This window comes from Bacillus sp. TSO22 (genome assembly GCF_020223595.1).
GTDB lineage: Bacteria > Bacillota > Bacilli > Bacillales > Bacillaceae > Bacillus > Bacillus inaquosorum.
In genome coordinates this window covers 634,388-731,759 of the sequence record NZ_JAHAWO010000009.1, presented here as the reverse complement: position 1 = coordinate 731,759, position 97,372 = coordinate 634,388, and the positions used below count along the sequence as shown (strand labels likewise).

The following is a 97,372-nucleotide window of genomic DNA, read 5'->3' as shown; positions in this document are numbered from 1 at the left end:
CACTTCAACCGGATAACTCACTCTTGTCCCCATAGAAAAAACACCTCCAAGTCTAATTTCGGATAACAATCATCCGTATTCAAACTTGAAGGTGTTTTTATTTGTCTCATCTTATGGGGTCAGTCCCCAGCCGCATGATGGTTTTATTTTGCTTTTAGGTTTACATGGTCAGCGGTCTGGTCCGTGCCTATTACAAAATGGAGTTCATATCGGCCTGTGTCATATACATAATCGATTTCATCAGTAAACGGGACGGTTAATACTCGATTCGCGGGGCCTATTTCATTTTGCAGCACTTCCGGCGTAACCCCGCCTAAATTCAGCTGCCGTTCGACCCCGGTCCCAAAGTAGCGGATTTCTGAAATCGTCATGTCTTTATGATAGGAAAATCCGTAGCCCGGCTGGCCCATATTCCAGTGATATAAATCAAACCGATTGTCTCCTCCAGATGGTCGTTCCGGTTCCCCTAGTGCAGCGTGGACATCGCCTTTCGTGCTTTTGTTAACGGTAAGGCCTTGCGCCTGCTGAGGCATTTCTCCTGTGTAGGCGGTGCTGTAGAGATTTTTGACAAGCTCGGCGGCTGATTGGTTTGTGTTTTCAGAGAGCGTGTTTGTTTGAGTTACGCCCTTTGCCGGTGTTGAAAAGGACGCCGCTCCCAAGCCGGAAAGTGTGCCTGTCAGTACGGCTGCCGCGGTTAGAACAGACATTGTTTTTTTCATGTCGATCCCTCCTTTATCATCTACCATCTCGTTTCCCGGTGTTTATGCAATAAAACATGTGGGTGCGCTTTGTATGTTTTGCTGAGTCCTTGTAGGGGAACTGAAATGGGTAATTCGGTATATACAAGCAAGAAAGGGGAATGGAGATGGCTGACAAGAAAAAAATCACAATAAACGGCGTTGAAATGGAGGCGTCCGAGGAACAGACGGTGCTGCAGCTTTTGAATAACAGTTCAATTGAAGTGCCGCAAGTTTGCTATCATCCAAGCTTAGGGCCGATTGAAACATGCGATACGTGCATAGTTAGCATCAATGGTGAGCTGAAAAGATCGTGCTCAGCTGAATTAAAGGATGGGGACGTCATTGATACGCTTTTGCCTGATGTGAAAAAAGCGCAGGTCATCGGGATGGACAAGATTTTATATAATCATGAGCTTTATTGTACAGTTTGCGATTACAACAACGGGGGATGCGAAATACATAATACGGTGAAGGAAATGAAAATCAATCACCAAAGCATCCCGTTTGATCAGAAGCCTTACCATAAGGATGAATCCCATCCGTTTTACCGGTACGATCCGGATCAATGTATTTTGTGCGGCCGCTGTGTCGAAGCGTGCCAGGACGTTCAGGTAACTGAAACATTGACCATTGATTGGGAACGGAAGCGCCCGCGCGTCATTTGGGATAATGATGTGCCGATCAATGAGTCGTCGTGTGTATCATGCGGCCACTGTTCAACTGTCTGTCCGTGTAACGCGATGATGGAAAAAGGAATGGAAGGGGAAGCCGGATATTTAACAGGCATTGATAACGAAACGCTCCGTCCGATGATCGAGATTACAAAAGGCGTAGAGACAGGTTACGGCTCGATTCTCGCCATTTCTGATATGGAATCCGCCATGCGTGATGAACGAATCAAGAAAACGAAAACCGTCTGCACCTATTGCGGTGTCGGCTGCAGCTTTGATGTCTGGACAAAGGGCAGAGACATTCTGAAAGTCGAGCCGCAGGAGGAAGCGCCAGCCAACGGCATTTCTACCTGTGTAAAAGGGAAGTTCGGCTGGGATTTCGTGAACAGCGAGGAACGCCTGACAAAGCCGCTGATCCGCGAAGGCGACCGTTTCCGTGAAGCGGAGTGGGAGGAAGCGTTATCGCTGATCGCCAGCAAGTTCACGGATTTAAAAGAAGAGTTTGGCCCGGATTCACTCGCTTTTATTACATCTTCTAAATGTACAAATGAAGAATCCTATCTCATGCAAAAGCTGGCCAGGGGGATCATCGGCACAAATAATGTGGACAACTGCTCGCGCTATTGCCAATCTCCTGCGACTGCCGGCCTGTTCCGGACGGTCGGCTATGGCGGTGACTCAGGATCAATTACAGATATCGCGCAAGCGGATCTTGTGTTGATTATCGGTTCGAACACGTCAGAGTCACATCCGGTCTTGTCCACTCGCATTAAACGGGCACATAAGCTGAGAGGGCAGAAAGTGATCGTAGCGGATATCAGAAAACACGAAATGGCAGAGCGCTCTGATTTATTTGTTCAGCCGCGTGCCGGATCAGATATCGTCTGGCTGAATGCCATCGCCAAATATTTAATTGAAAACGGCAAGGCCGATGAACGCTTTTTGCGGGAAAAAGTGAACGGACGGGATGAATATGTAAGAAGCCTGGCACCATATACCCTTGAATATGCCGAGGAGAAAACCGGAATTGATCAAGAAACGCTTATCCAAATGGCGGAGATGATTGGCCAGGCTGACAGCGTGTGCGCATTGTGGGCAATGGGCGTGACACAGCATATTGGCGGAAGTGACACGAGCACCGCAATCTCTAATCTGCTGCTTGTGACAGGAAACTACGGGAAACCGGGAGCAGGCTCTTACCCATTGCGCGGCCATAACAACGTGCAGGGAGCAAGTGACTTCGGAAGCATGCCTGACAGACTGCCGGGCTATGAAAAAGTAACGGACGAACAAGTCCGCCAAAAATACGAGCGGGCGTGGGGTGTGCCGCTGCCGAAGGAGCCGGGCATGACCAATCATGAAATGATCGAAAAAATCCATTCCGGCCAGCTGAAAGCGATGTATGTAAAAGGTGAAGAAATGGGCCTGGTCGATTCCAATATCAATCATGTACACGCCGCATATGAAAAGCTTGATTTCTTTGTGGTGCAGGATATTTTCCTTTCACGTACAGCCGAGTTTGCTGATGTTGTTCTTCCTGCGAGCCCGAGCCTTGAAAAAGAGGGCACCTTTACTAATACAGAACGCCGTATTCAGCGGCTGTATCAGGTGTTTGAACCGCTGGGCGAATCAAAGCCTGACTGGCAGATTATTATGGAGGTTGCCAATAAGCTTGGCGCTGACTGGCACTATGGGCACCCTGGAGACATTATGGAGGAAGCAGCCATGCTGTCGCCGATTTATGCCGGCGTCACCTATGAACGCCTTGAAGGCTACAATTCCCTTCAATGGCCTGTAAACGCTGATGGAAAAGATTCGCCTTTACTCTTTACAGAGCGCTTTCCTTTCCCGGACGGCAAAGCCATTCTCTATCCTGTTCAGTGGACAGAGCCTGAAGAATTCGGTGAGGAATATGATATCCATGTCAACAATGGGCGGCTCTTGGAGCATTTCCACGAAGGAAACCTGACCTACAAATCAAAAGGCATTTCGAAGAAAACACCGGAAGTGTTCTTAGAAATTTCTCCTGAGCTTGCGGCGGAACGGGGAATTCAGGACGGAACCCTTGTCAGACTCACATCGCCTTTCGGAAATGTCAAAGTGAAGTGCCTGATAACGGATCGTGTCAAAGGGAAGGAAGTATACCTGCCAATGAACGATTCAGGGGAAGCGGCGATCAACCTGTTAACAGGCAGCCATGCCGATAAGGATACCGATACGCCTGCATACAAAGAAACATCAGCCAAAATGGAAATTTTGAAACACGACGGAACCAATCCGCTTCCTAACATCAATCACCGCAACGGCAATCCGCAGCCGCAAATCGGTGTGCAAGTACAAAAGAAATGGGCGCGGAAGGATTATATTTTTCCTGGCGACGCAGTGAAAAGGGGGATCGGACATAATGGCTAAAGCGATTAAACGAATTCAAAAAATCGAGGTAACCGAAGAGGATCAGCGAAAGCGTGATATGAAAGAAATTGAAGATGCATTAGTCGAAAATAAGGAAGCCATTCTTGAAACGACGCAAATGCTCGGCCACATGAACGAGCGCGGCGTCCTTCCATTGCTCCGCGGCCTTTTTGGCCAAGGAGATAAAGTCCTTGATATCCTAGTGAAAAAGGCAGATACAGAGGAAACGGCCAATACGCTGAAAAATCTGCTTCTTCTGTTTGGAACGCTCGGCATGCTGGACGTAAAACAGCTGGAGCCTCTCATTTTGAAAGTGAATGCGGGTGTGGCAAACGCGGTGGAACAGAAGAACAGCGAAGAGAAAACAGGTTATTTTGATATCATCCGTTCGCTCAAAGACCCGGAAATCAACAAAGCAGTTACGCTGCTCTTCTCCTTTTTGAAAGGAATGGGACAAGATACAAAGGAGCTGGAACGCACGACGCAGCCTCCGGAGCACCAAAAACATCATCAGGAGCCCAGAGAGAAAAGGGAAATGAATAAGCGAGATTGATTACCTGCCCGAGCCGGCTGCTGCCAGCTTGGGTTTTTGTGTGAAATGAGCCTTAGGAACCAGGAAGAAATATCTAAAATAGAAACAAGACAAAGAAGTTTTTGTTTTGGAAAATGATATGCCATCACCGGCCTGTCCAGTATTTTTTCCAGTAAAGGATAAATCTCTATGTCATTGGCTGACCTATACTATGAATGGATATGATAGAGTAATTTGTTACTTTGTTCCCTGTTAAGAAAAGGAAAAGCGTGATTATAATAGAAAACGATTACTTTAGATGGAGGAACAGCAATGAAAAAAGTATTATTCATTTTGTTTGTGCTAACGATTGGATTTGCGCTTTCTGCGTGCAGCCAGTCCAGTGATGCGTCAGCTGAGCAAAAGACAGAAAAGAAAGAAGCAACAGCAACGGAAAAGAAAACAGAGGAAAAAGAAACCAAAACGGATGAAAAGGTGCATAAAGTAGGCGAAACTTTTAAAGCTTCCAGCACAAATTTCTCGGTCAATAAAGTATATACGACGGCAGAACAAGGCGAGTATAAGACAAAAATTGGCGAGAAAGAAAAAACAATAAATAATAATGAAGAATTTTTAATAGCTGAGGTAACGATCGAAAATACAAGCGACAAGTCTTTCAATTATACGAGTGGCGGTTTTGAATTGAAAGACGGCAAAGATCAATCGATCAGAGCAAACATAGTATCTACAGCTGACCTGAAAACAAGCCTTAAATCAGGGAAGTTAGCCTCGGGTAAAAAGGTAACAGGCACAGTTAGTTTCGTGATTCCAAAAGGAGAAAAAAACCTTAATCTGTCATATAATCCATCATTTTTAAATTTTGAAACAGAGGATATTACATATTTCGTAAAACTGAATTAAGGTATCTTTTGAGCATGTCACCGGAAAATCGGAGCATGCTTTTTTTATTTTAAAAGAGATTGATAGTATAAAATGGGAGTGAGGTGATCAATTATGCAAACCAAATGGCTGGAACGGGCACAGCGGATTCAGGCGATCGCACAGGCAGGGCTTGCTTTTTCCAAGGATGTATATGACAGGGAAAGATACGAAGAGCTGATGAAGCTCAGCGTAGAGATGATGGCGGATTACTCGCAGACGGAAATTGAAGTCATCACTGATTTATGGAAGGGCGAGAAAGGCTATCCGACACCGAAAGCGGATGTTCGCGGAGCAGTATTTCGAGAGAATCAGATTTTGCTTGTCCGGGAGAAGCACGATGAGCTGTGGTCGCTGCCGGGCGGGTTTTGCGAGATTGGTTTATCACCAGCAGAAAACGTGATCAAGGAAATCAAAGAAGAGTCGGGGTACGATACAGAACCGTCTCGATTGCTGGCCGTGCTAGACAGCCATAAGCATCCTCATCCGCCTCAGCCGTATCATTACTATAAGATATTCATTGAATGCAGCATAACAGGCGATCAGGGGGAAATAGGAATTGAGACGAATCACGCCGCTTTTTTTCCGGAAGACAGGCTCCCGCCGCTTTCTCCAAAACGAAACACACCTTCACAGCTCAGCGTTTTGTTTGACTTTTTGCGTTATCCGGACAAGAAAACGATATTTGACTAAACAAAGAAAGAGCCAGGAAGGCTCTTTCTTTGTTTATAGCGCAATATGTTTTTCGCTGGAGAGTTTCAGAAGAGTCAAAATAGAATCGGCTTGTTTATGGCCGAGTTTTTGCTTTAATTTGTTTTCTTCAACTAATCGGCTGCCGTAAATCTCGACAGAGGCTTTGTCAACGACAGTATGCCAGTTTTCCTGCTTTTTTCCCTCAACAAGCGGTTTTTCATGTCTCTCAGAAAAAGAGAACACAAACAATACAAATGCAAGTGAAAGTAGGATGCCGACAACTTGTTTTTTGAAATTGGTCTGTGCTGCCATGTTGTTCTCTCCTTCACCTTTTACCTTCTATTTAATCATAGAATCAGCTTGGTTTATATAATGGGAAAGTCATTTTTGGGGTTAGTGCTATTGGTTGAGAATAGGGGGTGTTTTCTGTCGGAGTGTGTGCAATTGAATGCATAGTGAATTTACATGCTTATGTCTAAGGTCACGTTGTGAGCCAAAGCGGCAGTGCTGAATAGAAAAAAATTGAAAGATTATGGTAAGATGAACGAAATTCGAGGGGGAATATATGATGCCTGCATCGGACATCATGATCGCCTGCCTGCTGTTATCCAATCTGTCTATACTTGATTGTCCCTCTCTTTTTCGAAAGCGGGAGGTGAAGAAGAGCGTCAATTGCTGAATTCTTTCAAGGGGAGTGACAATACGTGAATGTGTTAAACCGACGGCAAGCCTTGCAGCGAGCGTTGCTCAATGGAAAAAACAAACAGGATGCGTATCATCCGTTTCCGTGGTACGAATCGATGAGAAAGGATGCGCCTGTTTCCTTTGATGAAGAAAACCAAGTGTGGAGCGTTTTTCTTTATGATGATGTCAAAAAAGTCATTGGGGATAAAGAGGTGTTTTCCAGTTATATGCCGCAGCAGTCAAGCTCTATCGGGAATTCCATTATTAATATGGACCCGCCAAGGCATACGCAAATCCGTTCTGTAGTGAATAAAGCCTTCACACCGCGTGTGATGAAGCAATGGGAACCGAGAATTCAGGAAATCACAGATGAACTGATTCAAAAATTTCAAGGGCGAAGTGAGTTTGACCTTGTTCACGATTTTTCATACCCGCTTCCGGTTATCGTGATATCTGAGCTGCTGGGAGTGCCTTCGGAGCATATGGATCAGTTTAAAGCATGGTCTGATCTTCTGGTCAGCACACCGAAGGATAAAAGTGAAGAAGCTGAAAAAGCCTTTTTGGAAGAACGAAACAAGTGCGAGGAAGAACTGGCCACGTTTTTTGCCGGCATCATAGAAGAAAAGCGAAACAAACCGGCACAGGACATCATTTCAATTTTAGTAAAAGCTGAAGAAACAGGCGAAAAGCTGTCCGGAGAAGGGCTGATTCCGTTTTGCACGCTGCTGCTGGTAGCTGGAAATGAAACCACCACAAACCTGATTTCAAATGCGATGTACAGCATATTAGAAACGCCGGATATATACGATGAACTGCGCAGCCATCCTGAACTGATGCCTCAGGCAGTCGAGGAGGCCCTGCGTTTCAGGGCGCCTGCCCCGGTTTTGAGGCGCATTGCCAAACGGGATACGGAGATCGGGGGGCACCTGATTAAAGAAGGAGATATGGTTCTGGCTTTTGTGGCATCAGCAAATCGTGATGAAGCGAAGTTTGACAGGCCGCACATGTTTGATATCCGCCGCCATCCCAATCCGCATATCGCGTTTGGCCACGGCATCCATTTTTGTCTTGGGGCACCGCTTGCCCGTCTTGAAGCAAATATCGCGTTAACATCTTTGATTTCTGCTTTCTCTCATATGGAATGCGTTAGTATCACTCCGATTGAAAACAGCGTGATATACGGATTAAAGAGCTTCCGTGTCAAAATTTAATAAAAAAGGAGACTGGTGATTCATGAAAAAGCACCATATTTCGATTATCAATATTCCGGCGTACGGGCATGTCAATCCTACGCTTGCATTAGTGGAGAAGCTTTGTGAGAAAGGGCACCGTGTTACGTATGCGACGACTGAGGAGTTCGCGCCTGCTGTTCAGCAAGCAGGTGCAGAAGCATTGATCTATCATACTTCCTTGAATATTGATCCTAAGCAAATCAGGGAGATGATGGAAAAGAATGAGACGACGCTCAGTCTTTTGAAAGAATCACTCAGCATTCTGCCGCAGCTTGAGGATTTATATCAGGATGATCAGCCTGATCTGGTTATCTATGATTTTATCGCCCTGGCGGGAAAATTATTTGCCGACAAGCTTAATGTGCCGGTCATCAAGCTCTGTTCATCATATGCCCAAAATGAATCCTTTCAGCTCGGAAGTGAAGACATGCTGAAAAAAATAAGAGAAGCAGAGGCTGAATTTAAAGCCTACTTGGAGCAAGAGCAATTGCCGGCTGTTTCATTTGAACAATTAGCTGTGCCGGAAGCATTAAATATTGTCTTTATGCCGAAGTCCTTTCAGATTCAGCATGAGACGTTTGATGACCGTTTCTGTTTTGTCGGCCCATCCCTTGGAAAACGGACGGAACAAGAAAGCCTGTTGATTGAAAAGGATGATCGCCCGGTTATGCTGATTTCCTTGGGAACGGCGTTTAACGCATGGCCGGAATTTTACAAGATGTGCATCGAGGCATTTAGAGATTCTTCATGGCAAGTGATCATGTCGGTCGGGAAATCGATTGATCCTGAAAGCCTGGGTGATATCCCTGCTCACTTTACCATTCGCCAAAGCGTGCCGCAGCTTGAGGTATTGGAGAGAGCCGATTTGTTTATTTCTCATGGCGGGATGAACAGTACGATGGAGGCGATGAATGCAGGTGTGCCGCTTGTCGTTATTCCACAAATGTATGAGCAGGAGCTCACCGCGAAGCGTGTCGATGATTTAGGGCTCGGCGTTTATTTGCCGAAAGAAGAAGTGACGGTTTCCAGACTGCAAGAAGCGGTGCAGGCGGTAGCAGGTGATCAGGAGGTGCTCAGCCGCGTCAAGAATATGCAAAAAGATGTAAAAGAAGCAGGCGGAGCGGAGCGTGCGGCTGCTGAGATTGAAGTGTTTATGAAAAAATCCGCTGTACCGCAGTAAATCACAAAAACCGAAATCAAAATACGATTTCGGTTTTTTGTTTAAATATTTTTTTTCATCCCGCATCTTCGACATTCTCTAAGAAATTTTCCGCCTTTTACAGAGCTTTTGAACAGTGTGTAATCACAATTGTCGCAGCGCCCGCTGTGGACGTCCGGATATTCATTAAACTCGTAAATGATCGATGTATCGTAACCCTTTGTTTCATATTCTTCTTTTTTTGTTTCCATGATCGATCCTCCGTTCGTAAACGTGTCTGCTGTATATCTTACAGCAAGCTTCCGGCGTATTCAATGGATAGTAGAGGTTTGGATTTATCTTGATTTCTCCCTTTGTATGCGCCACAATAGCTTTATTAAGCTTGTATACATAAAAAGCCTATGCAAAGAGGAGAGAAAACGGGTATGGGAAAAGGATTGCAGGGAAAACGCGTGGCGATCGGGGGCTCCCGAAAAACGGAAGAAATCAGCACGATCATTGAAAAACAGGGCGGAACTCCTGTCATCCGTCCTCTCCAAGGAACGGTTTACTTGGCAGAGAAGCAGGTGGAGCCGGATTTGCGAACATTTGCGGAAGAAAAAGCTGACTGGGTCATTTTCACGACAGGCATTGGCACGGAGACTCTTGTCGATATGGCAGAGAAAATCGGTCTGAAAGACGAGTTTCTGCAGGCGATTCGCCAGGCGAAAGCGGCATGCCGGGGATACAAAACGCTGGCTGCGCTGAAAAAGCTAGGGATCACACCTGAAGCTTCGGATGAAGATGGGACAACAAGAGGCTTAATCCGTTCCTTGGAGCCTCACGACTTTTCAGGAAAAACAGTCATGGTGCAGCTTCATGGCGAAAAAGCGCCGGCCCTCATGGCATTTCTTGAAAAAAAAGGCGCGTCTGTCCTGCCGATTCTGCCTTATCAGCACATCCCGCCGGAGGAGGAAACGGTGGAGCGGTTATGCCGAGAGCTGATAAACAATGAGATCGATGCCGTTTGTTTTACAACGGCAATTCAGGTTCGTTCCCTGTTTGAGTTTGCCAAGGAGCGCGGCTATATCGATGAAGTGAAGACCGTATTCGAAGAGCGCGCCATTGCCGCGGCTGTCGGAAAAGTGACTGCTGAAGCACTGCGGGAAGAAGGTATCACAAGACTGCTTGCTCCGGAGATTGAGCGGATGGGCGCGATGATTATTGAGCTGTCCAAGTATTATGAAGAAAAGGAATAACCCGTACAAAAAGCCGCTCTCCAAGGGAAAGCGGCTTTTGTCTGTCATCCATTCTGCTTCAGCTGCTGATGCGCGGTGAATAATGACGGGTATGTCAGCACGCTTAAGATCACACATGTCAGCGCGGCTGACGCCATCGTTGTAAATACGATTAAGAGCTGAAAGCGTACCGCCTGAATCGGGTCCGCACCGGCTAGAATCTGGCCTGTCATCATGCCAGGAAGCTGGACAAGCCCAAGTGTTTTCTGGCTTTCTAGAGTTGGGATCATACTCATTTTCATCGCAGAAGTAAGAATACGCTGTATAGATTGCTTCGGTGTGCCTCCAAGAGACAATATTAACTGAATTTCTTCTTTACGCACGCCGACTTCAGAGCTGAGCCGGTTTAAAAACAAACTTGCGAGCACCATCGAATTTCCGATGACCATTCCGCTGATCGGAATGACATATCGGGCCGTAAGCGGGATGATATGAAGAGACAAGAGAATTCCCTGCGTCACAATTTCTACAATCGCTAACGCGGCGAATACCCTCCAAAACGAACCGATTGTATTTTTCTTTCGTTTGATGACATTTTGCGCTGCCACTGCCAGCATTAATAGCACCATCAGAAGGATAAAAACAGGATGGTCTCCGCGGAAAATCAGCGACAGTACATAACCGATGATAAGCAGCTGTACCGCGGCCCGGATGGTGGCAATGATCATGTCTTTTTCTACGCCGGCTTTAAAGGATTTTGATAAAAACAAGGCGATCAAAACAAAGATCATCGTTAAAGAGAGGGAAAGGTAATCCATTACCGGGTACCTCCCTTCAAAAACTCTTTGGCTGTTTCATGCTGCGGATTAGAGAAAAATGTTTCAGTTTCTGCGATTTCCAGCAGCCGGCCATCCGCCATAAACCAAATGGTATCGGCTACTCGTTTTGCCTGCTCCATATTATGAGTCACCCACATGACCGTCAGCTTTTTCTCTTGATGCTGCTTTTTGATCAGCCCTTCAACCTCAAGAGCAGAAACCGGGTCCAGGGCCGACGTAATTTCGTCCAACAATAGAATAGAGGAAGGATTTGCGAGTGTTCTGGCTAGTGACAGTCTTTGACGCTGTCCGCCCGATAAATCCTTGGCGCTTCTGTCTAACAGATCTGATGACAGTCCTGTTAGAGAAGCAAGCTCTTCAGGGGAGTACAGCTGGGATTGATGCAGCCTTTGGACCAGACTTAGATTGTCACGAACTGTCCCATCGAGGACGGGAGCCGATTGAAACGCGAGGGCTGCCGTTCGCCTCAGCTTATTGACATTCCATTCCCTGACTTCCTTTCCGTATATTTTTACTTCGCCGTTGTCAGGCGTTCTCATTAAATTGCACATGGAAAGGAGGGTGCTTTTGCCTGATCCGGAAGGGCCTAAAACGGCCACGATTGCGCCCTGTTGAATGTCTCCGGTGATGTCTTGCAATACATCATAAGTTTGTCCATCTTGTTCATAGCTTTTTCTGACTGATTTGAAGGAGATGGCTGGTATGTTTTGTGTTTGATCGTTTGCTTCCATTACATTAATCACCTTTCAGTATAAGTAGGCTGAACCTATATTTAAATATAACGTGAAACAGATGGCTTTTGGTAGCAAAAATAAAGGAGAACAGGCTTTCACCCATTCTCCGGCAGATGCTACGCGGTCAGATTTGACTGTGTTTTCTTTTTCGGTTTTCTCGGCTGTGAAGCGAAGGTATGTAACACCATCCCCGCAATAATAATGAATAAACCGGCAAATGATAAAAGAGATGGGAACACGCCTGACAGCAGAACAATTTCACCAAGCAGCGCGAAAATCACTTCACCTGATTGAGTTGCTTCAACGGCTGCGAGTTTTTGCGGATTGTCTCTTACCATATCAGTGGCCCAGAAAAATAAAACGGGCGCAATGATGCCTGAGCTGACGGCAACGATAAAGGATTGAACAGTTTGTCCCGCTGTCGGAAGGCCATCTGACCACCAGCCGTACGCTGCTACTATAAGCCAGAACGGAAGGCTTGCCAAGGTCATTCCCAGCACACGCTGAAATGTATCAAGCCGGCCTCCGTATTCTTCGAGCATTCTCCGGTTTCCTAACGGATAGGCAAAAGCCGCAATAACAACCGGCAGCACACTGAAAAGCAGCATCTTCCCGGAAAGCGATTCTGCATGCTGAAGCTGAATCAGCGCCGCTCCGATCAGGATGATCACGGAAGTGCTAAGTGATACAAGGGGAATCTTTTGACGAACGAGCTGCGGCCCGCCCGGCATGTCTTTTTTGACATAGAACAAAGGAGATAAGAGCACGCCGGCTACAATGGTAATTTGCCAAGTTCCGGCTACAAGCCACCCGGGACCGTATGCAGCCGCAAATGTGATCGGCGCGTAAAAAAGCACGAAGCCGACAAAGCTCCATTTGATCCAAAAAAACGGCTTTTTCCGCATCTCTTGTAAGAGAGGAGCGAATGTCCCTCTCATGATGACAATCAAACATAAAAACGGCACCATAAAAATAAAGCGCAGCGAAGAGCTCCAAGGCCAGCTGCCTCCGGATAACTCCATCGCTCTGTTTAAAATAAAGGTAACGGCGAAAAAGAGTGAGGCTAATATTCCGATAATGATTGCTTTCATGATATCCCTCATTTTGGCATTATTTTTTATACTAAACTATTCGGTATTATTCAGATCAATGGTATCGTGAGAAAAACATCATGTTTTGCAAACCGCTATGTGTGGAAGACAAAAAATAGGAGGTGACATTGATGGAAGCAAAGATACAGACGTACTTCTTTCAGGATGACGGCAGGATTCCGAACCACCCTGATTTTCCGCTCGTTGTGTATCAAAACGTGTTCAGGGACACCAAGCAGGCAGAGCGGATCATCAACAGGCATGGCTGGTCAAACAGCTGGTCAGGGAGTGTTTTTCCATACCATCATTATCAATACGCATGAAGTGCTGATTGCAGTTCGGGGAGAGGCTGTGATTCAGTTCGGGGGAGAAAAAGGGGCTGCCATTCCTTTCAAATCCGGCGGCGCAGTCGTGATTCCAGCCGGAGTCGGCCATAAAAAGTTAAGCGCAAGCTCCGATTTTACCGTCATTGGCGCTTATCCGGGAGGCGTTCAGTATGATATGAAGACGGGAGAGCCGAATGAACGGGAGGAAGCGGTGAAACAGATCAAGCAGGTCTCATTGCCGGCGAATGACCCGATCACAGGAAAAAGGGCTCCTCTTTTGGAAATATGGGTAAAGTGAAGGGGAGAAATTGATGGATTGTCAATAACTAGTGCCGGAGAAATGTTATGACACGGGCTCCAAATAAATTAATTTCATAATCGAAGCAATTCACGTTCAAATTTTGTTCAAAAAGTGTTATCATATAGAAGGTAATCGAATTGGAGTTTTTTGTGTTTGCTATTTTCAGAGAGAGTAAAGGATTTTTGACTTATTCAATTGTTTATTTTTGAGATAAAAATAATACTGAATATGGCAAGATGAAAAACTGGGTAGTAAACATTTATTTTTGTAAATGATTGTGCATGAATTCACAATCCTTATTCTTATGCCTTCAAGCGTGAGACCAGGGAGAGGCACTACCCTTTCCAAAAAAATCAGCAAACTGCTTATAGTAAAGGAGAATTGGATATGCCAGAAACAATCGATCAAACAAATGCGTCTGTCAGCCAAAGCCAGCAAGATCTTATTGATCAGCTGTTAAAGCCAGAAGTTCAAGAATCACTGACCGTTTTAGTTGACCAGCTTCCAAAGCTGACTGAGTTAGTGAATATTTTAACGAAGTCTTATGATTTCGCTCAATCTGTAGCAACTGACGAAGTGTTAAAAAGCGACACAGTCGGTGCGATCACTGAAATTCTTGAGCCTGTAAAAGAAACAGCGAAAGAAGTAGCTGCGACTGCAATCGAAGCGAAAGACCGTGCGGATGCAAGCAACGAAACAATTGGTCTTTTCGGCCTGTTGCGTATGCTGAAAGATCCTCAAGCTCAAAAGCTGTTCCGTTTTGCTAACAGCTACCTTGAAGTCATGAACGAACGCGAAAACCAAAAATAATCTCAGATTCAAATTGATATAAAGGACGGAGGATATACGATGTCAAAACATATTGTCATTCTAGGCGCTGGTTATGGCGGAGTTCTTTCTGCTCTAACAGTTCGCAAACATTACACAAAAGAACAAGCACGCGTGACAGTGGTAAACAAATACCCAACTCACCAAATCATTACGGAATTACACCGTCTTGCAGCAGGCAACGTGTCTGAAAAAGCGGTTGCAATGCCACTAGAAAAACTTTTCAAAGGCAAAGACATTGACCTTAAAATCGCGGAAGTAAGCTCTTTCTCTGTTGATAAAAAAGAAGTTGCGCTTGCTGACGGTTCTACATTATCTTACGATGCGCTTGTTGTAGGTCTTGGTTCAGTAACAGCTTACTTCGGCATCCCAGGTCTTGAAGAAAACAGCATGGTATTGAAATCTGCTGCTGATGCGAACAAAGTCTTCCAACATGTTGAAGATCGTGTGCGCGAGTACTCTCAAACGAAAAACGAAGCAGATGCAACAATCCTTATCGGCGGAGGCGGCTTAACAGGTGTTGAGCTTGTCGGTGAGCTTGCTGACATCATGCCGAACCTTGCGAAAAAATACGGCGTAGACCATAAAGAAATCAAATTGAAACTGGTTGAAGCAGGTCCGAAAATCCTTCCTGTTCTTCCGGATGATCTTATCGAACGTGCGACTGCAAGCCTTGAAAAACGTGGCGTTGAGTTCTTAACAGGTCTTCCTGTTACAAATGTAGAAGGAAACGTAATTGATCTGAAAGACGGATCAAAAGTTGTTGCCAACACATTTGTTTGGACTGGCGGAGTTCAAGGTAACCCATTAGTCGGTGAATCAGGTCTTGAAGTGAACCGCGGACGTGCGACAGTAAATGACTTCCTGCAATCTACATCTCATGAAGATGTATTCGTTGCCGGTGACAGCGCAGTTTACTTTGCTCCAGACGGCCGTCCATATCCGCCAACTGCACAAATCGCATGGCAAATGGGTGAGCTGATTGGTTACAACCTATTCGCTTACTTAGAAGGCAAAACGCTTGAAACATTCAAGCCAGTAAACTCTGGTACACTTGCAAGTCTTGGACGCAAAGACGCGGTTGCCATTATTGGTGCAAATTCTACACCGCTTAAAGGTCTTCCTGCTTCCTTGATGAAAGAAGCAAGTAACGTACGCTACTTAACACACATCAAAGGACTTTTCAGCTTAGCTTACTAATCCTTTTTTGGACTCGGACATTGCCAAAAGCGTTCCTTTCGGGATGCTTTCCGGCAATGTCTTTTTTTCGTTTGTTTGCTAACGTTAACATTTCATTTTCAAAAAAAGAGATTGATCCCTGAGGAATATAAAGGTAAAATAAAACCAAATCAAAATGTTAACGTTAACATTTTGAAATAGAATGAAAGACGGTGAGGACATGGAACCCTTTATGGGCGAAAATTTTTTGTTGAAAAATGAAACCGCTGTCAGCCTCTATCACAATTATGCGAAAGGCATGCCAATTATTGATTATCACTGCCACTTAAGTCCGAAAGAAATCTATGAAAATAAGACATTTCAAAACATCACGGAAGCCTGGCTGTATGGAGACCATTACAAATGGCGCATCATGAGAGCCAATGGGATTGAAGAGACATACATTACAGGCGATGCGACTGATGAAGAAAAATTTATGGCTTGGGCGAAAACCGTGCCGATGGCGATCGGCAATCCGCTCTACAATTGGACTCACTTAGAACTGCAGCGTTTTTTTGGAATATATGAGATTTTGAATGAGCAATCCGCGCCGGCTATATGGGAACGGACGAATGAGCTGCTTCAAGGAGAAGGCTTCGGCGCAAGGGATTTGATCGTAAAATCAAATGTAAAGGTCGTTTGCACAACTGATGACCCTGTCGATTCTCTTGAATACCATCTATTATTAAAAGAAGAGAAAGATTTTCCTGTCAGCGTGCTGCCGGGATTTCGGCCGGATAAGGGACTTGAGATCAATCGTGAAGGCTTTCCTCATTGGGTGCAGGCACTTGAAGGTGCAGCAGCCATTTCGATCACAACTTATGATGAGTTTCTAAAGGCGTTAGAAAAACGGGTGCGATTCTTCCACTCAGTCGGCGGCAGAGTGTCTGATCATGCGATAGATTCAATGGTATTTGCCGAAACGACAAAAGAGGAAGCGGGACGGATTTTTTCTGACAGATTACAAGGAACAGGTGTTTCTTATGAAGATGAGAAGAAATTTAAGACGTATACGCTTCAGTTTCTTTGCGGTTTGTATGCGGAGCTCGATTGGGCGATGCAGTTTCATATCAACGCTTTAAGAAACACGAATACAAAAATGATGAAGAGGCTCGGACCTGATACAGGCTATGATTCTATGAATGATGAAGAAATTGCCAAGCCTTTATACAAGCTGCTGAATTCAGTTGAGATGAAGAACAAGCTGCCGAAAACGATTTTATATTCACTTAATCCAAACGATAACTATGTCATCGCCAGCATGATCAACAGTTTTCAGGACGGTGTTACCCCGGGAAAAATACAATTCGGCACAGCCTGGTGGTTTAACGATACAAAAGACGGGATGCTGGATCAAATGAAAGCGTTGTCAAATGTCGGGCTTTTCAGCCGCTTTATCGGTATGCTCACCGATTCCAGAAGCTTTCTTTCCTATACGCGCCACGAATATTTTAGGCGGATCGTCTGCAATTTGATCGGGGAATGGGTGGAAAACGGCGAAGCGCCGTATGATATGGAGCTTTTGGGAAACATTGTTCAGGGAATTTGCTATGACAATGCGAAACACTACTTTCAATTTCAAGAAGAGAAAGCAAACGTGTAACCAAATGTCCGCTCAGCATCACAATCATGTGTCATCCTGAGCGGACCACTACCCGAAAATTCTTAAGACACAGAGGTGGAAGATGCGAACTGAACTGGCAAATAAGGTTGTGTCGATCGAAACGGAGAAAAGGCTTTCATTGAAAGAGAAAATTTCCTATGGTTTTGGTGATTTTGGCAACGGTTTTATGTTTGATCTCGGCCAGATTTATTTATTGAAGTATTTTACTGATGTAGCGGGAATCCCGGCTGCGATGGCCGGCGGCATTTTTTTAGTCAGCAAGCTGTTTGCGGCGATAACAGATCCGATTGTCGGCTCATCAATTGATTATCGCAAAAATATCGGCAAACGGGGGAAATTCAGGCCTTATCTATTAATCGGCAGCATCGTGCTTGCGGTGCTTACTGTTCTTATTTTTCTGTCTCCTAATGTATCAACGACCGGAAAACTGATTTATGCATATGCATCCTACATGATTTGGGGCATCGGCTATTCATTTGTGAATATTCCGTACGGCTCATTAGGGGCAGCGATGACTCAAAATTCTGAGGATCGTACCTCCATTTCGACTTTCCGCCAAATCGGATCACTTGGAGCCTTGTTTATCACAAGTGTGGCTGTGATGCCGCTGCTCGTCAAGTTTGATAATCCGAAGGTCGGCTACCCGGTGGTCATGGGCTTGTTCGCCGCACTCGGTGTGATTTGGTTCTATATTTGCTACCGCAACTGCAAAGAGCGCATTGTCATATCAGAAGCGCCAAAAGAAAAATTAACACTCTCTTCTGTCGTCAAAACATTTATCACGAATAAACCGCTGTTAACCCTTGTCCTGATGACGATTTTTTCAATTTCCGCATACAACATTAAATCCGCCATGCTAGTCTATTTCGCACAATATAATCTGGGCAATGTTGAATTAATGGCTTATATGAACTTTATTATTATCGGTTCTTCCTTTTTGGGCGTCGTATTCCTGCCAAAGCTCGTCAAGATGTTTGGAAAGAAACGAACGGCAATGATCGGCTTCGGCATCAGTGTAGCCGCCGATCTGATCAACTTTATGCTGCCATCAAACGTTTATGTGTTTACGATTCTTGCCAGCATCGCCTTTATCGGAATCAGTATCCCAAATGGCATCACGTGGGCGCTTGTTTCCGATATTATTGACTATGGCGAATGGAAATCCGGTGAACGGAAAGAAGCAACGACATATTCACTTTTTAATTTCTCCAGAAAGCTTGCTCAGTCATTGTCTGGTTTTCTCTCGGGCATCGGTTTGGGGCTTATCGGCTATGTGCCGAATGCAGTCCAGACAGCAAAGGCGCTGATCGGCATCAAAGCGCTTCTGCTTCTGTATCCGGCCATTGCTTTGGCATTAGCGATGATCATTATCGGCTTTCTTTATAAGCTCACAGACCAGCAGCATGCACAGATCGTTCAGGATCTTCATCAAAAGGGCTGACAGCATAATATAAAGAATATTTAAAATAATTTGTAAATAGTATGTATTTGTAAGGGTTTTCACTAGGGGGTGCCCAAGAACTGAAAAGGAAGGAGGCACTTGATTGAAAACGGTAACGATACCGGCTGAGAAGCAAAGGAACTCGTCCGGCAAAAGCTGACCGGTGCTGGTTTGAATGAACGAGACGCTGAAAAAGTAGCAGATGTCCTCGTGCACGCTGATTTACGCAGCGTACATTCGCATGGCGTGCTGCGAACAGAGCACTATGTGAACAGGCTAAGGGCGGGAGGGATCAATCCCGAAGCACATCCTGTTTTTAAAGAGACGGGTCCCGTGACCGGGGTGCTCGATGGTGATGACGGTTTCGGCCACGTGATTTGTGATATGGCAATGGACCGTGCAATTGACATGGCGAAGAAAAACGGTGTCGGCATGGTCACGGCCGTAAACAGCAGCCATTGCGGAGCGCTAAGCTATTTTGTGCAAAAAGCGGCTGACGAAAAGCTGATCGGAATAACAATGACACATACGGACAGTATCGTTGTTCCGTTTGGCGGGAGAACTCCCTTTTTAGGGACAAATCCAATTGCTTACGGCGTTCCGGCTAAGCATAAAAAACCGTTTATTCTGGATATGGCGACCTCCAAAGTGGCTTTTGGGAAGATTCTGCAGGCACGTGAAGAGGGCAAAGACATTCCTGAAGGATGGGGAGTCGATGAAAACGGAGAAGCAGTAACTGATCCTGACAAGGTCGTTTCACTTTCAACATTCGGCGGCCCGAAAGGCTATGGACTCTCAATTGTCGTTGATGTGTTTTCCGGATTGCTGGCGGGCGCGGCTTTTGGGCCTCATATAGCAAAAATGTACAGCGGCCTTGATCAAAAAAGAAAGCTGGGGCATTACGTTTGCGCAATCAATCCGTCCTTTTTTACCGACCGGGATACGTTTTTAGAGCAGATGGATGCCATGCTCGATGAACTGCAGCAGTCACCGCCGGCCGTTGGAGTCGAGAGAGTGTATGTGCCCGGCGAGATTGAGCAGCTGCATGAAGAAAGAAATAAGATACACGGAATATCAATCGCTCGGAGCGTGTATGAATTCTTAAAAAGCAGGTGAGAAAAATGAAAGCGGTTCAAGTGCGAAAAGCGAATGATCTGGTGACAGCGGAGATGAAGAAGCCGGTTCTTTCAAAGGATGATGAAGTGCTCGTAAAAGTCAAGCGAGTCGGGATTTGCGGTTCAGACATGCACATTTATCATGGCACGAATCCGCTCGCCACCCTCCCGAGAGTCATCGGACACGAGGTAACGGGACAAGTCGAGGAAGTTGGTGCGAATGTGCAGAGCCTAAAAGCCGGTGACCACGTTGTGATTGAGCCGATTTCTTATTGCGGAACATGTTACGCCTGCCGCAAAGGGCGTCCGAATGTTTGCGCCAAGCTTTCTGTGTTTGGCGTACATGAGGACGGCGGCATGCGGGAATATATTGTGCTTCCGGAAAGGCAGCTTCACGCGGTCTCAAAGGACTTGCCTTGGGAGGAGGCAGTCATGGCCGAGCCTTACACGATAGGCGCACAGGCAGTGTGGAGAGGCCAGGTGGAAAAAGGAGATACCGTTCTGATCCAGGGAGCGGGGCCCATCGGGATCTGTGTGTTAAAAATGGCAAAGCTGGCGGGCGCTGCCGTCATGATGACTGACTTGAACAACGAGCGGCTGGCATTTGCGAAAGAAAACGGTGCCGACGCTGTCGTGAATGCCCAAGCAGAAAATGTTGCCGAGCGGGTCCGGGAATGGACTGGGAATGAAGGAGCCAATGTGGTCATTGATGCTGTTTGCCTGCCGGCGACTTTTGAGCTTTCAGTTGAGGCCGTTTCTCCGGCGGGACATGTGGTTGTGCTTGGATTTGACGAAAGAGCGGCACAGATTTCTCAGCTGCCGATTACAAAAAAAGAAGTCACGATAACCGGATCGAGATTGCAGACCAATCAGTTTCCAAAAGTGGTAGAGCTTTTGAATAAAGGACGGTTAGCGCATAACGGGCTGGTGACCCATACATTTTCAATAGATGACGTCCATCACGCATTTCAGTTTATCAAGGAGCATCCAGATCAAGTACGGAAAGCTGTCATCACGTTTGATTAATCGACTGAATCCGGAGGTGTAAACATGAATATAACATTCCGATGGTATGGCCGAGGCAACGATACAGTCACACTTGGACACGTGAAGCAAATTCCCGGAGTCAAAGGCATCGTCTGGGCTCTCCATCAAAAACCTGTCGGCGACGTGTGGGAAAAAGAAGAAATCAGAGCTGAGACCGAATATATTCAATCCTATGGTTTTCATGCTGAAGTGGTAGAAAGCGTGAATGTTCATGAAGCGATTAAACTCGGAAACGAAGAACGCGGCCGGTATATTGAAAACTACAAACAAACAATCCGCAACCTTGCTGAATACGGCGTGAAAGTCATCTGCTACAATTTTATGCCGGTTTTTGACTGGACACGCACGGATATGTTCCGTCCTCTGGAAGATGGGTCAACCGCTCTGTTTTTTGAAAAGGCCAAGGTGGAAAGCCTTGAGCCCCAAGAGCTGATTCGGACGGTGGAGCAAGCATCTGACATGACACTGCCGGGATGGGAGCCCGAAAAATTAGCTCGGATCAAAGAGCTGTTTGCAGCCTATAGAACGGTTGATGAAGAACAGCTATGGGACAATCTATCATTCTTTTTGCAGGAAATTCTTCCGGTTGCAGAAAGTCACGGTGTTCAAATGGCCATTCATCCGGATGACCCGCCATGGCCGATCTTCGGACTGCCGCGCATTATCACAGGGGAGGCAAGCTATAAGAGGTTAAAGGCGATATCGGATTCACCGTCTAATTGCATCACCCTTTGTACAGGTTCAATGGGAGCCAATCCCGCTAACGACATGGTGGAGATTGCTAAAACGTATGCCGGCATTGCTCCATTTTCACATATTCGCAATGTGAAAATTTATGAGAATGGCGATTTTATTGAAACATCTCATCTGACGAAAGACGGTTCGATCAACATTCAAGGCGTGATGGAAGAACTGCATAAGCAGGATTACAAAGGATATGTCAGACCGGATCACGGGCGCCATCTTTGGGGCGAGAAATGCCGACCGGGTTATGGCTTATACGATCGGGCCCTTGGCATCATGTACTTGAACGGACTGTGGGACGCATATGAAGCAATGGCAAAAAAAGAGGTGGAAGTATGATCCCTCTGCATGAGAACTTGGCTGGTAAAACGGCTGTTATCACTGGCGGCAGCGGGGTGCTTTGCTCTGCAATGGCACAGGAGCTTGCCCGTCATGGCATGAAGGTGGCGATATTGAATCGGACGGCTGAAAAAGGCCAAGCGGTCGTGAAGGAGATTAAGGAGGCTGGGGGCACAGCATGCTCTGTTTCTGCGGATGTGCTGGACAGGGGGGCACTGGTGCAGGCAAAGGACGACATCCTCGACCGGTTCGGTTCTGTCGATCTGTTAATTAACGGAGCTGGCGGCAATCATCCTGACGCGATAACCGATGTGGAGACATATGAAGAAGCGGGAGAAGGCCAATCCTTTTTTGATATGGATGAGGGAGGCTTTTCAACTGTATTCTCCACCAACTTCACCGGTGCGTTTCTGGCCTCTCAAGTATTTGGAAAAGAGCTGCTGAAGGCCGATTCTCCGGCGATTATCAATCTTTCTTCCATGAGTGCTTATTCACCCATGACGAAGGTTCCGGCATACAGTGCCGCCAAAGCATCGATCAATAATTTTACGATGTGGATGGCCGTTCATTTTGCCGAAACCGGACTGCGGGTGAATGCGATTGCCCCAGGCTTTTTTCTGACAAAACAAAATCATGATCTGCTGATTAACCAAGACGGAACCTTAACCGGCCGTTCTCACAAAATTATTGCGGGAACACCGATGAAGCGCTTTGGAAAACCGGAGGACTTGCTCGGCACGCTTCTTTGGCTGGCGGATGAATCCTATTCCGGTTTTGTCACCGGGATCACCGTTCCTGTCGATGGAGGATTTATGGCTTATTCAGGCGTGTAACGAAAGCAGCGCAACAGAAACTGAACCAACATAGGGGTGAGGTTGAGATGTTCTCAAAAGATAAGCTTCCCGTTATCCTTTTTTTGTTCCTGGCAGGGGTGATTAATTACCTGGATCGCTCGGCGCTTTCCATTGCAGCTCCTTTTATTCAGGATGATCTCACATTGTCTGCCACGCAAATGGGCTTGATTTTCAGCAGTTTTTCGATTGGTTATGCCATTTTTAACTTTCTTGGGGGCGTGGCATCTGACCGCTACGGGGCAAAGCTGACCTTGTTTGTCGCCATGGTCGTTTGGTCGCTGTTCAGCGGAGCAGTCGCCCTTGCCTTTGGTTTTGTCAGCCTGCTGATTATACGCATCCTCTTCGGAATGGGAGAAGGCCCGCTTTCGGCGACCATCAACAAGATGGTGAATAACTGGTTCCCGCCGGCTCAGCGGGCGTCCGTTATCGGTGTGACCAACAGCGGAACGCCGCTCGGGGGAGCCATTTCCGGCCCGATTGTCGGCATGATCGCTGTCGCGTTCAGCTGGAAGGTGTCCTTCGTTCTCATTATGATCATTGGATTAATATGGGCAGTGCTCTGGTTTAAGTTTGTCAAAGAAAAGCCGCCAGCGGCGATGGGGGATGCACCGGCAATCAAAGCAGAAACGTCTCCAGGGGAAAAAATTCCGCTCACCTTTTACCTGAAGCAAAAAACCGTCCTGTTCACGGCGTTTGCTTTTTTCGCTTACAACTACATTCTCTTCTTCTTTTTGACGTGGTTTCCGAGCTACCTTGTCGAAGAGCGGGGATTAAGTGTTGAATCGATGAGCGTCATTACGGTCATTCCATGGATTTTAGGCTTTATAGGCTTGGCAGCTGGAGGATTTGTTTCTGACTATGTGTACAAAAAAACAGCTCGAAAAGGTGTGCTGTTCTCGCGCAAGGTAGTGCTTGTCACGTGTTTGTTTTCATCGGCGGTCCTGATTGGTTTTGCAGGGCTTGTGGCTACTACTGCAGGCGCTGTCACACTTGTCGCTTTGTCAGTGTTCTTTCTCTATTTGACAGGCGCTATCTATTGGGCTGTCATTCAAGATGTGGTTGATCAAAACAATGTCGGTTCTGTAGGCGGCTTCATGCATTTCCTCGCCAACACGGCAGGAATTATCGGCCCGGCTTTAACCGGTTTTATTGTTGACCGGACGGGCACGTTTTCTGGAGCATTTTTGCTTGCCGGAGGGTTAGCTGTCTTCGCTTCACTTGCTGTTATTCGTTTTGTTCGTCCGATCATCAGCAAACCAGCAGGAACAGAAGCGGAGGATTCTGTGTCTTATTAATCTGGAAATATAGTGGGAGAGGCGGTATGTTTGATGATACAATATACAGTAAATAATCGCAGCCGGTATGATAAGGAAGGGAAATAGATGGTAACCATAAAAGATATCGCAAAACTTGCAAACGTATCCCACACAACCGTTTCCAGAGCACTCAACAACAGCCCTTACATCAAAGAACATACGAAGAAAAAAATACTGGAGCTCGCAGCACAGCTCAACTATACACCGAATGTAAATGCGAAAAGCCTGGCGATGCAAAAGTCACATACGATCGGGCTTTTCTTTACAAGCATCACAAACGGAACCTCACACAGCTTTTTTGCTGACACGATCAAAGGCGTAAATCAAGCTATAAGCGAGGATTACAATCTCTATGTGCGCGGCATCGATGATCTGAAAAACTATGACTCTGTTACGCCGATGAGATATGACGGCATCATTTTAATGAGCCAAAGTGACATTGATAATTCTTTTATTTATCATATTCGTGAAAAAAACATCCCGCTCGTCGTGCTGAATCGCGATATTGATGACCGGAGCATCACGAATATTTTGTCCAATGACAAGGAAGGCTCTCAGGAAGCCGTAGAATACTTCATTAAGAACGGACATAAAGACATCGCCATCATCGAGGGGATCGAAGGCTTTAAATCCTCGCAGCAGCGAAAGGAAGGCTACGTAGCCGCATTGATTCATCATCATATTCCGATCAAACATGATTACTGTGTCAAAGGGCAATACGATATGGAAAGCGGCTTTCAAGCGATGGAGCGGCTGCTGGCGCTGCCGAACCCTCCAACCGCTGTCTTTTGCTCGAATGATGACATGGCAATCGGAGCGATGAATGCGATATTCGCAAAGGGCCTGCGCGTCCCTGATGATATTTCAGTGATCGGATTTGATGATATTGGGTTTTCGCAATATATCACGCCAAGGCTTTCAACAGTGAAGCGCCCAGTGGAGAAAATCAGCGTGCTCGGCGCGCAAAAACTATTGTCGCTGATCAGCGAGCCGGAAACAAAAGCGGAAAAAATCTTGGAAAATACAGTGTTTATGGTGCGTGATTCAGTTAGACAATTGACGCCGTGATGCCCCGTTTTTCAGCGGGCATTCTTTATACAGAAAAATGTTAACGTGTGCATAAATAAAAGAGGGAGGCAATGAAGGTGCAGAAGCTGAATAAAAACCTATACGATCACTATACTGAGTATCCGGAAAAAATACTCCAATTCGGAGAAGGAAACTTTCTTCGAGGGTTTGTCGATTGGCAGATTGATCAACTGAATCAACACACTGATTTTAATGGGAGCGTCGCAGTTGTACAGCCAAGAGGGTCAGAAAAAATCAAAAGGTTAAATCAGCAAGATGGTTTATACACGCTTTTTTTACAGGGAATGAAAGACGGAGAAGCGGTAAACGAGCATATGATTATCAACTCAATTAGCCGGGGAATTGATCTGTTTTCTGATTATGAAGCTTATAAAGAATTGGCTTCAAGTGAAGAGCTGAGGTTTATCATTTCCAACACCACTGAGGCCGGTATCGTATGTGATGAAAAAGATCGTTTAGAGGATAGGCCGCAAAGAACATTCCCTGGGAAATTAACTGCCTTTCTCTACTATCGCTATCAGGCTTTCAAAGGAGATCAGACAAAAGGGTGTGTCTTGATCCCATGTGAATTGATTGAGAATAACGGCGAAAAGCTGAAGGAAACGATTCTGCAGTATGCGGATCTATGGAAGCTGGAAGAAGGGTTCACACAGTGGATTCATGAGGCCAACACGTTTTGTAATAGTTTAGTAGACCGCATTGTCCCGGGATTTCCTGTAGACAGCATTGATGAGATTACTGCTGATCTGGGCTATCAAGATGAACTGATTGTTGTAGGAGAGCAATATTATTTATGGGTTATCGAGGGACCGGATTGGATTGGAGAGGAACTGCCCTTTACGGCTGCAGGGCTCCATACAAAGATCGTCAGCGACCTGACGCCTTACCGGACTAAAAAAGTAAGAATTTTAAATGGCGCTCATACAGCAATGACATCAGTGGCTTTATTATACGGCTTAAAAACTGTGCGGGATGCCGTCGAGCATCCGAAAGTGGGGCGGTTGATCAGAGAGATGATTCATGACGAAATTCTTCCTGTTTTAAAAATGGAAGGGCTTTCTCAATATGCTGACGATGTGCTGAACCGTTTCAAAAACCCGTATATTAAGCATTACCTGGAAAGCATTGCATTGAACTCTATTTCCAAATTCAAAACGAGAAACCTGCCGACTATTCAGGAATATGCCGAACAGAAGGGACAGCTTCCTGAACGCTTAGTGTTTTCGTTCAGCGCTCTGCTGTATTTTTATCACGGAAACGAGAAATTGCAGGATGATCCGGCTGTTCTTCAATTTTTCAAAGAGGTGTGGAATCAGGAGAGTGGAGACATGTTTCGTATCGCCTCAAGAGTGTTAAGCGAACAGCGGCTATGGGGGACAGATCTCAACGAGATACCAAAGCTGACTGATAGAGTCGCTGATTATTTGGATCATATTCATGAGCTGGGCATGCAGCTGGCTCTTGAACAATGCTGTACTCAAGGGGGAGAAGTACGATGAAGTCATTTATAAAGATTCATATACAAGATAATGTCCTTCTTGCGCTGCGGGATATCCAGAAGGGAGAGCGGCTGAATGCGGACGGCGTGTCTATTGAAGTGAAGGATGATATAAAAAGAGGCCACAAGATTGCGCTGCAGCCTATCAAAGAAAACGATAGCATCATCAAATACGGGTTTCCAATCGGGCATGCGTCACAAGATATATCGATCGGAGAACATATTCATGTCCATAATACGAAAACAAATCTGTCTGATATCCAAGCATACAGCTATACTCCGAGATTTGATGAGAATCCGTATTCAAATGAGAACCGGACGTTTAAAGGATTTAGAAGAGAGAACGGAAATGCCGGTGTACGAAATGAGTTGTGGATTGTGCCAACTGTCGGCTGCGTCAATGGAATAGCTGAAAAAATGCTCCAGCGTTTTGTCAGAGAAACGGGGGATATCGCTCCATTTGATAACGTGCTCGTGTTAAAACACCAATACGGATGCTCGCAGCTTGGCGACGATCACGAAAATACGAAGCAAATCCTGCTGAATGCCATTCGCCATCCAAATGCCGGCGGCGTCTTGGTGTTAGGGCTTGGCTGTGAAAACAACGAGCTGGCAGGAATGAAGGAAGCACTGCAAGATGTGAACCTGAATCGGGTGAAGTTTCTCGAATCCCAGTCGGTGACCGACGAAATGGAGGCGGGCGTTGCTTTGCTGAAGGAGATTCATGAAGCGGCCAAAGGGGATAGGCGAGAAGACATTCCGCTGTCCGAACTGAAGATCGGGCTGAAATGCGGAGGTTCAGACGGTTTTTCCGGCATAACGGCAAACCCGCTGCTTGGCCGTTTTTCAGATTATATCATTGCACAGGGAGGGAGCACGGTGCTGACGGAAGTCCCGGAAATGTTCGGTGCGGAAACCATCCTGATGCAGCGGGCTGCCGATGAAGAAGTGTTTCATAAGATTGTCCATTTAATCAATGATTTCAAACAATATTTTATCAAACATGATCAGCCGGTGTACGAAAATCCTTCGCCGGGCAACAAAGCAGGCGGCATTTCAACACTTGAGGATAAATCGCTGGGCTGCACGCAAAAAGCAGGGATTTCTCCTGTCGCGGATGTCTTGAAATACGGCGAAGTGCTCAAGACAAACGGGCTGACGCTTTTGAGCGCGCCGGGCAACGACTTGATCGCTTCCTCCGCATTGGCGGCTGCCGGCTGCCAAATTGTCCTGTTTACAACGGGGAGAGGCACACCGTTCGGCACCTTCGTCCCGACAGTGAAGGTAGCCACAAACACCCAGCTGTACGAGGCGAAGCCGCATTGGATTGATTTTAACGCAGGTCTTTTAGCAGAGGATGATGTTCATGAGGAATATGTGCTACGAGAGTTTATCCACTATATGATTGAGGTGGCAAGCGGTCAACTTGTGAATCATGAAAAAAATGATTTCAGAGAACTCGCCATTTTTAAATCAGGTGTGACGTTATAATGAAGAAGGCTATCCTCCGAGGGGATAGCCTTCTTCATTAAATCAATTTTAAGCCGCTGATCAAAATGATGGACGCCATAATAAATTGCAGCGGGCGCGGGGAGAATCGAGGCGAGAGATGGCTCCCGATCAGCACGCCGGGAATCGAACCGATCAGCAGATTAGCTGCCAGCATGTAATCCACGCTTCCGAAGCTTGCGTTCAAAATGCCGGCTACCGTAACGAGAAGAAAAGCATGAGCGATATCTGTTCCGACAATCTGTGACGCTTTCATGTTAAATAAGTAAATCATGGCGATTGCAAATAGTGAGCCGGAACCGATTGATGTTAATCCGACAATAAATCCAAACACAACACCAATGAGAATCGTCAGCGCCCGCTTGTTTTCAAGCGGCATCAGCTGCCAGCGGTTTGGGCGAAGTTTTCGATCCAAAAACAAACGAACGATGATTGAAATGGCAACTAGCGTTAACACATAGCCAAGAGCGTGCTTTATAATTTCTTCCTGATGCTGATGAAAGGCGGGGAACAAATGCAGTATGCCAATGGCTAGCGAAGCACTCGGAATACTGCCGATGGCTAAGTATTTTACCAATTTAAAGTTAATCGTTTTCTGCCGCCAATGGGAGGCAACGCCAAACAGCTTTGTGATCGAGTTATATACAAGATCCGTCCCGACCGCGATGGAAGGATTAATTCCAAGCACAATTAAAAGAGGAGTTAATAAGGCGGCTCCGCCCACTCCCGTCAATCCGACTAAGGCTCCGACAAACAAACCCATCAATATGATGCTTACACTCATGATAAAGGCCTCCTGAAAACCCGACTATTTTTATCAGATTATATATGATTAGGTCATGTTAATCAATTAAATTTTTTGAATTTTTGTACGTTAGCTGCTTGAAATATTGGTTTGCTCAATATCTTTATTCATTTGCCCTATAATGAGTGTCTGGACGAGATACGGAAGTGAGCCGGAGGCACAAAAAAAGATACCCTAAATAGGTATCTTTTTTCTCGTTTCCTTTACATGCGCTGCTGATAGAAAGGAAGCTCCGTATGGCCCAGTTCCCGCACATAAACAAACAAGTTGCCTTTATGGTGAATTTCATGCTCCATTGCAAGCTGAAGCAGTGCGCTGCCTGTGATTTTTCTGCCAAAAGTTGCTGTCAGATCAATTTCTCTGTCCAGCTGCTCTTCTGTCAGCTGTTCAAGGATTGCGACCGTTTTTTCTGTATATGTTTTTGCCAGAACATTGAGATCTGTTTCTGTTTCTTCCTGCTTGTTTTGAAATGGTGAGGCATTGCCTTCTTTAATGACATTTGCAAATAAGTGGAAAGACGTAAGGATGTGTTTGACCAGCTCTTCCGCTGACATTGACGTTTCAGCCGGTTTGTAGCCGTAATGGTCTTTGCTGATTTTTTCAGCAAGCTCATTGGTCACGTTTCGATGGGATAAAAAATGGCTGACAATTTGATTGGATTGACTCAATATGATCTCCTCCATATATAAAAATAAATGGTGCAATGAAATCCTATATCAATGGTTATCAATTCACAAGTAATATGCTGTGTGATGCAGTTCTGAAATTTTCATTTTGTTGCGGTTAGCCGAAATTCGACAATTGCGGTCTTTTTGCGTTCTTCTTTTTCTTGTAAATATGATAAAATATGACATATCTCGGGTAACTCAAAAGGGGGGATTAATTGAGGATGAAGCAAACGATTCCGTCCTCTTATGTCGGGCTTAAAATTAATGAATGGTATACCCATATCCGGCAGTTCCACGTCGGTGAGGCCGAACGGGTCAAGCTCGAAGTAGAAAGAGAAATCGAGGATATGGAAGAAGACCAAGACTTGCTGCTGTATTATTCTTTAATGGAGTTCAGGCATCGTGTCATGCTGGATTACATTAAGCCTTTTGGAGAGGACACTTCGCAGCTAGAGTTTTCAGAATTATTAGAAGACATCGAGGGGAATCAGTACAAGCTGACAGGGCTTCTCGATTATTACTTTAATTTTTTTCGAGGAATGTATGAATTTAAGCAAAAAATGTTTGTCAGCGCCATGATGTATTATAAACGGGCAGAAAAGAATCTTGCCCTCGTCTCGGATGATATTGAGAAGGCCGAGTTTGCTTTTAAAATGGCCGAGATTTTTTACAATTTAAAACAAACCTATGTTTCGATGAGCTACGCCGTTCAGGCATTAGAAACGTACCAAATGTATGAAACGTACACCGTCCGCAGAATCCAATGTGAATTCGTTATTGCAGGAAATTATGATGATATGCAGTATCCAGAAAGAGCATTGCCCCACTTAGAACTGGCTTTAGATCTTGCAAAGAAAGAAGGCAATCCCCGCCTGATCAGTTCTGCCCTGTACAATCTCGGAAACTGTTATGAGAAAATGGGTGAGCTGCAAAAGGCAGCCGAATACTTTGAGAAATCCGTTTCTATTTGCAAGTCGGAAAAGTTCGATAATCTTCCGCATTCTATCTACTCTTTAACACAGGTTCTGTATAAACAAAAAAATGATGCCGAAGCGCAAAAAAAGTATCGTGAAGGATTGGAAATCGCCCGTCAATACAGTGATGAATTATTTGTGGAGCTTTTTCAATTTTTACATGCGTTATACGGAAAAAACATTGACACAGAATCAGTCTCACACACCTTTCAATTTCTAGAAGAACATATGCTGTATCCTTATATTGAAGAGCTGGCGCATGATGCTGCCCAATTCTATATAGAAAACGGACAGCCCGAAAAAGCACTTTCATTTTATGAGAAAATGGTGCACGCACAAAAACAAATCCAGAGAGGAGATTGTTTATATGAAATCTAAATGGATGTCAGGTTTGTTGCTCGTTGCGGTCGGGTTTAGCTTTACTCAGGTGATGGTCCATTCAGGAGAAACAGCAGACACAGAGGGCAAAACATTTCATATTGCGGCCCGCAATCAAACATAAAGAGAAAAAAAGACCCTCCGGGGTCTTTTTTATTTCAGCTTCCATTCTTTTATGGTCAGCTCAGAAGATCCGCTTGCCACCAGAGGATCTGCATGTCCGATTTCCGCCGCCTCTTCCAGCGAATCTGCTAGGATGACGTAGGCTCCGCCTGTGGCATCGCTGAATGGTCCGAACATTTTTAAGCGCTTTTCTGCCTGTAGACGGTCCAAAAATTCATAGTGTCCGGCTACATGCTCCTGATTGAAATGATCTGTTCTCGTTGTCAGCATTAAATATGTATTCATGACCTACCCCTCCTATTGAACTTCAGTTTAACACAATTATCCATATAGCGGTGACGGATGATATGAGCTTTTCGTCCTACGAATGCCACCTATTGGTGAAAAAGAAAAAGGAGAGATGATAGGTGAGCGTTCAAGTGAAGAAAAATTTGGTTTCTGAAGCGAAATACGCGCTGAAGTGCCCTAATGCGATGTCCGCTGAATACATTACCATTCACAACACGGCAAACGATGCGTCAGCGGCTAATGAAATCAGCTATATGATTGGGAATACCAGCTCGACAAGCTTTCATTTTGCAGTGGATGATAAGGAGGTGATTCAAGGTCTGCCGCTTAACCGAAACGCCTGGCATACCGGTGACGGCACAAACGGTACAGGAAACCGCAAATCAATCGGCGTTGAGATTTGCTACAGCAAATCGGGAGGCCCTAAGTACGAGGCGGCCGAAGCCTTGGCGATTTCATTTGTCGCGCAGCTTTTGAAGGAGCGCGGCTGGGGAATCGATCGGGTGAGAAAGCATCAGGACTGGAGCGGAAAGTACTGCCCGCACCGCATTTTATCAGAGGGACGCTGGGATCAAGTGAAGGCGGCAATTGAAAAGGAATTAAACGGAGGCGAATCAGCGAAAAAGGCTTCAGTCTCTTCTTCGGCGTCTGAATACCATGTGAAAAAAGGCGACACACTGTCGGGTATTGCCGCATCACACGGTGTCAGTGTGAAAACGCTGCAAAGCATAAATCATATCACTGACCCGAATCACATCAAAGTCGGACAGGTAATAAAACTGCCTCAGACGGCATCTGCTTCTAAAAGCCATGCCGCGTCTTCCTATCCGCTCCCATCCGGAGTGATCAAAGTGACAAGCCCGCTGACGAAAGGGACAAATGTAAAGCAGGTGCAGAACGCTTTAGCTGCCCTTTATTTTTATCCTGATAAAGGAGCGAAAAATCACGGCATTGATGGCGTTTATGGCCCGAAAACAGCAAATGCCGTGAAACGTTTTCAGTCTGTCAGCGGAATAACGGCAGATGGGATTTACGGTCCGAAAACAAAAGTGAAAATCGAGGAAAAGCTGTAATCAATAAAACGGAAGCTGCCCAGCTTCCGTTTTCATCTTACATACAAACTGCAGCAAGCACTTTTTGAATATCATAAATGCTTTCATCTTTTTTAAACTGCTTTGAGACAGCGGGAAGTTCCGCGCCGGAAATCCAAATTTTCAGCTCTGAATCAAGGTCAAAGCGGCCGGCGGTTTCCACACTGAATCTGGAAATGCTTTTGTACGGAATCGATTGAAATTCCGTTTTCTTGCCTGTGATGCCCTGCTTATCTACAAGAATAAGCCGCTTCTCAGTAAAGACAATTAAATCGCGAACCAGCTTAAACGCGGCATCAACATTCTCACCCTCCAGTAAAATATGAGCCACCTCTTCTTTCGCCGCAGCCGTTGACAGTGTTGACGCATTGCCAAGTAATCCATCAATAAATCCCATGATATACCTCCTGATACGTATTCTATCAAATCATACTATAAAAAGGTTTTCATTCATAGATGAGTAGAGTAAACTGGTGCTGACTGGTAAAGGAGAGCGTTCAAAATGAAAGATATGTATGACAGCTTTGCAGCCCTTTCTGCTTCTGAATCAGAGTACCGGATTATTTATGAGGAAAAAAACGGAAGTGAACATATCGTCCTCGGTCCTCACGGCGGCAGAATTGAACCTGGCGTCAGTGAGCTGGTGCGGGCATTTTCTGAACAATGTTCCATTTATTTGTTTGAAGGTGTAAAGAAGCGAAACAACCGTTCCTTGCACCTGACAAGCACTCGTTTTGACGAGCCGCTGGCTTTAGAAAAAGTGAACGCACACCATTATGCATTAGCATTTCATGGGTATCATGATCCAAAAACACCGCATACATTGGTCGGAGGCGCGGATCGTAAAAAAGCCAAGCTCATTTTTGAGCGGCTGATTGAAGCGGGCTTCAGTGCCGAGCTCACGAGTGAGAAAGACCGGCTGGCAGGTGTGCATCCGAAAAATATTGTCAATCGGACGAAAAGGGAAATGGGACTGCAATTGGAAGTAAGTACGGCACAGCGAAAAGCATTGTTCCGCAATTTTGGCTGCCGTGATGAAAGTTACACACAAAACGATTTGTTTTGTCGATATGTGGAAGCTGTTAAGCTTGGTTTTTATGATTGAATGAAACGGACCTGCACGAGCGGCCTATTCCTTCATACGCTGGGGTTGTGCGATAGTGCAGGGAGGAATGAATATGTTTTATCATATTAAAGAGCTTCAATATCAGGCAAAACCAGCTCATCCCGATCCGGTTTATGCGAAAAAACTTCAAGAGGTGCTGGGCGGCCAATTTGGCGAGATCAGTGTCATGATGCAATATTTGTTTCAGGGGTTTAACTGCAGGGCGGACGCCAAGTATAAAGATTTGTTATGTGATGTGGGAACGGAAGAGATCGGGCACGTGGAAATGCTGGCTACGATGATTTCCAGGCTTCTGGATAATGCACCCGCTGATGTACAGGAGGATGCTTATAAAAGCAATCCCGCTATTGCAGCAGTAATGTCAGGGATGAATCCTCAGCACGCTATTGTGTCCGGCTTGGGTGCGATGGCATCAGATAGTGAGGGCTATCCGTGGAATGCAAAATACATTATATCGAGCGGAAATCTGTTGGCTGATTTTCGCGCAAACTTAAATGCGGAAGCCCAAGGGCGCCTTCAGGTGACACGGCTTTATGCCATGACTGATGATCCCGGGGTAAGAGATATGCTGTCATTTTTGATTGCAAGGGATACTTATCATCAAAATATGTGGTATGCAGCCATTAAAGAGCTGGAAGAAAGAGAACGCGATATTGTCGTTCCAACGACGTTCCCGCGTGAGCTTGAAAAGCGGGAAGTGGCCTATGACCTGTTTAACTTTTCCAGAGGGGATGAGAGCTCACAAGGAAGATGGGCTCATGGCGAAGCCTTTGACGGCCGGGGTGAGTTCAGGTATATCCCGGCTCCGATTGCGTTCGCATCTGCGCCTCATCTTAAACCGGCGCCAATGTGGCTGCAGAATACCATGCCTCCGATGTCGAAATATTAATATCTATGCCGGGCTGAGGGCAAATGTCCCCAGCCCGTTTTTGATCAGCTGTATTTGCCGATTTGATATAACGCTTTTTCTTCAGCGACCTGCAAGTGCTGCTGATCGACTTCCTCGTACGCATTTGGCCGCTTATGTGATAATAAGTAAGCGAGCCGCTTCTGAAATTGAATACCTGCTTTACGCCGTTCAAACATTTCAAGCCTTTTTTCAGCAAATTCCTTTGTTACCCGGAATACCGTCGCGATTGTGGCAAGCGCTTGGCTTCTCCATTGCGGCAGTTCCATCTGCAACAGCATAAAGGTTGGCACACAGAAGTGGTACATAAATTGATTCGCTTGAAATTCCTGCAGTTCCCTGAAGAGCTTGTTCATCTGAAAATGATTTCCTGCATGCTTTAACACGTGGCACAGTTCATGGCCAAAATCTTCCCATTGCTCTTCCCGTGATTTTCTTTGGTTCAATACGATACTGTACATGCCGTCGTATTTGACCATCATGCTCCCCATATCCTCAAAATGAACCCAAATATCCAGGTCCTGTGCGATTTTCAGCATGTCAATGTGATGGGGAGAGGTGATGCCCAGTCGGCTGTATAAATTTTTAACGTATTCCTCCAGATGTGATAAGTAATCGCCCAATTGAATACTCCCTTTCGAACATATGTTCTGTTTTTAGCGAGAAAGAAAAGCCCGTATAGGACTGGAAAGTGTGTTGAAATCTTTCCCTTTTCTTTAAAAAATAAACACTTTTTTCTTTATATCGGTCTATTTTTTATATGTTTTAGAGAACAGAGAAATGTTTATTTATTTTTCGGTTTGCGGTTCTTCTCTTTTTCTTTTAAATAGTTGATAAATTCGATGGCCTGCTGTTTGCTTTCAGGGGAAAAATCCTGCATATCACGGTATGCAAGCTGCAAGTCCGGATCTGAGAACATATCATCCTCGGATGTTTTGTCTTTCCCTGTTAATAAGTAATCAGTCGTTACTTGAAAGTAATCAGCCAGCTTTTGGAGTGTGTCGTAATCAGGTTCGCTTCGCCCGTTTTCATAGTGGGAATATCGTGCCCGTGACACACCGATGTGAGATGCGATTTCTTCCTGTGTCCTTTTCCCTCTGAGACTCTTCAATCTGCTGCCTATCATACTATGACCTCTCTTTTTTAAACTCCCTAAGTTACTTATGATTATAGATACAATATGTATCAAAATAAAGTTATGATAAAAAAAGTATCAAAAATAACTTGATGATACGGATTGTATCGTTTATACTTGGTAACAGTTGATACGGAATGTATCAAAAAAGATCAGGAGAGTGACCACATGTATCCGATCCAAATTGTTTTTAGTAAAAATCCCATAGATCAGCGCTATCTCGGACAATCCGGCGGCACCATCTCGTTTACGGCATGCGGCCTTCCGGTGTTCCACTTTGAAACGCAAGAACAGTTTCAAACATACATGAAGTTAAAAGGAGAAGCGGCATACAATGAGAGTCGATAAAAGCTATCCTTTTCCTACGTATTCAGGGTTATTGAATTCAGAACATTATGACAAAATTGGTCCGGCGCTATGGCTGTTTCTCTGGTTCATCAGCTCTACAACAAAAGAAATTGAAAAAGACGGAGTAAACTGGGGAATCGTGCTCGGCCATAAGCCATTAAAAGCGAGAGAAATGGCGGCTGTATTCGGTGTGAGTGAAAAAACCGTCAGAAGATGGCTGGAGCTTCTCGAAACTCATAAGTACATAAAGGCTGTCCGTGCGCCATACGGACTGATGATTTCAGTAAAGCATTCCAAAAAATTCAGCTTCAGATCGGACAAAACTGCACACCAGAGCATAAAGGAACGGCCATTTTCGCCGCAGGCACCGGACACAGACGTCCGTTCAGATAAAGATAAAACAAACACATATACTGCTGCTGATGATGCAGTGGATCACATTGCGAAGCGGTTTACACAATTACGGTCGGCTCAAGAAGGACGCACCGTGTATCCTTCCTCAAGAGATTATCAAGCCATCGCCCGTATTGTCGCCATCGGCGTTCCTGTGACGCAAACAATCAAATGGCTTGAGGAATGCTTTCAAGCCTTTGAAAACCGCCGAACCGCCGCTTCAGAAACAATCAAGGCCTTTCGCTACTGCTCGAAATTCATTGAAGACCGATTTTTCGCGCAGCAGGCCAAAAAGAATGTCGCAATTCAACATGAGAGGATGAAAAAACATGACAAAACGAACAATCGAGCAAATTTTGGACGAGCTGAGAAAAGGGAGACGTCCATTACTGGCGGACAAACCGGCCGAATCAGACGCAAGCCGGTATGATTGCCCGCGATGCAAGGATCAGGGAGGCTATCTCATCTGCCAGAACGGCCTGGAAGTCTGGACGATGTGCAGCTGCATGGCAGAACGGAAAGTGAAGCGGCTGCTCGGTGCTAGTGAGATTACCCCCGCCTTCAGACAGCTGGGCTTCAAAGAATTCTGCATTGAGGGAAAACCGCAGGCCATAAAAGATGCGTTTGAATGCGCAAAAGAGTATGTGGCGGATTATGAACAAATCAAGGACGCCCGGAAAAACAGCATCGGCCTTTTAGGACAGCCCGGATCGGGGAAAACGCACCTTTTGACCGCTGCTGCCAATGAATTGATGAAAACACGCCATGTGCCGGTCATTTATTTTCCATTCGTGGAAGGCTTTACCGATCTTAAAAATGACTTTGATCTTTTGGAAGCGAAGCTGAACCGGATGAAGCAGGCAGATGTGCTGTTCATAGATGACCTGTTTAAACCGGTTAATGGCAAACCCCGTGCCACAGATTGGCAATTAGAGCAAATGTATTCGGTACTCAATTACCGCTACTTAAATCATAAACCGATTTTGCTTTCGAGCGAGCTGACGATTGAAACACTTGTACGGGTCGATGAAGCGCTCGGCACGAGAATCTACGAAATGTGCAGCGATTATTTAGTGATTATCAAAGGAGCAGCCTACGAGCTGAACCATAGATTGGAGGGCGTCAGATAATGTGCAAGCTTTGTCAGACGAAGAAAGTCATTGTGGAACATACCGGGATTGGAGCTGTTTTTCATCCATGTCCGAACTGCCGATCCGGCACTGACTTAACGCCGGTCATTCAAAAGCTGGAGCAAATGCTGACAGCGGGAAAAGCGAGGCTGAATGTCCGTGATTAAACAGCTGACAGCTTTAATTGCTTTGCTGTTTCGGGCAAAGCGAACAGAAAAAAACATTGAACAATGGTATAAGGATGACGGGAAGTGAAAGTAATGGCAAAAAAACAAGCAAAGAAAAGCCCTGCGCCGTGGCATGCTGTCCCGTGCGGGGATACGAAACCGATCTATATTTATTCAGCATACAGTGAAGAAGAAAAAGAAAGATTCCCATATTCAAACGGGCGGCTGATCGCCGCTGTATTCGACCTCAGCTCTTATTCGCAAAAAAGCAATGCCGCTTTGATGGCGGCTGCGCCTGAACTGCTGGAAGCGTCTAAAGCAGCTCTTGATTTTCTGAAAGGGAATTCTGTTCATTCTAAGGAGCGCATCATTCAGGTATTAGAAAAGGCCAAAAAAAGCGCTGAATCAGAAAGGGAGGAAAAGAAACATGATCAGTCCTAAAAAACTGCTGCATATCGATTCCATCACGCTGGAAAGCCAGCTGGAGGACGGAAAAATCCGCCTGATTATTGTGGATGGCATCAAGCAGGAAGCATGGATCACAGAAGCGCCGGAGCACGGAAAAACGCTCGTCGAAACGAGAAAGGGAGACCTTGCCCGCGTGGAATTTGAGATCGGCTACAAATTAAATTAAAGCGAAAACAGAATACGTCCAAGACGGAAAGCCTGCGGACACTGATCAACTGCACAGCATTTGTGCGTTGATTGGTGTCCGTTTTTTATTGCCGAAAATGAGGAGGATCATAGAATGCAAGACTTACTATTTGAATATAAACGCACACTAAAACAAACAAGAACACAATATAAACCGCTCGCTGAAGCAGATGAATCCATGCTCTCGGCTGAAGAGATGAAGGATAAAAAAATCATCAGAAATATCATCACGGATCTTGAATATGTAACAGAATGGCTTGAAAAAGGAAGACAACCCGGCATCAGACGGGCGATTGACCGTCGTGATGCCTACCAGCGGCTGATGATCAAGGATCCGAGAATTATCGAATCATTTTCCAGCACGATGATGGTCGAGCCGGACGGAAAGGTATCAGAAGAAGACAGAGAGAGAATCCGAGAAGCGTTAGCCTTGTTAACAGACAGAGAAAAAGAAATGTTTTTATTGCATAAGGTAGAATGCTTTTCTTATGAACGGATCGCTGATCTTCTCGGCGTGAAAAAATCGACTGTGCAAACAACTATCAAACGAGCAATCGTAAAAATGCAAAGACAGCAGGAGGAAATGAATCGATCGCTTGCCTGAAAGCTTGTCATACGTTTGCCACCTATAAGTGAATAGAGCATGACACATAAGCGGCTGGCAAGATCAGCCGCTTTTATGAATAGACATCCATGCTGGAGGTGGCGGTGATGCCGTAGCATGAAAACACAACAGCGCGAACAAGCATTAGCAATCTATCAACAACATCAGGGAAACATCACAAATCGGGCGATTGCGGATATAATCGGCGTTTCTGCGAAAACAATCGGCATCTGGAAAAAACAAGACAAATGGAAAGAGGCTTTGTTTTCTGAAACCAGTAACGAACAAAAACAGCGCCGGATAGACAATGATGAATTAAATGAACGCCAGCGGCTGTTTTGTCTGTATTACGTCAAAAGCTTCAATGCCACACAGTCAGCAATCAAAGCGGGCTATTCTCCGGACAGCGCCCATGTGACGGGCAGCCGGCTGTTAAAGAATGAAAAGGTCGCTGCTGAAATCAGACGCATTAAAAAAGAAATGGTCAATGAAATGTTTATTGAAGCGATGGATGTGCTGCAGGTTTATATCAAGATCGCGTTTGCGGATATTACGGACTATGTGACCTTCGGAAAAAAAGAGGTCCAGGCTGTCGGGAAATCGGGGCCGCTGTTTGATGAAGATGATAATCCGATTATGAAGGAAATCAGCTTTGTCGATGTCAAAGATTCCGGGCTTGTTGACGGCACCATTGTGACGGAAGCGAAGCTCGGCAAAGAAGGCATCGCCATCAAGCTGGCCGATAAAATGAAGGCGCTCGAGAAGCTGTCCTTATATTTCGATTTGTTTCCGGATCAATTTAAACAAAAAATTGAAAACGAGAAATTAAAGCTTGCCAAACAAAAAGCAGAGAAAACAGATGACAGCCAGGAGCCGATTGAAATCATGATTAAACGAAAAGAGGACAAGCCATGATTGTAAAAGAAATCAACCCTCATTTCGAAGATTACGTATTCAATTGGGAGCAGACGTACCAGTTTCTCGTCGGCGGATACGGCTCATCCAAAAGCTATCATACCGCATTGAAAATCGTGTTAAAGCTGCTGAAGGAAAAACGGACGGCTCTTGTTATCCGCGAGGTGTTTGATACCCATCGGGATTCGACCTTCGCCTTGTTTCAAGAGGTGATTGAAGAGCTCGGCCTCACAAAGGCTGTGGCATCCCTTTCTTCCCCGCTGCAGCTGCGTTTTCAAAATGGCAGCCGGATCATGTTCAAAGGAATGGATAATCCGGCAAAATTAAAATCGGTTCATAACATTTCATTAATATGGATTGAAGAATGCTCAGAGGTGAAGTATGAAGGCTTTAAGGAATTAATCGGCCGTCTTCGCCACCCCGAGCTGAAGCTTCATATGATCTGCACCACCAATCCCGTCGGCACCTCCAATTGGACGTACCGGCATTTTTTTCGGGATGAACGCAATAAACGGTTTGTGCTGGATGACAGCGAGCTGTACGAAAAGCGGACGATTGTCAAGGGAGATACGTATTATCATCATTCCACAGCAAACGACAATCTCTTTCTCCCGAGAAGCTATGTGAAACAGCTTGACGAACTCAAGGCGTATGATCCTGACCTGTACCGGATTGCCCGCAAAGGCCGATTCGGCGTCAACGGGATCAGGGTGCTACCGCAGTTCGAAGTGCTCCCGCATGACCAAGTAAAAGAACGTATCGCAGCCATCAGCAAGCCGATTTTTCGCACAGGCATGGATTTTGGGTTCGAGGAATCCTACAATGCCGTCGTCCGGCTTGCCGTCGACCCTGAGAAAAAATACCTCTACATTTATTGGGAGTATTATCAAAACAAAATGACAGATGACAGGACGGCTGAGGAGCTGCGTGAGTTTATTGACACACAGGAATTGATCAAAGCCGACTCGGCTGAGCCGAAAAGCATCCAATATTTCCGCCAGCAGGGCTTTCGGATGGTCGGAGCCAGAAAGTTTCCCGGCTCCAGGCTTCAATATACCAAAAAGGTGAAACGATTCAAAAAGATCTTCTGTTCGGACCGCTGTGAAAATGTCATCTATGAGCTCAAGTCGCTAACGTATGCTAAAGATAAAAACGGCGCGCTGATAGAGGATGAATTCACGATTGACCCGCATACGCTTTCTGCCATTTGGTATGCGCTTGATGATTATGAGGTTGCTGATATGAAAGAGACAGCAAACAAACGTATCCGGCCGAACCGGGAAAGGAGGAGGTCATAAATGATGCACAATCAAACAGTCAGAGCCACTGTGTTCAAAGCCAATTCCGCCGCTCCTCAGACAAAGCAAATCTATGAAGATGACTTTTCTGAGCTGTACGGAGAGGATATTATCGCACCGCCCTACAATATCATCGAGCTCAAAACCATTGCTGAATACTCGACCATTCTTCAGCAATGCATAGATGCGTACAGAGTCAATATTACAGGTTTTGGCTTTGATGTTGAGTATACGTTTGATGTTAACGCCACTGACGTTGATCAGGCGAAAAAGAAAAGGGCGGAAAAAGACTGGGCCAGACTTGAAGCCTTTTATAAATGTCTTCATTTTGACGAATCAGCCGAAATGATTTTAGGCTATGCCATCGAAGACAGAGAAAAAACAGGCAATGGCTTTATGGAAGTGCTTCGGGACGGGATGGGAAAACCGGCTGGCATCGAATATTTAGATGTGAAAAATATGCGTGTATGCGGAGCCGGCGAGCCTGTTGAAGTATCTTTTATGTATGAAGAAAACGGAAAAGTGAAGAGAATCAAAAGGCAAAAACGTTTCCGAAAATATGTGCAGATGATCAATGGAAAAAAAGTATTTTTCAAAGAATACGGTGATCCGAGAAAAATGGACATGCGCACGGGTGAATATGTGAGCACATTGGCAGAGAAATATCAAGCGAATGAAGCCATTCACCTCAAAATCGGAAGCGGCGTATACGGCGTGCCGCGCTGGGTAGGCAATATCGTCAATCTATACGGAGCGCGAAAAGCGGAAGAGCTCAATTTTATGTATTTTAAGCAGGGCCGTCACGTCCCCGCTGCGATCACAGTGGAAAACGGGATGCTGTCGGAAGCTTCTTATCGGGAGCTGCAAGAATACATGAATGATCTTGAAGGCGTGGAAAACGCCCACAAATTTCTCTTGATTGAAGCGGAAGGAATCGCGAAAGAGAAGGATCTCCACGGGGGAGAGGATATTACGCCGGTGTCCGTGGAAATCAAGTCCTTGGCGGAAATTCTCCAGAACGACGCCTTGTTTCTTGAGTACGATGAAAAAAGCAGAAATAAGCTGCGCTCGGCGTTCCGCCTCCCGCCTCTGTATACAGGCGAGGCGCAGGAATACAACCGGGCGACAGCTGATACCGCTAGAAAAATTACGGAGGAGCAGGTCTTTCAGCCGGAGCGAAAAACGCTCGTGAATAAACTGAACACGCTGCTTTTGCCGGAGCTGAATATCCATGACGTCAGGCTGACATTAAAAGGACCGGACTTTCGTGATCCGCTTGAGATTGCGAAAGTGCTCGGTCCTTTTATTACAGCCGGAGCGGTCTCGCCGAATGATTTACGCGACCTTGCGGGGCGGGTGCTTGGCAAAACGCTGGAGGAGTGGCCTGAGGAAATCTATAAACGGCCTGCAGGACAGGATGTGGAAAAGGCAAACCTGACTGCGCTCATGCAGGAGCTGAAAGAAAGCATCGAAGCGATCAAAACGTCCTGAAGGGAGGTGAATCAAGCAGGTGGCGCGGGAATTAAGAAATGCCAAAATCAGCTTTGTCAGTTATGTAGACAAGGCGGCTAATCAGACAGAATTTTTCTTTACGAAGTCAGACGGACCTCCGTCATTTGAAAAAAAGGTTCGGCTGTTTACAAAAAGTGAGCAGGATGAACAAAAGCTCGTGTACGGAATCGTGTATGAGCCTGATGTTCCTGATGCCCACGGCGATTATATGACCGCTGAGGAAATTGAAAAAGCGGCGCACGGCTTTCTCGCGGAGGCACGGGAGATTGATATCAATCACAGCTTTGAGGGCGGAACCGGCGTCGTGGTCGAGTCATATGTGGCGCCCGATGATTTTATGATCGGGTCAAAACGGATTACAAAGGGGTCGTGGGTGCTCGTGACAAGAGCGTCTGACGAGGTGTGGGAACAGATCAAGGCTGGAATCATCACCGGCTACAGCATGGCGGGCACTGCTGATGTGTATGAAGAAGAACCGGTTGAAAAAGCGGGATTCTTCAGTGTATTCAAGCAGATGCTGACTGACAAAACAGGGAAGGAGACTGAAGAAATGAGAAAAGAAGACATGAAAGAATCATTCGAGCATGCGCTTTACCCTCTGCTCAAACGGCTTGAGCGGATTGAAAAAAACACAGACACGGAGGAAAAGCCGGAGCAGACGGGTGATGACGAGCGTCTGAAAAAGCTCGTTGAGGACATGCTTGCCCCGCTGATCGAACGAATCGAAGCTTTGGAAAAAGCGCGAGGCACGTCTAAGCAGCCAGCGGACGATGCGGGCAACAATACAGAGCAAGTCAAAAAATCAATCTGGAGCGGACTGCTGTAAAACCAGTCAAAGAGGAGGAAATCAATTGAGAAATCAAGAGATCATTCGGAAAGCGGAAATGTCGCTTTCTGCTTTAAAAAGCGGCGGACTTATGAACCCTGCGCAAGCATCGGCTTTTATCCGCATGGTGCAAAACACGCCGACCATTTTCAGTGAATCCCGCGTGATTCAAATGGAAAACGACTCGCAAAAATTTGAGAAAATCGGCTTCGGCCAGCGTATTCTGCGGGCTGCACAAGAAGGAAAAGCACTGTCAAATGACGAGCTGACAGTTCCAACGACAAGCACTGTCCAGCTGAACACGAAGGAAGTCATTGCGGAAATCAACATTACGTATGACACACTCGAAAACAATATTGAAAAAGACGGCCTTCAGCAGACGATCATGCAGATTTTAGCAGAGCGTGCAGCCGTTGATATTGAGGAGCTAATTGTAAACGGTGATACAGCATCAGATGATCCGTATCTGGCGCAGCTGGACGGCATCCGCAAACAAGCGGTGTCCCACATCGTTGACATGAACGGTGAAGAACTGTCCAGAGCGACATTCAAGAAAGGCTTAAAGGCTGTTCCGCCGAAATATTTGCGCATCCCTCAGGAATTCAGATTCTATACGTCGCACGGCTTAGAAGTTGAATGGAAGGACCGCGTGGCAGACCGCCAGACAAACCTTGGGGACCAGGCTGTTCAGGGCGGCTTGTCAACAGCATTCGGCGTACCGGTCAAAGGGGTATCCAATATTCAGCCGTACACAGTCGGTGAGGGAGACGCGCAATATGACGCTTCCGATATCATTCTCACCCATCCGAAAAATATCATTCTCGGTTTCTCCCGCAATATCCGAATTGAAGTCGACAAAGACATTCGCTCCCGTAAATTCATTATTGTCTTAACGGCCAAGCTGGACAGCAAGTTCGAGGAAGAGGATGCCTGCGCTAAATTAATTAACATAAAAGAATAATAGAAACGGGGTGGTCAGCTCATGCTCATTGAACCGACTGACGTAGCCTCCTATTCGGTCTATGATCGAGTAAAAAACAGACAGGAAGAACTGCTGGCGCAGGATATCATCGAGGCGGAAGCGGAAGCGGCTCTCATCACGGGCCATCGCTTTGAAGACAGCGTTTATGACCCGCTGCCCGACAAGGCGAAATTGGCTTTGCTGAAGTTAGCCCAGTATTTTGCGCTTGTGAACAGCGATGAATCAGCCTCATCAAGTTATCAGTCTGAAAAAATGGGGGATTATTCCTACACGGTTTCCGGAGAAGTCGGCATTCAGCGGCCAGTGGTGTATCATTTGCTCGAAGAGTTTATTACGCCGGGCTACGTCCCTGAGTCCTCCAGACTGAAGGTGAGGTCCTTATGAGCTATCAGCGGATGCTCATCCACCGCTGCGACATTTATCATGAAGCGACTCAAGCGCCGTCTGCAGGCCGATTTGGGATTCCGGCGGACAAGCTGCAGCCGGTGACTTCATATCCGGATACACCCGATGAACAAGATGTCCCTTGCTATTTTACTGAAAAAACACAGCAGCTGATCCAGGAGGAGCCTGATCAAACTGTATATCACAGCTTTCTCGTCCATTTTCCGTTGTCAGCGGACATCCGCGTGAACGATAAAATCATTTGGGAGAATCATAAATATATACTAAAGCTGCCAAAAAGGATCAGGCATCATCATTGGGAAGTCATCGCGGTCAGGGATGAAAGCCTATGAAAATAGCGGGGCTGAAACAGCTAAACACGTCATTAAAAAAGGCGGCATCAGGCGGATTTTCGCGTCAGGCGTCCCAGTGGCTTGAAGAGTGCGGGCAAGATTTTCTGGAGATCGTCCAATCTGAGCTCATCAGCACACAAACGATTGATACAGAAAAACTGCTCAGTTCCTTTGAGAAAGGCGCAGAGGACAATCTCTGGATTGTGCAAAGCGGCGGGCTTTCGCTTGTGGTGGGTACACAGCTTGATCACGCCTCATTTCTTAATGACGGCCATTGGACTTCAAAAGAAGACGTGAGATGGGTGCCAGGGCATTTCCAAGGCTCGCGGTTTATTTATGATCCCGCGGCTTCAACGGGAATGGCGCTCAAGAGAAAATGGAACCCGGGCACGAGCTACTGGGATCATGCACTTCTTTTATATGAACAGCTGTTTGAAAAATCGCTGGAAAACAAATTGCGCCAGTGGCTGAAGAAGCTATAAAGGAGGGAACAGGATGAACAGCGAAACAGGATCGATCATGGCATTTTTGTACAGCCGGTGGTCTGTTCCCATTTATGAACGTGAGCTGCCTGATCAGTTTCAGGTGCCGTCGTTATACGTCCCATCGCCATCTGTTTTCGAGGAAACAGATACGGTCTCCACATTTAAAAAAAACTACAGTCTCAATGTGAAGCTGTTTCATCTTGACTCCGTTCAGGCGCTTGATGAAGCGGACAGGCTAGCGGATGCCATCAGAGAAGTGAGAAGTATGATTCCGCTGCTGAGTGAATCAGGTGAGAAGACGGGGGATATGGTCCGCATCACCCGAATTGAGACAAGGGTAGGAGACAGGGGCGAGGCGATCATGGAGATCAGGTGGAGCAGCCGGTATTATTATCACAAAACAGAACAGCCTGTCTTACAGGATATCGACATGAACAGCGGGGTGAAATAAGCGGTGGCAAAGGACAAACAACAGAAGAAGGCTGTACATACAGAGAGCCGGGAAACTCTTTTTGATACAGCGGATTTGATTAAGCACGCGAAGGAGCTGTTCGGCTTTAAGCCGGATATCCTTCAGGGGGCTTTATTTGGCGTGGATCAAACACGTATGACGAAATCAGAAGCCAATCAATTGATTCAAACATTTCTAACCAAGGAGGTCATGTCATTATGAATGGCGGAACATTTACAACAGGAAAAGAAAAAGAACGTGCAGGCATTTATTTTAACTTTAAAACGACAGCGCAGGAGCGGGTGTCACTCGGAGAACGGGGAACAGTCGCACTCCCGGTTGCATCAAGCTGGGGGGAAGCGAAAACGTTTGTCTCCATTTCCAGCGTAGAAGATTTAAACAAAAAAGTGGGCCTCAGCATTGATGATCCATCTTTATTGCTTTTGCGTGAAGCGAAGAAAAATGCGAAAACGGTATTAATGTACCGTCTAACCGAAGGTGTCCGAGCGTCTGCTGATATTGCTGAAGGTGTCAAAGCGACTGCTGTATATGGCGGATCAAAAGGAAATGACATTATCATCCGCATTAACCCCAATGTGCTGGATGCTGCTTCTTTCGATGTGACAACGTATATGGATGAGTCAGAGGTTGATAAACAGACCGTCAAAAAGGCTGAAGAATTAACAGCTAACGGCTATGTCACCTTTACCGGAACAGGCGATCTTTCTTCGACGATTCCGCTCACTGGATCAGAAGGAGAGACTGCAGCTGAATCTCTGAATGCATCTGCAGGAATCCGTTTATCCGGCGGTACGGATAAAGCCCCTGTCAACTCCGACTATACAGATTTCTTAGCCGCAGCTGAAACGGAGAATTTTGATGTGATTGCGCTGCCTGTTGCGGAAGGTGATCAGCTGAAGGCGACATTTGCTGCTTTCATTAAGCGTCTGCGCGACGGTCAAGGACAAAAAGTGCAAGGGGTCACAGCGAATTATGCCGGTGACTATGAAGGCATCATCAACGTAACAGAAGGTGTGCTGCTCGAAGATGGCACGGAAGTTACGCCGGACAAAGCAACGGCTTGGGTAGCTGGAGCAAGCGCAGGAGCAACCTTTAACCAATCACTGACGTTCGTTGAGTACGAAGGCGCCGTTGATGTGTTACACCGCCTTGATCACGATACGATTGTTGAACGTCTGGGTAAAGGCGAATTTTTATTCACATTCGACGCCCGCGATAAATCCGTCAGCGTAGAAAAAGACATTAACTCACTCGTCACGTTTACAGCCGAGAAAAACAAAAAATTTGCGAAAAACAAAATCGTCCGTGTCCTGGACGCCGTAAATAATGATTTAACACGCGAGCTGAAAGCCTTAATTAAATCAAGAAAAGGCAGCGGAAGCGATATTCCGGCGTCTGAAGACGGACTTCAGTATGTGAAAACGATGATCACGCAATACATGACAACTCTTCAGGATGCTGGCGGCATCACTGGCTTTGATTCTGATGAAGATATCACCATTTCAATGAATGAAGACCGTGACGGCTTCTTGATTGACCTGGCTGTACAGCCTGTCGACGCAGCAGAAAAATTCTACTTTAATGTGGAGGTAAACTAATATGGCATTAAAAGCTCAAAACACAATTTCAGGTAAAGAAGGCCGCTTATTTCTTGATGGCGAAGAAATGGCGCACATCAAAACATTTGAAGCAAACGTCGAGAAAAACAAGTCTGAAGTAAACATTATGGGCCGCCGCATGACAGGCCATAAAACAACAGGGGCAAACGGAACTGGAACAGCAACGTTTTATAAAGTCACATCAAAATTCGTGATCCTGATGATGGACTATGTCAAAAAAGGCAGCGACCCTTACTTCACACTTCAAGCCGTCCTGGATGATCAATCCTCCGGCCGGGGCACTGAGCGAGTCACGCTGTACGACGTCAACTTTGACTCAGCCAAAATCGCAAGCCTTGATGTCGATTCAGAAGCGTTAGAGGAAGAAGTTCCGTTTACATTCGAAGACTTCGACGTGCCTGAAAAGCTTTCTGACACGTTTTAATCAAAGCTGAACAAGCCATACGCAGACCTTTCTCAGAAAGGTCTGTTTTTCATGACGAAATCAATCAAAAGACAAGGGAGTTTTTTACATGAGTGAGAAGAACGAAAACGTATATGATCTTTCCTTTTTTATGCCGGGAAAAACAATTGAAGCTGAGGAAATCAAAGTGCCGATCTCAAAGCGTTTTGTTGATAAAAAAGGGAATGTCATTCCGTTTATTTTAAAACCGATTACAACCGAACGAATTGATGAATTGGAGAAAGAAAATACCACATTTAAAAATGTGAAAGGCCGCGGCCGCGTCAAAGATTTAGACTCCCAGCGCTTTTATGCGAGAATTGCTATCGAATCCACTATATATCCTGATTTTCGTTCAAAAGATTTAAGGGAAGCATACAAAACAGCGGATCCGGTAGAAGTCGCCAAACGTGTACTATCTGTGGGGGGAGAGTATGCAAACTGGCTGAATAAAGCTATTGAAATCAATGGTTTTGAGGATGATCTTGAAGATCTAGAAGAAGAAGCAAAAAACTAGTAAAGGATGGTGATAAGGAAGCTGTGTATTTGTATTATGCAATGCATGAGCTTCATTATTCGCCATCCCAGCTTCTTGAATTATATGAAGCACCAAAACACTTTAAAGCTCTTTTATTTGGGTTGATAGGATATAAGCTAGATCTATTAGAAAAAGAATCAAGGAGAGGAGGGAATTAATATCGCAAAATTAACAGCCCGTTTCGATCTCGAAGACAAGGTATCTAAAAAACTAAAACGGATACATAAAGGATTCCAAGAGGTCGAAAAAAAAGTCAAGACCATCAATCGACAAATCAAAATCAGTATCAGAGCTGAAGATCAGGCATTTTACCGTCTGAGAAAAATAAACGACTACATCATTTTAAAATTTGCAAAATCACTTGAAATCAAAGTTGTACTTGATGACCAAGCCACTGCAAAGCTGGAAGCGATTGAACAAAAACTAAAACGGATGCCGAAAGAAACGAAGCTGACTGTATCTTTGGTAGACCGGACAAGAGCTGCGTATAAAAAAATAAAGAAGATGCTATCTAATCAAAAGCTATCATTCCTTTTGATTCCAGATGACAAGGTTACGTCAACAGTTAAAAAAATTATTGGATATATCAAGAAAAATTTAAAAAACGGCTACACAGTTAAATTAAAAGTCATCGATGAAATCACCAAAACAGTTAATCGATTAACATCACTTTTGAGGAAATTTGAAAAAACATATTATGTAAAAGTCGTTATTAAGACAAAAGTATCAGACAAAATCAATAAAAAAGAAAGTCCGATTAACAAAGAAAAGACTAAGAAAGAATCAGACAAATCCTCTGATAAAGGCTCAGATAAAAGTTCTGACCAAAAACCCGGCTGGGTCGGGAAAATTAAAGGATGGCTGAAGGATTGGTGGTCAAAATCAGCTTGGCCATGGATTAAGGATACGCTCAAAGGGATAGGGAAAGCTTTTTTAGATCGTTTCAAAGAGAGATTGTTAGAAAAGCTGAAAAATGATGTGTTTGATAAGATCATTGATAAAATTTTAGGACCCCAAAAGAAGGACGATTCTGGTGAAAATTCCGAAACAGATAATAAAGTCCTTAACCGTAATACAGGAGGAAATTGTTGCTGTTGCTGCTGTGAAGGAGGCGGTAACGGTCCAGGCACTAAAAATAAAAAAACATATAGAAAGAAGAAAAGCCCGACAAAAGCTCCAAACAGAACACTCAAGGTTCCAGGAGAGGTAATAAGAAGACGCCAGAGTGGCACATCTGGTGAAAGTGCACCTCGGACTTCAGGTTCGAAGTTAAAGAACTGGCTCGGAGGCTTAAAATCGCTAGGAAAGGATTCCTCCAAACTAGGAAAAGCGTTCAGAGGAATGGGGAAGGCTGTTCCATACGTAGGATCTGCTTTAGCGATGTTCGATTTAGCTGGAATCAATAAAGATAATGCTGGTGAAAAAGTTGGTTCAATCGGAGGACGCATTGCCGGAGCGGAAGCAGGTGCAACTGCCGGAGCGGAAGCAGGTGCAACAATTGGATCCTTCGTTGGTCCGGAAGGCACAGCAATCGGCGGCGCAATCGGCGGAATTGGCGGCGGTTTAGTAGGCGGAATCGGCGGCGAAGAAGCAGGTAAGAACATTGGTAAGATGTTTGATACTTCTAAGTTAAAGGAGAACATAAGTAATTCACTATTTAACAAAGAGTGGTGGAGTGGAAAATGGAATTCAATCTCTGACACAGCCAATGGGGCAATCACTTGGATTGAAGATACATGGAGTAAAGTTTCAACTTGGTTTGATCAGTATGTGTTTACGCCTATTTATAATGTAGCTGTACCCGTAATTAATTTTATAGTAGGTCTGTTTGCTTATGCATGGGATGGCATATTGGCAGTATGGAATGTTGTCTACCCATGGTTTAAGGATAACGTGTGGGATCCAATAAGCGGAGCGGTTACTACTGTGGCTACAACGATATGGACAGGATTATGTAACGCTTGGACTTTTATTTCTGGAATATGGTCTACTGTTTCTACGTGGTTCATGGACAATGTATGGAACCCTGTGAGTGAAGCCGTAACCACTGCGGCAACATGGATTTGGAGTAAGATTAACGATGCATGGACTACTATTTCTGATATTTGGTCAAGCGTATCAGATTGGTTTTATGATAATGTATGGAACCCGATCGTCACAAAAGTAGATGATATTAAAACTTCAATAAAAGAAAAATTTGATGATGCAAGGAAGTTTTTTGAGGATGCATGGGATGGAATTGAAACTTGGTTTAATGAACATGTGAAAGATCCATTGGTTAAAGTATCAGAGAAAATTGCCGAGAAATTTCAATGGCTATTCGATTTAAAAGATTCAGTTGGAGGTTTCGTTGCAAAAGTAATACACAGGGGGGAGGAAGTTACTCACCTCAAGAAAAAACCAAGCAAAAAGGGTTCGAAAGAGAAAAAAACCAGTTCCAAAACAACTACTAATAACATTTTTGCTCAGTCTCCATCAAATAATAATATGACTGTTTTTCAACAAGCACTGAATCAGAACGCCACAGGCGGCTACATCACCAAACCAACCATCTCGTGGATCGGTGAAGCCGGCAAAGAATTCGTTATCCCAGTTGATAACAATCGAGGCCGAGGGAAGATGCTTCTTTCACAAGCGGCGTCTAAGCTAGGTATGCAAGTCGTAGACGATATGGGTGCCGCTTCGTCTTCCGGTAGACGTCCGGTATCTGTTTCAGGAGGAGCAGCTGTCAGTCCATTATCAGGCTCGGTCTCCCCGGCAATGAACACTGCAAATCTTGCAGGCCAAGCGTCCACACTCGGACAGCAATTTTCTGAAGGCTTTGACAAGGGAATAAGCAACCAACCTGTCAAAATGGAAGACTGGAAAAAGAAAAACATCAATACGCCATTTACACAAATGATTTCTGCCTCACCAAATTTCGGCAAACAAATGGTAAGCGGGTATGCCAAGGGCCAAAACGGTACAGCAACCGGAACAGACGGCTTTTTGCAATCAAAAGTTAAAACGCCGTTCCAAGCTACTGTGAACAAATCGTCCTCATGGGGCACAGGAACGGTCAAAGGCTTTGCCCAAGGACAAAACTCAACCCAAACAGGGACGGCACAGTATGTGGGCACACATATTGACAAACCGTTCCTGCGTTCAAAAGACACATCCAACAGCTGGGGTTCTGGCTTGGTTGGAAACTTTGTGACAGGCATGAATTCTAAATCCAGTGAAGTGAAGCAAGCAGCAAAGGATATGGCGAAGAGAGTGGAGCAGGCTTTCCGTGAGGAATTAGATATCCATTCACCTTCCCGCGTCATGATGAGTTTGGGGCGTTTTGCTTCAATCGGTGTTGTCAAAGGTCTTGGATCAGTAGATGTAAAGAAATATGCTGAAAAACAAGCTGGATCACTGGCGGCGGCCTATTCAGGAATGGGCGCGATGAGCGGTAATGTGAAACAGTGGATTATGGCCGCTCTCATGGCCACAAAGACACCGATGAGCTGGCTTCCGGGACTTATGACAATTGCGCAGCATGAATCCGGTGGCAATCCGAACGCAATCAACCTGTGGGACAGCAACGCAAAAGCGGGGCATCCGTCACAAGGGCTCATGCAGACAATCCCAAGCACCTTTAATGATCATAAAGCACCGGGCATGGGTAACATTAAAAACCCGATTCACAACGCGGCTGCGGCGATCGGCTATATTAAAAGCAGATATGGTTCAATCAATAACGTGCCAGGCATAAAAAGCTTGAATCATGGCGGACCGTATGTTGGATATGCCAACGGCGGACTGATCACAAAAGAGCAAATCGCCCGTGTCGGTGAAGGAAACAAGCGGGAATGGATCATTCCGGAGGAGCGGGGCATACGCGGCCGCTACCTCCTTCAGAGAGCGGCACAGGCTCTTGGTATGGAAGTGACAGATCCGTCTCAATCCCAGCAGTCTGAGCTTTCATCAGGACAAGTTTCCGCTGTTACTTCAGCTAGCCGGCCAACGGCAGCGGTTTCCGGATCAAAAGAGATTTATATTCAATTTAACGGTGACCAGCACTTCCATAATGGACAAGACGCCGAAACCCTTGCGGCGAAAATCAAGCAGGCGCTTGTAGACGAGCTGCAAAAGGATATCAATATTGGAACGAAGGGAGTCGTTGCATTTGACTAAATCCGTATATGAATTTTGGATTTCACAAGGGAAGGACAAGCTGCGGCTCCCCGTTCTTCCCGACCAGCTGAATATTTCAAATACGGTTCAGAATGAGACGGTTAAAGTAGCCAAGTTCGGTGACCTTACATTTATTGACGAACAGGGAGCGAAAGAAATTTCGTTCTCTTCGTTTTTTCCGAAGAAATACAGTCCGATAGCAGAATATCAAAACTTCCCGTCGCCGGAAAACGCGATAACAAAAATTGAAAAATGGATGAAGGCCAAAAAACCGGTTCAGTTTTTGATTACGGGAACCAAAGTGAATCTGACTTGCAGCATTGAAGGTTTTTCCTATAGCGAAGGCCAGCAGGATATCGGCGATCGCTCGTTTGATATTCAATTAAAAGAATACAAAACCGCTTCCCCCCGAAAAATCAAGCAGAAGAAAAAAACAAAGGCAAAACGTCCTTCGAAGGCTTCTCCGAAAACCTATACAGTGAAAAAGGGAGATACGCTGTGGGATATTGCCGGCAGGTTTTACGGGAACAGCACGCAGTGGCGTAAAATTTGGAACGCCAATAAAACAGCCATGATCAAACGAAGCAAACGAAACATCAGGCAGCCAGGCCACTGGATTTTTCCCGGCCAAAAATTAAAGATACCGCAATGAAACAGGTGATGTATGATGATAGAACTGTTCGTCATTAAAGACACAGAGTGGCTTGAGCTGGTAGCAGAAAGCGTATCGCTGGAAGGCCATCGTTATCAGGCGCCGCGCTCCATTGAAGCGACCATCGTTATCAAACAGGGCGACCAGACGTATTACAGCGTCACAGAAGGAGATACAGTCTTGTTTAAATGGAAGGGAAAAGAGCTTTTTCGGGGCATTGTTTTTGCAAGAACGCCGGACGAGCATACGCTTGCTTTCAGCGCGTATGATATGCTCCAGTATCTGGTCAAAAACCAGGATGTGTACGTGTTTTCCAACCAGCGTGCTGATCAGATGATCAGGAGGATTGCCAATGATTTTCAAATACCGACAACCTCGATTGCGAACACAGGCCATACAATCAAAAGCCTTGTGATAAAAAATGATACGACCCTGTATGACATCATCTTAAAAGCATTGAAACAGACGAAAAGCCAGACAGGACGACATTATCAGCTGTATTCGGAAAAAGGAAAGCTCGGTCTGCGCGCTTGGCCAGATCCGTCGGAAGTATGGGTGCTGGAAACGGGTGTCAATATCACGGGATACCAATACAGCACTTCCATAAACGACACTGCAACACGGGTGGTGCTTCGCCGGCAGAAGGACAATAAGACGTATAAAGCGTCTGCCAAGGACAGTTCAGGGTTAAACAAATACGGTGTGCTTCAATATACGGAAACGGTCACAGATGACATCAACCAGGCTCAGCTTCAGCAGCGGGCAGATGTGCGCCTTGCTGAAAAAAAGGGCGTGAAAAAAGAACTGAAAAATATTCAGGCAATCGGTATTCCAGAAGTGCAGAGCGGCTTGCCTGTCTATATTTCCATTCCGGAGGCCGGGATCAAGAAAACCTATTGGGTAGATACGGACCGGCACGAGTTTAAAGGAACGAAACATACGATGACCATTGATGTAGTCGAAAAGAACACCATGCCGGAAGGAGTTTCCTGATGAGATTGAGTGAGGCGATTAAACATTTGGCCGTCGGCGCAGTTGACGCTGAGTCTCCGGTGGAACTGCTCCCGGCTGAAGTCGTTTCGGTTTCTCCTGTGGAAATCAAATTAAAAGAAAACAGCAAACTGATCATACCGGCTGACGCCATCATCATCCCAAAACGGATGAAGTCCGGAGGAGACGATGCACTCGAGCCGGGGGATCGCGTCATGACCGCGGCTCTGACTGGCGGTCAATCGTTTTTTATTTTAGATAAAGTATAGACAAACCGCTTCAGCCACGAAGGGGTTTTTATTTAGCTTGTCATAAAGGAGTGGGCATCATGGCCCTGACACCAGAAGTGGAGTTTGAGGATTTTGAAGATGACAGCGAAGTCATTGAAACCTCGCAAACGTACAAAATAGATTTTGAAAACGGAAGAATTACAAATGAACTGATTACTGGGCTTGAAGCGATCAGACAGTTCGTGTATATCGCCTTACAAACAGAACGATATGCGTACTCCGTATACAGCCATAATGTCGGAAATGAGCTTCAGGACGTGCTTACAGATCACGAGACGACTGATGCCTACAAAAAAATGGAGATTCCGAGGCTGATAGAAGAGGCGCTGGTTTATGACGACCGGATATCTGCCGTAACAGACTTTGAGATAGAAAAACAAGGCGATGCGTTTCATGTTTCTTTTGTGGTTGAGACAGATGAAGGGACACTTGAGATTGAGGAGGTGATTGGCGAAGATGTTTGAAGATCAAACCTTTGAAGATATTATGGAGCGTATGCTGAACAGCATCTCCGCAGATATTGACACAAGAGAAGGCAGTGTCATTTATAATGCGTTAGCCCCGGCGGCGGCCGAGCTTGCGAAGTCATATATATGGCTGGATACTGTGCTTGAGCTGGTTTTCTCTGATACCGCGCAAGGTGAGTTTCTAGACCGGCGTGCAGCGGAAGCGGGGATTGAACGGACAGCCGCGACAAAGGCGGTCAGAGCGGGAGAGTTTACGTCTGGAGTTACCATTCCCGCGGGCTCTCGCTTCTACGTGGATAATCTTTATTTTCAATATACGGCAGACGGGACGCTCATCTGTGAAACACCTGGTGAAGCAGGAAACGCCAATCTGACCGGACGCAATTTACTGTCACTGGATACCATTCCCGGTTTAGAAACAGCCATTGTCAAAGAAATCCTGATTCCGGGACGGGAGGAAGAAGGAGACGACAGCTTAAGAGAACGGTATTTTACAAGGGTTCGGCGTGAGGCTGTCAGCGCCAATAAAATGCATTATAAAGAGTGGGCTGAAGAAGTAGACGGTGTTGGAAAAGCAAAGATCTTCCCGCTTTGGAACGGGGACGGCACGGTCAAAATTGTCGTCACGAATGCTAATCTTGAGCCGGCTTCCGATATCTTAATTCAAAAAGTGAAAGATTATATCGACCCTGAACCAGGACAAGGGGAGGGGCAGGCGCCAATCGGAGCCGTAGTTACAGTGGAAAGCGCGGTCTGGAAGGAAGTTGAGATTTCGGCCGAAGTGCTGCCTGAGATCAATCACTCGATTGATGAAGTGAAGTCGGAAATTGAAGAGGGCGTTTTAAATCTCTTTAAGAAAATGGCGTTCGAAGACAACGTCATCCGCCTATCGCAAATTAACAATATCGTCTATAATTCACCGTCAGTCAGTGATTATTCAAATATTAAAATCAACGGCACCTCCGAAAATCTAGTGCTGAGCGATGTGGAAATTCCTAAGCTTGGGCAGGTGAAGATCATTGAGCAAACAAGATGACATGACAGCGTATCTGCCACCGTTTCTCACCAGCCTTAAAGAAATGGCCGAGCTGCTGAAAGCGGAAGCGCCTGAGTTTGATACACAGAATAACAGCATATTTGATCTGACGGATCAATTATTTGTGCCGACAGCGACATGGGGGCTCAGCCGCTGGGAAAAGATTTTAAACGTGCCGCGGGAATCAGGCGACACCGATGAGATCAGACGATTGCGGCTCATTTCAAAAATGTCGAACATTCCGCCAATCACCTACAGGGCCATTGAGCAGGCGGTGAACCGTTTCTTGAAAAACCCGTCTGCACAAGTCCGCCTGCTTCCCGGCGAATACCGCTTTAACGTGGATATCAATGTTGATGACCTTCAGCACATGAATGAGCTGATTGAAGCCATAGAAAACATGAAGCCCGCTCATTTGGCGTATACGCTCAGAGGCGGATTGAACGAAACGCTCCAAATAAAAGACACAGTCATCCTGAATCACCGCAGATACCGAACAGCCAGTGAGCTGAAGGTCGGTTATTCTGTCACTCTTAACAACAATGAGGTGGTTTTAACTTGATTTCAAGCATATACAGAGAACGCACAGCGGCTGATCTAAAAAGCAGAATCGATCACGTTCTGCTTAACGGACAAAATACAGAAATAGTAGAGCTCTCCATTGATGGGGCGACAGTCACCGTTCTGACAAAACGCGAGGAAGACATCAAGCATATCGAAACGGTGCAAATTTTTGACGAGCTGGGCAACATCATTACAGAAAGAAAAACAGACCTGGACGTCAGCGAAAACAGAACACTCGATTTCAGATTTACTTTTGAGGTGGTGTAAACATGGCATACGAAGAAAAAACAGACTGGCTTCCGGACGACCCCATCAACGAAGACGACGTCAACCGCTGGGAAAAAGGCATAAAAGACGCCCACACAGACCTGGCTGCCCACAAAAACGACATGAACAACCCCCACAACACAACAAAGGCGCAAATCGGGCTGGGGAATGTGGATAATGTGCAGCAGGCAGCGAAGAAGGATTTCGACCAGCATGATCAAGATCAGGTGCGGCATATTACAGGGGAAGAGCGGGACAAATGGAATGGCGGTCAGTTATCTAAGATTACAAATGATAATGGACAACCTATGTTCAATATCACGAGTGATTTCCATACGGAACTGTTGAACTATCCTACATTGACTTATTTTTCTTATACTGGCACACCTCTAAATTCACCAGGCGGCTCAGGAAGAGGATTCTGGACTTGCAGTGACAGTAAATTAAATGGTCATGTAATTGTAATGACAAATGATAATAAAACTTTCCGTAAAACTCTCTTAAACGGCAACTGGTCAAATTGGATTGAATTAGAGACGACGGAGGGCGCTCAAACAAAAGTGAACGCTCATGCAGGTAAGGCGGACATACATGTCACACAATCAGACAAAGACAAGTGGAATAACAGTCAGCTTTTTAAAATTACTGCAGACAACGGTCAAGGAAAACTATACTTAACCGAAACAGATGATTTTCATGAAATTGTTCCGAAGAACACTGGAATGGTTCATTTTGCTTCTGCACCAAATACACTAAACGGCCCAGGTACTTCAGTCAGGGGCTTATGGACAATTAATGCGCCTGGAAATTACGGGCAAATTATCGCTTTTGACAATGCAAATAAAACGTATCGAAAGACGATCTCAGGAGGAACCTGGTCAGATTGGGTTGAATTAGAGACAACAGCTGGGGCAGAGATGAAAGTATCTAATCATGCTAAAGACTCTACAACGCATATTACTGTAGCGGAACGAAATAAGTGGAATGCTGGCCAGTTGTCTAAAATTACAAACGATGCAGGTGGAGTTTTTATTTCAATAGGAGATACCGATGATTTTCTTAGTAAAATTGTAAAATCAGGTGAGAGATTTGGGACATTCTATTCTACTGGTAAGCCAACCAATGCCCCCTCTACTTTATCAACTAGAGGATTTTTTCATTTTACAGCAACTGATAGTAATGGTAATGGAACTTTTGGATACGTAGTAGCAATTGATTATAAGAATAATATGTTTACAAATTATGTTGATGCTAATTTAGGTTGGCAAGGATGGAATAAAATAGCGACGGAAAGCAGTGCACAGGAAAAAGCAGATAAATCTTTAGCGTCTGCAAAAGACTATATAAATTCGAATTTTACAAATGAAAAATTAACTATTCTTACAGGTACCAATGCTATACAAGACGCGAGAACTGGTGGAGAATCTTATCCATCAGGGCTTACCTTTATGGATATTGGCCAAGGAAATACAACAGGTTATCCGCTAGGGTATGGAATTATTAAAAATGAAAAATATAGTAATTATCGTTTTACACAATATTTTTATGGCACAGGTAATGAGACGGGTGTATATACAAATAGTACCGGGACTTGGATACGCCATTGGTGGTCTGGTTCAGGATGGACTCCTTGGGAAAAAATCTCTGGTTTTGGGCATATGATTGCAAAAACTACAGGTAAACAGGCATTGAATAAAGGGGAGCAAAATAAAATATTATTTAAAAATGTATTGAAAGATAGCAATAAACAATATGATTCATCGAACAGTAGATTTATAGCAAGTCATCCTGGTATGTATTTAGTTAATGCTAGCTTATATTTTCAAAATACATTACAGTATTCCAATTTTGAGTTGTATACGTATGTTAATGGTTCACAACATAAATTAATGAATCAGTTTAGAACGCCAGCTCCTAAAGATAACAGTGATTCAAAAGAATTTTATGTAACTGTTACAGGAACAGTCCCGGTAGCACTTGATGCGGGTGATTATGTTGAAATCTACGTTTATGTGGGGTACACAGGTACAGAAACACGGTATATTGTTGAAGATATGTCCATTAGTAAAAATTACTTTGATATCCTAGAACTCGGCGGCCGAAATTACCCTGCAAGATAGGAGGTACAAAAATGATATTATATGACGCAATCATGTACAAATACCCTGACGCAGTTCCAAGAAAAGATTTTGAATTAAGGAATGACGGCAATGGTTCTTATATTGAAAAATGGAATCTGCGCGCCCCCATCCCAACCCAAAAAGAACTCGAATCCTGGTGGGAGGAATTACAAAAAAACCCGCCGTACGAGCCGCCTGATCAGGTGGAACTCCTCGCTCAGGAATTGTCACAGGAAAAGCTGGCACGCAAGCAGCTTGAAGAACTGAACAAAACATTAGGGAGCGAGCTGTCAGATATAAAGCTTTCATTACTTTCCCTGAAAGGAGATCATGCTGAATGAATTATTGGGTGCTTGCCCTCTATTATGAGTGGGCAACAACGGATATGGTCAAACAGGCCGTAGCATATAAGGACTGTTCAATTGAGGATCTGGCAGAAGGTGTGAACAAAAAGCTGATCACTTCTGACCAGTATAAAGAAATTACCGGTAAAGCCATGTAAGGCTTTTTTATTTTGCCTGTTTTTAGAGACCAAAAGGAGGATGAAGATGGTGAAGTATCAATATGAATTTCCTCTCGATAAGACTGGAAAAGCCGGAGCTGTAAAGCCCTACAGAGGAGAAAAAAATGATTTTGTGACGCCTGTTTCGAATTTGTCGGGTGTAGCGGAGATTTTAACAAATGCCGCGCTAAAGGCCACTGAGGCATACAGTCAGCTCGGGCAAGATAGGCTTGGCACAGTTCTGATTTCGAAAGTGAAGGGCTGGGCGTATGCAGATCGTGAAGGCACGCTCTTTATAGAAGAAAGCGACAACAACAATGCTTGGACAACGACAGCAGCAATTAATGTCGCAGCAGGTGTCCTGACGGAAACGGACTGGGTGTATCTTTCTAAACGCTATTACCGCTTCCGCTTTGTGAACGGGAATCTTCAGCAATCAGAGTTTGTTTTATACCAATCAGTCGGCGCGGGAGAAATGGATGTGCGTTTAAGTGAAAAAGCCCCTTTGCAGATTGACTTTTCGGAATATCAAACAGATGATGGACGGCTGAAAGTGGCAGCTGGCAAAACGTTTGACTTTGTCTTTCATGAAAATGCAGAGTCCGCTGGCGAAGGTGCCGTGTTACCTGTGGACGGCGCCGCCCATTTACTCGTTGAGCTGTATGGCACAGCGGAAACGAGTGAGGTGAAATTTTGGGGCAAATCGGTGTCAGGACAGAGACTTCCGATTAGAGGCGTGAAATCTGATGATGACTCCGCTGCCTGCAGTACGTTAGGGAAAGCTGAGGCATGGGCCTTCGATATTAAAGGGTTTAAGGAAATCATCATGGAGATCGTCAGTATCACCGGCGGGACTCTTTCGATAAAAGGAAGCGCTGTTTCATAACCATTTCGGCCCTCGGAAGGGAGGTGATCCGCATGTAAAGGAGGAGTGAATGATGCAGCAAGAGATAGATGTAAATGTGGTTCAGCAAGATTTAGCAGACATGAAAGGTGAGCACAAAGCACTTGAGCAGAGGGTTTCCGCATTAGAACGCGTGTCTGACCGGCAAGATCAGCAAATCATGACGCTGAACGAAAAATTAAACAAAATTGAAGAAAATACAACATGGATTAAACGCACCATCACAGGTGCCATCATTACAGCAGTGTGCACAGGGATCATTGGCGGAGCTATCGCGATTATGTACAACCTGTTGCAGCATTAGAGGGGGATTTTCATGAAAACGTATGACAAAGGCACGGTCATCAGGACGGTGCTTCTTTTGGTTGCATTAATCAACCAGACCATGATGATGCTTGGCAAATCACCATTGGACATTCAGGAGGAGCAGGTCAATCAGCTTGCTGACGCTCTTTATTCGGCCGGATCTGTCATTTTCACAATTGGAACGACACTTGCCGCTTGGTTTAAAAACAATTATGTAACAGAAAAAGGGAAAAAACAGCGTGACTTGTTAAAGGAAAATAATCTGACGAAATAAGGAGAGATGAAAATGGTTAACATTATTCAAGACTTTATCCCAGTCGGTGCAAATAACCGCCCAGGCTACGCAATGACACCTCTTTACATTACAGTGCACAATACAGCGAACACCGCAGTCGGAGCAGATGCTGAGGCGCATGCCCGCTATTTGAAAAATCCTGATACGACGACAAGCTGGCATTTTACTGTTGATGATACAGAAATTTATCAGCATCTGCCTTTAAATGAAAACGGCTGGCATGCGGGAGACGGAAACGGCAGCGGCAATCGGGCTTCTATCGGAATTGAAATTTGTGAAAATGCCGATGGGGATTTTGCGCAAGCTACAGCAAATGCCCAGTGGCTGATCAAAACATTGATGGCTGAGCACGGTATCAGCCTTGCTAACGTTGTACCCCATAAGTATTGGTCTGGCAAGGAATGTCCCCGCAAGCTGTTGGATACGTGGGATACGTTTAAAGCAGGGATTGGGGGAGGCGGCAGCCAAACTTACGTCGTGAAACAAGGTGACACGCTTACATCCATAGCGAGAATGTTCGGTGTTACTGTAGCTCAGCTGCAAGAGTGGAACAATATCGAAGATCCGAATTTTATTCAGGTCGGTCAAGTGTTAATTGTCAGTGCTCCGTCGTACGCTGCAGAACCCGAGCTCTATCCGCTTCCAGATGGCATCATTCAATTGACAACACCATTTACCTCAGGAGAACACGTCTTTCAGGTGCAAAGAGCACTGGCCGCTCTCTATTTTTACCCTGATAAAGCGGCTGTCAACAACGGAATTGACGGCATTTACGGACCGAAAACAGCTGACGCGGTTGCCCGTTTTCAGTCTGTTAACGGTTTAACCGCCGATGGTATATACGGGCCTGCGACTAAAGCGAAAATCGCAGCTCAACTAAGCTGATCACAGAACACAAAAATCCCGGAGCTGCTCCGGGATTTACTTTTTCTTCTTCAATTTTTTTAAAATTCCTGCGCTCCGCTCCCTCACACGAAGCGAATACCCGGAAAGTCCAAACCTTCCGTAATCAACAAACTTCACACGCCTCACCAATTTTTTCACTGTATCACCTGACAATATCCTCTGTTTGTTTTAGTATATGTAACCCTTTAAGAAAAGGAATAAGGACAAGAGCTGTTTTCCCTTGTCCTTTTAGTGTGATCATGCTTTTTTTCGTTTATACTCGTCAATCAGCCGTTCGTTTTCTTTAAAGATTCTTGCTGTATGCGGACTGACTTGATAGCTTGCAACACTGGTGGTTGAACGTTTTTTCAGGATTTTAAACGGCTTCGCCGCTCGGGGCTCGCATCCGTTTTGAAACGCGCGTTCCATTATCCTTCACCTTCCTCCTCAATTGGCAGCACCAAATCATATATGCTCGTTAATGATGTGAAAAGCAAATAATCAAATTCAGTGACAATGCTGTCAGACGTCAGCTTGATGACATAGCTCTGTGTCTCGATGGTAAAAGGAATGAGAACCATTTTTCCGTATTGGTCGTAATAAACATCCTTTCGATCAAGCCGGGTTTGCACGTCTGCCGGATCGTCCATATGCTCGGTTAACCGGTCTTTATCAGCCTGTGTCGAATAGTGACAAAGGGAGGCTGTTAAATTCATTTTATCGGCATAGGTTTTCAGCAGCTTATCAATACCTTCAGCATATGCATCTATACTTCCATAATAAACATGGATCGGTTCGTTTTTCAATAGGTATTGGTATGTTTTCAGCCGATTGAGATACATGTGGAGCATTTCGTTGTTTTCTTCAAGGATTTCTCTTGTGTCTGTTTCCAGTTCACTGCCAGCCAGTTTTTTGACGTATGCGCTTAAGAAGATGAAAGCGTCAATTAAAGCGAAACTGACAGCGACAATGAGGTACCGTTCCCAGTGGGTAAATAGGGAAGAGGGCTCATATGTCCAGTATACCATAGCGCCCAGAACAAACAGCAAGTACCATGTTTTCCGGATGGCGGACATTTTTTCTTTGACCTTCGCTTCGAACCGCCACGTGGCGTACACGTATAAGCCTAATCCGGCCATGACGCACCAGACCATGATCTGAAAGAATAAAAGCATACATCAATCCCTCACATCTGAAATAGGTTCTGCTTATTGTATTCGAGAGATGCGGCTGGTTTTCCTGTTTCATCAAAAAAACCGCTCCTTTGACAGAAGCGGTATAACCTTAAAAAATCATATTTAAAATAAAGTAGGCGATGGCACCAAGTGTCGCTGAAATCGGAAGCGTGATGACCCATGTAATGAGCATCCGCTTAGCTGTGCCCCAGTTTACGCCTTTTACCCGGTGTGACGCACCGACGCCAAGGATTGATGAAGAAATGACGTGGGTTGTGCTGACCGGCAAATGAATAAATGTGGCGCCGAAAATAATGGCTGCCCCGGTTAAGTCAGCGGATACACCGTTTACCGGACGAATCTTCATGATCTTTCCGCCAACGGTTTTGATGATTTTCCATCCGCCGATTGAAGTTCCGAGACCCATGGCTGTCGCACAGGCGAATTGCACCCAGGTTGGAATATCATTAGCAGAAGTATGTAAATTCGCTGTGATGAGAGCCATTGTGATAATTCCCATTGCTTTTTGCGCATCGTTTGTTCCGTGTGTATATGATTGCAGGGCAGCTGTTACAATCTGCACTCTGCGGAATTGCTTGTTCGTTTTCGCCAAATTGCTGTCTTTGAAAATCAGCTTGACGATGCTGTAAAGAATAAAACCAAGGACAAAGGCAATAATTGGTGATAAGAGCAGTGCTTCAATGATTTTAATGAAGCCCTTATAATTTAACGCAGTAAATCCGGCTGCCGCAACTGCTGCACCGGCAATTGCCCCGATGATGGCATGGGATGAGCTGCTTGGGATGCCGTAGTACCATGTGATAAGGTTCCAGGCAATCGCAGCGATTAGCGCAGCCAAAATCACGACAGAGCCATTCTCTAACGTATAAGGATCTACAATGTCTTTCGTAATGGTTTTGGCAACACCTGTAAATGTCATTGCTCCGATAAAGTTCATCACAGCCGCCAATATGATAGCATGGCGCGGTTTCAGCGCTTTTGTCGATACCGAAGTCGCAATTGCGTTCGCCGTATCATGAAACCCGTTGATGAAATCAAACGCCAGAGCACAAATGACTATTAGTATTGTTAATATTAATAGAATATCCATTTTTACCCCTCGTTACGCGTTTTTCATAATGATGGTTTCAAGATTATTGGCAACACTTTGGCAAGAGTCGGCAATTTCTTCAAGCGTTTCGTAAATTTCACGATATTGAATGACTTTGATCGGATCTGTTTCATTTCCGAAAAGATTTTTTAATGATTTTCTATGCAGGTTGTCACAACTGTGCTCATACTCTTTAATTTTAATCGCGTGAGGCTGAATATCCTTTAAGCGGTTTTCTGCCAGCAGCTCAATTGTAATCAAAATTTCTTTCGCACATTCTCTGATGTATCCGCTGAACTTATCGATATGCTCGTCTGATGAAGTGATTGAGAAAATCTCCATCATGGCAGAGAAATGTTCAATTCCGTCAAGCACATCATCCAGGCTGTTTGTCAGCTGAAGGATATCTTCGCGCTCAATAGGAGTGATGAACGCTTTGTTAAGCTCTTTAATCATGACATGAACATGATTGTCACCTTTTGTTTCATATTCCTTTAACGTATCTGCAAATTCTTTAAGCGTCGTTTGGTTGGTAACCTTAAAATTCACAAAATACTCTGCAGTTTCGTCTATGTTCTTTGCAATTTCTGTTAAAAGGAGTGAGAACTTATCTTTTTTTCTTCTTATCATTAAAAACCCTCCATAGTTTGAATGAACAATGCACACATCAAATTATTATATAGCCTTTTGTCGAAAAAAAACAGGTAAAGTCGAAAAAAACGTATCTTGACTTTTTCGATAAATCGTGTCTCCTTATTTTGACCTACTTCCCTTTAAAAAAACGACCCAAGTTTGCAAAAACTTTCTGCTTAACGTAAAAAGTATATCAAAAGTTGTGTTTTTCCTGTCAACTTTTATCTTCTGTTTCACCAAAAAACGGTTCCCTAAACAAGGGAACCGTTTTATCAGCTTGCTTTTCGTTTTTTCATCCAGTAATAAACAGGCAGCCCGGCAAGGCCGATGAGGATGGACAATCCGCAGCACAGTGTATCTGTGATGAGTGTGCTGCCTAACACAAAGAGTGAGCCTGCAATGGCCAAAATCGGCATGAATGGGTAAAGCGGAACACTGTAGGCGCGCTTTTCTCCCTTTGTTTGCTTGCGGAGGATAAACACCGCAAAAAAGGCCATCACATAAAAAATGTAGATCATGAAAATCGAGATTTCTGAGAGCTTATCAGGGTTGCTGATCAGCATCATAATCAAAGACACGGCAATTTGGAAGGATATCGCAATCCATGGTGTGCGGAACGTCGGGTGCACATGTGACAGTTTTTCAGCAAATGGAAGCTGCTTGCGTTCCGCCATTGCAAATGACACACGCGGGAAAGAAAGGACCTTACCGTTTAAGCAGCCGAAGATGCTGACAATAATCCCGACACTGATCAGCTTTCCGCCCATTGAACCGAACAGCATGGTGGCAGCAGTACTTGTCGCATTTTCGCCAAGTGTGACAATTTCGTTCGCTGACAGGATGTGAAGCAATGCAAAATTAATGAAAATATAGATCGCCGTTACAATTAATAATCCTCCCGTCATTGCACGCGGCAGCAGCTTTTCGGGATTTTTCATTTCTCCGCCGAGAGCGGCCAGAAGAATCCATCCGTCGTAAGCAAACAGTGTAGCCAAAATGGCTGCCCCGAAGTTCATATCGGAAATGCTTTCGTTTACAGCTGTGAAGATGTGCTGATCGCCTTTCCAAAGGCCAAAGATGATGATGCATGCGATCGGAATCAGCTTTCCGATCGTTGTCAGCGTTTGGACAAAGCCGCCGTATTTTGTACCGATAATATTAATGACGCATAAAAAGAGAACTGCTATAATTCCGATTACTTTTGATAGGCCAGATCCCCAGCCGAAAAGATTCGCCATTAAAGATCCAAAATATAAACCCAGTGCGCCAATAATCGCCGGACCGTAAATGATAATCTGCACCCAGCCGCACAAAAATCCCCAAAACTCACCGTACACTTCTTCAAGGTACGTATAAAGCCCGCCGGTTTTTGGAATCTGCGTTCCGATTTCCGCGATTGTCAAACCGCCCGCCAGAGTTAAAATACCGCCTAACAGCCAGGCGAAAAGCGCTGTTTTTGAATCACCTGAATAAGCGAGCACAGCGCCAGGCTTCATAAAAACACCTGAACCGATAATGGTTCCGATGACAAGAGTAAGGGCAAACAAGAGGCCTATCTCTTTTTTTAAACCGTTGTCTTCAGTATGCATGTCCTTAACCTCCTATGATGTTGAAGCTTCATAATGAAGAATCTATTTTTCATATTGTAAACCCTATTTTAGAAAAGTGGAATAAAATAAATTTTCTGATTTTCGATATTTGCATGTATATGCCTGATAAAACTGTGAAAACGCATGATTTAATGAGTTATAAACGAATAAATGTATGGTTTTCAGATTATAAAGTTCGTGTTTTGTAGGCGGTTTTTTGCTGATACGGAGGGTGCTGTGAGAACGAAGGAAAATAACGAACCTTCAGAGAAGCTGATATGTTGACTTTCCCGTGCGAATAAAATACCTTGTAATTAGAACAATAAATATATAACTATGATGCGATATCTCGAAATCGAGATAAAATGACCTGGAGGGACAGCATATGAAAGTCAACGGCATACACCACGTGTCGGCATTAACAGCCGACGCACAAAAAAACTTAGATTTCTATAAAAAAGTATTAGGATTAAAGCTCGTCAAAAAATCCGTCAACCAGGATGAACCGACAATGTATCATCTGTTCTACGGAGATGAAGTGGCAAATCCGGGAACTGAGCTGACGTTTTTCGAGATTCCGCGCATTGCGCCGTTTCATGCGGGAACAAACAGTATTTCTTCTATTGGTTTGCGCGTTCCAAGCACAGAAGCCCTGCATTACTGGAAAGAACGTTTTGAAGAGCATCAGGTGGCGCACAGCGGCATTGCCAAAAGAGCCGGACGTGACATATTGGCATTCCAAGATCATGAAGGACAGCGCCTTGTGCTGACTGCTGATGAGAAAGGCAAAGGATATGGTCTGCCTGTTAAACAAAGCGGCATTCCGGAAGAATTTTCGTTTCGCGGGTTAGGGCCGGTTGAACTGACTGTGCCATACGCTGAATCAACCTTACACGTATTGACGAATATTCTTGGATTTACAGAAATCAGCCGTGAAGCAGTCGAAGGGCAAGGAACCGCCGTTATTTTGGAATCTGGAGAAGGCGGTGCGGCAACAGAAATCCATTTAATAGAAAGAAACGATCTTCCACGAGAGCGCCAAGGCAAAGGAAGTGTTCACCATGTCGCGTTTCGGGTAAGAGATGAAGAAGAACTTGCCGGGTGGCACCAGATCATCAGCCGGGAAGGCTATAGCAATTCCGGCATCGTTGAACGCTACTACTTCAAGGCGCTGTATTTCAGAGAGCCGAACGGCATTTTGTTCGAGTTATCAACAGACGGACCAGGCTTTATGGTTGATGAAAACCTTGATGAGCTTGGCCAAACGATTGCTCTTCCGCCGTACCTTGAGCATCGAAGAGCTGAAATTGAAGAGAAACTAAAACCGATTCAATAAATTTTAATTCATTTGCCTTCCGGCGCCGCCGGAAGGCTTTTTTTTATTACCATAATTAATTTTGACCTAAACAGCATGCCTTATTAGGGAGGAAATATCAGATGCTGATTGGGAGAAATGGCTTAAAACCCTTTGCATATATGGACGATTGGTATGAAATGGACTCGGCAAAAATATTGTCTTTGTTTATTAATAGTTTATTCATATTTGCTTGTTACACTATTTCAAAGTTAGACAAAAAGGAGTGAAAAACACGTGGAAAAGAAAAAACGCGAGCTGGATATTTTCCTCATCCTCATTTTGCTCGCATCTGCATTCTTAAATATCTATAACATTTGGAAGGACGACACGGTGAATCCTTATTACACCGCGGCAGTTACAAGTATGATGCAAAGCTTTCATAATTTCTTTTATGCTTCGTTCGATGCTGCCGGCTTTATAACAGTTGATAAACCGCCTGTTACATACCAAATCCAAACGATCAGTGCACTGATATTCGGTATGCACGGGTGGAGTGTCATTCTCCCTCAAGCATTGGCAGGTGTAGGTTCAGTACTTCTTATGTACTTGCTGATTAAGCCGACATTCGGAAAAACGGCGGCACGCATTGCCTCATTTGTTATGGCATGTACGCCGATTGCTGTAGCTGTAGCACGTACAAACAATGTTGATGCATTACTGGTATTTTTCTTATTGCTGGCTACTTGGCTTCTCTTTAAAGCCATCAAAAAAGGAAAGCTGATCTGGCTGTTAGCAGCATTTTTCGTTGTTGGAGTAGGTTTCAATACAAAAATGCTACAGGCTTACATGATTTTACCGGCTTTCTTATTGTTCTATCTGATTGCGGCAAACGCCACAATCAAGAAAAAAATCGTTTCATTGGTAAGTGCTTTAGCTGTATTGGCAGCCGTTTCGTTATCATGGCCGCTCATTGTTGACAATATCCCTGCAAGCAAGCGGCCTTATATCGGAAGCAGCCAGACCAACTCTGTTTTGGAATTGGCTTTCGGATATAACGGGATTCAGCGGCTGACAGGCCAAAATTCCGGCGGCCAGGGCGGATCAAACGGAGACGCTTCAAAAGAAATGTCTTCTTCCGATAACAGTTCATCGCAAACTCAAGCACCGCCTAATCAGTCATCAGCATCAGGCAGCAGCTCATCAAGCGATGATAAATCATCAAATGGCAATATGACGGCACCTCCATCCAATGGTCAAATGCCTAGCGGCGGTCAAGGAGGCCCTCCAAGCGGAGGAGATGGCGGCCAAGGCGGACCTGGCAGAGACGGAGGGAAAGGCGGTACAGGAACCGGTTCAAAAATGCAATCAGGTTCAGGAATGTTCGGGACGGGAACACCTGGTCCGCTGCGGCTTTTCCAACAAGAGTTATCTGATCAAATCAGCTGGCTTCTGCCATTTGCGATTTTTGGAATTGCAGGCTTACTGATCGCAGGCGCGAGAGAAAGAAGAAGACTATCTGCAGAGCAGAAGGAAACGGTTTTCTGGGTTGCATGGCTTGTACCGATTGCCGGATTCTTCAGTGTCGCAGAATTTTTCCATCATTATTATCTCATTATGCTGGCACCGCCGATTGCGGCTCTTGTCGGTGCGGGATGGGTTGCCCTTGTTCATCTGTATCGCAATCAGACAGGCTGGAAATCATGGCTTCTGCCGGCAGCGATTATTGCGACAACTGGATTTGAATTGTTCATTCTCAGAAACTACAACGATCAAATCGGAGCAGGATGGAGCATCGGTGTAGGGGTTATCGGCGCGTTATCTGCAATTGCTCTGCTGCTGTTCAAACAGCGCCAACAACCGATCAGTTATTATGTATCACTTGCAGCTCTTCTTGCATTGCTGGTGATGCCGATTTATTGGGCAAGCACACCGCTTCTGTACGGAGGCAACAGCTCACAGCCTGAAACAGGGCCACAGCTTGCATCAATGAGCGGAAAAGGCATGGGAATGTCTGATGCGACTGTAAATGAAAAACTGATCAAATATCTAGAGGAAAATAACTCTGGAGCTGAATACCTATTTGCCACAACCGACTCGAACACAGCAGCGCCATATATTATTAAAACGAAAAAAGCTGTTATGACAATTGGCGGATTCAGCGGTTCTGACCCGGCTATCACGCTGACTCAATTTAAAAAGCTTGTAAAAGAAGGAAAAGTGAAATACTTCTTAGCTTCTGGAATGGGAAGAGGCGGAAACAATGACATTATTGAATGGGTTCAGAAAAACGGGAAAGAAGTGTCTTCAGATAAATGGCAATCAAGCTCTGATCAACAATCATCATCTGATCAGAAAACAGAAAATACTGATTTAGCTGATACATCAAGCAACAGCAAGTCTTCAGGCGAAAACGGCCAAATGGGCGGCGGACCTGGCGGAATGAATCAGTCAGCTACATTATATGAACTAAATGCTGATGAATAGGAGGAAAAAACATGAGCAGACATATTCAATATTCAATTGTTGTACCTGTGTATAACGAAGAGCTTGTCATTCATGAAACCTATCAGCGATTAAAAGAGGTCATGGATCAAACGAAGGAAAACTACGAGCTGCTTTTTGTCAACGATGGGAGCAAAGATCGCAGTATTGAGATTTTAAGAGAGCACAGCCTAATCGACCCGAGAGTGAAAATCATTGATTTTTCAAGGAACTTTGGGCACCAGATCGCCATTACAGCGGGTATGGATTATGCACAGGGGAATGCAATCGTCGTCATTGACGCCGATTTGCAGGACCCTCCTGAATTGATTTTAGAGATGATTGAAAAGTGGAAGGAAGGCTATGAGGTCGTGTACGCCGTGCGAACAAAACGAAAAGGGGAAACCTTTTTCAAGAAACAAACTGCGGCTATGTTTTACCGGCTCCTCAGCAGCATGACAGATATTGATATCCCGATTGATACGGGGGATTTCCGCCTCATGGACAGAAAAGTCTGTGATGAAATGAAGAGATTAAAAGAAAAAAATCCTTTTGTCAGAGGGCTCGTCAGCTGGGTGGGCTTCAAACAGACAGCGGTCGAGTACGTACGTGATGAAAGGCTCGCCGGAGAAACAAAGTACCCGCTGAAGAAAATGCTGAAGCTGTCAATGGATGGCATCACGACATTTTCACACAAACCGCTGAAGCTGGCAAGCTATGCGGGGATGTTAATGTCAGGTGCAGGATTTCTGTATATGTTTATCGTGCTGTATCTAAAGCTATTCACAGACAGCACCATTACCGGCTGGTCATCTCTTATTGTGATCCAGCTCCTGTTCAGCGGCATCGTCCTTCTGATTCTTGGGATGATCGGCGAATATATCGGCAGAATCTACGATGAAGCTAAAGACAGGCCGCTTTACATCGTTCAGAAATCATATGGAATAGAAAATAAAAGACTCTATAGAGACCAGCATATGTCATAACCCGAAACCCCTGTCCGTAACGGACAGGGGTTTTTATTCTCCAGTAATCAAAGTAATAGATGCTGATAGATTTATGGGAAGAAGGGATTGAGAACTTGCACTGCGGTTCAGGCATGCTGAAATAAAAACGGCAAAGCCTAAAAGCTTTCGTCTTAGGCTTTGCTGCATGTTAGCTGTTATATTGAGGGGCTCACAGCCGTACCAGTGATGTAATAAAATAATGGCACCCAGTGTAATTTCCTATGCCATGTCGATTTAGGAAGGAGAAAGCTTAGCACAGAAAAGCTAATCCTGCCCAGATCATGCTCAAGCCTACAGTTTTCATGTTCATATCTCTTTCTCAAACATGCATCTGATTAGAATGATGTCAGTCTGAATGATATGTAGATGTATCGGTAGAAAGTTTCATAGAGCAACAGGTCTTTTGTCTAATAAAAATCCTCAGGCCTTTTGCGGCCTGAGGCGATATTTCTTAAGAAGTGGTTTCTTCTTTTTGATCGAGTTTGATTTTTTTTGTCATTTCTTTGCCGTTTCTGAGAATTTTTACTTCAACGGTATCACCGATGTTTGCGTCTTTATATAAGATATTGCGCAACTCACTGCCTGTATCGATTTCTTTGCCCTTCAGGCTGATGATAATATCCTCCGCTTTCAACCCAGCCTTTTCAGCAGGAGAGCCTGAAGCGACCTCACGGATGTACACGCCCTTATTCAGCTGGCTGCCGAACAGGCCGAGTGTGCCTTCCTGGTAGTTTTGCGGCACTTGTTCTAAATCAAGCATGCTGACACCGATATACGGACGTTCAATTTGTCCTTTAGACAGCAATTCTTCTGCAATCGGTTTTACGTCATTGCTTGGAATTGCAAATCCGATGCCCTCTACATCATCCTCACTGATTTTCATACTGTTAATGCCGACAATTTTGCCGTCTATATTTAACAACGGACCGCCGCTGTTACCTGGGTTAATCGCGGCGTCAGTTTGAATCACGTTAATGCTTGTTTGACCGGCTGATGTTGACATTGAAACCGTTCTGTCCACGCCGCTTACAATCCCCTGTGTTACTGTGCGGGACAGGTCTTTTCCGAGCGGATCTCCAATCGCAATGACGGTCTCGCCAGTTCTGAGATCAGATGAATCGCCGAAGCTTGCCACTTTTGTTACGTGGTCATCACTGATTTGGAGAACCGCTAAATCTGTTAACGAATCACTGCCTACGAGCTTTGCTGTCACCGCAGTGCCGTCATATAAAGATACCTTCAGTGAAGATGCTCCTTCTACAACGTGGTTATTCGTAATGATATAAGCCTTGCCGTTCTCTTTTTTGAAAATGACACCCGATCCTGAACCGCTTTCTGTATCTTCGCTGGAATCAGAGCTGGAACCGGATGAGTCAGAGCCGAACAAAGAGCTGTTTGACTGAGCCTGAAGATTTGTGATGCCGACAATTGCCGGTGAAAGGTCTTCCACCATATCTGAGATTTTAGAAGAATCTTCGCTGTTGAATGCAGATGAGCTGCTTGAGCTTGATGAGCTTTTGCTAGATTCAGAGGACGTGCTTTTAGCTGTAACAGATTGCGTTTGCTGTTGGCTGGATGACTGTTTTACAGTGTCCTGAGAATCATGGTCGCCAAGCGGTGTAAACGTGTAAATCCCAAGGGCGAGACTGCCGCCGATCACTCCGCCAAGCAGCGGTCTGAACCATCCGAACCCTCGTTTTTTCTTCTCCTGATCATGCATGACATTGCGGGCTGAGTAGGAGGTGCTCTGATCGTTCTCTTTCGCTAGAAAGACCTCATTCTCATTACCTTCCGTTCTGTTTTCGTCACGATAGTTATCCATCATGTTCACTCCGTTTCTCTATTCTCACTAATTTCTATTTGATTATGATAGTTTTATGACTTGAGTTTATCATAAACAAAAACTGTGGGATAAAAATGAAAAGATTATGGGAAATTGTGAAAAAGGGCGGAAAACGGTACACTCTTTATTGTATATGAAAGGACTGAGTCGATGGAACAGATTGGATTGATTGGATATGGCAGCATGGCGGATATGATCGCCAGGCAGCTGTTGAGGCATGGAAAAATAAAGGAGAATGAGCTTTTTATTGAAACGAGAACGAAGGGGGAGCGGCTGAAGGCGCTGATCTCAGATTATCCAAACGTATCGGCTGATTCGCTTGAGAACTGGGCGGAAACGTGCCGTTTGATTTTTATATGTGTCCCGCCGCTCCATGTCATCGAAACATTGCGCCGTCTGCACCCGTATGTGAACAGGAATACTCATATCGTATCCATTGCCGCCGGCGTGCCGCTGCGCCTTTTGGAGGCTGAAACAGAAGCCGGTATATCACGTGTCATTCCTGCCATTACGTCCGAAGCAGAAGCAGGCATCTCGCTTGTCGTTCACAGTGAGGCATTGACAGCGGATAAAAAAGAACGTCTGAATGAATTGTTATCGGTTTTCAGCAGTGTACGAGAAATCAAAGAATCAAATTTGGATGCCGCCAGCAATTTGACGAGCTCGGCACCCGGGTTCATAGCTGCCGTCTTCGAAGAACTGGCGCTGTCTGCGGTGAGAAACAGCAGCCTGTCCAAAGAAGAAGCCTTTGATTTTCTGATTCATTCTCTATACGGAACTGGCAAGCTGCTGATCGAAAAGAATATGTCTTTCGAGGAAACGCTGGGGCGTGTCGCAACGAAAGGCGGAATTACAGGGGAGGGTGCTGAGGTCATACGCGCCTCAGTGCCGGAAGTTTTTGATCAGGTGTTTGAAAGAACCCTGAAAAAATATAAGCTGCTTACAGAACAGACAGAGAAACAGAAATGAATCCTTGAAAGAGGATTCTTTTTTATCATTGAATCGTTGTGATTTTCCCCAGTTATATTGCATTTTTCCTCTTTTTTTAATATAATTTGTTAGAATATTCATAATTTAGTAAAAAAGGAGGAGCGTTATGAAACTGTACATGTCAGTAGATATGGAAGGTATTTCGGGTCTTCCGGACGATACCTTTGTTGATTCCGGCAAGCGCAATTATGAACGCGGACGGCTCATCATGACTGAAGAAGCAAACTACTGTATTGCCGAAGCGTTTAACAGCGGGTGTACTGAGGTGCTGGTCAATGACAGCCATTCGAAGATGAATAATCTGATGGTTGAAAAGCTTCACCCTGAAGCAGACTTGATTTCCGGTGACGTCAAACCATTTTCAATGGTAGAGGGGCTGGATGATACGTTTACAGGCGCTTTGTTTCTCGGTTATCATGCGAGAGCTTCCACTCCCGGTGTGATGTCACACAGCATGATTTTCGGCGTCCGGCATTTTTACATAAACGATCGGCCTGTCGGTGAGCTTGGGTTAAATGCATACGTTGCCGGTTATTATGATGTCCCGGTGTTAATGGTAGCCGGAGATGACCGGGCGGCGAAGGAAGCGGAAGAGCTCATTCCGAATATTACGACAGCCGCTGTCAAACAAACCATTTCAAGATCCGCAGTGAAGTGTTTGTCTCCTGCGAAAGCCGGCCGGCTGCTGACAGAAAAAACCGCATTTGCCCTGCAAAACAAAGACAAAGTCAAACCGCTCACACCGCCGGACAGACCGGTTTTGAGCATTGAATTCGCCAATTACGGACAGGCAGAATGGGCGAATCTGATGCCGGGAACTGAACTCAAGCCGGGAACCACAACCGTTCAATTTCAGGCGAAGGACATGCTTGAAGCCTATCAGGCGATGCTTGTCATGACTGAGCTTGCGATGCGGACATCATTCTGCTAAAGGGGTGTTGAGGCTTTGGCGCGATACATGATGAAGCGTTTTTGGGCAATGGCAGCTACGATTTTGGTGATTACCACCCTGACTTTTGTTCTCATGAAGGTCATTCCCGGATCTCCTTTTAACGAGGAGCGAGGCACAAATGAAGCCGTTCAAAAAAATCTCGAAGCCTACTATCACTTAGACGATCCTCTCATTTTCCAATACATCATCTACCTAAAATCCATCATTACATTCGATTTCGGACCTTCAATTAAAAAACCGTCAGACAGCGTAAATGATATGCTGGAACGCGGATTTCCCGTTTCCTTTGAGCTTGGAATGACAGCGATTGTCATTGCTGTGATCTCCGGGCTCGTGCTGGGCGTAATCGCTGCGCTCCGCCGCAATGGCTTTTTGGACTACGCCGCGATGAGTTTGGCGGTACTCGGCATCTCCATCCCAAATTTTATTCTGGCAACATTGCTCATTCAGCAATTTGCTGTCAATCTCAAACTATTTCCCGCTGCCACATGGACGAGTCCGATCCACATGGTGCTTCCGACCGCAGCGCTTGCAGTAGGGCCAATGGCAATTATCGCCAGGCTGACGCGGTCAAGCATGGTCGAAGTCCTGACGCAGGATTATATCCGCACAGCAAAAGCAAAAGGGCTTTCTCCGTTCAAAATTATCGTAAAACACGCACTCAGAAATGCACTTATGCCCGTCATTACCGTTCTGGGCACACTCGTTGCCAGCATCTTAACAGGAAGCTTTGTTATTGAAAAAATCTTTGCCATTCCGGGAATGGGAAAATATTTTGTTGAAAGCATTAATCAGCGGGACTATCCCGTGATTATGGGAACGACCGTTTTTTACAGCGTCATTCTGATCATCATGCTGTTTTTGGTCGACTTGGCCTACGGTCTGCTGGACCCGCGCATTAAACTGCATAAGAAAGGGTGAAGCGTGTGAATCTCCCTGTACAAACAGATGAACGCCAGCCAGAGCAGCACATTCAGGTGCCGGATGAATGGTTTGTCTCGAATCAGGAAAAAAATCGAGAAGCCGATTCGGTCAAGCGGCCGAGTTTGTCATACACGCAGGATGCTTGGAGGAGGCTGAAGAAAAATAAATTAGCGATGGCTGGACTTTTTATTCTTTTATTTCTTTTTGTCATGGCAGTTATCGGACCCTTTTTATCACCCCATAGTGTCGCGCGCCAATCGCTGACCGAACAAAATCTCCCGCCCTCAGCCGATCATTGGTTCGGCACCGATGAGCTCGGCCGGGATGTGTTTACCCGAACATGGTATGGAGCGAGGATTTCGTTATTTGTCGGAGTGATGGCAGCGCTGATTGATTTTGTGATCGGTGTCATTTACGGGGGCGTTGCCGGCTATAAAGGCGGCAGGACTGACAGTATCATGATGCGGATTATCGAAGTGCTGTACGGGCTGCCGTATCTGCTCGTTGTCATTTTGCTGATGGTGCTGATGGGGCCGGGGCTGGGCACTATTATTGTGGCGCTGACTGTAACCGGATGGGTCGGCATGGCGAGAATTGTTAGAGGCCAGGTGCTTCAAATTAAAAATTATGAATATGTACTCGCCTCGAAAACCTTTGGTGCGAAAACCTTTCGCATCATCCGGAAGAATCTGCTGCCGAATACAATGGGAGCGATTATCGTACAAATGACATTAACCGTACCTGCCGCTATATTCGCAGAATCATTTTTAAGCTTTCTCGGCCTCGGCATACAGGCTCCGTTTGCCAGTTGGGGTGTGATGGCGAATGACGGTCTGCCTACGATTTTGTCTGGGCATTGGTGGCGCCTGTTTTTTCCGGCCTTTTTCATCTCCTTAACGATGTATGCGTTTAACGTACTGGGGGACGGATTGCAGGATGCGCTCGACCCTAAGCTGAGGAGGTAGCTGTATGGAAAAAGTTCTGTCAGTCAAAAATCTGCACGTTTCGTTTACGACTTACGGCGGGACGGTTCAGGCGGTCAGAGGGGTGAGCTTTGATTTGTATCAAGGTGAAACCTTTGCAATCGTCGGCGAATCAGGCTGCGGCAAAAGCGTTACCTCCCAAAGCATTATGGGACTGCTTCCGCCTTATTCGGCGAAGGTGACAGACGGCAGCATTTTATTTAAAAACAAAGATCTTTGCCGCCTCTCTGACAAAGCAATGAGAAGCATAAGGGGAGCCGACATTTCTATGATTTTTCAAGACCCGATGACGGCGTTAAACCCGACGCTGCCTGTCGGAGACCAGCTGGGGGAAGCGCTCCTGCGCCACAAAAAAATGAGCAAAAAGGCGGTACGGGAAGAGGTGCTTTCTATGCTGTCATTGGTCGGCATTCCCGATCCCAAAGAGCGCCTGAAGCAGTATCCCCACCAATTTAGCGGCGGCATGAGACAGCGGATTGTCATTGCAATGGCGCTGATTTGCGAGCCAGACATCTTAATCGCAGATGAACCGACCACTGCTCTTGACGTGACCATTCAGGCGCAGATTTTGGAGCTGTTTAAAGAGATTCAGAGAAAAACCAATGTGTCTGTCATTCTGATTACACATGATTTAGGGGTCGTTGCCCAGGTTGCTGACAGAGTCGCAGTCATGTATGCCGGAAAAATAGCGGAAATCGGCACGAGAAAAGATATTTTTTATCAGCCGCAGCATCCATACACAAAAGGGCTGCTGAACTCTGTCCCACGGCTGGATTTGGATGGCGCGGAGCTGATTCCGATCGACGGAACGCCACCGGATTTATTTTCACCTCCGCCAGGCTGCCCATTTGCCGCCCGCTGTCCGAACAGGATGATCGTATGTGACAGGGTATACCCGGGCCAGACCATCAGATCTGACACGCACACCGTCAACTGCTGGCTGCAGGATCAGCGGGCCGAGCATGCGGTGCTGTCCGGAGATGCGAAGGATTGAACATGAAAAGGGGGAAGAGGATGAAACGAGTGAAAAAGCTATGGGGGATGGGCCTTGCATTAGGACTCTCGCTTGCGCTGATGGGATGTACAGCAAACGAACAGGCCGGAAAAGAAAGCGGAAATGATAAGGCAAAAACAAGCGGAGAAAAGGTGCTGTATGTAAATAACGAAAATGAACCGACTTCGTTCGATCCGCCGATCGGTTTTAATAATGTGTCGTGGCAGCCGCTAAATAACATCATGGAGGGGCTGACGCGTCTTGGAAAAGAGAATGAGCCTGAACCGGCAATGGCGGAAAAGTGGTCTGTATCAAAAGATAAAAAAACCTACACATTTACGATACGGGAAAATGCGAAATGGACAAACGGAGATCCGGTAACTGCCGGAGACTTTGAATACGCGTGGAAACGGATGCTTGACCCGAAAAAAGGCGCTTCATCCGCGTTTCTGGGCTATTTTATTGAAGGCGGCGAAGCGTATAACAGCGGAAAAGGGAAGAAAGACGATGTGAAGGTGACGGCAAAGGATGATCGAACCCTTGAAGTAACGCTTGAAGCACCGCAAAAATATTTTCTAAGCGTCGTGTCCAATCCGGCGTATTTTCCGGTAAACGAAAAGGTCGATAAAGAAAATCCAAAATGGTTTGCTGAGGCGGATACATTTGTCGGGAACGGTCCGTTTAAGCTGACGGAATGGAAGCATGATGACAGTATCACAATGGAGAAAAGCGACACGTATTGGGATAAAGATACCGTGAAGCTAGATAAGGTGAAATGGGCGATGGTCAGTGACAGAAATACAGACTACCAGATGTTTCAGTCTGGGGAACTGGATACCGCTTATGTCCCTGCTGAATTAAGCGATCAGCTGCTGGATCAGGATAACGTCAGCATCGTTGACCAGGCGGGCCTGTATTTCTACCGGTTTAATGTAAACATGGAGCCGTTCCAAAATGAAAACATCAGAAAAGCCTTTGCGATGGCTGTGGATCAAAAGGAAATTGTAAAGTACGTCACGAAAAACAATGAAAAACCGGCGCGTGCGTTTGTATCGCCCGGATTTACGCAGCCTGACGGCAAGGATTTCCGTGAAGCGGGCGGAGATCTGATCACGCCAAATGAAAGCAAAGCGAAGCAGCTGCTGGAAAAGGGCATGAAGGAAGAAAACTACGATAAGCTTCCTGCAATCACCCTTACTTACAGCACAAAGCCGGAGCATAAAAAGATTGCCGAGGCTATCCAGCAAAAATTAAAAAATACCCTTGGGGTCGACGTGAAGCTAGCCAATATGGAATGGAACGTATTTTTAGAGGATCAAAAAGCCCTGAAATTCCAATTCTCTCAAAGCTCATTTTTGCCTGACTACGCGGACCCTATCAGTTTTCTCGAAGCCTTCCAAACAGGAAATTCGATGAACCGCACAGGCTGGGCCAATAAAGAATACGATCAGCTGATCAAGCAGGCGAAACATGAAGCCGATGAAAAAACGCGTTTCTCCCTGATGCATCAAGCGGAAAAGCTATTGATCAATGAAGCCCCGATCATCCCGGTTTATTTCTATAACCAGGTCAACCTGCAAAACGAAAATGTGAAGGGAATTGTCCGGCATCCTGTCGGCTATATCGATTTAAAGTGGGCAGATAAAAACTAACAACGGCGATTAAGAAAATACTGCTTCTTTATGCGAAGGAGCGGTATTTTTTCTCTTTCCTGCACGTATACGTAGGGTGCAGAGCAAATGAAAGGAGTGATTCAGTTGAATCACAAGCCGAAAGCGCTGAAAAAGGGTGATACAGTCGGAGTAATTGCGCCCGCAAGCCCGCCGGACCTAAAAAAGCTTGAAACCGCGCTTTTATTTTTAGAAGAGCTCGGTCTTCAGGTGAAACTGGGCAAGGCACTGAAAAACCAGCACGGCTATTTAGCGGGACAGGATGATGAGCGGCTGGCTGATCTCCATGAGATGTTCAGAGACGAGGAGGTAAAAGCGGTGCTGTGCGCATGCGGGGGTTTTGGGACAGGACGTATCGCCGCCGGCATTGATTTCAGCTTAATCCGCAAACATCCCAAAATCTTCTGGGGATACAGCGATATTACGTTTTTACATACTGCTATCCATCAAAACACAGGCCTTGTCACCTTCCATGGCCCGATGCTCAGCTCAGATATTGGCCTCGACGACGTCCACCCGCTGACAAAAGCGTCGTATGAGCAGCTTTTCCAAGAGACGGAATTCACCTATACAGAAGAGTTTTCTCCGCTGACGGTTCTTGTTCCCGGAAAAGCGGAAGGCGAGCTTGTCGGGGGGAACCTGTCTTTGCTGACGTCTACACTGGGCACGCCGTTTGAAATTGATACGAGAGGAAAGCTTCTGTTTATTGAAGATATTGACGAGGAGCCATATCAAATCGACCGGATGCTGAATCAGCTAAAAATGGCTGGAAAGCTGACGGACGCCGCCGGCATTCTTGTTTGTGATTTTCATAACTGTGTCCCGGTGAAGAGGGAGAAGTCCCTCTCACTTGAGCAAGTGCTCGAAGACTATATTGTATCGGCGGGCAAGCCTGCTCTGAGAGGATTTAAAATCGGCCACTGCTCACCGAGTTTCGCCGTTCCGATCGGTGCGCAAGCTGCAATGAATACAGCACAAAAAACTGTCGTCATCGAGGCGGGCGTTTCAGAAGGAGCGCTGAAGACATGAAAATCACTCGAATAGAAACAAGCCGAATCGCCGTTCCGCTCATAAAGCCGTTTAAAACCGCGCTTCGCACTGTGTATACGGCTGAATCTGTCATTGTAAGGATCACTTATGATAGCGGCGCAATCGGATGGGGGGAGGCGCCTCCGACGATGGTGATTACAGGAGACAGCATGGATAGCATTGAAAGTGCAATTCACAATGTCTTGAAGCCGGCACTGCTTGGAAAAAGCCTGTCCGGCTGTGAGGCCATTTTGCATGACATACAGCATCTCCTTACAGGAAATATGAGCGCTAAGGCGGCTGTGGAAATGGCGGTATACGACGGCTGGGCGCAGATGTGCGGATTGCCGCTTTACCAAATGCTCGGCGGATACCGAGATACGCTGGAAACGGATTATACCGTCAGTGTCAACTCACCTGAAGAGATGGCAGCGGATGCCGGGAATTATCTCAAACAAGGCTTTCAAACGCTGAAAATAAAGGTCGGCAAAGATGATATCGCAACAGATATCGCCCGTATCCAGGAAATCAGAAAACGTGTCGGGCCCGGTGTAAAACTTCGTTTAGACGCCAATCAGGGGTGGACCCCGAAGGAAGCAGTAACAGCGATTCGGAAAATGGAGGATGCCGGTCTTGGGATTGAGCTTGTCGAGCAGCCTGTCCATAAAGATGACCTCGCTGGGCTTAAAAAGGTAACAGATGCGACAGACACGCCGATTATGGCCGATGAAAGTGTTTTTACGCCGCGGCAGGCATTCGAAGTTCTTCAAACCAGGAGCGCTGACTTGATCAATATTAAATTGATGAAAGCGGGCGGCATCAGCGGAGCGGAGAAAATCAATGCCATGGCTGAGGCGTGCGGGGTGGAGTGCATGGTCGGCAGCATGATCGAAACAAAGCTGGGCATTACGGCCGCGGCGCATTTCGCGGCAAGCAAAAAAAACATCACACGCTTTGATTTTGACGCGCCGCTGATGCTGAAAACAGATGTAATCAAAGGCGGCATAACATACAGCGCCAGCACGATTGCGATGCCTGACAGACCAGGTCTCGGAATCACCGGAGCTGCGCATTTGAAAGGGGAAATAGAGCAATGATGCACACTGTCATATCAGCTGTGGCCAACATCTGGACATCGCCTGATTCTCCGCGTCCATCAGATCAAGTTATGATCCGTCCGACCGTATTGATCAGAGATTGGCTGGAGCGCATGACATATGATGAGCGGCTTGGATTATGTACAGACAATGTGATCCAAACTCAGGTTCTCTTTGGCGAAAAGGTACTGGTGACGGCGGAACAGGGTGAATGGGTTTCTGTGATCGTGCCGAGCCAGCCATCCCGAAAGGATCCACGCGGATATCCGGGCTGGATGAAAAAGAACCAACTGAAAAAAACAGATCCGATCCATACACAAAACAATGTCATGATTAGCAAACCTGCTGCCTTTTTGTACAAAAGTAATGGAGAAAAGGAGATCGAATTGAGCTTTTTGACTGTCCTGCCCTTCATTGGAGAAGAAAACGGATATTTTAAAGTTTCAACCGCTTTTGGGGAAAGGTTTGTGAAGCTGACTGATGCAGTGCCTGTCCGCGAACAGAAAGGAACCGCTGAAGACATCATTCAAACGGGGGCGGTTTTTCTCGGACTTCCCTACCTGTGGGGAGGGATCAGCGGGTTTGGGTTCGATTGCTCAGGGTTTATGTACAGTATATTTAAGGCCAATGGATACTGTATCCCCCGTGATGCTGGAGATCAGGCAAAGGCGGGGGAGGATGTCCCGCTTGATGATATGAAAGCCGGTGATCTGCTGTTTTTTGCTTATGAAGAAGGAAAAGGAGCGATTCATCACGTCGGTTTGTATGTAGGCGGCGGGAAAATGCTTCATTCTCCAAAGACAGGGAAATCAATCGAAATCCTTACATTAAAAGAGACAATCTATGAAAAAGAACGATGTGCGGTGCGCCGCTGTTTTTCAGAATAAGGAGGGAGACAAATGACGCCACTGCCTTTGTTAGAGGTCAGCCAGCTGAAAATGCATTTTGACGCAGGGAAAAAGCGGACAGTCAAAGCCGTCGACGGGGTCACCTTTCAGATTCATGAAGGAGAAACGTTCGGGCTAGTCGGTGAATCAGGGTGCGGGAAATCAACCTTGGGGAGAGTGCTGATGCGCCTTTATCAGCCGACAGATGGAAGTGTGACATACCGCGGCACAAATCTTCACGCACTGAGTGAAAAAGAGCAGTTTGCCTTCAACCGCAAGCTGCAGATGATTTTTCAGGATCCTTATGCTTCACTTAACCCGCGCATGACCGTTCGAGAAATTATTTTGGAGCCGATGGAAATTCACAATCTATATAATACCCATAAAGCGCGGCTTCTCGTTGTGGACGAGCTGCTTGAGGCAGTGGGGCTTCATCCCGATTTTGGCAGCCGTTATCCCCATGAATTCAGCGGCGGACAAAGACAGAGGATTGGGATTGCAAGAGCACTGTCGCTGAATCCTGAATTTATCGTGGCAGACGAACCGATTTCTGCACTTGATGTCTCTGTTCAGGCGCAGGTGGTCAACCTGCTGAAGCGGCTTCAAAAAGAGAAAGGGCTCACGTTTTTATTTATTGCCCATGATCTTTCGATGGTGAAGCATATCAGTGACAGGATCGGTGTCATGTACTTAGGGCACATGATGGAAATTACAGAGAGTGGAACACTGTATCGTGAACCGCTGCACCCCTATACAAAGGCGCTTTTGTCCTCGATTCCGATTCCAGACCCTGAATTGGAGGACAAGCGTGAGCGCACCCTTTTAAAAGGGGAACTGCCGAGCCCGGTCAATCCGCCGAGCGGCTGCGTGTTTCGGACCCGCTGTCCGGAGGCGATGCCTGAATGCGGGGAATCTCGTCCCCAGCTTCAAGAAATCGAAGCCGGCCGATTTGTCGCTTGCCATTTGTATCGAAATGCTGAGACGAAAGAAAAGGTGAGATAAAAGCAAGAGTGGCTCTGTTTTTTGCAGAGCCACTCTTTGCTTTTATGATTGATGTAAAAATTTCACGCAAACCGGGTAAGGGACAGAAACAGTTGATGGAAGCACTGTCAATCGGCCGGTTTCTTTGTCTCTTTCAAACAGCACAAGGTTGCCTGTTTCTTCATTTGATGCAACAAGGAACGCTTCCGTTGGATCAAATACAAAGTCACGAGGCCAGTTGCCTTCTGTTGAGACTCTTTCCACGAAAGCCAGCTCGCCTGAGTATTGATTCACTTCAAATACAGCGATACTGTCATGGCCGCGGTTTGCGACGTAAACAAAACGGCCGTCCTGTGTGACATGAATGGCACTTCCCTGGCTGTTATCTGTAAAATCATCAGGGATGGCAGAGACGACATGGATTTCTCGGAATTCGCCGGCAGTCGGATTGTATTCAAGCGCAATCACTTCATTGCTTAATTCTGTCATCACATAAGCATATTTTTCTTTCGGATGAAAAGCAATATGGCGAGGTCCTGCGCCGGGAGCGAAAGAATGGGTTCCGGATTCAGTCAATACGCCGTCTTTCAGCTTATAGGTGTAAAGCTTATCTGTTCCTAAATCAACCGCTACGACATAGTTGTGTTCAGGTGTGAATCCCGCGTAGTGTGTATGCGGCTTTTCCTGTCTTTCGTGCGGCCCTTTTCCTGTGTGGGCAGCTTCTGCAGCAGGAGCTTGTAAACTTCCGTCGCCTTGGACAGGAAAAGCGTGTACCTTTCCGCTGTGATAATTGGCAGTCAATACGAATTGATTTTGATCATCGACGCTTACGTGGCATGGTGATGGGCCGTCAATTAACTGATGATTCAGAAATGTTAATTCACCGCTGTTTTTATCGATTTGATAGGCAGCAACTCCGCCTTGGCCGTCTGCTTTTTCAATTGAATAAAGAATGGTGTTGTCTTTATTCGGCGTCACATATGTCGGGTTGCCCAGCTTAGCTGCAAGCTTTGGCTCGCTGAGTGTTTTTTTCTCAGTATCAAGCTCAAATGAATAAATCCCTTCGCTTCCGCCTTTTGTATATGTTCCGACATATCCTATGTACTTTGTCATGCGATTTCCCCCTTAAAAATGATGTCACCTTTATATTAACGTATCTTGATAAAATAAGCTGTTCAAAACATGAAAAAGGGGAATATTCTTCATTCACCGCGAATCAGCGGCATCGTACAGCATCTGAAGGAGCCGCCTGATTTGATAATTTCTGACAGGTCGATTTCGATGATGTGATAGCCTCTTTTCGATAACTGTTGATTAACATGGCGGTTGCAAGGGAGGCTGATGATCGTGTTTCTCCCGATAGAAAGAACGTTGGTGCCGAGCGTAAATTGTTCGTCCTCGGGCACCTCAATGAGATCATAACGTTTTGCCAGCATTTCAACTTCCTCTGACTCAAGGGCTTTAGGATAAATTAGTGCTTCGCTTTCAGATACGATGTTAAATACGCAGTCCAAATGCAAAAATTTTTCATGCAGCTGTACTGGAATGACCGTATATTCAGGAAGCGCCTCTTCCAGCTGGCCGATGGCTGACATGTCTGTACGCTGGCTGATTCCGACGTAGACTGTATCACCATCGATGATGACGTCACCGCCTTCAATGCTTGTATCAAGCATACGGGTGTAAGAAATGCCTTGACTGTGAAAAAATTCTTTTATGACGGCTTCTTCCCCTTGACGAATCGGTTCAGTCATGCTCGAGAGGAAGGCTTTTTCTCCGATGACAAACCCTATGTCCCGGGTGAAGACCTGCTCGGGGAGTCCGTCGCGGACGGGCAAAAGGATGACCTCAATGTTGTGTGACCTGAGTGCTTCAACCAATCGGCTGTGCTGGTCGGTGGCGGTTTTGACATGAATATTGTCATTTTCAAAATGTTTTTGTGTTTCGTTTATGACATCTTTTATGGTCATATGCTCCGGTCTGCATAAAATCACTTTCTGAAGTGTGCCGTATTCTGTTCGGCATACCGTTTTGTGCTGATGTTTCGGGATGGATACGTCCATTTGTTTCTCCTCCTGACCGTGTGAAGAATACATTTATTATTCCCTCATCATGAAAATCATTAAACGTTTTGGAAAGAAAACCTGACAGACAAACCATTTTAAATTTTAGACAAATAGCAGAGAATATTGTTTAATAGGAGAATATGAGTGCATTTAGCTAAAAGATCAGACATCAAAGGGGAGAAAGGTATGGAAACACCGGAAACAAAATTTTGTAAAGAGTCAAAGGTTGTAAAAACCAGCAGGGTGTTCCCGCTTGATACAAACAACCATAATACGCTGTTTGGCGGAAAATTAATGAGCTACATCGACGATATTGCCTCTATTTCCGCGGCGCGCCATTGCAGACGGGAAACAGTAACAGCTTCGATGGACTCTGTAGATTTTCTGAAGCCGATCGGGCAAAAGGATTCTGTCTGCCTAGAGTCATATGTGACATGGGTCGGCACATCTTCCATGGAGGTGTTTGTAAAAGTCATTAAGGAGCATCTGATGACTGGCGAACGGGAACTTGCCGCGACATCCTTTTTGACATTTGTCGCATTAGATTCAAATGGCAAGCCGGTGCCTGTACCGAGAGTTGTACCGGAAACAGAAGAAGAAATCATGCTGCACAATACAGCAGTTCAGCGAGCTAATGAACGAAAGAACCGCAAAAAACACAGCCAGGCGCTTGCAAATGCGCTCGGAACTGATAAGCCTTGGTAATCGTTAAACCCAAAACATGATGTTGTTTTGGGTTTTTTTGTGCTGTTCATCTTTCCGATGGTGATAATTACAGCGGTTAGTCCGTTTTTGCTAGGGGATTCTATAAAAAAGCAACATTTGTCACGTTAAATTGATAATTTTGTGACAATTTTATTAAAGATTCATTTTGAATATATCTTTTATTTGTGACATCATGTATTTTAAAGATATATTTTAAATACATCTTTTTGAAAGGATTGTTTAAACGATGTTAGATAATAAAACAATCGAAATTATTAAAAGCACTGTACCCGTATTACAACAGTATGGAGAAGCGATCACTGGCCGTTTTTACGATCTGATGTTCCAAGATCATCCAGAACTTTTGAACATTTTTAATCAAACAAACCAAAAGAAAAAAACACAGCGCACTGCACTTGCAAATGCCGTTATTGCAGCTGCGGCAAATATTGATCAGCTCGGAAATATCATTCCGGTCGTGAAACAAATCGGCCATAAGCACCGCTCTATCGGAATTAAGGCTGAACATTATCCGATCGTCGGCAAGTATTTGCTGATTGCGATTAAAGATGTTCTGGGAGATGCTGCGACACCTGATATTATGGAGGCATGGGAGAAAGCGTACGGAGTAATCGCTGACGCGTTCATCGGAATTGAAAAAGAAATGTATGAGGAGGCGGAGCAGCAAGCTGGCGGCTGGAAGGAGTATAAGCCGTTCGTCATCGCGAAAAAAGAGCAGGAAAGCAAAGAAATTATATCCTTCTATTTGAAGCCGGAAGACGGCAAGCCGTTACCTGAATTTCAAGCAGGGCAGTATATCAGCATCAAAGTACGGATTCCTGACTCTGAATATACGCATATTCGTCAATACAGCCTGTCTGATATGCCAGGAAAAGACTATTATCGAATCTCAGTGAAGAAAGACGGTGCCGTATCTTCCTATTTACACGATGGGCTGCATGAGGGAGATTCAATAGAGATCAGCGCACCGGCAGGAGACTTTGTTTTAGATCCTTCATCACAAAAAGATCTCGTTCTGATCAGTGCCGGAGTTGGCATTACACCGATGATCAGCATGCTGAAAACGTCTGTTTCCAAGCAGCCTGAACGGCAGATTCTGTTCATTCATGCCGCGAAAAACAGTGAATATCACGCATTGCGTCATGAGGTGGAAGAAGCGGCAAACCATTCTTCTGTCAAGACAGCATTTGTGTATCGTGAGCCAACAGAGGAAGACCGTGCAGGTGATCTTCAATTTCACGAAGGACAAATTGATCAGCAGTTCCTCAAAAAACTGATTACCAATACAGATGCGGATTATTATATTTGCGGATCACAGTCTTTTATTACAGCAATGCATAAACTTGTGTCAGGGCTTGGATCAGCACCGGATTCTATCCATTACGAGCTGTTCGGCCCGCAATTAAGTATGGCACAGTCCGTTTGAACACATACATGAAACTCTTCTCCTTTCTGAGAAGAGTTTTTTTATTGAGATAGAAGAAGGCGGACAAGCGCCTGCTTCTACATCCGGACAATCACTGATCCGCCGCCGCCGCTTGTGCATACACGGTTTTGCTGTTCTTGCATCGTTCTCAGCAATTCATTGTTTACCTCAATCGCTCTGATTAGCTGCTCCATTCTTAGCTCTAAACCGGCTAGCCTGTCGATTGTCTGCTGTTGCTGATAGCCTGCGGAATGAGGAGCCGATGGAAGATCATAGGGCCAATGGGTATTCGTCTTCTGATACTTCATATTGTGCCTCCAATCTATGTTGCTTTCTAATATGGTATGTGCCGGGGAAGTGCACGTTCGCCTATTTAAACACCGAATAAAAGGGTGTGATGCATAGCGCTTCTGCCTCAGGGCAAAATAGGCTCAATATGACTAGCGTGATGGAGGTAAAGACCGGTGTTGTGGATCGTATGGGCATTTTTACTGAAGCCAGTTATCGTATTTTCGATTGCGTATATTCTGTTTCGGCTTGCCGGTAAAAAAGCCGTATCACAAATGAACAATTTTGATCTGCTTTTGACCTTCGCAATCGGAACCATTATCAGTGAGCCGATTCTTACATCCAGGCTGCCGATGTCGATTTATTACGCGGGCACTTTTTTGGTGCTTTATCTTCTGATGAGCAAGCTTGCTCTTTCTAATAAATGGCGATGGCTGCTGGTCGTAAGTCCGACTGTCTTAATCCGAAACGGGGATATTGATGAACGCGGACTGCGTAAAGAAAGGCTGACTGTTAATGAACTGCTCGGAAAGCTAAGGGAAAAGGGCTATGCCGATCCGGCTGACATTGATCTTGCCATCATTGAAGAAACGGGAGAAGTGAGCGTCATTCCAAAAGAGGAAGCGAGAGCGGTGCAAGTGCGGGATTTGAATATGGAAGCTGAACGGAATTTTATCCCGATCCCCCTCATACTGGACGGTGAAATCCTTGATCATAATTTGAAGTACCTCCAAAAAAATCGAGCCTGGCTGTTTGAGAAGCTTGAGGAAAAAGGATACAGCTCCAAACTGCTGTCCTCGATCACACTTGGCACGATGAATGACCGCGGCGATATATCGCTTGATTTGAATACTTCAAACGAACCGCGGCATGATCCGTATTTATATAAACCGGGAAATAACAATTAAGATTGCTCTCTATTTTTAACGAGAGCTTTTTTCTTTTTTAAAGGGAATTTTTGTTTGGCGTCAAATGTACCTAGTTAGGAGGGGAACAAACATGAAGGACTTATTCATTAGAAACGACATGGCGCCGACGGTCAGTCTGCTGTATTCCGCAGTGGAAGAAAACACTCTCCGTCTGGCTTCTATCGTAAGCCGCATGACACACAGTGAACTGTATTATAGGGGGCGCTGCCAAACAAAAAACAGCACGGCTCAGCTTTTGCACCATATCGCAAATGTTGATATCAGATGGGTCTGGCGTATCAAGGAAAACCGGATACCGGATCATATTGAACAGGCATACGGCCCGATGACAGATGAAAACGGACGGCTCCCTGAACCGGAGAACCAGCCCGGTTTAGATGAACTCCTGAGAAGACATCAACATGTGGTAAATGAGCTGAAATCGATATGTTTCACCTTAACTGAAGATGATTTGCACAAGCCGCTTTCTTACGATAATGACACTGCGACTGTAAGGTGGGGCATTTGGCACATGGCGGATCATAACCGCTATCATCAAGCACATATTGAAGCCCTCAAAAAAGAATGGAAGCAGGATTTGGCGGAATATGAGCGCTAAAACGAAGCTTGTGACCGATCGCATTCGTTTGCGCTGTATGGAAGATCGGGATCATGCTTCTTTGCTCGAGCTTTTTAACGATCCTGACGTCATGAAATATTATTCCGGTTTAAAAGATAAAAGGCAAACCCGCGAGTGGATCAACTGGAACAAAAGAAATGAAAAAGGGTACGGCGTCAGTCTGTGGATCGCCGAAGACATACGGACAGGGGATTTTTTGGGTCAATGCGGCATCGTGCCCCAGCAGATCGAAAATCAGACAGTAATGGAAATCGGCTATATGTTTGCACGCCGCCACTGGGGGAACGGCTATGCGCAAGAAGCGGCTCGAGCCTGCCTGGACTACGGCTTCAACGAGCGGCAGTTCGGCAAAATGGCGGCTATGATTGACCCGGATAACAAAGCGTCCATACGGGTAGCTGAGAAAATCGGCATGCTATACAGCAGAACGATCAGAAAGTGGAATAAACCAATCGCGGTATATGAAAGAAAATCTTACATTTGAAAGAAAGTGTGAAGTTGTAGTATCATAGTGTCAGGTAAAGTTTTCTAGGGTTCCGCATGTCAATGGACATGGACTGGTCCGAGAGAAAACACATACGCGTAAATAGAAACGCGTATGCACACGGAGGGAAAAAAGCCCGGGAGAGTCAATCTCATGTGAGACGACTGTCCGGGGTTTTTTTGTTTTCGGAGAATCTTACTGGAAAGAAAGGAATGACTTGTAATGAAATGGGGATTAGTCGTGCTTGCCGCCGTTTTCGAGGTTGTTTGGGTGGTAGGCTTAAAGCATGCTGACTCAGCTTTAACATGGAGCGGCACAGCCGTCGGCATCATAGTCAGCTTTTATCTTTTAATGAAGGCGACAAACAGTCTGCCTGTCGGAACCGTGTATGCCGTCTTTACCGGACTCGGAACAGCTGGAACAGTGCTGAGTGAAATCATTCTGTTTCATGAGCCGATCGGATGGCCAAAGCTTTTGTTAATCGGCGTGCTCTTAATCGGTGTAATCGGATTGAAGCTTGTGACACAGGATGAGACAGACGAAAAAGGAGGCGAGGCATAATGCTGCACTGGATCAGTTTATTGTGCGCGGGCTGTTTGGAGATGGCCGGCGTGGCCCTTATGAATCAATATGCGAAAGAAAAAAACGTGAAATGGGTGCTGTTGATCATTGTTGGTTTTGCCGCATCATTTTCCTTGCTGTCGTATGCAATGGAAACCATTCCGATGGGTACCGCTTATGCTGTCTGGACTGGCATTGGCACCGCCGGCGGAGCGCTTGTCGGCATCCTCTTTTACAAGGAGCCGAAAGACGCCAAACGGATCTTCTTTATCGCTTTGATCTTATGCTCAGCCGTTGGTTTAAAAATTCTGTCATAAATTGATTTTTATCAAATCTTCAGTATAATGGATAAATAGTTTAGACTTACAAAGATAAGAGGGATTATTCATGAAATCATATATGACTCAGCGGTTAAACGAATACCGTGACGGGAATGAGGATAAAGGTCGCCTTTTGGTCAGCTGTCCCGATCAGCCTGGTATCGTTTCTGCGGTTTCCGCGTTTTTATTTGAACACGGCGCCAATATTATAGAATCCAATCAATATACGACAGATCCTGAAGGCGGCCGGTTCTTCCTGAGAATCGAATTCGACTGTGCGGGCATTCGTGAGAAAAAAGACACACTGCAGGAGGCGTTTGCTTCAATTGCGGAAAAATTCGACATGACATGGAGCTTAACATTGGCAAGCGAGCTGAAGCGTGTCGCCATTTTTGTCTCAAAGGAGCTTCACTGCCTGCATGAGCTGATTTGGGAATGGCAAACTGGCAACCTTATGGCGGAAATCGCTGTTGTCATCAGCAACCATGAAGAGGCGAGAGAGCTGGTTGAGCGGCTGAACATTCCATTCCACTATATGAAAGCGAACAAAGACATCAGAGCGGAAGTCGAAAAGAAGCAGCTTGAACTGCTTGAGCAATACAATATTGATGTGATCGTTCTTGCACGCTATATGCAGATCTTAACTCCTGATTTTGTTTCGGCTCATCCGAATCGCATCATCAATATCCATCATTCGTTCCTGCCTGCTTTTATCGGTGCGAATCCGTACAAACGGGCTTACGAGCGCGGCGTGAAACTGATCGGAGCGACATCTCACTATGTCACAAACGATCTGGACGAAGGGCCGATCATTGAACAGGATATTGAGCGTGTGGATCACCGTGACAACACGGACGCCCTTAAAAATATCGGCAGAACGATTGAGCGCAGCGTGCTTGCACGTGCTGTAAAATGGCATTTGGAAGACCGCGTCATCGTTCATGAAAACAAAACAATCGTCTTTAACTAGACGGCAAGATGCCCGCGCCATGCGGGCTCTTTTTGATGATAAAAATCCTTGACAAGTGTCCTTTTTCTTTGCATAATATAAAAAAATCATTGAGCGTTGAAGAGGATTAGTAAGCAGACCTTTCTGTGACAGAGAGCAAAATGAATCGCTGAAACATTTTGCCGCATGAAACCTGCTGAACCTGCCTTGGAGTCTTAGGGGGAAAACCTAGGCGCGTAACCTGGCGTTACAGGAAAGCGGAGCGTGCATAAGTGCGTTCAATCAAGGTGGTACCACGGAAACCCATTTCGTCCTTATGAATCAGGATGAAATGGGTTTTTTTATTGTAAGTTGGCTGGCGAAGAGCCGCGGAGGAGAATAAATGAAAAAACAAAGAATAGTAGTGAAAATAGGAAGCAGTTCGCTCACGAATAGCAACGGAAGCATTGATGAGGCAAAAATCAGAGAGCATGTTCAGGCCATTTCCCTGTTGAAGAAAGCGGGACATGAAATGATTCTGATTACCTCGGGAGCCGTAGCGGCGGGGTTTTCCAGCCTCGGTTATCCGTCCCGTCCCGTTACCATTAAAGGAAAACAGGCGGCGGCCGCGGTCGGACAAACACTGTTAATGCAGCAATATATGAATCAATTCAAACAATACGCACTGACTCCGGGACAAATCCTGTTAACGAGAAATGATTTTTCGAAAAGAGAACGGTATCGAAACGCGTATGCAACGATTATGGAATTACTGGAGCGCGGCGTCATTCCGATTATCAATGAAAACGATTCTACATCTGTTGAAGAATTGACATTCGGGGATAATGACATGCTTTCTGCGTTAGTCAGCGGATTGATTCATGCGGACCAGCTCATGATTCTCACTGACATCAACGGGCTGTATGATGCCAATCCGAATGAAAATCCTGATGCAAAACGATTTGATTATTTGCCGGAGATCACGCCTGAATTGCTGGGTTATGCCGGTTCAGCCGGATCAAAGGTCGGCACCGGCGGCATGAAATCAAAGCTGTTAGCCGCGCAAACCGCGCTGTCTCTTGGAGTGAAAGTGTTCATTGGAACAGGCAGCGGAGAGCAAAAGCTGGCGGACATTTTGGACGGCAGGGGAGACGGCACTTATATCGGAGACAAAGAACTATCCTCGGTTAACAACACGAGACAGTGGATTCAGTTCCACTCGCCGATATCAGGTGAGATCCTCATTGATGCTGGTGCCGAGGAGGCGATGATCCATAACGGAAGCAGCCTGCTGCCGGCTGGCGTTGTGGGCGTGAACGGAAGTTTTCCGAAAGGGGCGGTCGTGGAAGTCAAGGGACCGGGCGGGGTGATCGGCAAAGGCCAAACTCATTACTCCTCCGAGGAGATTATGGAGGCCAAAGGCAAACGAAGTGATGAACTTGATTTTGAGAAAACGTTTGAGGTGATCCACAGGAATGACTGGGTCAATTTAAAAGACTAGGAGGCGGAAAAATGAGTGAAGTTTCTGTAAAAGCGAAGCTTGCAAACGAAGCAGCAGCTGAACTGATCATGAAAACAACTGCTGAAAAAAATGAGGCGCTCAGCCTCATCGCAAACGGGCTCCGAAAAGAAATAGATTTTCTCTTAATGGAAAACGCCAAAGATATTGAGAACGGAACGAACAATGGCTTAACACCTGATATCATTGATCGCCTGACACTTGATGAGAAACGCATTCGTGATATAGCGGATGCAGTAGAGCTTTTAATTGATTTGGCAGACCCGGTCGGTGAATCTCTTGAAACGATTGAAAAAGAGAACGGACTGTTTATCGAAAAAATCCGTGTTCCGCTCGGTGTTGTCGGAATGATCTATGAAGCGAGACCGAACGTTACAGTCGACGCGGCAACCCTCTGCTTAAAGACGGGTAACGCGGTTGTTCTGCGGGGAAGCTCCTCTGCCATTCACAGCAACAAAGCACTCGTCAGCGTGATTCACAGAGCGCTTGAGCAGTCATCGCTTCCAATTAACGCCATACAGCTGATTGAGGATACAAGCAGGGAAACAGCGAAAGAACTCTTTACGCTGAACGACGGTCTTGACGTATTAATCCCGCGTGGAGGCAAAAAGCTGATTGATCTCGTCGTGAGAGAATCAACAGTGCCTGTGTTAGAAACCGGAGCAGGAAACTGCCACATTTTCATTGACGAAACGGCCAAACCGCAAATGGCTGAAAAGGTTGTGGTAAACGCCAAAACGCAGCGCCCTTCCGTGTGTAATGCAATTGAATCATTGCTGATTCACAAAGTGTGGGCGAAGCAGCACGGGAAAGAATTGCTTGCCCAGCTGGAAAACGCGGGAGTTGAAATTCGCGGAGATGAATTTGTATGTGAACTTCATCCTTCAAGCAAACAAGCGTCAGAGGAAGATTGGGAAACAGAATTTTTAGCGCCTGTCCTCAGCGTAAAGACGGTTGAGAACGTCCAAGAAGCTGTGAAGCATATTCAACAATACGGCACCAATCATTCTGAAGCGATTTTAACTGAAGATGACAAGCACGCGGCTTATTTTCAAACCGCTGTCGATGCTGCTGCGGTCTATCATAACGCATCAACCCGTTTTACCGACGGCTTTGAATTCGGCTACGGAGCCGAAATCGGCATCAGCACGCAAAAGCTTCATGCAAGAGGGCCAATGGGGCTTCCTGCACTGACTTCTACAAAATATATCATTAAAGGAACTGGGCAAATCCGCGAATAGCGGGACAATGTTCGATGAAAAGCTTATCTCGTAAAGGGATAAGCTTTTTTTATGCGCCAAAAAATTGACACTACAAATTAGATTGTGTACAATTTAATTGTATAAAATATATTTAGGGGGAATGAAATATGAGTCAGCCATTATTTACAGCATCAGTATCAGCGGTAGGAGGAAGAGAAGGAAAGGTGATATCATCAGATCGCGTTCTCGAACTCGATGTCGCAATGCCGGGAACACCGAGAGCAAAGAAATTAGAAAAAGCGACAAATCCGGAGCAGCTGTTTGCAGCAGGTTACGCAGCTTGCTTTGACAGCGCACTGCAGCTGGTAGCAAGAACAGAACGAGTGAAAGTAGAGACAGAGGTTACAGCGCATGTCAGCCTGTTAAAGGATGAAGAAGATCAAGGCTATAAATTAGGTGTGACGCTGCAGGTGAAAGGGAAAGGAGTCAGTGCATCAGAATTACAGACACTTGTGCAAAAAGCGCACGGCGTTTGTCCGTATTCAAAAGCAACCTCCGGAAATATCGATGTTACGCTGGAAGTAGCTGAATAAAATATTAAGAGGATGCCTCGTATAAGGCATCCTCAACTTTTTTGATGAAGCGTTTCCAGCAATGTATATAGAGCGGATTTTAACTGTTTCAGGTCCTCTCCGGACTGCTTTGAGAGCCCCAAGATCGTCCTTGGTATGTCAGCCGCTTTTTCTTTTAATGACTCCCCGTTCTCTGTCAGGCTGATCAATACGGACCGCTCATCCTCTTCAGATCTTTTTCTCGTAATCAAACCTTGCTGTTCCATTCGTTTCAGCATCGGAGTGAGTGTCCCTGAATCTAAATACAGCAGCTCGCCCATTTTTTTGACAGTAAGCGTTTCGTGTTCCCATAACAAAAGCAAAGCCAAATATTGAGGGTACGTCACATTCAGCTTTTCAAGCAGCGGCTTGTATTGCTTTGTCATTTCCCGCGAACTCGCATATAGCAAAAAACAAAGCTGATTCTCCAATTTCATATGGTCAAATTCATTTTCCATCTTGTTCACCAACTCTTTCTGACATTCCATTCTATTGTATCTGAAAAACATCATTTTTCCTATTCTCGGCAAACATAGCATGTTTAAAAAGATCAGAAAGGGAAATATAACAACTAGATACAAACAAGGAGGATGGAATAAATGGCACTATTTACAGCAAAAGCAACCGCACGCGGCGGACGGGCCGGACATATTACATCAGATGACGGCGTTCTTGATTTTGATATTGTGATGCCTAATGCAAAAAAAGAAGGACAAACCGGAACAAACCCGGAACAGCTCTTTGCGGCAGGATACGCTGCATGCTTCGGCGGCGCGCTCGAACACGTGGCTAAGGAGCAAAATATTAAAATCGATTCCGAAATTGAAGGGCAGGTCAGCCTCATGAAGGATGAGAGCGACGACGGGTTTAAAATCGGCGTCACACTTGTTGTGAACACCAAAGATTTGGATCGGGACAAGGCACAAGAGCTTGTCAATGCTGCTCATGAATTCTGCCCTTATTCGAAGGCAACCAGAGGAAATATTGATGTAAAATTAGAATTAAAATAATGACCGGCATCCTGAGGGTTCTCAGGATGTTTTTTTGTGCGGAAGCACGCGGAGCGGGCATGATCTTTTCGAAGTGTGAATACATGTAGTATAGGTGAATTCAGACTAGAGAAAAGGTGAGCACATGAAAAGACCAAAGCTGTCAGTTTGTATGATTGTGAAGAATGAAGAACGCCATATCGCACGCTGTTTGGAGAGTGTGCAGCGTATTGCTGATGAAATCATTGTGGTTGATACCGGTTCGAACGATCGTACGGAAGACATTTGCAAAAGCTTTCATGCCCAAGTTTATCATCATAAATGGGAACAGGATTTTTCAAAGGCGAGAAATGCCAGTTTACAGCATGCCAAGGGAGAGTGGATCTTGATCTTGGATGCCGACGAAGAACTAGACTCGGATACGGGCAGCCTATTGCCTTCGCTGCTGACTGACAGCCTGCCGTCTCTCGGTTGCGTGAAGGTCGTGAACTACACCGGGAAGCAATGGAATGAAAATGAAGCGTTTGAACAAAGGCAGATCAGGCTGATCCGCAATCAGCAAAACATAAGGTTTACGGGAAGTATTGGGGAAAGACCAGAGGGAAGAGAGGCAAGCAGCCCTTTCTCGCTTCCATGTATCATTCACCATTACGGTTATTTAGAGCAGGAGGCACAGCAAAAGCATCAACGCAACATGAACTTATTGGATACGGAATTGCTGACATCCTGTGCTGACCCGTCTCTCATTTATCAGAAAGCAGCTGAGTATGACAGAGGAAACGAACATGATAAAGCCTTCCGGCTGGCAATGGATTGTATTAATAAATGTAAAAG

The 97,372-nt window shown here is 45.5% G+C and carries 109 protein-coding genes, 2 pseudogenes, 1 riboswitch and 1 other annotated feature (1 of these 113 only partly in view); of the genes and pseudogenes, 88 read left to right on the top strand and 23 right to left on the bottom strand.

Going from position 1 to position 97,372, the window contains the following annotated elements; all coding sequences use genetic code 11:
* Positions 1–143 precede the first annotated feature (143 nt).
* Complete coding sequence (locus tag KHQ79_RS12270) at positions 144–719, bottom strand: YjgB family protein (RefSeq protein ID WP_225515338.1); 576 nt, start codon at positions 717–719, stop codon at positions 144–146.
* 146 nt (positions 720–865) lie between these two features.
* On the opposite strand from KHQ79_RS12270, the gene fdhF reads away from it, so the two are divergent.
* The 4 genes from fdhF to KHQ79_RS12250 all read left to right on the top strand — a co-directional run bounded on the left by fdhF (position 866) and on the right by KHQ79_RS12250 (position 5,966).
* Positions 866–3,823, top strand: a complete 2,958-nt coding sequence (gene fdhF / locus KHQ79_RS12265) for a formate dehydrogenase subunit alpha (protein WP_225515336.1) — start codon at positions 866–868, stop codon at positions 3,821–3,823.
* Positions 3,816–4,376, top strand: a complete 561-nt coding sequence (locus tag KHQ79_RS12260) for a helical membrane plugin domain-containing protein (RefSeq protein WP_225515334.1) — start codon at positions 3,816–3,818, stop codon at positions 4,374–4,376. Before fdhF ends, KHQ79_RS12260 begins: the two co-directional genes overlap by 8 nt.
* A gap of 291 nt (positions 4,377–4,667) precedes the next feature.
* Positions 4,668–5,255, top strand: coding sequence for a DUF4352 domain-containing protein (locus KHQ79_RS12255; RefSeq protein ID WP_060398417.1), 588 nt, complete (start codon positions 4,668–4,670; stop codon positions 5,253–5,255).
* 93 nt (positions 5,256–5,348) lie between these two features.
* Positions 5,349–5,966 (top strand): NUDIX hydrolase, encoded by a 618-nt coding sequence (locus KHQ79_RS12250; RefSeq protein WP_225515332.1) that lies wholly within the window; start codon positions 5,349–5,351, stop codon positions 5,964–5,966.
* Positions 5,967–5,999: 33 nt separating this feature from the next.
* Here the strand turns inward: KHQ79_RS12250 and KHQ79_RS12245 are convergent, their stop codons facing one another.
* Positions 6,000–6,278 (bottom strand): hypothetical protein, encoded by a 279-nt coding sequence (locus tag KHQ79_RS12245; protein WP_019258109.1) that lies wholly within the window; start codon positions 6,276–6,278, stop codon positions 6,000–6,002.
* Between the two features lie 392 nt (positions 6,279–6,670).
* On the opposite strand from KHQ79_RS12245, the gene yjiB reads away from it, so the two are divergent.
* Both yjiB and KHQ79_RS12235 read left to right on the top strand, forming a co-directional pair.
* A complete protein-coding gene (yjiB, locus tag KHQ79_RS12240; RefSeq protein WP_225515330.1) occupies positions 6,671–7,861 on the top strand; it encodes a monooxygenase YjiB in 1,191 nt (396 codons plus the stop codon).
* Positions 7,862–7,883: 22 nt separating this feature from the next.
* Positions 7,884–9,062 (top strand): glycosyltransferase, encoded by a 1,179-nt coding sequence (locus KHQ79_RS12235; RefSeq protein WP_225515328.1) that lies wholly within the window; start codon positions 7,884–7,886, stop codon positions 9,060–9,062.
* A 41-nt stretch (positions 9,063–9,103) separates the two neighbouring features.
* Here KHQ79_RS12235 and KHQ79_RS12230 read toward each other — a convergent pair whose 3' ends face one another.
* A complete protein-coding gene (locus tag KHQ79_RS12230) occupies positions 9,104–9,292 on the bottom strand; it encodes a DUF8096 family protein (protein ID WP_019258112.1) in 189 nt (62 codons plus the stop codon).
* Between the two features lie 174 nt (positions 9,293–9,466).
* Between KHQ79_RS12230 and KHQ79_RS12225 the strand changes: the two genes are divergently transcribed.
* A complete protein-coding gene (locus KHQ79_RS12225) occupies positions 9,467–10,279 on the top strand; it encodes a uroporphyrinogen-III synthase (protein WP_133487831.1) in 813 nt (270 codons plus the stop codon).
* Between the two features lie 44 nt (positions 10,280–10,323).
* Here the strand turns inward: KHQ79_RS12225 and KHQ79_RS12220 are convergent, their stop codons facing one another.
* The 3 genes from KHQ79_RS12220 to KHQ79_RS12210 form a co-directional block, all read right to left on the bottom strand.
* Positions 10,324–11,076 (bottom strand): ABC transporter permease, encoded by a 753-nt coding sequence (locus KHQ79_RS12220; RefSeq protein WP_019258114.1) that lies wholly within the window; start codon positions 11,074–11,076, stop codon positions 10,324–10,326.
* Positions 11,076–11,828 carry an ABC transporter ATP-binding protein gene (locus KHQ79_RS12215; protein WP_225515326.1) on the bottom strand — a complete coding sequence of 251 codons (753 nt, stop codon included), beginning with the start codon at positions 11,826–11,828 and terminating at the stop codon, positions 11,076–11,078. Before KHQ79_RS12215 ends, KHQ79_RS12220 begins: the two co-directional genes overlap by 1 nt.
* 119 nt (positions 11,829–11,947) lie before the next feature.
* Positions 11,948–12,922 (bottom strand): DMT family transporter, encoded by a 975-nt coding sequence (locus KHQ79_RS12210; protein ID WP_225515324.1) that lies wholly within the window; start codon positions 12,920–12,922, stop codon positions 11,948–11,950.
* Between the two features lie 131 nt (positions 12,923–13,053).
* Here KHQ79_RS12210 and KHQ79_RS12205 point away from each other — a divergent pair.
* From KHQ79_RS12205 to KHQ79_RS12145, 13 genes and pseudogenes are all read left to right on the top strand, one after another.
* A pseudogene (locus KHQ79_RS12205) lies at positions 13,054–13,546 on the top strand (hypothetical protein).
* Positions 13,547–13,936: 390 nt separating this feature from the next.
* Complete coding sequence (locus tag KHQ79_RS12200; RefSeq protein WP_003239166.1) at positions 13,937–14,359, top strand: DUF1641 domain-containing protein; 423 nt, start codon at positions 13,937–13,939, stop codon at positions 14,357–14,359.
* A 39-nt stretch (positions 14,360–14,398) separates the two neighbouring features.
* Entirely contained in the window at positions 14,399–15,577 is a 1,179-nt protein-coding gene (locus KHQ79_RS12195; RefSeq protein ID WP_003239165.1) for an NAD(P)/FAD-dependent oxidoreductase, read from the top strand.
* A 199-nt stretch (positions 15,578–15,776) separates the two neighbouring features.
* On the top strand, positions 15,777–17,198 hold the full coding sequence (uxaC, locus tag KHQ79_RS12190) for a glucuronate isomerase (RefSeq protein ID WP_225515322.1): 1,422 nt from the start codon (positions 15,777–15,779) through the stop codon (positions 17,196–17,198).
* Positions 17,199–17,280: 82 nt separating this feature from the next.
* Positions 17,281–18,660 carry an MFS transporter gene (locus tag KHQ79_RS12185; protein WP_225515320.1) on the top strand — a complete coding sequence of 460 codons (1,380 nt, stop codon included), beginning with the start codon at positions 17,281–17,283 and terminating at the stop codon, positions 18,658–18,660.
* A gap of 103 nt (positions 18,661–18,763) precedes the next feature.
* Positions 18,764–19,776, top strand: a pseudogene (gene allD, locus KHQ79_RS12180) (ureidoglycolate dehydrogenase).
* Between the two features lie 5 nt (positions 19,777–19,781).
* Complete coding sequence (locus KHQ79_RS12175) at positions 19,782–20,801, top strand: zinc-binding alcohol dehydrogenase family protein (RefSeq protein ID WP_225515318.1); 1,020 nt, start codon at positions 19,782–19,784, stop codon at positions 20,799–20,801.
* Positions 20,802–20,825: 24 nt separating this feature from the next.
* A complete protein-coding gene (gene uxuA / locus KHQ79_RS12170; protein WP_225515317.1) occupies positions 20,826–21,905 on the top strand; it encodes a mannonate dehydratase in 1,080 nt (359 codons plus the stop codon).
* The gene (locus tag KHQ79_RS12165) at positions 21,902–22,738 is read left to right on the top strand and encodes an SDR family oxidoreductase (protein ID WP_225515315.1); all 837 of its coding nucleotides are present in this window, start codon (positions 21,902–21,904) and stop codon (positions 22,736–22,738) included. Before uxuA ends, KHQ79_RS12165 begins: the two co-directional genes overlap by 4 nt.
* A 47-nt stretch (positions 22,739–22,785) precedes the next feature.
* Positions 22,786–24,054, top strand: a complete 1,269-nt coding sequence (locus KHQ79_RS12160) for an MFS transporter (RefSeq protein ID WP_225515313.1) — start codon at positions 22,786–22,788, stop codon at positions 24,052–24,054.
* An 87-nt stretch (positions 24,055–24,141) separates the two neighbouring features.
* Positions 24,142–25,143, top strand: a complete 1,002-nt coding sequence (locus KHQ79_RS12155; protein ID WP_225515311.1) for a LacI family DNA-binding transcriptional regulator — start codon at positions 24,142–24,144, stop codon at positions 25,141–25,143.
* Positions 25,144–25,220: 77 nt separating this feature from the next.
* Positions 25,221–26,663 (top strand): tagaturonate reductase, encoded by a 1,443-nt coding sequence (locus KHQ79_RS12150; protein ID WP_225515309.1) that lies wholly within the window; start codon positions 25,221–25,223, stop codon positions 26,661–26,663.
* Entirely contained in the window at positions 26,660–28,153 is a 1,494-nt protein-coding gene (locus KHQ79_RS12145; RefSeq protein ID WP_225515307.1) for a UxaA family hydrolase, read from the top strand. Before KHQ79_RS12150 ends, KHQ79_RS12145 begins: the two co-directional genes overlap by 4 nt.
* A gap of 37 nt (positions 28,154–28,190) precedes the next feature.
* Here KHQ79_RS12145 and KHQ79_RS12140 read toward each other — a convergent pair whose 3' ends face one another.
* The gene (locus KHQ79_RS12140; protein WP_225515305.1) at positions 28,191–28,955 is read right to left on the bottom strand and encodes a sulfite exporter TauE/SafE family protein; all 765 of its coding nucleotides are present in this window, start codon (positions 28,953–28,955) and stop codon (positions 28,191–28,193) included.
* Between the two features lie 224 nt (positions 28,956–29,179).
* Complete coding sequence (locus KHQ79_RS12135; RefSeq protein ID WP_003239146.1) at positions 29,180–29,644, bottom strand: DinB family protein; 465 nt, start codon at positions 29,642–29,644, stop codon at positions 29,180–29,182.
* Positions 29,645–29,859: 215 nt separating this feature from the next.
* Here KHQ79_RS12135 and rapA point away from each other — a divergent pair, with 215 nt between their 5' ends.
* Positions 29,860–30,996, top strand: coding sequence for a response regulator aspartate phosphatase RapA (rapA, locus tag KHQ79_RS12130; RefSeq protein ID WP_080010777.1), 1,137 nt, complete (start codon positions 29,860–29,862; stop codon positions 30,994–30,996).
* Positions 30,986–31,120 (top strand): phosphatase RapA inhibitor PhrA, encoded by a 135-nt coding sequence (gene phrA / locus KHQ79_RS12125; protein WP_003239143.1) that lies wholly within the window; start codon positions 30,986–30,988, stop codon positions 31,118–31,120. Before rapA ends, phrA begins: the two co-directional genes overlap by 11 nt.
* 29 nt (positions 31,121–31,149) lie before the next feature.
* On the opposite strand, the gene KHQ79_RS12120 is transcribed toward phrA, so the two are convergent.
* Positions 31,150–31,404 (bottom strand): YciI family protein, encoded by a 255-nt coding sequence (locus KHQ79_RS12120; protein ID WP_060398433.1) that lies wholly within the window; start codon positions 31,402–31,404, stop codon positions 31,150–31,152.
* A 122-nt stretch (positions 31,405–31,526) separates the two neighbouring features.
* Between KHQ79_RS12120 and KHQ79_RS12115 the strand changes: the two genes are divergently transcribed.
* Positions 31,527–32,480 carry an N-acetylmuramoyl-L-alanine amidase gene (locus KHQ79_RS12115; RefSeq protein ID WP_225515303.1) on the top strand — a complete coding sequence of 318 codons (954 nt, stop codon included), beginning with the start codon at positions 31,527–31,529 and terminating at the stop codon, positions 32,478–32,480.
* 37 nt (positions 32,481–32,517) lie between these two features.
* Here the strand turns inward: KHQ79_RS12115 and KHQ79_RS12110 are convergent, their stop codons facing one another.
* Positions 32,518–32,895 (bottom strand): PH domain-containing protein, encoded by a 378-nt coding sequence (locus KHQ79_RS12110; RefSeq protein ID WP_003239140.1) that lies wholly within the window; start codon positions 32,893–32,895, stop codon positions 32,518–32,520.
* 105 nt (positions 32,896–33,000) lie between these two features.
* Here KHQ79_RS12110 and KHQ79_RS12105 point away from each other — a divergent pair, with 105 nt between their 5' ends.
* A complete protein-coding gene (locus tag KHQ79_RS12105; protein WP_225515301.1) occupies positions 33,001–33,603 on the top strand; it encodes a poly-gamma-glutamate hydrolase family protein in 603 nt (200 codons plus the stop codon).
* A gap of 73 nt (positions 33,604–33,676) precedes the next feature.
* Positions 33,677–34,513 (top strand): manganese catalase, encoded by an 837-nt coding sequence (locus KHQ79_RS12100; protein ID WP_019258134.1) that lies wholly within the window; start codon positions 33,677–33,679, stop codon positions 34,511–34,513.
* Positions 34,514–34,557: 44 nt separating this feature from the next.
* Here the strand turns inward: KHQ79_RS12100 and KHQ79_RS12095 are convergent, their stop codons facing one another.
* Positions 34,558–35,154, bottom strand: coding sequence for an ImmA/IrrE family metallo-endopeptidase (locus tag KHQ79_RS12095; RefSeq protein WP_019258135.1), 597 nt, complete (start codon positions 35,152–35,154; stop codon positions 34,558–34,560).
* Positions 35,155–35,315: 161 nt separating this feature from the next.
* Positions 35,316–35,657 (bottom strand): HTH-type transcriptional regulator Xre, encoded by a 342-nt coding sequence (gene xre, locus KHQ79_RS12090; protein ID WP_019258136.1) that lies wholly within the window; start codon positions 35,655–35,657, stop codon positions 35,316–35,318.
* Between the two features lie 177 nt (positions 35,658–35,834).
* On the opposite strand from xre, the gene KHQ79_RS12085 reads away from it, so the two are divergent.
* The 36 genes from KHQ79_RS12085 to KHQ79_RS11905 all read left to right on the top strand — a co-directional run bounded on the left by KHQ79_RS12085 (position 35,835) and on the right by KHQ79_RS11905 (position 62,227).
* Complete coding sequence (locus KHQ79_RS12085; protein WP_225515299.1) at positions 35,835–36,014, top strand: hypothetical protein; 180 nt, start codon at positions 35,835–35,837, stop codon at positions 36,012–36,014.
* Positions 36,001–36,837 (top strand): phage portal protein, encoded by an 837-nt coding sequence (locus tag KHQ79_RS12080; RefSeq protein ID WP_225515297.1) that lies wholly within the window; start codon positions 36,001–36,003, stop codon positions 36,835–36,837. Before KHQ79_RS12085 ends, KHQ79_RS12080 begins: the two co-directional genes overlap by 14 nt.
* Entirely contained in the window at positions 36,737–37,537 is an 801-nt protein-coding gene (locus KHQ79_RS12075; RefSeq protein WP_225515295.1) for an ATP-binding protein, read from the top strand. The genes KHQ79_RS12080 and KHQ79_RS12075 overlap by 101 nt, the downstream gene beginning before the upstream one ends.
* Complete coding sequence (locus tag KHQ79_RS12070; RefSeq protein ID WP_019258140.1) at positions 37,537–37,704, top strand: hypothetical protein; 168 nt, start codon at positions 37,537–37,539, stop codon at positions 37,702–37,704. Before KHQ79_RS12075 ends, KHQ79_RS12070 begins: the two co-directional genes overlap by 1 nt.
* A gap of 84 nt (positions 37,705–37,788) precedes the next feature.
* A complete protein-coding gene (locus KHQ79_RS12065; RefSeq protein WP_084995140.1) occupies positions 37,789–38,145 on the top strand; it encodes a phage portal protein in 357 nt (118 codons plus the stop codon).
* Positions 38,132–38,338, top strand: a complete 207-nt coding sequence (xtrA, locus tag KHQ79_RS12060) for an XtrA/YqaO family protein (RefSeq protein WP_225515293.1) — start codon at positions 38,132–38,134, stop codon at positions 38,336–38,338. The genes KHQ79_RS12065 and xtrA overlap by 14 nt, the downstream gene beginning before the upstream one ends.
* Positions 38,339–38,452: 114 nt before the next feature.
* Complete coding sequence (locus KHQ79_RS12055; protein WP_225515291.1) at positions 38,453–38,962, top strand: sigma-70 family RNA polymerase sigma factor; 510 nt, start codon at positions 38,453–38,455, stop codon at positions 38,960–38,962.
* Positions 38,963–39,079: 117 nt separating this feature from the next.
* The gene (xtmA, locus tag KHQ79_RS12050) at positions 39,080–39,877 is read left to right on the top strand and encodes a phage terminase small subunit (RefSeq protein ID WP_225515289.1); all 798 of its coding nucleotides are present in this window, start codon (positions 39,080–39,082) and stop codon (positions 39,875–39,877) included.
* Entirely contained in the window at positions 39,874–41,175 is a 1,302-nt protein-coding gene (locus KHQ79_RS12045; protein WP_225515287.1) for a PBSX family phage terminase large subunit, read from the top strand. The genes xtmA and KHQ79_RS12045 overlap by 4 nt, the downstream gene beginning before the upstream one ends.
* 3 nt (positions 41,176–41,178) lie before the next feature.
* The gene (locus KHQ79_RS12040; RefSeq protein WP_225515359.1) at positions 41,179–42,666 is read left to right on the top strand and encodes a phage portal protein; all 1,488 of its coding nucleotides are present in this window, start codon (positions 41,179–41,181) and stop codon (positions 42,664–42,666) included.
* Positions 42,667–42,685: 19 nt separating this feature from the next.
* Positions 42,686–43,513 carry an XkdF-like putative serine protease domain-containing protein gene (locus KHQ79_RS12035; RefSeq protein ID WP_225515285.1) on the top strand — a complete coding sequence of 276 codons (828 nt, stop codon included), beginning with the start codon at positions 42,686–42,688 and terminating at the stop codon, positions 43,511–43,513.
* Positions 43,514–43,538: 25 nt separating this feature from the next.
* Positions 43,539–44,474, top strand: a complete 936-nt coding sequence (locus tag KHQ79_RS12030; protein ID WP_225515283.1) for a phage major capsid protein — start codon at positions 43,539–43,541, stop codon at positions 44,472–44,474.
* 21 nt (positions 44,475–44,495) lie between these two features.
* A complete protein-coding gene (gene yqbG, locus KHQ79_RS12025) occupies positions 44,496–44,879 on the top strand; it encodes a protein YqbG (RefSeq protein ID WP_225515281.1) in 384 nt (127 codons plus the stop codon).
* On the top strand, positions 44,876–45,232 hold the full coding sequence (locus tag KHQ79_RS12020) for a YqbH/XkdH family protein (RefSeq protein ID WP_225515279.1): 357 nt from the start codon (positions 44,876–44,878) through the stop codon (positions 45,230–45,232). Before yqbG ends, KHQ79_RS12020 begins: the two co-directional genes overlap by 4 nt.
* A complete protein-coding gene (locus tag KHQ79_RS12015; protein WP_225515278.1) occupies positions 45,229–45,714 on the top strand; it encodes an HK97 gp10 family phage protein in 486 nt (161 codons plus the stop codon). Before KHQ79_RS12020 ends, KHQ79_RS12015 begins: the two co-directional genes overlap by 4 nt.
* Before the next feature lie 13 nt (positions 45,715–45,727).
* On the top strand, positions 45,728–46,168 hold the full coding sequence (locus KHQ79_RS12010; RefSeq protein WP_225515276.1) for a phage portal protein: 441 nt from the start codon (positions 45,728–45,730) through the stop codon (positions 46,166–46,168).
* Positions 46,169–46,171: 3 nt separating this feature from the next.
* The gene (locus KHQ79_RS12005; RefSeq protein ID WP_225515274.1) at positions 46,172–46,390 is read left to right on the top strand and encodes a YqzN/YkzM domain-containing protein; all 219 of its coding nucleotides are present in this window, start codon (positions 46,172–46,174) and stop codon (positions 46,388–46,390) included.
* A complete protein-coding gene (locus tag KHQ79_RS12000; RefSeq protein ID WP_003239116.1) occupies positions 46,387–47,787 on the top strand; it encodes a phage tail sheath family protein in 1,401 nt (466 codons plus the stop codon). Before KHQ79_RS12005 ends, KHQ79_RS12000 begins: the two co-directional genes overlap by 4 nt.
* 1 nt (position 47,788) lies before the next feature.
* Positions 47,789–48,232: a phage tail tube protein gene (locus KHQ79_RS11995; RefSeq protein ID WP_003239114.1), complete on the top strand. Its 444-nt coding sequence runs from the start codon at positions 47,789–47,791 to the stop codon at positions 48,230–48,232.
* Between the two features lie 88 nt (positions 48,233–48,320).
* Entirely contained in the window at positions 48,321–48,767 is a 447-nt protein-coding gene (locus KHQ79_RS11990) for a phage tail assembly chaperone (protein ID WP_003232676.1), read from the top strand.
* A 29-nt stretch (positions 48,768–48,796) separates the two neighbouring features.
* Positions 48,797–48,946, top strand: coding sequence for a hypothetical protein (locus tag KHQ79_RS11985; protein ID WP_003239113.1), 150 nt, complete (start codon positions 48,797–48,799; stop codon positions 48,944–48,946).
* Position 48,947: 1 nt separating this feature from the next.
* Complete coding sequence (locus KHQ79_RS11980; protein ID WP_225515358.1) at positions 48,948–52,949, top strand: transglycosylase SLT domain-containing protein; 4,002 nt, start codon at positions 48,948–48,950, stop codon at positions 52,947–52,949.
* Entirely contained in the window at positions 52,942–53,601 is a 660-nt protein-coding gene (locus KHQ79_RS11975) for a LysM peptidoglycan-binding domain-containing protein (protein WP_024121074.1), read from the top strand. The genes KHQ79_RS11980 and KHQ79_RS11975 overlap by 8 nt, the downstream gene beginning before the upstream one ends.
* Before the next feature lie 15 nt (positions 53,602–53,616).
* Complete coding sequence (locus KHQ79_RS11970) at positions 53,617–54,594, top strand: XkdQ/YqbQ family protein (protein ID WP_225515272.1); 978 nt, start codon at positions 53,617–53,619, stop codon at positions 54,592–54,594.
* On the top strand, positions 54,594–54,860 hold the full coding sequence (locus KHQ79_RS11965; protein ID WP_148981514.1) for a DUF2577 family protein: 267 nt from the start codon (positions 54,594–54,596) through the stop codon (positions 54,858–54,860). The genes KHQ79_RS11970 and KHQ79_RS11965 overlap by 1 nt, the downstream gene beginning before the upstream one ends.
* 59 nt (positions 54,861–54,919) lie before the next feature.
* Positions 54,920–55,345 carry a DUF2634 domain-containing protein gene (locus tag KHQ79_RS11960; RefSeq protein ID WP_060398441.1) on the top strand — a complete coding sequence of 142 codons (426 nt, stop codon included), beginning with the start codon at positions 54,920–54,922 and terminating at the stop codon, positions 55,343–55,345.
* The gene (locus tag KHQ79_RS11955; RefSeq protein WP_148981516.1) at positions 55,338–56,384 is read left to right on the top strand and encodes a baseplate J/gp47 family protein; all 1,047 of its coding nucleotides are present in this window, start codon (positions 55,338–55,340) and stop codon (positions 56,382–56,384) included. Before KHQ79_RS11960 ends, KHQ79_RS11955 begins: the two co-directional genes overlap by 8 nt.
* Complete coding sequence (locus tag KHQ79_RS11950; protein WP_225515271.1) at positions 56,368–56,946, top strand: YmfQ family protein; 579 nt, start codon at positions 56,368–56,370, stop codon at positions 56,944–56,946. The genes KHQ79_RS11955 and KHQ79_RS11950 overlap by 17 nt, the downstream gene beginning before the upstream one ends.
* Positions 56,943–57,215: a hypothetical protein gene (locus KHQ79_RS11945; protein ID WP_225515269.1), complete on the top strand. Its 273-nt coding sequence runs from the start codon at positions 56,943–56,945 to the stop codon at positions 57,213–57,215. Before KHQ79_RS11950 ends, KHQ79_RS11945 begins: the two co-directional genes overlap by 4 nt.
* A 2-nt stretch (positions 57,216–57,217) precedes the next feature.
* The gene (locus tag KHQ79_RS11935) at positions 57,218–59,335 is read left to right on the top strand and encodes a terminase (protein WP_375294391.1); all 2,118 of its coding nucleotides are present in this window, start codon (positions 57,218–57,220) and stop codon (positions 59,333–59,335) included.
* Between the two features lie 11 nt (positions 59,336–59,346).
* A complete protein-coding gene (locus KHQ79_RS11930; protein ID WP_225515267.1) occupies positions 59,347–59,676 on the top strand; it encodes an XkdW family protein in 330 nt (109 codons plus the stop codon).
* A complete protein-coding gene (locus KHQ79_RS11925; RefSeq protein ID WP_019258164.1) occupies positions 59,673–59,837 on the top strand; it encodes an XkdX family protein in 165 nt (54 codons plus the stop codon). Before KHQ79_RS11930 ends, KHQ79_RS11925 begins: the two co-directional genes overlap by 4 nt.
* A gap of 46 nt (positions 59,838–59,883) precedes the next feature.
* Complete coding sequence (gene xepA / locus KHQ79_RS11920) at positions 59,884–60,723, top strand: phage-like element PBSX protein XepA (protein WP_225515265.1); 840 nt, start codon at positions 59,884–59,886, stop codon at positions 60,721–60,723.
* Between the two features lie 52 nt (positions 60,724–60,775).
* Positions 60,776–61,045 (top strand): hemolysin XhlA family protein, encoded by a 270-nt coding sequence (locus KHQ79_RS11915; RefSeq protein WP_060398448.1) that lies wholly within the window; start codon positions 60,776–60,778, stop codon positions 61,043–61,045.
* Between the two features lie 12 nt (positions 61,046–61,057).
* Complete coding sequence (locus tag KHQ79_RS11910; protein ID WP_003239099.1) at positions 61,058–61,321, top strand: phage holin; 264 nt, start codon at positions 61,058–61,060, stop codon at positions 61,319–61,321.
* Positions 61,322–61,333: 12 nt separating this feature from the next.
* The gene (locus tag KHQ79_RS11905; RefSeq protein ID WP_225515264.1) at positions 61,334–62,227 is read left to right on the top strand and encodes an N-acetylmuramoyl-L-alanine amidase; all 894 of its coding nucleotides are present in this window, start codon (positions 61,334–61,336) and stop codon (positions 62,225–62,227) included.
* A 36-nt stretch (positions 62,228–62,263) separates the two neighbouring features.
* Here KHQ79_RS11905 and spoIISC read toward each other — a convergent pair whose 3' ends face one another.
* The 6 genes from spoIISC to steT form a co-directional block, all read right to left on the bottom strand.
* On the bottom strand, positions 62,264–62,401 hold the full coding sequence (spoIISC, locus tag KHQ79_RS11900) for a three component toxin-antitoxin-antitoxin system antitoxin SpoIISC (protein ID WP_119913750.1): 138 nt from the start codon (positions 62,399–62,401) through the stop codon (positions 62,264–62,266).
* 84 nt (positions 62,402–62,485) lie between these two features.
* Complete coding sequence (spoIISB, locus tag KHQ79_RS11895; RefSeq protein ID WP_003239095.1) at positions 62,486–62,656, bottom strand: three component toxin-antitoxin-antitoxin system antitoxin SpoIISB; 171 nt, start codon at positions 62,654–62,656, stop codon at positions 62,486–62,488.
* On the bottom strand, positions 62,656–63,402 hold the full coding sequence (gene spoIISA / locus KHQ79_RS11890; RefSeq protein ID WP_003239094.1) for a toxin-antitoxin-antitoxin system toxin SpoIISA: 747 nt from the start codon (positions 63,400–63,402) through the stop codon (positions 62,656–62,658). The genes spoIISB and spoIISA overlap by 1 nt, the downstream gene beginning before the upstream one ends.
* 109 nt (positions 63,403–63,511) lie before the next feature.
* The gene (locus KHQ79_RS11885; RefSeq protein WP_003239093.1) at positions 63,512–64,513 is read right to left on the bottom strand and encodes an inorganic phosphate transporter; all 1,002 of its coding nucleotides are present in this window, start codon (positions 64,511–64,513) and stop codon (positions 63,512–63,514) included.
* 12 nt (positions 64,514–64,525) lie between these two features.
* On the bottom strand, positions 64,526–65,143 hold the full coding sequence (locus KHQ79_RS11880; protein WP_003218470.1) for a DUF47 domain-containing protein: 618 nt from the start codon (positions 65,141–65,143) through the stop codon (positions 64,526–64,528).
* A gap of 275 nt (positions 65,144–65,418) precedes the next feature.
* Positions 65,419–66,735, bottom strand: a complete 1,317-nt coding sequence (gene steT / locus KHQ79_RS11875; protein ID WP_225515262.1) for a serine/threonine exchanger — start codon at positions 66,733–66,735, stop codon at positions 65,419–65,421.
* A 385-nt stretch (positions 66,736–67,120) separates the two neighbouring features.
* Between steT and KHQ79_RS11870 the strand changes: the two genes are divergently transcribed.
* The 4 genes from KHQ79_RS11870 (at position 67,121) to KHQ79_RS11855 (ending at position 71,499) form a co-directional block, all read left to right on the top strand.
* A complete protein-coding gene (locus tag KHQ79_RS11870) occupies positions 67,121–68,071 on the top strand; it encodes a ring-cleaving dioxygenase (protein WP_225515260.1) in 951 nt (316 codons plus the stop codon).
* A 101-nt stretch (positions 68,072–68,172) separates the two neighbouring features.
* Positions 68,173–68,319 (top strand): hypothetical protein, encoded by a 147-nt coding sequence (locus tag KHQ79_RS11865; RefSeq protein WP_019258173.1) that lies wholly within the window; start codon positions 68,173–68,175, stop codon positions 68,317–68,319.
* 7 nt (positions 68,320–68,326) lie between these two features.
* Positions 68,327–70,516, top strand: coding sequence for a glycosyltransferase family 39 protein (locus KHQ79_RS11860; RefSeq protein WP_225515258.1), 2,190 nt, complete (start codon positions 68,327–68,329; stop codon positions 70,514–70,516).
* Positions 70,517–70,527: 11 nt separating this feature from the next.
* Positions 70,528–71,499, top strand: coding sequence for a glycosyltransferase family 2 protein (locus KHQ79_RS11855; RefSeq protein WP_060398454.1), 972 nt, complete (start codon positions 70,528–70,530; stop codon positions 71,497–71,499).
* Between the two features lie 472 nt (positions 71,500–71,971).
* Here KHQ79_RS11855 and htrA read toward each other — a convergent pair whose 3' ends face one another.
* A complete protein-coding gene (gene htrA, locus KHQ79_RS11850; RefSeq protein WP_225515257.1) occupies positions 71,972–73,342 on the bottom strand; it encodes a serine protease HtrA in 1,371 nt (456 codons plus the stop codon).
* A 171-nt stretch (positions 73,343–73,513) separates the two neighbouring features.
* Between htrA and proG the strand changes: the two genes are divergently transcribed.
* From proG to KHQ79_RS11800, 10 genes are all read left to right on the top strand, one after another.
* Positions 73,514–74,332, top strand: a complete 819-nt coding sequence (gene proG, locus KHQ79_RS11845) for a pyrroline-5-carboxylate reductase ProG (RefSeq protein WP_148981525.1) — start codon at positions 73,514–73,516, stop codon at positions 74,330–74,332.
* Between the two features lie 127 nt (positions 74,333–74,459).
* On the top strand, positions 74,460–75,284 hold the full coding sequence (dppA, locus tag KHQ79_RS11840) for a D-aminopeptidase DppA (RefSeq protein WP_060398457.1): 825 nt from the start codon (positions 74,460–74,462) through the stop codon (positions 75,282–75,284).
* Positions 75,285–75,299: 15 nt separating this feature from the next.
* On the top strand, positions 75,300–76,226 hold the full coding sequence (gene dppB, locus KHQ79_RS11835) for a dipeptide ABC transporter permease DppB (protein ID WP_003239083.1): 927 nt from the start codon (positions 75,300–75,302) through the stop codon (positions 76,224–76,226).
* 5 nt (positions 76,227–76,231) lie between these two features.
* Complete coding sequence (dppC, locus tag KHQ79_RS11830; RefSeq protein ID WP_003239082.1) at positions 76,232–77,194, top strand: dipeptide ABC transporter permease DppC; 963 nt, start codon at positions 76,232–76,234, stop codon at positions 77,192–77,194.
* 4 nt (positions 77,195–77,198) lie between these two features.
* A complete protein-coding gene (gene dppD, locus KHQ79_RS11825; RefSeq protein ID WP_225515255.1) occupies positions 77,199–78,206 on the top strand; it encodes a dipeptide ABC transporter ATP-binding subunit DppD in 1,008 nt (335 codons plus the stop codon).
* Between the two features lie 2 nt (positions 78,207–78,208).
* The gene (gene dppE / locus KHQ79_RS11820; RefSeq protein WP_084995048.1) at positions 78,209–79,858 is read left to right on the top strand and encodes a dipeptide ABC transporter substrate-binding protein DppE; all 1,650 of its coding nucleotides are present in this window, start codon (positions 78,209–78,211) and stop codon (positions 79,856–79,858) included.
* Positions 79,859–79,945: 87 nt separating this feature from the next.
* Positions 79,946–80,905 (top strand): S66 peptidase family protein, encoded by a 960-nt coding sequence (locus tag KHQ79_RS11815; protein WP_225515253.1) that lies wholly within the window; start codon positions 79,946–79,948, stop codon positions 80,903–80,905.
* Positions 80,902–82,002, top strand: a complete 1,101-nt coding sequence (gene ykfB / locus KHQ79_RS11810) for a mandelate racemase/muconate lactonizing enzyme family protein (protein WP_225515251.1) — start codon at positions 80,902–80,904, stop codon at positions 82,000–82,002. Before KHQ79_RS11815 ends, ykfB begins: the two co-directional genes overlap by 4 nt.
* Positions 81,999–82,889 (top strand): gamma-D-glutamyl-L-lysine dipeptidyl-peptidase, encoded by an 891-nt coding sequence (eepC, locus tag KHQ79_RS11805; RefSeq protein WP_225515249.1) that lies wholly within the window; start codon positions 81,999–82,001, stop codon positions 82,887–82,889. The genes ykfB and eepC overlap by 4 nt, the downstream gene beginning before the upstream one ends.
* Positions 82,890–82,901: 12 nt before the next feature.
* Positions 82,902–83,891 carry an ABC transporter ATP-binding protein gene (locus KHQ79_RS11800; protein WP_225515247.1) on the top strand — a complete coding sequence of 330 codons (990 nt, stop codon included), beginning with the start codon at positions 82,902–82,904 and terminating at the stop codon, positions 83,889–83,891.
* 42 nt (positions 83,892–83,933) lie between these two features.
* Here the strand turns inward: KHQ79_RS11800 and pgl are convergent, their stop codons facing one another.
* Positions 83,934–84,983, bottom strand: coding sequence for a 6-phosphogluconolactonase (pgl, locus tag KHQ79_RS11795; RefSeq protein WP_003239074.1), 1,050 nt, complete (start codon positions 84,981–84,983; stop codon positions 83,934–83,936).
* An 89-nt stretch (positions 84,984–85,072) separates the two neighbouring features.
* Positions 85,073–85,933 (bottom strand): dimethylarginine dimethylaminohydrolase family protein, encoded by an 861-nt coding sequence (locus KHQ79_RS11790; protein WP_225515245.1) that lies wholly within the window; start codon positions 85,931–85,933, stop codon positions 85,073–85,075.
* A 189-nt stretch (positions 85,934–86,122) separates the two neighbouring features.
* Here KHQ79_RS11790 and KHQ79_RS11785 point away from each other — a divergent pair, with 189 nt between their 5' ends.
* Both KHQ79_RS11785 and hmpA read left to right on the top strand, forming a co-directional pair.
* Positions 86,123–86,641: an acyl-CoA thioesterase gene (locus KHQ79_RS11785; RefSeq protein ID WP_032732170.1), complete on the top strand. Its 519-nt coding sequence runs from the start codon at positions 86,123–86,125 to the stop codon at positions 86,639–86,641.
* A gap of 247 nt (positions 86,642–86,888) precedes the next feature.
* Positions 86,889–88,088 carry an NO-inducible flavohemoprotein gene (hmpA, locus tag KHQ79_RS11780; RefSeq protein ID WP_225515243.1) on the top strand — a complete coding sequence of 400 codons (1,200 nt, stop codon included), beginning with the start codon at positions 86,889–86,891 and terminating at the stop codon, positions 88,086–88,088.
* A 77-nt stretch (positions 88,089–88,165) separates the two neighbouring features.
* On the opposite strand, the gene KHQ79_RS11775 is transcribed toward hmpA, so the two are convergent.
* Positions 88,166–88,396 carry a hypothetical protein gene (locus KHQ79_RS11775; protein ID WP_225515241.1) on the bottom strand — a complete coding sequence of 77 codons (231 nt, stop codon included), beginning with the start codon at positions 88,394–88,396 and terminating at the stop codon, positions 88,166–88,168.
* Positions 88,397–88,552: 156 nt separating this feature from the next.
* Here KHQ79_RS11775 and KHQ79_RS11770 point away from each other — a divergent pair, with 156 nt between their 5' ends.
* From KHQ79_RS11770 to KHQ79_RS11730, 9 genes are all read left to right on the top strand, one after another.
* The gene (locus KHQ79_RS11770; RefSeq protein ID WP_003239068.1) at positions 88,553–89,284 is read left to right on the top strand and encodes a DUF421 domain-containing protein; all 732 of its coding nucleotides are present in this window, start codon (positions 88,553–88,555) and stop codon (positions 89,282–89,284) included.
* A 91-nt stretch (positions 89,285–89,375) separates the two neighbouring features.
* Positions 89,376–89,903, top strand: a complete 528-nt coding sequence (locus KHQ79_RS11765; RefSeq protein WP_119913759.1) for a DinB family protein — start codon at positions 89,376–89,378, stop codon at positions 89,901–89,903.
* Entirely contained in the window at positions 89,893–90,408 is a 516-nt protein-coding gene (locus tag KHQ79_RS11760) for a GNAT family N-acetyltransferase (protein WP_003239066.1), read from the top strand. The genes KHQ79_RS11765 and KHQ79_RS11760 overlap by 11 nt, the downstream gene beginning before the upstream one ends.
* Positions 90,409–90,441: 33 nt before the next feature.
* A riboswitch (guanidine-I (ykkC/yxkD leader) is annotated at positions 90,442–90,553 on the top strand.
* 77 nt (positions 90,554–90,630) lie between these two features.
* Positions 90,631–90,969 (top strand): multidrug efflux SMR transporter subunit YkkC, encoded by a 339-nt coding sequence (ykkC, locus tag KHQ79_RS11755; RefSeq protein ID WP_003239065.1) that lies wholly within the window; start codon positions 90,631–90,633, stop codon positions 90,967–90,969.
* Entirely contained in the window at positions 90,969–91,286 is a 318-nt protein-coding gene (gene ykkD / locus KHQ79_RS11750) for a multidrug efflux SMR transporter subunit YkkD (RefSeq protein WP_003239063.1), read from the top strand. Before ykkC ends, ykkD begins: the two co-directional genes overlap by 1 nt.
* 70 nt (positions 91,287–91,356) lie before the next feature.
* Positions 91,357–92,259 (top strand): formyltetrahydrofolate deformylase, encoded by a 903-nt coding sequence (purU, locus tag KHQ79_RS11745; protein ID WP_003239062.1) that lies wholly within the window; start codon positions 91,357–91,359, stop codon positions 92,257–92,259.
* Positions 92,260–92,346: 87 nt separating this feature from the next.
* Positions 92,347–92,557 (top strand) — a binding site (T-box leader).
* 63 nt (positions 92,558–92,620) lie between these two features.
* Positions 92,621–93,718, top strand: coding sequence for a glutamate 5-kinase (gene proB / locus KHQ79_RS11740; protein ID WP_084995006.1), 1,098 nt, complete (start codon positions 92,621–92,623; stop codon positions 93,716–93,718).
* Positions 93,719–93,729: 11 nt separating this feature from the next.
* A complete protein-coding gene (gene proA, locus KHQ79_RS11735; protein WP_225515239.1) occupies positions 93,730–94,977 on the top strand; it encodes a glutamate-5-semialdehyde dehydrogenase in 1,248 nt (415 codons plus the stop codon).
* Positions 94,978–95,105: 128 nt separating this feature from the next.
* Positions 95,106–95,531, top strand: coding sequence for an organic hydroperoxide resistance protein (locus tag KHQ79_RS11730; RefSeq protein ID WP_133487725.1), 426 nt, complete (start codon positions 95,106–95,108; stop codon positions 95,529–95,531).
* 32 nt (positions 95,532–95,563) lie between these two features.
* On the opposite strand, the gene ohrR is transcribed toward KHQ79_RS11730, so the two are convergent.
* Entirely contained in the window at positions 95,564–96,007 is a 444-nt protein-coding gene (gene ohrR / locus KHQ79_RS11725) for an organic hydroperoxide resistance transcriptional regulator OhrR (protein WP_019258198.1), read from the bottom strand.
* Positions 96,008–96,148: 141 nt separating this feature from the next.
* Between ohrR and ohrB the strand changes: the two genes are divergently transcribed.
* Positions 96,149–96,559 carry an organic hydroperoxide resistance protein OhrB gene (ohrB, locus tag KHQ79_RS11720; protein WP_019258199.1) on the top strand — a complete coding sequence of 137 codons (411 nt, stop codon included), beginning with the start codon at positions 96,149–96,151 and terminating at the stop codon, positions 96,557–96,559.
* A 124-nt stretch (positions 96,560–96,683) separates the two neighbouring features.
* A protein-coding gene (locus tag KHQ79_RS11715; protein ID WP_060398472.1) for a glycosyltransferase family 2 protein crosses the window boundary here: on the top strand, positions 96,684–97,372 show its 5' portion. 415 nt of this gene lie beyond the right edge of the window; 689 of the gene's 1,104 nt are visible here — the first part of the coding sequence; it begins with the start codon at positions 96,684–96,686; its stop codon lies beyond the right edge, outside the window.

Bases quoted from the DNA above. Each gene is read 5' to 3' on its own strand.
- KHQ79_RS11960 (WP_060398441.1), top strand. From the start codon at position 54,920: ATGGCCCTGACACCAGAAGTGGAGTTTGAGGATTTTGAAGATGACAGC.
- KHQ79_RS12220 (WP_019258114.1), bottom strand. From the start codon at position 11,076: ATGGATTACCTTTCCCTCTCTTTAACGATGATCTTTGTTTTGATCGCC.
- uxuA (WP_225515317.1), top strand. From the start codon at position 20,826: ATGAATATAACATTCCGATGGTATGGCCGAGGCAACGATACAGTCACA.
- KHQ79_RS11800 (WP_225515247.1), top strand. From the start codon at position 82,902: ATGACGCCACTGCCTTTGTTAGAGGTCAGCCAGCTGAAAATGCATTTT.
- KHQ79_RS12195 (WP_003239165.1), top strand. From the start codon at position 14,399: ATGTCAAAACATATTGTCATTCTAGGCGCTGGTTATGGCGGAGTTCTT.
- KHQ79_RS12010 (WP_225515276.1), top strand. From the start codon at position 45,728: ATGAACAGCGAAACAGGATCGATCATGGCATTTTTGTACAGCCGGTGG.
- KHQ79_RS11925 (WP_019258164.1), top strand. From the start codon at position 59,673: ATGAATTATTGGGTGCTTGCCCTCTATTATGAGTGGGCAACAACGGAT.
- purU (WP_003239062.1), top strand. From the start codon at position 91,357: ATGAAATCATATATGACTCAGCGGTTAAACGAATACCGTGACGGGAAT.
- KHQ79_RS12175 (WP_225515318.1), top strand. From the start codon at position 19,782: ATGAAAGCGGTTCAAGTGCGAAAAGCGAATGATCTGGTGACAGCGGAG.
- KHQ79_RS12085 (WP_225515299.1), top strand. From the start codon at position 35,835: ATGTATCCGATCCAAATTGTTTTTAGTAAAAATCCCATAGATCAGCGC.
- phrA (WP_003239143.1), top strand. From the start codon at position 30,986: ATGAAATCTAAATGGATGTCAGGTTTGTTGCTCGTTGCGGTCGGGTTT.
- KHQ79_RS12255 (WP_060398417.1), top strand. From the start codon at position 4,668: ATGAAAAAAGTATTATTCATTTTGTTTGTGCTAACGATTGGATTTGCG.
- KHQ79_RS12165 (WP_225515315.1), top strand. From the start codon at position 21,902: ATGATCCCTCTGCATGAGAACTTGGCTGGTAAAACGGCTGTTATCACT.
- KHQ79_RS12140 (WP_225515305.1), bottom strand. From the start codon at position 28,955: ATGAGTGTAAGCATCATATTGATGGGTTTGTTTGTCGGAGCCTTAGTC.
- proG (WP_148981525.1), top strand. From the start codon at position 73,514: ATGGAACAGATTGGATTGATTGGATATGGCAGCATGGCGGATATGATC.
- KHQ79_RS12110 (WP_003239140.1), bottom strand. From the start codon at position 32,895: ATGGGATTTATTGATGGATTACTTGGCAATGCGTCAACACTGTCAACG.
- KHQ79_RS12105 (WP_225515301.1), top strand. From the start codon at position 33,001: ATGAAAGATATGTATGACAGCTTTGCAGCCCTTTCTGCTTCTGAATCA.
- htrA (WP_225515257.1), bottom strand. From the start codon at position 73,342: ATGGATAACTATCGTGACGAAAACAGAACGGAAGGTAATGAGAATGAG.
- KHQ79_RS12245 (WP_019258109.1), bottom strand. From the start codon at position 6,278: ATGGCAGCACAGACCAATTTCAAAAAACAAGTTGTCGGCATCCTACTT.
- KHQ79_RS12230 (WP_019258112.1), bottom strand. From the start codon at position 9,292: ATGGAAACAAAAAAAGAAGAATATGAAACAAAGGGTTACGATACATCG.
- KHQ79_RS11765 (WP_119913759.1), top strand. From the start codon at position 89,376: ATGAAGGACTTATTCATTAGAAACGACATGGCGCCGACGGTCAGTCTG.
- KHQ79_RS12235 (WP_225515328.1), top strand. From the start codon at position 7,884: ATGAAAAAGCACCATATTTCGATTATCAATATTCCGGCGTACGGGCAT.
- xtrA (WP_225515293.1), top strand. From the start codon at position 38,132: ATGATCAGTCCTAAAAAACTGCTGCATATCGATTCCATCACGCTGGAA.
- KHQ79_RS12020 (WP_225515279.1), top strand. From the start codon at position 44,876: ATGAGCTATCAGCGGATGCTCATCCACCGCTGCGACATTTATCATGAA.
- hmpA (WP_225515243.1), top strand. From the start codon at position 86,889: ATGTTAGATAATAAAACAATCGAAATTATTAAAAGCACTGTACCCGTA.
- KHQ79_RS12120 (WP_060398433.1), bottom strand. From the start codon at position 31,404: ATGAATACATATTTAATGCTGACAACGAGAACAGATCATTTCAATCAG.
- KHQ79_RS12215 (WP_225515326.1), bottom strand. From the start codon at position 11,828: ATGGAAGCAAACGATCAAACACAAAACATACCAGCCATCTCCTTCAAA.
- KHQ79_RS12015 (WP_225515278.1), top strand. From the start codon at position 45,229: ATGAAAATAGCGGGGCTGAAACAGCTAAACACGTCATTAAAAAAGGCG.
- KHQ79_RS11815 (WP_225515253.1), top strand. From the start codon at position 79,946: ATGAAAGGAGTGATTCAGTTGAATCACAAGCCGAAAGCGCTGAAAAAG.
- ohrR (WP_019258198.1), bottom strand. From the start codon at position 96,007: ATGGAAAATGAATTTGACCATATGAAATTGGAGAATCAGCTTTGTTTT.
- uxaC (WP_225515322.1), top strand. From the start codon at position 15,777: ATGGAACCCTTTATGGGCGAAAATTTTTTGTTGAAAAATGAAACCGCT.
- KHQ79_RS11855 (WP_060398454.1), top strand. From the start codon at position 70,528: ATGAGCAGACATATTCAATATTCAATTGTTGTACCTGTGTATAACGAA.
- KHQ79_RS12160 (WP_225515313.1), top strand. From the start codon at position 22,786: ATGTTCTCAAAAGATAAGCTTCCCGTTATCCTTTTTTTGTTCCTGGCA.
- KHQ79_RS11905 (WP_225515264.1), top strand. From the start codon at position 61,334: ATGGTTAACATTATTCAAGACTTTATCCCAGTCGGTGCAAATAACCGC.
- KHQ79_RS12045 (WP_225515287.1), top strand. From the start codon at position 39,874: ATGATTGTAAAAGAAATCAACCCTCATTTCGAAGATTACGTATTCAAT.
- KHQ79_RS12070 (WP_019258140.1), top strand. From the start codon at position 37,537: ATGTGCAAGCTTTGTCAGACGAAGAAAGTCATTGTGGAACATACCGGG.
- eepC (WP_225515249.1), top strand. From the start codon at position 81,999: ATGATGCACACTGTCATATCAGCTGTGGCCAACATCTGGACATCGCCT.
- KHQ79_RS11865 (WP_019258173.1), top strand. From the start codon at position 68,173: ATGCTGATTGGGAGAAATGGCTTAAAACCCTTTGCATATATGGACGAT.
- KHQ79_RS11775 (WP_225515241.1), bottom strand. From the start codon at position 88,396: ATGAAGTATCAGAAGACGAATACCCATTGGCCCTATGATCTTCCATCG.
- ykfB (WP_225515251.1), top strand. From the start codon at position 80,902: ATGAAAATCACTCGAATAGAAACAAGCCGAATCGCCGTTCCGCTCATA.
- KHQ79_RS12260 (WP_225515334.1), top strand. From the start codon at position 3,816: ATGGCTAAAGCGATTAAACGAATTCAAAAAATCGAGGTAACCGAAGAG.
- dppE (WP_084995048.1), top strand. From the start codon at position 78,209: ATGAAAAGGGGGAAGAGGATGAAACGAGTGAAAAAGCTATGGGGGATG.
- pgl (WP_003239074.1), bottom strand. From the start codon at position 84,983: ATGACAAAGTACATAGGATATGTCGGAACATATACAAAAGGCGGAAGC.
- proA (WP_225515239.1), top strand. From the start codon at position 93,730: ATGAGTGAAGTTTCTGTAAAAGCGAAGCTTGCAAACGAAGCAGCAGCT.
- KHQ79_RS11990 (WP_003232676.1), top strand. From the start codon at position 48,321: ATGAGTGAGAAGAACGAAAACGTATATGATCTTTCCTTTTTTATGCCG.
- KHQ79_RS12100 (WP_019258134.1), top strand. From the start codon at position 33,677: ATGTTTTATCATATTAAAGAGCTTCAATATCAGGCAAAACCAGCTCAT.
- KHQ79_RS12075 (WP_225515295.1), top strand. From the start codon at position 36,737: ATGACAAAACGAACAATCGAGCAAATTTTGGACGAGCTGAGAAAAGGG.
- KHQ79_RS12000 (WP_003239116.1), top strand. From the start codon at position 46,387: ATGAATGGCGGAACATTTACAACAGGAAAAGAAAAAGAACGTGCAGGC.
- KHQ79_RS11915 (WP_060398448.1), top strand. From the start codon at position 60,776: ATGCAGCAAGAGATAGATGTAAATGTGGTTCAGCAAGATTTAGCAGAC.
- dppA (WP_060398457.1), top strand. From the start codon at position 74,460: ATGAAACTGTACATGTCAGTAGATATGGAAGGTATTTCGGGTCTTCCG.
- KHQ79_RS11955 (WP_148981516.1), top strand. From the start codon at position 55,338: ATGTTTGAAGATCAAACCTTTGAAGATATTATGGAGCGTATGCTGAAC.
- xepA (WP_225515265.1), top strand. From the start codon at position 59,884: ATGGTGAAGTATCAATATGAATTTCCTCTCGATAAGACTGGAAAAGCC.
- xre (WP_019258136.1), bottom strand. From the start codon at position 35,657: ATGATAGGCAGCAGATTGAAGAGTCTCAGAGGGAAAAGGACACAGGAA.
- KHQ79_RS12055 (WP_225515291.1), top strand. From the start codon at position 38,453: ATGCAAGACTTACTATTTGAATATAAACGCACACTAAAACAAACAAGA.
- KHQ79_RS12225 (WP_133487831.1), top strand. From the start codon at position 9,467: ATGGGAAAAGGATTGCAGGGAAAACGCGTGGCGATCGGGGGCTCCCGA.
- xtmA (WP_225515289.1), top strand. From the start codon at position 39,080: ATGAAAACACAACAGCGCGAACAAGCATTAGCAATCTATCAACAACAT.
- ykkD (WP_003239063.1), top strand. From the start codon at position 90,969: ATGCTGCACTGGATCAGTTTATTGTGCGCGGGCTGTTTGGAGATGGCC.
- KHQ79_RS11760 (WP_003239066.1), top strand. From the start codon at position 89,893: ATGAGCGCTAAAACGAAGCTTGTGACCGATCGCATTCGTTTGCGCTGT.
- KHQ79_RS12270 (WP_225515338.1), bottom strand. From the start codon at position 719: ATGAAAAAAACAATGTCTGTTCTAACCGCGGCAGCCGTACTGACAGGC.
- KHQ79_RS12200 (WP_003239166.1), top strand. From the start codon at position 13,937: ATGCCAGAAACAATCGATCAAACAAATGCGTCTGTCAGCCAAAGCCAG.
- KHQ79_RS12250 (WP_225515332.1), top strand. From the start codon at position 5,349: ATGCAAACCAAATGGCTGGAACGGGCACAGCGGATTCAGGCGATCGCA.
- proB (WP_084995006.1), top strand. From the start codon at position 92,621: ATGAAAAAACAAAGAATAGTAGTGAAAATAGGAAGCAGTTCGCTCACG.
- KHQ79_RS12145 (WP_225515307.1), top strand. From the start codon at position 26,660: ATGAAGTCATTTATAAAGATTCATATACAAGATAATGTCCTTCTTGCG.
- KHQ79_RS11790 (WP_225515245.1), bottom strand. From the start codon at position 85,933: ATGGACGTATCCATCCCGAAACATCAGCACAAAACGGTATGCCGAACA.
- KHQ79_RS11730 (WP_133487725.1), top strand. From the start codon at position 95,106: ATGAGTCAGCCATTATTTACAGCATCAGTATCAGCGGTAGGAGGAAGA.
- KHQ79_RS12080 (WP_225515297.1), top strand. From the start codon at position 36,001: ATGAGAGTCGATAAAAGCTATCCTTTTCCTACGTATTCAGGGTTATTG.
- KHQ79_RS12210 (WP_225515324.1), bottom strand. From the start codon at position 12,922: ATGAAAGCAATCATTATCGGAATATTAGCCTCACTCTTTTTCGCCGTT.
- KHQ79_RS11870 (WP_225515260.1), top strand. From the start codon at position 67,121: ATGAAAGTCAACGGCATACACCACGTGTCGGCATTAACAGCCGACGCA.
- KHQ79_RS11785 (WP_032732170.1), top strand. From the start codon at position 86,123: ATGGAAACACCGGAAACAAAATTTTGTAAAGAGTCAAAGGTTGTAAAA.
- KHQ79_RS11910 (WP_003239099.1), top strand. From the start codon at position 61,058: ATGAAAACGTATGACAAAGGCACGGTCATCAGGACGGTGCTTCTTTTG.
- KHQ79_RS12155 (WP_225515311.1), top strand. From the start codon at position 24,142: ATGGTAACCATAAAAGATATCGCAAAACTTGCAAACGTATCCCACACA.
- KHQ79_RS11965 (WP_148981514.1), top strand. From the start codon at position 54,594: ATGAGATTGAGTGAGGCGATTAAACATTTGGCCGTCGGCGCAGTTGAC.
- fdhF (WP_225515336.1), top strand. From the start codon at position 866: ATGGCTGACAAGAAAAAAATCACAATAAACGGCGTTGAAATGGAGGCG.
- KHQ79_RS11935 (WP_375294391.1), top strand. From the start codon at position 57,218: ATGGCATACGAAGAAAAAACAGACTGGCTTCCGGACGACCCCATCAAC.
- ohrB (WP_019258199.1), top strand. From the start codon at position 96,149: ATGGCACTATTTACAGCAAAAGCAACCGCACGCGGCGGACGGGCCGGA.
- ykkC (WP_003239065.1), top strand. From the start codon at position 90,631: ATGAAATGGGGATTAGTCGTGCTTGCCGCCGTTTTCGAGGTTGTTTGG.
- KHQ79_RS11885 (WP_003239093.1), bottom strand. From the start codon at position 64,513: ATGGATATTCTATTAATATTAACAATACTAATAGTCATTTGTGCTCTG.
- KHQ79_RS11880 (WP_003218470.1), bottom strand. From the start codon at position 65,143: ATGATAAGAAGAAAAAAAGATAAGTTCTCACTCCTTTTAACAGAAATT.
- yqbG (WP_225515281.1), top strand. From the start codon at position 44,496: ATGCTCATTGAACCGACTGACGTAGCCTCCTATTCGGTCTATGATCGA.
- steT (WP_225515262.1), bottom strand. From the start codon at position 66,735: ATGCATACTGAAGACAACGGTTTAAAAAAAGAGATAGGCCTCTTGTTT.
- spoIISB (WP_003239095.1), bottom strand. From the start codon at position 62,656: ATGGAACGCGCGTTTCAAAACGGATGCGAGCCCCGAGCGGCGAAGCCG.
- spoIISA (WP_003239094.1), bottom strand. From the start codon at position 63,402: ATGCTTTTATTCTTTCAGATCATGGTCTGGTGCGTCATGGCCGGATTA.
- dppD (WP_225515255.1), top strand. From the start codon at position 77,199: ATGGAAAAAGTTCTGTCAGTCAAAAATCTGCACGTTTCGTTTACGACT.
- KHQ79_RS12040 (WP_225515359.1), top strand. From the start codon at position 41,179: ATGCACAATCAAACAGTCAGAGCCACTGTGTTCAAAGCCAATTCCGCC.
- KHQ79_RS12185 (WP_225515320.1), top strand. From the start codon at position 17,281: ATGCGAACTGAACTGGCAAATAAGGTTGTGTCGATCGAAACGGAGAAA.
- KHQ79_RS11930 (WP_225515267.1), top strand. From the start codon at position 59,347: ATGATATTATATGACGCAATCATGTACAAATACCCTGACGCAGTTCCA.
- KHQ79_RS11970 (WP_225515272.1), top strand. From the start codon at position 53,617: ATGATAGAACTGTTCGTCATTAAAGACACAGAGTGGCTTGAGCTGGTA.
- KHQ79_RS11995 (WP_003239114.1), top strand. From the start codon at position 47,789: ATGGCATTAAAAGCTCAAAACACAATTTCAGGTAAAGAAGGCCGCTTA.